This window comes from Berryella intestinalis, from assembly GCF_000814825.1.
Lineage (GTDB): Bacteria > Actinomycetota > Coriobacteriia > Coriobacteriales > Eggerthellaceae > Berryella > Berryella intestinalis.
The window spans coordinates 173,015-288,357 of sequence record NZ_CP009302.1 but is presented as its reverse complement, the minus strand read 5'-3'; the positions used below and the strand labels follow the sequence as shown (position 1 = coordinate 288,357).

Annotated in this window: 102 protein-coding genes, 5 tRNA genes and 2 riboswitches (2 of these 109 running past the window's edge); of the genes, 23 read left to right on the top strand and 84 right to left on the bottom strand. The window is 65.0% G+C overall.

What is annotated here, in order from left to right:
* The 5 genes from JI75_RS01200 to JI75_RS01180 all read right to left on the bottom strand — a co-directional run.
* Positions 1-323, bottom strand: the 5' end (the start) of a protein-coding gene (locus tag JI75_RS01200) for an NAD(P)/FAD-dependent oxidoreductase (protein ID WP_052241492.1). It extends 1,468 nt beyond the left edge of the window; 323 of the gene's 1,791 nt are visible here — the first part of the coding sequence; the start codon lies at positions 321-323; the stop codon falls past the left edge of the window.
* Positions 320-1,633: an NAD(P)/FAD-dependent oxidoreductase gene (locus JI75_RS01195; protein WP_052241491.1), complete on the bottom strand. Its 1,314-nt coding sequence runs from the start codon at positions 1,631-1,633 to the stop codon at positions 320-322. Before JI75_RS01195 ends, JI75_RS01200 begins: the two co-directional genes overlap by 4 nt.
* Before the next feature lie 109 nt (positions 1,634-1,742).
* Positions 1,743-2,219 carry a MarR family winged helix-turn-helix transcriptional regulator gene (locus JI75_RS01190; RefSeq protein WP_052241490.1) on the bottom strand — a complete coding sequence of 159 codons (477 nt, stop codon included), beginning with the start codon at positions 2,217-2,219 and terminating at the stop codon, positions 1,743-1,745.
* A 164-nt stretch (positions 2,220-2,383) separates the two neighbouring features.
* Positions 2,384-2,923 carry a glutathione peroxidase gene (locus tag JI75_RS01185; RefSeq protein ID WP_039688110.1) on the bottom strand — a complete coding sequence of 180 codons (540 nt, stop codon included), beginning with the start codon at positions 2,921-2,923 and terminating at the stop codon, positions 2,384-2,386.
* A 98-nt stretch (positions 2,924-3,021) separates the two neighbouring features.
* Positions 3,022-3,705 carry a Crp/Fnr family transcriptional regulator gene (locus tag JI75_RS01180; protein WP_039688108.1) on the bottom strand — a complete coding sequence of 228 codons (684 nt, stop codon included), beginning with the start codon at positions 3,703-3,705 and terminating at the stop codon, positions 3,022-3,024.
* A gap of 173 nt (positions 3,706-3,878) precedes the next feature.
* Here JI75_RS01180 and JI75_RS01175 point away from each other — a divergent pair, with 173 nt between their 5' ends.
* On the top strand, positions 3,879-4,670 hold the full coding sequence (locus tag JI75_RS01175) for an ATP-binding protein (RefSeq protein ID WP_039688106.1): 792 nt from the start codon (positions 3,879-3,881) through the stop codon (positions 4,668-4,670).
* Here JI75_RS01175 and JI75_RS01170 read toward each other — a convergent pair.
* Both JI75_RS01170 and JI75_RS01165 read right to left on the bottom strand, forming a co-directional pair.
* Positions 4,647-8,303, bottom strand: a complete 3,657-nt coding sequence (locus tag JI75_RS01170) for a UvrD-helicase domain-containing protein (RefSeq protein ID WP_039688104.1) — start codon at positions 8,301-8,303, stop codon at positions 4,647-4,649. The two genes, JI75_RS01175 and JI75_RS01170, sit on opposite strands and share 24 nt — an antisense overlap.
* A 4-nt stretch (positions 8,304-8,307) precedes the next feature.
* Positions 8,308-11,016 (bottom strand): PD-(D/E)XK nuclease family protein, encoded by a 2,709-nt coding sequence (locus JI75_RS01165; protein ID WP_039688102.1) that lies wholly within the window; start codon positions 11,014-11,016, stop codon positions 8,308-8,310.
* A 274-nt stretch (positions 11,017-11,290) separates the two neighbouring features.
* Between JI75_RS01165 and JI75_RS09375 the strand changes: the two genes are divergently transcribed.
* Together JI75_RS09375 and JI75_RS01155 are read left to right on the top strand one after the other, a co-directional pair.
* On the top strand, positions 11,291-12,373 hold the full coding sequence (locus tag JI75_RS09375) for a zinc ribbon domain-containing protein (RefSeq protein ID WP_039688100.1): 1,083 nt from the start codon (positions 11,291-11,293) through the stop codon (positions 12,371-12,373).
* A gap of 341 nt (positions 12,374-12,714) precedes the next feature.
* Positions 12,715-14,205, top strand: coding sequence for a sodium:solute symporter family protein (locus JI75_RS01155; protein ID WP_052241488.1), 1,491 nt, complete (start codon positions 12,715-12,717; stop codon positions 14,203-14,205).
* On the opposite strand, the gene JI75_RS08655 is transcribed toward JI75_RS01155, so the two are convergent.
* Both JI75_RS08655 and JI75_RS01145 read right to left on the bottom strand, forming a co-directional pair.
* Complete coding sequence (locus JI75_RS08655; protein ID WP_052241487.1) at positions 14,202-15,662, bottom strand: glycoside hydrolase family 36 protein; 1,461 nt, start codon at positions 15,660-15,662, stop codon at positions 14,202-14,204. The two genes, JI75_RS01155 and JI75_RS08655, sit on opposite strands and share 4 nt — an antisense overlap.
* A 55-nt stretch (positions 15,663-15,717) precedes the next feature.
* Complete coding sequence (locus JI75_RS01145) at positions 15,718-16,398, bottom strand: TetR/AcrR family transcriptional regulator (RefSeq protein ID WP_039688097.1); 681 nt, start codon at positions 16,396-16,398, stop codon at positions 15,718-15,720.
* Between the two features lie 137 nt (positions 16,399-16,535).
* Positions 16,536-16,694: riboswitch (FMN riboswitch) on the top strand.
* 136 nt (positions 16,695-16,830) lie between these two features.
* Between JI75_RS01145 and JI75_RS01140 the strand changes: the two genes are divergently transcribed.
* From JI75_RS01140 to JI75_RS01125, 4 genes are all read left to right on the top strand, one after another.
* Entirely contained in the window at positions 16,831-17,418 is a 588-nt protein-coding gene (locus tag JI75_RS01140) for an ECF transporter S component (RefSeq protein WP_039688095.1), read from the top strand.
* 80 nt (positions 17,419-17,498) lie between these two features.
* Positions 17,499-18,320 (top strand): energy-coupling factor transporter ATPase, encoded by an 822-nt coding sequence (locus JI75_RS01135; RefSeq protein WP_039688093.1) that lies wholly within the window; start codon positions 17,499-17,501, stop codon positions 18,318-18,320.
* Positions 18,296-19,324 (top strand): energy-coupling factor transporter ATPase, encoded by a 1,029-nt coding sequence (locus JI75_RS01130; RefSeq protein WP_082019684.1) that lies wholly within the window; start codon positions 18,296-18,298, stop codon positions 19,322-19,324. The genes JI75_RS01135 and JI75_RS01130 overlap by 25 nt, the downstream gene beginning before the upstream one ends.
* Positions 19,317-20,123: an energy-coupling factor transporter transmembrane component T family protein gene (locus JI75_RS01125; RefSeq protein WP_039688091.1), complete on the top strand. Its 807-nt coding sequence runs from the start codon at positions 19,317-19,319 to the stop codon at positions 20,121-20,123. Before JI75_RS01130 ends, JI75_RS01125 begins: the two co-directional genes overlap by 8 nt.
* 21 nt (positions 20,124-20,144) lie before the next feature.
* Here JI75_RS01125 and JI75_RS01120 read toward each other — a convergent pair whose 3' ends face one another.
* The 4 genes from JI75_RS01120 to JI75_RS01105 form a co-directional block, all read right to left on the bottom strand.
* Positions 20,145-20,465, bottom strand: a complete 321-nt coding sequence (locus JI75_RS01120) for a DUF1292 domain-containing protein (protein ID WP_039688089.1) — start codon at positions 20,463-20,465, stop codon at positions 20,145-20,147.
* Between the two features lie 115 nt (positions 20,466-20,580).
* The gene (gene secD, locus JI75_RS01115) at positions 20,581-23,145 is read right to left on the bottom strand and encodes a protein translocase subunit SecD (RefSeq protein ID WP_082019683.1); all 2,565 of its coding nucleotides are present in this window, start codon (positions 23,143-23,145) and stop codon (positions 20,581-20,583) included.
* A 200-nt stretch (positions 23,146-23,345) separates the two neighbouring features.
* The gene (gene tgt, locus JI75_RS01110; protein ID WP_039688087.1) at positions 23,346-24,494 is read right to left on the bottom strand and encodes a tRNA guanosine(34) transglycosylase Tgt; all 1,149 of its coding nucleotides are present in this window, start codon (positions 24,492-24,494) and stop codon (positions 23,346-23,348) included.
* Positions 24,495-25,352: an HAD family hydrolase gene (locus tag JI75_RS01105; protein WP_205911731.1), complete on the bottom strand. Its 858-nt coding sequence runs from the start codon at positions 25,350-25,352 to the stop codon at positions 24,495-24,497.
* Between the two features lie 78 nt (positions 25,353-25,430).
* Between JI75_RS01105 and JI75_RS01100 the strand changes: the two genes are divergently transcribed.
* Entirely contained in the window at positions 25,431-26,213 is a 783-nt protein-coding gene (locus tag JI75_RS01100; RefSeq protein ID WP_039688085.1) for an epoxyqueuosine reductase QueH, read from the top strand.
* A 205-nt stretch (positions 26,214-26,418) separates the two neighbouring features.
* Entirely contained in the window at positions 26,419-27,504 is a 1,086-nt protein-coding gene (gene queA / locus JI75_RS01095) for a tRNA preQ1(34) S-adenosylmethionine ribosyltransferase-isomerase QueA (protein WP_039688083.1), read from the top strand.
* 244 nt (positions 27,505-27,748) lie between these two features.
* Here the strand turns inward: queA and JI75_RS01090 are convergent, their stop codons facing one another.
* The 17 genes from JI75_RS01090 to serS form a co-directional block, all read right to left on the bottom strand.
* Entirely contained in the window at positions 27,749-27,952 is a 204-nt protein-coding gene (locus tag JI75_RS01090) for a cold-shock protein (RefSeq protein ID WP_039688081.1), read from the bottom strand.
* Between the two features lie 177 nt (positions 27,953-28,129).
* Positions 28,130-28,549, bottom strand: coding sequence for a hypothetical protein (locus JI75_RS01085; RefSeq protein WP_052241486.1), 420 nt, complete (start codon positions 28,547-28,549; stop codon positions 28,130-28,132).
* A gap of 26 nt (positions 28,550-28,575) precedes the next feature.
* The gene (ruvB, locus tag JI75_RS01080) at positions 28,576-29,676 is read right to left on the bottom strand and encodes a Holliday junction branch migration DNA helicase RuvB (RefSeq protein WP_039688079.1); all 1,101 of its coding nucleotides are present in this window, start codon (positions 29,674-29,676) and stop codon (positions 28,576-28,578) included.
* A gap of 18 nt (positions 29,677-29,694) precedes the next feature.
* The gene (ruvA, locus tag JI75_RS01075; protein ID WP_039688077.1) at positions 29,695-30,282 is read right to left on the bottom strand and encodes a Holliday junction branch migration protein RuvA; all 588 of its coding nucleotides are present in this window, start codon (positions 30,280-30,282) and stop codon (positions 29,695-29,697) included.
* Positions 30,279-30,785, bottom strand: coding sequence for a crossover junction endodeoxyribonuclease RuvC (gene ruvC, locus JI75_RS01070; RefSeq protein WP_039688075.1), 507 nt, complete (start codon positions 30,783-30,785; stop codon positions 30,279-30,281). Before ruvC ends, ruvA begins: the two co-directional genes overlap by 4 nt.
* 65 nt (positions 30,786-30,850) lie before the next feature.
* A complete protein-coding gene (locus tag JI75_RS01065; protein ID WP_052241485.1) occupies positions 30,851-31,909 on the bottom strand; it encodes an MBL fold metallo-hydrolase in 1,059 nt (352 codons plus the stop codon).
* Positions 31,910-32,027: 118 nt separating this feature from the next.
* Positions 32,028-32,789, bottom strand: coding sequence for a YebC/PmpR family DNA-binding transcriptional regulator (locus JI75_RS01060; protein WP_039688072.1), 762 nt, complete (start codon positions 32,787-32,789; stop codon positions 32,028-32,030).
* A gap of 57 nt (positions 32,790-32,846) precedes the next feature.
* Positions 32,847-33,782 (bottom strand): beta/alpha barrel domain-containing protein, encoded by a 936-nt coding sequence (locus JI75_RS01055; protein WP_039688070.1) that lies wholly within the window; start codon positions 33,780-33,782, stop codon positions 32,847-32,849.
* A 172-nt stretch (positions 33,783-33,954) separates the two neighbouring features.
* A complete protein-coding gene (locus JI75_RS01050) occupies positions 33,955-34,242 on the bottom strand; it encodes a TM2 domain-containing protein (protein ID WP_052241484.1) in 288 nt (95 codons plus the stop codon).
* Positions 34,232-34,978 carry a TVP38/TMEM64 family protein gene (locus tag JI75_RS01045; protein ID WP_240993189.1) on the bottom strand — a complete coding sequence of 249 codons (747 nt, stop codon included), beginning with the start codon at positions 34,976-34,978 and terminating at the stop codon, positions 34,232-34,234. Before JI75_RS01045 ends, JI75_RS01050 begins: the two co-directional genes overlap by 11 nt.
* Positions 34,979-35,065: 87 nt before the next feature.
* Positions 35,066-36,127: a PRC-barrel domain-containing protein gene (locus JI75_RS01040; protein WP_039688068.1), complete on the bottom strand. Its 1,062-nt coding sequence runs from the start codon at positions 36,125-36,127 to the stop codon at positions 35,066-35,068.
* Between the two features lie 109 nt (positions 36,128-36,236).
* Positions 36,237-36,755, bottom strand: coding sequence for a YtxH domain-containing protein (locus JI75_RS01035; protein ID WP_052241482.1), 519 nt, complete (start codon positions 36,753-36,755; stop codon positions 36,237-36,239).
* Between the two features lie 146 nt (positions 36,756-36,901).
* Positions 36,902-37,885, bottom strand: a complete 984-nt coding sequence (locus JI75_RS01030; RefSeq protein WP_039688066.1) for a D-alanine--D-alanine ligase family protein — start codon at positions 37,883-37,885, stop codon at positions 36,902-36,904.
* Positions 37,886-39,151 (bottom strand): aminotransferase-like domain-containing protein, encoded by a 1,266-nt coding sequence (locus JI75_RS01025; protein ID WP_039688064.1) that lies wholly within the window; start codon positions 39,149-39,151, stop codon positions 37,886-37,888.
* Complete coding sequence (locus tag JI75_RS01020) at positions 39,148-39,561, bottom strand: cyanophycin synthetase family protein (RefSeq protein WP_039688062.1); 414 nt, start codon at positions 39,559-39,561, stop codon at positions 39,148-39,150. The genes JI75_RS01025 and JI75_RS01020 overlap by 4 nt, the downstream gene beginning before the upstream one ends.
* Entirely contained in the window at positions 39,545-40,750 is a 1,206-nt protein-coding gene (locus JI75_RS08650; protein WP_052241481.1) for a hypothetical protein, read from the bottom strand. The genes JI75_RS01020 and JI75_RS08650 overlap by 17 nt, the downstream gene beginning before the upstream one ends.
* A 13-nt stretch (positions 40,751-40,763) precedes the next feature.
* Entirely contained in the window at positions 40,764-42,041 is a 1,278-nt protein-coding gene (gene serS, locus JI75_RS01010; RefSeq protein WP_039688061.1) for a serine--tRNA ligase, read from the bottom strand.
* A 273-nt stretch (positions 42,042-42,314) separates the two neighbouring features.
* On the opposite strand from serS, the gene JI75_RS01005 reads away from it, so the two are divergent.
* Positions 42,315-42,521 carry a DUF6724 family protein gene (locus tag JI75_RS01005; RefSeq protein WP_039688059.1) on the top strand — a complete coding sequence of 69 codons (207 nt, stop codon included), beginning with the start codon at positions 42,315-42,317 and terminating at the stop codon, positions 42,519-42,521.
* 120 nt (positions 42,522-42,641) lie between these two features.
* On the top strand, positions 42,642-43,529 hold the full coding sequence (locus JI75_RS01000; protein WP_039688056.1) for a bifunctional hydroxymethylpyrimidine kinase/phosphomethylpyrimidine kinase: 888 nt from the start codon (positions 42,642-42,644) through the stop codon (positions 43,527-43,529).
* A 653-nt stretch (positions 43,530-44,182) separates the two neighbouring features.
* Here JI75_RS01000 and JI75_RS09050 read toward each other — a convergent pair.
* The 20 genes from JI75_RS09050 to JI75_RS00905 all read right to left on the bottom strand — a co-directional run bounded on the left by JI75_RS09050 (position 44,183) and on the right by JI75_RS00905 (position 65,094).
* Positions 44,183-46,432 (bottom strand): protein kinase domain-containing protein, encoded by a 2,250-nt coding sequence (locus tag JI75_RS09050; protein ID WP_240993188.1) that lies wholly within the window; start codon positions 46,430-46,432, stop codon positions 44,183-44,185.
* A gap of 142 nt (positions 46,433-46,574) precedes the next feature.
* Positions 46,575-46,661: transfer RNA gene (locus tag JI75_RS00990), tRNA-Leu, on the bottom strand.
* 162 nt (positions 46,662-46,823) lie between these two features.
* A complete protein-coding gene (locus JI75_RS00985) occupies positions 46,824-47,780 on the bottom strand; it encodes a bile acid:sodium symporter family protein (protein WP_039688054.1) in 957 nt (318 codons plus the stop codon).
* 215 nt (positions 47,781-47,995) lie between these two features.
* The gene (locus JI75_RS00980; protein ID WP_052241480.1) at positions 47,996-48,727 is read right to left on the bottom strand and encodes a methyltransferase domain-containing protein; all 732 of its coding nucleotides are present in this window, start codon (positions 48,725-48,727) and stop codon (positions 47,996-47,998) included.
* A gap of 45 nt (positions 48,728-48,772) precedes the next feature.
* Positions 48,773-50,176 (bottom strand): sensor histidine kinase, encoded by a 1,404-nt coding sequence (locus tag JI75_RS00975; protein WP_082019859.1) that lies wholly within the window; start codon positions 50,174-50,176, stop codon positions 48,773-48,775.
* Positions 50,177-50,228: 52 nt separating this feature from the next.
* Positions 50,229-51,044: a sulfite exporter TauE/SafE family protein gene (locus tag JI75_RS00970; protein ID WP_039688051.1), complete on the bottom strand. Its 816-nt coding sequence runs from the start codon at positions 51,042-51,044 to the stop codon at positions 50,229-50,231.
* Positions 51,045-51,050: 6 nt separating this feature from the next.
* Positions 51,051-52,367, bottom strand: a complete 1,317-nt coding sequence (locus JI75_RS00965) for a hypothetical protein (protein WP_039688050.1) — start codon at positions 52,365-52,367, stop codon at positions 51,051-51,053.
* A gap of 35 nt (positions 52,368-52,402) precedes the next feature.
* Complete coding sequence (gene rsgA / locus JI75_RS00960; protein ID WP_039688048.1) at positions 52,403-53,428, bottom strand: ribosome small subunit-dependent GTPase A; 1,026 nt, start codon at positions 53,426-53,428, stop codon at positions 52,403-52,405.
* Positions 53,428-54,135 (bottom strand): hypothetical protein, encoded by a 708-nt coding sequence (locus JI75_RS00955; protein WP_052241479.1) that lies wholly within the window; start codon positions 54,133-54,135, stop codon positions 53,428-53,430. Before JI75_RS00955 ends, rsgA begins: the two co-directional genes overlap by 1 nt.
* The gene (locus JI75_RS00950; RefSeq protein ID WP_039688046.1) at positions 54,132-55,670 is read right to left on the bottom strand and encodes a TrkH family potassium uptake protein; all 1,539 of its coding nucleotides are present in this window, start codon (positions 55,668-55,670) and stop codon (positions 54,132-54,134) included. The genes JI75_RS00955 and JI75_RS00950 overlap by 4 nt, the downstream gene beginning before the upstream one ends.
* 4 nt (positions 55,671-55,674) lie before the next feature.
* The gene (locus tag JI75_RS09370) at positions 55,675-55,809 is read right to left on the bottom strand and encodes a hypothetical protein (RefSeq protein ID WP_277140867.1); all 135 of its coding nucleotides are present in this window, start codon (positions 55,807-55,809) and stop codon (positions 55,675-55,677) included.
* A gap of 83 nt (positions 55,810-55,892) precedes the next feature.
* Complete coding sequence (gene clpB / locus JI75_RS00945) at positions 55,893-58,529, bottom strand: ATP-dependent chaperone ClpB (RefSeq protein WP_039688044.1); 2,637 nt, start codon at positions 58,527-58,529, stop codon at positions 55,893-55,895.
* Between the two features lie 119 nt (positions 58,530-58,648).
* Positions 58,649-59,041: a heat shock protein transcriptional repressor HspR gene (locus JI75_RS00940; RefSeq protein WP_039690225.1), complete on the bottom strand. Its 393-nt coding sequence runs from the start codon at positions 59,039-59,041 to the stop codon at positions 58,649-58,651.
* Positions 59,038-59,952, bottom strand: coding sequence for a DnaJ C-terminal domain-containing protein (locus JI75_RS00935; protein ID WP_039688042.1), 915 nt, complete (start codon positions 59,950-59,952; stop codon positions 59,038-59,040). The genes JI75_RS00940 and JI75_RS00935 overlap by 4 nt, the downstream gene beginning before the upstream one ends.
* A gap of 105 nt (positions 59,953-60,057) precedes the next feature.
* The gene (locus JI75_RS00930; protein ID WP_039688040.1) at positions 60,058-60,753 is read right to left on the bottom strand and encodes a nucleotide exchange factor GrpE; all 696 of its coding nucleotides are present in this window, start codon (positions 60,751-60,753) and stop codon (positions 60,058-60,060) included.
* A 5-nt stretch (positions 60,754-60,758) separates the two neighbouring features.
* On the bottom strand, positions 60,759-62,675 hold the full coding sequence (dnaK, locus tag JI75_RS00925; protein ID WP_039688038.1) for a molecular chaperone DnaK: 1,917 nt from the start codon (positions 62,673-62,675) through the stop codon (positions 60,759-60,761).
* Between the two features lie 277 nt (positions 62,676-62,952).
* Positions 62,953-63,141 (bottom strand): ATP-binding protein, encoded by a 189-nt coding sequence (locus JI75_RS00920; protein WP_039688036.1) that lies wholly within the window; start codon positions 63,139-63,141, stop codon positions 62,953-62,955.
* 177 nt (positions 63,142-63,318) lie between these two features.
* On the bottom strand, positions 63,319-64,341 hold the full coding sequence (hypE, locus tag JI75_RS00915; RefSeq protein WP_039688034.1) for a hydrogenase expression/formation protein HypE: 1,023 nt from the start codon (positions 64,339-64,341) through the stop codon (positions 63,319-63,321).
* Positions 64,342-64,403: 62 nt separating this feature from the next.
* Positions 64,404-64,832, bottom strand: a complete 429-nt coding sequence (gene nikR / locus JI75_RS00910) for a nickel-responsive transcriptional regulator NikR (protein WP_039688032.1) — start codon at positions 64,830-64,832, stop codon at positions 64,404-64,406.
* Positions 64,833-64,839: 7 nt separating this feature from the next.
* Entirely contained in the window at positions 64,840-65,094 is a 255-nt protein-coding gene (locus JI75_RS00905) for a hypothetical protein (protein ID WP_039688030.1), read from the bottom strand.
* Positions 65,095-65,202: 108 nt separating this feature from the next.
* On the opposite strand from JI75_RS00905, the gene JI75_RS00900 reads away from it, so the two are divergent.
* Positions 65,203-65,724: a hypothetical protein gene (locus tag JI75_RS00900; protein WP_052241478.1), complete on the top strand. Its 522-nt coding sequence runs from the start codon at positions 65,203-65,205 to the stop codon at positions 65,722-65,724.
* Positions 65,725-66,063: 339 nt separating this feature from the next.
* Entirely contained in the window at positions 66,064-66,609 is a 546-nt protein-coding gene (locus tag JI75_RS00895; RefSeq protein ID WP_039688029.1) for a TetR/AcrR family transcriptional regulator, read from the top strand.
* An 87-nt stretch (positions 66,610-66,696) separates the two neighbouring features.
* Here the strand turns inward: JI75_RS00895 and JI75_RS00890 are convergent, their stop codons facing one another.
* The 4 genes from JI75_RS00890 to JI75_RS00875 form a co-directional block, all read right to left on the bottom strand.
* Positions 66,697-67,452, bottom strand: coding sequence for an ABC transporter permease (locus tag JI75_RS00890; protein ID WP_039688028.1), 756 nt, complete (start codon positions 67,450-67,452; stop codon positions 66,697-66,699).
* Positions 67,442-68,290, bottom strand: a complete 849-nt coding sequence (locus tag JI75_RS00885) for an ABC transporter ATP-binding protein (protein ID WP_205911730.1) — start codon at positions 68,288-68,290, stop codon at positions 67,442-67,444. The genes JI75_RS00890 and JI75_RS00885 overlap by 11 nt, the downstream gene beginning before the upstream one ends.
* 3 nt (positions 68,291-68,293) lie before the next feature.
* Positions 68,294-69,298, bottom strand: a complete 1,005-nt coding sequence (locus tag JI75_RS00880; protein ID WP_144299245.1) for an ABC transporter substrate-binding protein — start codon at positions 69,296-69,298, stop codon at positions 68,294-68,296.
* Positions 69,299-69,431: 133 nt separating this feature from the next.
* Complete coding sequence (locus tag JI75_RS00875) at positions 69,432-70,154, bottom strand: amino acid ABC transporter ATP-binding protein (RefSeq protein WP_144299304.1); 723 nt, start codon at positions 70,152-70,154, stop codon at positions 69,432-69,434.
* 332 nt (positions 70,155-70,486) lie between these two features.
* Between JI75_RS00875 and JI75_RS08640 the strand changes: the two genes are divergently transcribed.
* The 3 genes from JI75_RS08640 to JI75_RS09415 are packed head-to-tail and all read left to right on the top strand — an operon-like array spanning position 70,487 to position 72,703.
* Complete coding sequence (locus JI75_RS08640) at positions 70,487-71,185, top strand: TetR/AcrR family transcriptional regulator (RefSeq protein WP_052241476.1); 699 nt, start codon at positions 70,487-70,489, stop codon at positions 71,183-71,185.
* A gap of 1 nt (position 71,186) precedes the next feature.
* Positions 71,187-71,933 (top strand): tRNA threonylcarbamoyladenosine dehydratase, encoded by a 747-nt coding sequence (locus JI75_RS00865; RefSeq protein ID WP_082019681.1) that lies wholly within the window; start codon positions 71,187-71,189, stop codon positions 71,931-71,933.
* Positions 71,930-72,703, top strand: coding sequence for a TatD family hydrolase (locus JI75_RS09415; RefSeq protein WP_082019856.1), 774 nt, complete (start codon positions 71,930-71,932; stop codon positions 72,701-72,703). The genes JI75_RS00865 and JI75_RS09415 overlap by 4 nt, the downstream gene beginning before the upstream one ends.
* Here JI75_RS09415 and JI75_RS00855 read toward each other — a convergent pair.
* From JI75_RS00855 to JI75_RS00790, 14 genes are all read right to left on the bottom strand, one after another.
* Positions 72,663-72,738, bottom strand: a tRNA-Glu gene (locus JI75_RS00855). The genes JI75_RS09415 and JI75_RS00855 overlap by 41 nt on opposite strands.
* 79 nt (positions 72,739-72,817) lie before the next feature.
* Entirely contained in the window at positions 72,818-74,122 is a 1,305-nt protein-coding gene (gene hemL / locus JI75_RS00850) for a glutamate-1-semialdehyde 2,1-aminomutase (protein WP_039688025.1), read from the bottom strand.
* Positions 74,123-74,160: 38 nt separating this feature from the next.
* Positions 74,161-76,434 (bottom strand): radical SAM/SPASM domain-containing protein, encoded by a 2,274-nt coding sequence (locus JI75_RS00845; RefSeq protein ID WP_240993185.1) that lies wholly within the window; start codon positions 76,432-76,434, stop codon positions 74,161-74,163.
* A 310-nt stretch (positions 76,435-76,744) separates the two neighbouring features.
* Positions 76,745-77,737 (bottom strand): porphobilinogen synthase, encoded by a 993-nt coding sequence (gene hemB / locus JI75_RS00840; protein WP_039688024.1) that lies wholly within the window; start codon positions 77,735-77,737, stop codon positions 76,745-76,747.
* Positions 77,737-78,993, bottom strand: coding sequence for a 12,18-didecarboxysiroheme deacetylase (gene ahbC / locus JI75_RS00835; protein WP_052241475.1), 1,257 nt, complete (start codon positions 78,991-78,993; stop codon positions 77,737-77,739). Before ahbC ends, hemB begins: the two co-directional genes overlap by 1 nt.
* Before the next feature lies 1 nt (position 78,994).
* Positions 78,995-80,662 carry a uroporphyrinogen-III C-methyltransferase gene (gene cobA, locus JI75_RS00830; RefSeq protein ID WP_052241726.1) on the bottom strand — a complete coding sequence of 556 codons (1,668 nt, stop codon included), beginning with the start codon at positions 80,660-80,662 and terminating at the stop codon, positions 78,995-78,997.
* Positions 80,663-80,667: 5 nt separating this feature from the next.
* The gene (gene hemC / locus JI75_RS00825) at positions 80,668-81,636 is read right to left on the bottom strand and encodes a hydroxymethylbilane synthase (RefSeq protein WP_039688021.1); all 969 of its coding nucleotides are present in this window, start codon (positions 81,634-81,636) and stop codon (positions 80,668-80,670) included.
* Positions 81,636-83,063, bottom strand: coding sequence for a glutamyl-tRNA reductase (gene hemA, locus JI75_RS00820; protein ID WP_052241474.1), 1,428 nt, complete (start codon positions 83,061-83,063; stop codon positions 81,636-81,638). The genes hemC and hemA overlap by 1 nt, the downstream gene beginning before the upstream one ends.
* On the bottom strand, positions 83,060-83,731 hold the full coding sequence (locus JI75_RS00815; protein WP_052241473.1) for a precorrin-2 dehydrogenase/sirohydrochlorin ferrochelatase family protein: 672 nt from the start codon (positions 83,729-83,731) through the stop codon (positions 83,060-83,062). The genes hemA and JI75_RS00815 overlap by 4 nt, the downstream gene beginning before the upstream one ends.
* A 283-nt stretch (positions 83,732-84,014) precedes the next feature.
* On the bottom strand, positions 84,015-85,655 hold the full coding sequence (locus JI75_RS00810) for a helix-turn-helix transcriptional regulator (protein WP_039688019.1): 1,641 nt from the start codon (positions 85,653-85,655) through the stop codon (positions 84,015-84,017).
* A gap of 15 nt (positions 85,656-85,670) precedes the next feature.
* The gene (locus tag JI75_RS00805) at positions 85,671-86,180 is read right to left on the bottom strand and encodes a shikimate kinase (RefSeq protein ID WP_039688017.1); all 510 of its coding nucleotides are present in this window, start codon (positions 86,178-86,180) and stop codon (positions 85,671-85,673) included.
* A 289-nt stretch (positions 86,181-86,469) separates the two neighbouring features.
* Positions 86,470-86,560 (bottom strand) — tRNA-Ser (locus tag JI75_RS00800).
* Positions 86,561-86,678: 118 nt separating this feature from the next.
* On the bottom strand, positions 86,679-87,668 hold the full coding sequence (gene ispE, locus JI75_RS00795; protein WP_039688015.1) for a 4-(cytidine 5'-diphospho)-2-C-methyl-D-erythritol kinase: 990 nt from the start codon (positions 87,666-87,668) through the stop codon (positions 86,679-86,681).
* Positions 87,661-88,167 (bottom strand): nucleoside deaminase, encoded by a 507-nt coding sequence (locus tag JI75_RS00790; protein WP_039688013.1) that lies wholly within the window; start codon positions 88,165-88,167, stop codon positions 87,661-87,663. The genes ispE and JI75_RS00790 overlap by 8 nt, the downstream gene beginning before the upstream one ends.
* 96 nt (positions 88,168-88,263) lie before the next feature.
* Here JI75_RS00790 and JI75_RS00785 point away from each other — a divergent pair.
* From JI75_RS00785 to JI75_RS00775, 3 genes are all read left to right on the top strand, one after another.
* Positions 88,264-88,351: transfer RNA gene (locus tag JI75_RS00785), tRNA-Ser, on the top strand.
* Between the two features lie 55 nt (positions 88,352-88,406).
* Complete coding sequence (locus tag JI75_RS00780; RefSeq protein ID WP_039688011.1) at positions 88,407-89,261, top strand: aminotransferase class IV; 855 nt, start codon at positions 88,407-88,409, stop codon at positions 89,259-89,261.
* A gap of 132 nt (positions 89,262-89,393) precedes the next feature.
* Positions 89,394-89,486, top strand: a riboswitch (glycine riboswitch).
* Positions 89,487-89,576: 90 nt separating this feature from the next.
* The gene (locus JI75_RS00775) at positions 89,577-90,986 is read left to right on the top strand and encodes an alanine/glycine:cation symporter family protein (protein WP_039690207.1); all 1,410 of its coding nucleotides are present in this window, start codon (positions 89,577-89,579) and stop codon (positions 90,984-90,986) included.
* Between the two features lie 130 nt (positions 90,987-91,116).
* Here JI75_RS00775 and JI75_RS00770 read toward each other — a convergent pair whose 3' ends face one another.
* The gene (locus JI75_RS00770) at positions 91,117-92,472 is read right to left on the bottom strand and encodes a citrate synthase (protein WP_039688009.1); all 1,356 of its coding nucleotides are present in this window, start codon (positions 92,470-92,472) and stop codon (positions 91,117-91,119) included.
* 128 nt (positions 92,473-92,600) lie between these two features.
* On the bottom strand, positions 92,601-96,476 hold the full coding sequence (locus JI75_RS00765) for a Cna B-type domain-containing protein (protein WP_158407603.1): 3,876 nt from the start codon (positions 96,474-96,476) through the stop codon (positions 92,601-92,603).
* 343 nt (positions 96,477-96,819) lie between these two features.
* Between JI75_RS00765 and JI75_RS00760 the strand changes: the two genes are divergently transcribed.
* A tRNA-Arg gene (locus tag JI75_RS00760) sits at positions 96,820-96,896 on the top strand.
* Positions 96,897-97,041: 145 nt separating this feature from the next.
* Here JI75_RS00760 and JI75_RS00755 read toward each other — a convergent pair.
* On the bottom strand, positions 97,042-97,488 hold the full coding sequence (locus tag JI75_RS00755) for an Rrf2 family transcriptional regulator (protein WP_039688005.1): 447 nt from the start codon (positions 97,486-97,488) through the stop codon (positions 97,042-97,044).
* A gap of 365 nt (positions 97,489-97,853) precedes the next feature.
* On the opposite strand from JI75_RS00755, the gene JI75_RS08635 reads away from it, so the two are divergent.
* A complete protein-coding gene (locus tag JI75_RS08635; protein ID WP_052241471.1) occupies positions 97,854-98,522 on the top strand; it encodes a 5-formyltetrahydrofolate cyclo-ligase in 669 nt (222 codons plus the stop codon).
* Positions 98,523-98,543: 21 nt separating this feature from the next.
* Here the strand turns inward: JI75_RS08635 and JI75_RS00745 are convergent, their stop codons facing one another.
* The 8 genes from JI75_RS00745 to JI75_RS00710 form a co-directional block, all read right to left on the bottom strand.
* Positions 98,544-99,392 (bottom strand): metal ABC transporter permease, encoded by an 849-nt coding sequence (locus JI75_RS00745; RefSeq protein WP_240993184.1) that lies wholly within the window; start codon positions 99,390-99,392, stop codon positions 98,544-98,546.
* Complete coding sequence (locus JI75_RS00740; protein ID WP_052241470.1) at positions 99,389-100,141, bottom strand: metal ABC transporter ATP-binding protein; 753 nt, start codon at positions 100,139-100,141, stop codon at positions 99,389-99,391. Before JI75_RS00740 ends, JI75_RS00745 begins: the two co-directional genes overlap by 4 nt.
* A 2-nt stretch (positions 100,142-100,143) precedes the next feature.
* Complete coding sequence (locus tag JI75_RS00735) at positions 100,144-101,130, bottom strand: metal ABC transporter substrate-binding protein (protein WP_039688003.1); 987 nt, start codon at positions 101,128-101,130, stop codon at positions 100,144-100,146.
* Positions 101,131-101,140: 10 nt separating this feature from the next.
* Positions 101,141-101,572: a Fur family transcriptional regulator gene (locus tag JI75_RS00730; protein ID WP_039688001.1), complete on the bottom strand. Its 432-nt coding sequence runs from the start codon at positions 101,570-101,572 to the stop codon at positions 101,141-101,143.
* Between the two features lie 162 nt (positions 101,573-101,734).
* Entirely contained in the window at positions 101,735-103,915 is a 2,181-nt protein-coding gene (locus JI75_RS00725; RefSeq protein WP_039687999.1) for a Na+/H+ antiporter, read from the bottom strand.
* Between the two features lie 3 nt (positions 103,916-103,918).
* Positions 103,919-105,940, bottom strand: coding sequence for an MDR family MFS transporter (locus tag JI75_RS00720; protein ID WP_082019679.1), 2,022 nt, complete (start codon positions 105,938-105,940; stop codon positions 103,919-103,921).
* Between the two features lie 247 nt (positions 105,941-106,187).
* The gene (gene dcd / locus JI75_RS00715) at positions 106,188-106,742 is read right to left on the bottom strand and encodes a dCTP deaminase (RefSeq protein ID WP_039687997.1); all 555 of its coding nucleotides are present in this window, start codon (positions 106,740-106,742) and stop codon (positions 106,188-106,190) included.
* Between the two features lie 87 nt (positions 106,743-106,829).
* On the bottom strand, positions 106,830-108,314 hold the full coding sequence (locus tag JI75_RS00710) for a helix-turn-helix domain-containing protein (protein ID WP_039687995.1): 1,485 nt from the start codon (positions 108,312-108,314) through the stop codon (positions 106,830-106,832).
* 214 nt (positions 108,315-108,528) lie between these two features.
* Here JI75_RS00710 and JI75_RS00705 point away from each other — a divergent pair, with 214 nt between their 5' ends.
* Positions 108,529-110,178 carry an FAD-dependent oxidoreductase gene (locus JI75_RS00705; protein ID WP_039687993.1) on the top strand — a complete coding sequence of 550 codons (1,650 nt, stop codon included), beginning with the start codon at positions 108,529-108,531 and terminating at the stop codon, positions 110,176-110,178.
* 264 nt (positions 110,179-110,442) lie between these two features.
* Here the strand turns inward: JI75_RS00705 and JI75_RS00695 are convergent, their stop codons facing one another.
* A complete protein-coding gene (locus JI75_RS00695; protein ID WP_039687989.1) occupies positions 110,443-110,991 on the bottom strand; it encodes an NAD(P)H-dependent oxidoreductase in 549 nt (182 codons plus the stop codon).
* 350 nt (positions 110,992-111,341) lie between these two features.
* Between JI75_RS00695 and JI75_RS00690 the strand changes: the two genes are divergently transcribed.
* Complete coding sequence (locus JI75_RS00690) at positions 111,342-112,622, top strand: O-acetylhomoserine aminocarboxypropyltransferase/cysteine synthase family protein (protein ID WP_039687987.1); 1,281 nt, start codon at positions 111,342-111,344, stop codon at positions 112,620-112,622.
* Between the two features lie 53 nt (positions 112,623-112,675).
* On the opposite strand, the gene JI75_RS00685 is transcribed toward JI75_RS00690, so the two are convergent.
* The 4 genes from JI75_RS00685 to JI75_RS00670 form a co-directional block, all read right to left on the bottom strand.
* Entirely contained in the window at positions 112,676-113,569 is an 894-nt protein-coding gene (locus JI75_RS00685; protein ID WP_039687986.1) for a dimethyl sulfoxide reductase anchor subunit family protein, read from the bottom strand.
* Between the two features lie 9 nt (positions 113,570-113,578).
* Positions 113,579-114,241, bottom strand: a complete 663-nt coding sequence (locus tag JI75_RS00680) for a molecular chaperone TorD family protein (protein WP_052241469.1) — start codon at positions 114,239-114,241, stop codon at positions 113,579-113,581.
* A 188-nt stretch (positions 114,242-114,429) separates the two neighbouring features.
* The gene (locus JI75_RS00675; RefSeq protein WP_039687985.1) at positions 114,430-115,275 is read right to left on the bottom strand and encodes a dimethyl sulfoxide reductase anchor subunit family protein; all 846 of its coding nucleotides are present in this window, start codon (positions 115,273-115,275) and stop codon (positions 114,430-114,432) included.
* A 1-nt stretch (position 115,276) separates the two neighbouring features.
* Positions 115,277-115,343 carry the 3' portion of a DMSO/selenate family reductase complex B subunit gene (locus tag JI75_RS00670; RefSeq protein ID WP_039687984.1) on the bottom strand. It continues 554 nt past the right edge of the window, so only the last 67 of its 621 coding nucleotides appear in the window; its start codon lies beyond the right edge, outside the window; it ends in the stop codon at positions 115,277-115,279.

Below are 115,343 nucleotides of genomic sequence, written 5' to 3'. Positions count from 1 at the left end.
GACGCGCCGCCCGTCTGCGGGAAACGGGGGATGCGCATGCGCTCGTAGGGCTCGTGGACCTTGACGCGCACGCCGCGCGCCGGCTTCCGCTCGCCCGACGCCAGGCGGCGCTCCAAGTCGGAATCGGCCAGGGCGACTGCGAACGAGGCGATGAAGTGGACGTCGCTTTTCCTGCGCGCGTCGACGCTGCGCTTCAGCAGCTCGAACGAAGCGATATCGGAGGTCCTGCAGGCAAGCGCACGGGAAAGCGCGCGCCGCACCAGGCGCTCTGCGCCGGGCAATCCCGCATCGAGGGGAAGCGAGACGTTGGAAACTTCGATCATGCGCCCTCCCCTTCCGCGAACCGGGCTGCCGCCCGTCCTGCGACCAGGCCCGACGCCCACGCCCAATGAAGGTTGTACCCGCCGCACGGCCCGTCCACGTCCAGCGCCTCGCCCGCGCAGAACAGGCCCTCGGCGCCGTCCATGCGCAGGTCGATATCGGATACGGACGCGACGTCGATGCCCCCGCGGCGCACCTGGCACTGGGCCGGATCGCCCATGCCCTGCACTTCGAGGGGAAACGCCGAGATCATCGCAGAGAGCGCACCCAGCGCATCATCGGAGCACGCCGATTCCCCCGCAAGCCCGCAGCGCTTCAGCACGACATGCCCGATCTGGGGAAGCACCAAACCCCGCAGCATATCGTCGCAGGTGATGGGACCGCCCCTAAGCGCACGGGAGAGGCGCCCGCGGCGGCGGAGCAGATAGGCAAGCGCCCCGGACGGGTCGCATCCCAGCATGTTCAGCTCCACGGTATCGCCCGCCCACGCGAAGCGGGACAGGTCGTACACCACGATCCCCGACAACCCGTACTTGCGGAACAGCACCTCGCCCGCAGCGGGCGGCGCGATCATGCGGCGCTCTGTCGAACGCTGGGGCCTGAACAGGGAAACCTTGCAGCGAAGGCGAATGTTGTCCAACTCGCGGGTCCAGGTGGGATCGGTTTTGAGCGGCCCTAGGACCGGGCGTGTGCGCAGGACCCTCGCCCCTTCGACGGACAGGGAGTCCAACGCGCGGCCCCCGACCGCGATCACTACCGCATCGGCCCGTTCGAACGCGCCGTCGGCCATGCGCAGCGTGAAGCGCCCCGACAGCGCACGCGGCGGCTCGACGGCGGCGACCCGGCATCCGCACCGCTCGACCACCCCGGCGCGGCGGGCGGCAGCGCGCAGCACGTCCAGCACGCTGGTCGCCTTGTTCGCCGCCGGGTAGAGGCGTCCGTCGGACTCTTCCCGAAACGCCAGGCCGCGATCGGAGAAGAAGCGAAGGACGGGATCGGTGGGCTCCGACGCCCCGAAACGGGTGGGCGCGCCGCCGTCCTCGCCCGATCCGCCGGCGCGATCCCGCAGGCCCGCGAGCACGCGCGCGACGAACTCGCCGTTGTAGAACGCCGAAGCCGCATCGGCTTCGGCGCGGGAGTTCGACACGTTGCAGCGCCCGTTGCCCGTCGCCAAGATGGAGCGGCCCACGCGCTCGTCTTGCTCGAACAGCGCCACTTCGATGTCAAGCTCGTTGTTTCTGATGTATTCACCTGCGGAAACAGCAGCTGCAAGCCCCGCTGCCCCGCCGCCTATGATCACGATTGTCTTCATGGCCCCATTATAGGGCAGAAACGAAACGAGCCGGCGCTTCCCCACATCGACCGAACGGAAACGAATCGGAGGGAAGCGCCGGCTCGAGCGCGGATCGGCAAAAGAAGCGCTACTCGCGCTCGGATTCGCGCACGTTGTCCAGCAGCTTGTGCAGCAGAGAGCCCAGAAGGGCCGCCTCGTCGGCGTCGAGGTCCATGCACGAGGCCATCTGCGGCGGAACGCCCAGCGCCTTCTCGCGCAGAGCGGCGCCCTCTTCGGTGACGGCCACTTCCACCCGGCGTTCGTCGGCGCTGCTGCGGCGACGCGTGATGAGGCCCTTCGACTCCATCTTCTTCAGAAGCGGCGTGAGCGTGCCGGAGTCAAGGTACAGCTCGGCGCCCAGCTCGCTTACCGAGACGGTCTCCTTCTCCCAGAGAACCATCATCGTCAGGTACTGCGTGTAGGTCAGGCCCAGCAGGTCGAGCAGGGGGGTGTAGCGGCGCACCACTTCCTTCGCGGCGGCATAGAGGGGAAAGCACAGCTGGTTTCCCAGTTTGAGCCTCTCTTCGGGGCTCAGGGGGAAATCGTCGACCACTGCTTCGGACATATCGGAACCTCTTACTGGGCTGAATCGGACAATCGTATTGCACTAAATCGCAGGCTGTACAATTTACCATGTACCCAATTGAAATACTCGTGGCTGCGCGAATTTGCGCAGCCACTGTTGACAAACCTTCAATTGGAAGCGCCCGGTGATGGAGCCGGCAATCGTTACAGCAGTTCGGACACGCGGCGACGGACCTCGTCCATCTTGTCCGTGGGTTCGAAGCGCTCAACCACGTTGCCCTCGCGGTCGATGAGGAACTTGGTGAAGTTCCAGCGGATGTAGGTCTTGTCGCCGAACTCTTTCTCGACCGATTTGGACACCTTGTCCAGCACGAGCTTCTTCAAGCCGCTGAATCCCTGGAAGGGCTTGGCTTCGGCCAGCTCGACGAACAGCGGATGGGCGTTGTCGCCGTTGACCTCGATCTTGGAGAACTGGGGGAACTCGGTTCCGAACTTCAGCGTGCAGAACTGATGGATCTCCTCGTCATCGCCGGGAGCCTGGTTGGCGAACTGGTTGCACGGGAAGTCGAGGATCTCGAAGCCCTGGTCGCGGAATTCCTTGTACATGGCCTCGAGCTCTTCGTACTGCGGGGTGAAGCCGCATCCGGTTGCCGTGTTCACTACCAGCAGAACCTTGCCTTGGTACTCGCCAAGCGAGGTCGTGCTTCCGTCGGGGTTCTTTGCTTCGAAATCGTACACGCTCATAGGATAGCTCCTCTCGAAACGACGGGTGCATCCCCCCGTCTGATTGCGGATTCAGTATTGCACGATATTCGATTGTGTACAATTAAATATTGCGCAGTCTACATATTTCTCACACGATCGGCGTCGAGCAGTTTGAAGCGCGACCGCTGGGTTTCCAGGATCCCCTCTTTTTGCATCCGCCCCAGCTCGGCCGACATCGCCGAGCGATCGACTCCCAGGTAATCGGCAAGTTCCTGGCGGTTGAACGGAATGGTGAACTCGTCGGATCCGCAGCGGCCCGCCTCGAACGACAGGTACGCCAAAAGCTTGCCCCGAATCGTTTTGGGAGCTGCCGCAAAGGCGCGGCGCGACAGGGCGAGGTTCTTCTGCGCGAATATGGCCAGCAGGTTGCGCGAGATGAGCGCGTGGTGGGCGCACGTGCTGGAGCAGGTGGTGAGGATGCGCTCGACGTTCAGGAACAGGACCTCGCACTCTTCGAGCGCCACCACATCCACCATCAGCGGCTCGTCTTTCACCGCGGCGTAGGTTTCGGCGAACACGCTGCCGCGCGACGCGCGGCCCAGGATGCTGGTATTGCCCCACACGTCGACGGCCTGCATCACCACCGCCCCCGACAGGACCAAGCCCAAAGACGACGTCCGATCGCCCCGATGCAGCAGATACGCGCCCTTCGGGTAGCGTTTGCGGCGCGCGCCCAGGCATCCCAGCATGGACTCCACCTCGTCTGATGCAATCCCCCTGAACAGAGGCGTAGTCGCTATGAACTCCTCGGTCGATCCCATATGCGCTCCTTTCCATCCCGTCGGCCGCGTCGATCGTCGCGCTTCGTTTATACGCCGCGAAGTCCCTGCGCAGACCCGATCCATGTTGGATCCACAACATACGCAGAGCCTGCGAGCCGTTACCATGAGCGCATGAACGCGAACCTATCGAAACGCGGATGCGAGGGGGCATCATGATCAGACGGGTCATCCACATCGACGAAGAGAAATGCGACGGCTGCGGGATCTGCGTCAACGCATGCCACGAAGGGGCGATCGGCATCGTGGGCGGCAAGGCGAAGCTGTTGCGCGACGACTACTGCGACGGCCTAGGCGACTGCCTGCCCGCCTGCCCCGCGCACGCCATAACCTTCGTGGAACGCGAGGCTGCGGCCTACGACGAAGAGGCCGTCAGGAAGAATCTGGAGGCCCGCAACGCCGCTGGCCATGCAGCCCCCGCAGCACAGCGCGAAACCCCAACCGAGAAGAGAGAGGCATCGCCCATGGACGCATCGACCCATCATCACGACCACGCCGGATGCCCCGGGGCCCGCGCGCGATCCCTCGCACCCGCCGCAGAAGATGCCGCCCGCACCCACACGGCCCACGCCCCGAACGTACCCTCCCAGCTTAAGAACTGGCCGATCCAGATCAAGTTGGCGCCCGCCCAGGCGCCGTACTTCGACGGGGCCAACCTGCTCGTCGCCGCCGATTGCTGCGCGTTTTCCTACGGGAACTTCCACGCCGAGTTCATGCGCGGCAAGGTGACCCTGATCGGATGCCCGAAGCTGGACGCAACCGACTACAGCGAGAAGCTGGCCGAGATCATCCGCTCGAACGACGTGCGCAGCGTCACCATCGCGCGCATGGAGGTGCCCTGCTGCGGGGGCCTCGAGCAGATGACGAAAAACGCGCTGATGGCAAGCGGGAAGTTCATCCCCTGGCAGGTTGCCACCTTCTCGCTAGACGGACGCCTGCTCGATTAGCCCGCGCACCACGACCCCGAGATCCTCCGCGTCGTCGCGCGTGAATCGGTAGCGCACGCACTGGGGCGTGTCGGGCGCGCCCTCGCGCGGCTGCTCGACGCGCACGAACACGGCCTCGACCTCGCTATATCCCTGACCCAGCACCACGAAGGCATAGCAGAGCGCCTGAAGCGCATGCTTGCGGGAAAGGGCGTCGGGCGCCTCGTCGGGACGGCCGCCCGTCTTGTAGTCCACGATGAGGGCGCGTCCCGAAGCTGCATCCTCGGCCAGAAGGTCGATCGCACCCTCGAGGATCGCACGGGACCCGTCGGCGAGATCGAGGGGGCAGGCGAACGGAACCTCGCTTCTCACCCGGTCGAACGCCTCGACCTCGCGCGCGACGTCGCTGCGCGCCCACCGCCCCAGGGCCGCTTCGATCCGCGCGGTTTCGGCGCGGTCGAGGCCGAAGCGATCCGCGCGGGCCCTCACGAGCCCGGGCGCGGGGGGCGTTATGCCGTCCGCGCCGCGTGTATCCACCGCGTATTGCGCCAGCAGGTGGAATGCCGAGCCCAAATCGGTCGCCTTGTCGGAATCGGAAACCGAGAAGCCCGCCCGATCGTCCTCTGATTCGAGGAAACCCTCGCTCCACGACAGCCCGAACCGCTCCCGCGCCTTACCCTGTCCGTCCGCGCTGGCGAACAGGCCCTGGTCGGCAGCGTCGATGAGGTCGCCCTCAACCGGTTTTCTCCCATCGACCGATACGGCGTAGCGCGCCGCGACGTCGACCGCGCCCGGCGCACCGTCGGCAGCATCGTGGGCAAGCGACGAGTAGCTGAAAAACCCCGAGCGCACAGGTTCGAACGTCCCGTACGAAGGCAGCTTGAATGGCTTGTGAACAGGCACGATGAAAGCATCTTCGGCTGTATCGACGCCGTCTTCATCGCGGGGCGGGAATATCTCGTCGAGCGCCACCTCCTTCTCGGGGACGCTCTGGTGGACCACCACCGCAGGCTGCGACCCGCGATACGAAAGCATCGTTTCGCCCTGGTCGAAGAAACCGCCCGGCCCCGCCAGCGCGGGGACGACGGCGCTCATGGGGTCTCCCGCACCGGGCGATCCCTCGGGGCGCTCCTTGGTGCGCGCGCCCCTCATGGATAGGATCACGGCCTCCTTGGCCCGCGTGATGCCCACGTAGAGCAGCCGCTTGGCCTCCTCCGTTTCGCCCACATCGTTCAACCTGACCATGGCCTCGCAGGCCGCCACGGCGTCGTCGCCTTCCATCACGAGGCGGGCGAGCCCGTCCTCGTCGTCGTCGGCGTCGAAGAAATCGCATGATGCGGCGGCCAGATCGGCCGCATAGGGAACCGCCAGGCGATCGTCCTTGGCGAGCAGCGACAGGTACATGCGCCCGCCCAGCCTCACCCACCGCAGCGGCGACGAAAAACGGCGCCTCTCGTCCATTTCGGAGATGGCCACGATCGGGAACTCGAGACCCTTCGAAGCATGGACGGTCATGATGCGGACGAAGTCGCCCACCCGCGCCGAGAGCGCGCCGGGGGAAAGCCGGCTGCCCTCGATGGTCGCGCGATACAGTCCGGCCACTTCCGCCGCACCCGCGCCGGAAGCCTCCAACCCCTCGACGATGCGGATGGCTTTGTACATGTTTCCCGCGCTGGCCAGGCCTTCCCCGCCCCGTTGCTGGAGGCGGGAGGCCAGACCCGACTCCACGAACGCGAAGCGGACGGCCTGGGCCACCCCGTGCGCACCCAGCATCGAGCGCGCCGCGCCAAGCACGTACCGGGCGTTTTCCAAGCGCTCCGACACGACGGCGCCCTCGGGCTCGACGCCGCGCACAAGGTCGGACAGGCCGCGATCGATGCCGCGCGGCCGCACTTCCCCCTCGTCGCACGCGGTTCCCAGATACAGCAGGTCGGCCGTGGAAACCTCGAACATAGTCCCGGTGAGGACCTGGTACAGCGCCTGCGTGTCGTGCTCGTCGGCCAGCGCGTCGAGCAGCGAGGCGACTTCGAGCGCCTCGAGCGAGGACGAGAACACCGATCCGCCCGCCACCACGCAGTTGAAACCGAGCGCGCGCAACTCGTCGGCGTACATCGAGGCCTTCGGCATGCGGCCCAACAGCAGCACCATGTCGGAGGCGGCGCACCCCGCCTCCCGATAGGCGGCGAAGCGCTCGGCTATGCGACGGGCCCGCAGACGGGCCGCCACATCGGTTCCGTGCGTCACCCGCGCTTGCGTGCTGAACAGGTCGACCGCGACGCGCGGCATGCCCGCGGGCAGCGCGCGACCGACGCGGCTTTCGTCGCGGCCGGGCTTGAGGCTCATGAACCGGCCGCCGAACACCTGCGGCTGCTCGAAAACGCGGTCGACGAACGCCAGCACGTCGGCATGGCTGCGGAAGTTGTCGGCCAGCTCGATGACCTTCCCTTCGCCTTCCGTCCCGACCTTTTCCAGATGATCGCGGTACACCGACACGTCTGCCCCGCGGAACCGGTAGATGCTCTGCTGCCAGTCCCCCACCGTGCACAGGCGGCGCGCACCCGGGCCCGCCAGGCGCTTGATCATATCGACCTGCATCTGGTCGGTGTCCTGGAACTCGTCGATCATCACCAGCTTGAACCGGTCCTCGTAGCGCGCGGCGATCTCGGGGCGCTCGACCAGGGCCCTATGCGCCATGACCAGCAGGTCGTCGTTGTCCAGAACGCCCAGCTCGGCCTTGGCGCGCTGGAACGACGCGGATGCGTCCTCGGCGATCGCGATCAGCATGGAGAGGGAGCCGGCGGCATGCAGCAGGCGGGCGGTCTGGACCGCGTAGGCGAAATCGGCGTCGACCCGCTGCGCGCGGTCCTTGAACTTCGCACCGCAGTTTCCCGGCACGCGCACCACGTCGCGCGCGATGGACAGGGCCTCGATCAGCGACGGATCGGGCGCACACGACAGCTTCTCCAGGCGCTCCGCCGCCTCGAGAGTCGCGAGCTTCGGCGCGATGCGCTTGTCGGTTTCGGGCAGCTGGACCCACACCTCGGCCACCGAGGCCGCGCATTCCCCCAGGTAGGCGATCGCCTGATGGACCGACAGCCGCGGCGTGCGAGCCACCAGCGACGACACCCCGCCCTCGGAGGCGAGCGCCATGCCCATCAGCTCGGACGCCAAGGCCGCGACCCCGCCGTCCGCCGCTCCGTACTCGTCGTGCAGGGCGCCTACCGCTTCCGATCCGAAACGGTCCTCGGCACGGCGCAGCGCCCCTTCGAGCGCCTCGCCCTTCAACCGCGCGACCGAGGGCTCGTCGGCCATCGAGAAGCACGGGTCGATCCCCAGTTCGACCGCATGGGCGCGCAGCAGCCGGGCGCACATGCCGTGGATCGTCGATATCCACGCATCGTCCACCAAAAGAGCCTGGTCGATGCGGCCGATCGCACGCAACTCGTTTTTGATGCGCGCCTTCAGCTCGCCGGCGGCCTTCGTGGTGAAGGTGATGGCCAGCACCTCGTCGATGCCGCCCACGAACCCCGACTCGACCGCATGCGCGATGCGCTTGGTGAGGGTGAAGGTCTTGCCCGATCCCGCCCCGGCGGCCACCGCCACCGGCCGATCGAGGGTATCGACGCATTCCCGCTGTCCGGGCATCAGTCCCATGGCTTTACGCACCTCGCTTCGGGCATCGGGGAACCGGGCAGTACGCGCACACGTCCGCATGCAGCGGCTCGGGGCCTATCTCGCCCGCTTCCAGGCGCGCGAGGGCCTCTTCAACGCGCGCCTCCGTCTCGTCCATCAGCTCCGCGAACCCGAAGGGCCCCTCCACGTCGCAGGACAGCTTCTCGGGCTTCGACACGGGAAGGTCCGCACCACCGATAACCGCAGGGTCGTACAAGCCGGCGACGCGATCCCCCGCCGCACGACGATAGCGCACGAACAGCGCGCCCACCACGTTCAAACCCAGCGCGCGCTTCACCGCCTGGGCGTATACGAGCGCCTGGACCTTGCACGACCCCTCTTCGCGGGCGGCCTCGACGTTGTAGCGCGCGGAGAGCGACCCCTTGTAGTCGATGATCACCGCGTTGCCGTGCCCGTCCACGTCGATGCGGTCGACGCGCCCGCGGATCGCGCGGCCCGCGTACGTGACCGGCGGATCCTCGGGAAGCGCGTATTCCAGGTAAGCGGGATGAAACCGCGCGAGGAGCGCCGCCTCGGTGTCCAGATAGCCCACGAGGAAGCCCTTCAGCTCCTCCAGGCGGCGCCGCTCGAAGTGGTCGAGGGCCACCAGGCGGCGCCCCGGCTCGAGGGAGGGCTGCAGCTCGGCTGCCCGGTCCGCTTCCTCGCGCATGATCTGGCGCGCGCGCTCGATGTTGTCCCCGCTCACCTTGGGCGCCACTTCGCTTTGGAACCGCCGGTAGAAGGACTCGAGCACAGCATGGGCGAACGTCCCCTGCTCAGACGGCCCGAACAGCTCGGCAGGGGAAACGAGTCGCAGCCGCCGCTCGACGAACCATCGGTAGGGGCACTCCAGGTACATCTCGATCTGGGAGGGAGACGGGCACCATCGGTACGGGCCCGGCCTCTCGGGGTGAACGAGGGCCGCCGACGAGGCGGGCACGCACCCCAAAGGCCCGCCTGCATCCGGGCACTCCGCCAGCTCGGCGCCCCCCGAAGACGGGCGCTCGTTTTCGAACAGCGTCTCCTCGCCGCGCTCGGATGCGAGTCCGTGCAGGTCGGGCGGCAGGTGGAAGGCGTTTTTCACCTCGTCGATATCGGTGGGATCGTCGCGGTAGGCATCGACGAACTCCTCCAGAACCACCGACGGGTACGCCTCGGCCGCATCGATGTCGTTCAACGCGCGCTCGACCGCGAAGACGCGACGGGGAAGGCGCTGCAGGCGGGCGAACCGGCGCCGAGCGCGATCGAGGGACGATTCGCACGGCGGCATCCCCAAATCGGAAAGAACCGCCTGGGCCGCCGAGGCGTGGTCGGACACCGATTGGGAGACGCTGTCCATGTCGCACACCAGCACGACGTCGCACGAACCAGCCCCGAGGCGCGCCGCCTCGCGGTGCTCGAAGAACCGCACGCTTCCCGAAGCCGAGCCTTCCGAGCGCGACCTCGAAACGGGAACGCGCACCGACTCAAGCGCCCTCATGCAGTCCCGCATATCCGCCTGCGCCCGGCGAGCCGCCGACGTAACCGATTGGAACGCGTAGGTCGCCGCGATCTGGTCGGCTTCGAAGTGCTCACCGTTGCGGCGCTGACCCCGAATGCCGTCGCGGATCGAATCGAGCAGCACGTCGGCTTCGGGATCGAGCGCGACCTCCTCGAACCGCCCGAACAGCTCGCTTTCGGCGCGCAGCTCGGACAGCACCCGGCCCTTGTCCGACAAACGGTCGGCCCTCAGCTGCGCGTCCAAGCGCTGCGAGCGCCACTCGGGAAAGCCCAGGAGGGGGTTTCCCACCACGTCGACCAGGCACGGCACCCACGATGCATCGTCGGACGAAAGGCGGTTCAGCCCCTTGACCGCAGCCCCGAACGCCGTCCTGAAAAACGGCAGCTTCGCAGACGCGAACAGGGGAGGTTCCAGCACATCGACCAGCTTCTCGAACAGGCCGATCGGATCGTCGCATGCCACCACGACATCGCATCCGTCCGGAAGCGCGCGCAGGGCATCCGCGATGGCGGCCGCCTGGGCGTAGGCCCCCGAGGGGAACACGAATCGCAGCTCGATGCCCTCGGGCAAACGCCCGATCATGGCCCGGCCTTCGTCCCGGCCGCCATCGGCGCCCGTCTCGTCCAGCTCGAGGTTGCCGCACGATTCGAAGAACCAGCGCTGCTGATGCGTCATCGCCGCGCCCCCCGAGAAGCGCACGGCCCTTTTGCGGGGAAACACCTCGTCTTGGCGCTGGACCAGGAAGGACAGCGCGTCACCGGGTTCCACGAAACCGATCTTTCCCAATGCGCTGCGATAGTCGGACAGAAGGTCGCGCACGCAGGCGAAGCGGGCCGAGCGTTTCGCCAGATCGGACATCCCCTGCTCGAACAGAGGCACGCCGAAGCCGGAGGAAGCGAGCTCGCCTGCGAAGCGCACGTAACCTTCCGACCACATCGCGGCTTCGCCGTCGTTCGGAGCGCCCGAGCCCTCCGCGCGTTTGCGGCGCTCGCGCACAAGGCGGCCCAGCAGCAGGTCGCGCTGGGTGCCGTCGACCAGCCTGCGCTCGTCGCCGAACAGGTCCCATAGCGAGGAAACCCAGGCGGCCCAGGGAACCACCTCGACGCCGAACAGGGACGATCCCGCTTCCGTTTCCCGCTTGACGAACGCATCCGCCTCGGCGAATCCCTCGACGATCACGATATCGGCCGACATGATGGCTAACCCCCTTACGAATGCTCGGACGAGATTGTACCCCGCAAGCCGCCCCGATGCGCGCGGGCGCGGGCAACCCCCTCGAAAGATGCCCCGACAAGCCCCCTTCGCGCCGCCGAGCCCGAGGGAGGCCGAAGCTCTGAAGCGTCGGGGCGCGGCAGCCAGACGGCACGCGAGCCCGATAGTCGGTGGAATCCGAGGTGCACGGTAGATGCATCCCGACTCATCGGGTATTATTTACCCAGGTTTTATTTCTTCGATCAAAGGATCCCCTATGAAGTGCCCTCAGTGTGGTTCGGAATGCCCGGATAACGCCCTTTTCTGCACGGAATGCGGCACGGCGCTGCCCGCAGCGCCCGCAGACGCGCCCCAACAGCCCAGCGCACCCCAGCCCGCAGAAACGCAGCCCGAACCCGCAGGCTACCAGCAACCTGCCGCCGCACCGCAACCTGCCGGCGAGGTCGCGCAACCCGCCGCGGCAAGCCCCCAGCCCGAATCGGCCCCGGGCCAGCAGCCTGTCCCTCCTGTGGGACAGCCCCAGGCTCCCTACGGCCAGCCCATCTACAACCAGGCTTCGAGCACGCCCTGGTACGGCAAGACCTGGGTCATCGTCTTGTTCCTCCTCTTCTTCTGGCCGGTCGGCATCGTGCTCATGTGGCTGAAGTCCTGCACCTGGTCGAAAGTCGTCAAGGTCGTCGTCTCCGTTATCCTGGGACTCTGCGTCGTTTCCTACGTCTTCATGGTCATCGCAATGTTCAACGCCTTCAGCCAGGCGTCGAACGACATCGCCAGGTCCGATACGGCCATCACCGCGCCCAGCGCGCCGAAAAGCTCGCTGCCCGATGCCGGCAGCAACTCGAAGAGCGCTCCCGACACGTCCAAGGGCACGCCCGCTCCCTCCACCGGCACCCTCGACAGCAGCCGCCTGAAAGACGCGAAGGACAACCCCACGGTCTACGCCCTCATCAACATCGACGGCTCCGATCTCGACGGGCTCCTTCAATCCTGCGGCCTGAAGTTCGACCGGCAGTGGCAGGGTTGGATCAACGACGATATGTCGCGCAGCGTCGACCTGTACGATTCCCTCTCCAATGACGTGCCTCTCGATACGATCAGATCGCTCTCGTCAACCGAGTTGCTTGAGAGTGGAGATTTCTTTGTGAGCTGCGGAAAATCATATGACTCGCTCGACTCGTTCGCGAGTTCCGTCGTCAATACGGACGCCCAGAACCTCGAGTTCCGCTCCGATGACGGGCTGACCCGCATCTACGAGGTGACCGACCTCGACGGAAACGTGTACAATGCACTGGTATCCAGCGTCGCAGGAGATTACAGCTTAATGATCACGCGGGGCTAGAGCTCGACAGCCTCCCGAACGAAGACTCGAAGCCCCTCGACGGGCCGGCAGGAGATTTTGCTAACGACATGTTTCAAGGCGATTTCTCCTGCCGGCCCGCTTTTCGTTCTGCTATAGTTCCACGCCATGAACACTTCGACGACATACGTATCCTCGACCGACGCCCTCGGGGCGCGGGTCGGCGCGGTTGTCGTCCCCTCCCCCTATTCCTACCGATACCTATAGCACACGGGCGCGGCCCCTTCGCGCTGCGCTGCCCGTGCGGCAACAACCGTGTGCGCCTCCGACCCCTTTGTTTCGGCGACCGCTCCAGACAGCGGCAGTATCGATAGGAATCACCCATGATAAAAATACTGATGGTCCTCGTTTTCCTGGCTTCGGCCATCGGAATCGGCTTCGCCACGCGCGCAGCGTCGCGCAGTGTGGACGGGTTCGTGCTGGGCGGGCGCAACGTCGGCCCCTGGATGTCGGCGTTCGCGTTCGGCACCAGCTACTTCTCCGCCGTCATCTTCGTCGGGTACGCCGGGCAGTTCGGATGGAAGTACGGCCTTGCCGCCACCTGGATCGGCGTGGGAAACGCCATCCTGGGAAGCCTGCTTGCCTGGTGGGTGCTGGGCCCGAAGACCCGCGCGATGACCCGCGAGCTGAACGCGGCCACCATGCCCGAATTCTTCGGGAAGCGCTTCGGATCGAACGCGCTGCGCATCGCCTCGGCCGCCATCATCTTCGTGTTCCTCATCCCCTACACCGCCAGCGTCTACAACGGGCTCTCGCGCCTGTTCGGCATGGCCTTCGGCATCCCCTACGAAGCCTGCGTCGTCATCATGGCTATCGCCACCTGCGCTTACGTAGTGCTGGGAGGGTACACGGCCACCGTGGTGAACGACTTCGTCCAGGGCCTCGTCATGCTGTTCGGCATCGCTGCGGTCATCTTGGGCGTGCTGAACGGAAACGGCGGGATCGCCCAGGCGATACAGGGCCTCTCGGAGGTGTCCGACCCCGCCATCGCCATGACCGCCCCGTTCACCAGCCTGTTCGGGCCCGATCTGCCGAACCTGATTGGGGTCGTGGTGCTCACCAGCCTCGGCACCTGGGGCCTGCCGCAGATGATCCAGAAGTTCTACGCCATCAAAACCGATTCGGCCGTGCAGAAAGGCGCGATCATCTCCACTCTGTTCGCCTTCGTCGTCGCCGGCGGAAGCTACTTCCTGGGCGGCTTCGGACGGCTTTACAGCGATCAGATCGAGCGCGGGGTGAACGGGTTTCCCATCTACGACAGCATCGTCCCCACCATGCTGTCGGGCTTGCCCGATATCCTCATCGGCCTGGTCATCGTACTGGTGCTGTCCGCCTCGATGAGCACGCTGTCATCGCTTGTCCTCACCTCGTCGTCGACGCTCACCCTCGACCTCATCGACCGCAACCTGGTCGACTTCGAAACGCCCGAGCGCAAAGTGGCGTGCATGCGCGTGCTGCTGGCGGTGTTCGTGGCCGTGTCCGCTGCTATCGCGCTTGTCCAGTACACGTCTTCGGTCACGTTCATCGCCCAGCTCATGTCCATATCCTGGGGAGCGCTGGCCGGGTCGTTCCTCGGTCCGTTTTTCTGGGGGCTCTACTCCAAGCGCGTATCGCGCGCGGCGGTATGGGCCAGCTTCGCCGTCGGCGTGGGCCTGACCGTCGGGAACATGGTGCTGGGATCCTTCGGGATGCCGATCTTCGCCTCGGCCATCAACTGCGGGGCGGCGGCCATGGTGCTGTCGCTCATAATCGTCCCGCTGATCAGCCGTTTCACGCCGGCTGCACAGCCTGTGGCCGAACCGGCGACGCGCTAGGCCCCCGCGTCCGGGCACGCGGGGGAAATCGGCGGCAACGAGCCGGAATCGTTGCCGAACGCCCGACCGTCGAGCGGGGCGCGGCCGCGCGCGCTTGCCCTGCTGCTTTCCGCACCGGCCCGCTCGCGGTGGGGTATCCGCGCGAAGGCGGTTGCGCCCCGTCCCGGATCTCCGTCGCATCCGACGCGCGCGTAGTCGAGCATCCCGAACGCCGGGCCCAGCGGCACCCCGTCGCCCACGAGAACGCATGTCTCGCCGGCGGCTTCGCGCAGCAGGCCCAGCGCGTCGGCCATCAGCTGCCCGCGGTTCATCCCGTCGTGGGGAAACATGCAGGCGGCATAGAGGAAGTCGGCCCTCAGGAGGGAGAAACCCCAGTCGCCCGTCATGGTGGAGACGTAAAGGCGCACGTAATCGCGCACCTCGGGATGGCGGCTGTTCAGCGCCAACGCGCCGCCCCAGAACGGGCCCGCCGACACCTCGCGGCCCTCGTCGTCGCGCAGCAGCCAATCGGGGTGCTGCGCCGCCAGCCGCGATGTTCGCGAGCATGCGAACGGTGCGGCCCACAGCCCCGGCTCGAAGCCCGCCCGGCGGATGCGCCGCGCCAGTTCGCCCAACCCCGAGGGAAAGCGCCGCCGATCGACCTCGAGCCAGTCTCCCACGCAGCAGTACCCGCCGCCGACCTGGAACGCGTGCAGAGCGTCGGGAGCCGTCCCGCCCTCGGCAAGGGCCGCCGCTCTATCGAGATCCGCCGAAACCGCGCGCTCGTCCACCGTGTCGAAACGGCGATGAGGACCGGCGCTGCCTACCAGGGGCCGATCAGTGCGCGCCGAGATGCCGGCCAGCTCGAACCAGCGATCGTACACGTCGTCGAGCGAACCCGAAACCACGCAGTAGCGGGCAAGCACCGTGCGCGTTCCCGCCGCGATCGCGCGCTCGGGCACCTCGGTATCCGCCGTCACGACCCCGCCGGCGGCATCCGTCCTGATCAGCGTCAGTCCCTGACGCTCGTCGAGCGAGGCCAGCAGAAGATGCCGGTCCCCCCTCCTGAACACCGCGTACGTGAACGCATGCATCTCGCCCGCGCGGCCCGTGTACTCCACGAAACGGTAATCGCCCACGCCGTCGATGCCGCAGCGCTTCTTCACGAACCCCGGGATGCGGTTCATCCCGTGCAGCCTTCCCCATACGGACCGCTCGGCGGTGTTGGTCCAGCTTTGGTACCCGTTCAGCAGCACCCGCTCGTCGGCGGCGTAATCGTGGCGGAACCCGACCGAGCAGGCCGCCAGGGTAAGCTCGGCCCGGGGCGTCACCGCCAGCTCCAGCACCTCTCCGTCAAACGAGGCCTCGACCTCCGCTTCGCCCGCATCGAACGATTCGAACGGAACCTGGCGCACGTCGTAGCCCTCGCCGGTCGCCAACCGGTAGCGCATCCAGCAAAACGCGGGGACCAACTCCATCACGCGACGCCCCTTCCCCACGATGCGCGGCCTTCCTCCCCGATCAGCGAACGACTCATCTGCCGGATCCTTCCAGATAGAATATGCTCATCTCCATCAGGCACTCCAACTCGCGCGTGGTCGAGAAATCATCGGAGGGCACCACGTTTCCCCGCTCGAGCTTCTGAGCCTCGTTCATGAGGGCGTGGAGCGCAGTGTCGTACACCAGGTTGTGGTCGATATCGCTGCGGATGGTCCCGTCCTCCATGCCGTCGCGGCACAGCTGATCGTACACGCGGCGGAAGCGGGCGAAGCTGGCCTCGTACTCTTCGACCTGCGCGATGTCGAAATCGCCGGCGAGTATGATGCGGTCGAGCTCGTCGAGAAACGCCATGAAGCGCAGGTTGCGCTTGGACATCTCGAGGTACTGCCCCAGGATCGCCCGAATGCGGGAGATGGCCGGCGTGTCGGGGTCGAGCCGATCGATGACCTCGTCGAACCCGTCGCCGAACCGCTTCCACAGAACCGACCCCGCCCTGAGGGCAACGTTGGACTTCGTGTCGAAGTAGCGGTAGATGCTCGCCACCCCGACGTTCGCCCGCTCCGCGATGTCGGTCATCTTCACATCCTCGATGGGCTTGACCATGAACAGGTCGGCCGCCGCCTCGACGATGGCCTCCTCGCGCAGGGCCCGCGCACGCGCCGAGCGGGGGTGAAGGGCGATATCTTCGGATTTTTCGGAAGCATGTGACCGCACGAGCCGATTCCTCCCATCGCGCAACCGATAGCAATCTGATCATAGTATCACCGATCCTGCCGATGCACAGACGGGGAAGCGGCCCGAAAACAGCCCCTTGCGCCGAACGGCCGCGCGAACTAGAATGCGTCCCATGAATTCTGTTTCAGGGCGAGGTGAAAATCCTCACTGGCGGTAATCGGAGCCGGCCGCAGCAGGCCGTGCTTCCCGAGAGTCCGCGAACCCTGCGTTTTCGCAGGGCCGATCCGGTGAGATCCCGGAACCAACGGTTACAGTCCGGATGGAAGAGGCAGAAATCGCACGCGATCGCACCGTCTTCGCATGTGGTTACAGGCCCGTATGAACCGAGGAATTCATGCGGGCCTTTCCTTGCTGTGCGGGGCGAAGGGAAGCGGACCCGAACGAACCGTTCGCCTCGCGCAAGGAGGAGCCATGTCCGCCACCGAAACCGAACTCGAATTCGAGAACACCAACCGATGGGAGACCCGCCAGATCGTCACGATGGCGCTGCTGGCCGCCATCGGCGTGCTCCTGTCGTTCATCGAGATCCCGATCATGCCCGGGGTTCCCTACCTGAAATACGACCCTTCGGCCGTCCCCGCCATGGTGAGCGGCTTTTCCTTCGGCCCGGTGGCCGGCGTTGCGGTGGGAATCGTGACGGGGCTGATCCACGGCCTGCTCACCAGCAACTTCTGGGGAACCATCATGGTGTTCATCTGCACCACCGCCTTCGTGCTGCCCGCCGCCCTCATCTACAAGAGGAGCCGCACGTTCAAAAGCGCCGTCGTCGGCCTCGTGCTGGGAGCGGTATGCATGGTGGCCTTCGCCATCGTCGGCAACCTGCTGGTCACGCCCCTGTATTCGGGCATCAGCGTGGAAGCGGTCATGGGCATGATCGTCCCCGTGCTGCTTCCCTTCAACATCTTGAAGACCATCGTGAACGCCGTCCTCACCCTCATCGTGTACAAAAGCGTCTCGAACCTGCTCACTCCCAAGAAAAAGCAGGTACGGGGGCGCTAGGAACCGCCGCGCGCATCGCGCGCGCCGAAAGCGATCCGGCGCGCGATCCCCTGAACGACTACGAACCCCGAGGTAACGCCATGATCGATTTCTCACAGGTCGGATTCACCTACGACGGCGAGCGATTCGTCCTCGAAGGCATCGACCTTTCCATCGGGAAAGGGGAGTTCGTCTGCATCCTCGGCGGAAACGGGTCGGGGAAATCGACCCTCGCCCAGCACATCGACGCGCTCCTGCAGCCCGACGAGGGAACCGTGACCGTTAACGGATGGGACACGTCCGACCTGACGGCGCTCTACCTCATCCGCTCGACCGCCGGCCTGGTGTTCCAGAACCCCGACGACCAGATCGTCGCCAGCATCATCGAAAACGACGTGGCCTTCGGGCCCGAGAACCTGGGCGTGAAGCCCGATGAGCTGCGCAAACGCGTCACCGCCGCGCTTGCCCAGGTGGGGTTGATGGGCTTCGAGAAACGCGATACCGCCGCGCTGTCCGGCGGGCAGAAGCAGCGCGTCGCCCTGGCGGGCGTCCTGGCCATGGAGCCGCAGATCCTCGTGCTCGACGAGGCGACCGCCATGATCGACCCGCGCGGGCGCAAGGGCCTCATGAAGATCTGCCGGAAGCTCAACGACGCGGGCATGACCATCGTCATGATCACCCATTTCATGGAGGAGGCGTCGCAGGCCGATCGCGTGGTGGTGCTCGATCGCGGGCGCATCGTCGCGGACGGCTCGCCCGCCGACGTGCTGGTGCGCGCCGAGGAGCTGGAGCATCTGCACCTCGACGTCCCCCCCGCCGCCAAGCTGGCGATCGAGCTGCGCCGACAAGGGGTTCCCGTATCCGTTTCCATCGACGAGCGCGCATTGGAGGACGAGCTGTGCCGATTGTTTTCGACCAGGTAAGCTACTCATACGACGAGAAGCGCGAGACGGCCCGCAAACGCGGGATCGCCGCGCGGCTCCGCGCGGGAAAGCGATCGAGCGACCAGGGGGAAGAGCTGCGGGAACAACCCGCGTGGGGCTCGACCGCCCAGCAGGAGTGGGCGCTGCGCGACGTGTCCTTCACCTTGGGAGACGGCGAGTTCCTCGGTTTGTGCGGGCATACGGGAAGCGGGAAGAGCACCCTCATCCAGCACATGAACGGGCTGCTCACCCCTACCGACGGGCGCGTGATCGCTAACGGGGCCGACCTTTCCGACAAGAAGGCGGCCCAGCGCTGCCGGGCCGACATCGGCGTGGTGTTCCAATACCCCGAGCACCAGCTGTTCGCCGAAACCGTGCTGGCCGACGTGTCGTTCGGCCCGCGCAACCTCGGGTTGTCGGAAGAGGAAGCCGCCGAGCGCAGCTTCGAGGCGCTGCAGGCGGTCGAGCTGGACGCCGACGCCGTTGCGGACAAGAGCCCCTTCGAGCTGTCGGGCGGCCAGCAGCGCCGCGTCGCGCTGGCCGGGGTGATCGCCATGCGCCCTTCCGTGCTCGTGCTGGACGAACCGGCGGCCGGGCTCGATCCCCAGGCGCGCGACGAGATGCTCAACCTGGTCGCACGCCTGCACCGCGAGGGTATGGCCATCCTCATGGCCTCGCACAACATGGACGACCTCGCGCGCCTCAGCGACCGCATCCTCGTGCTGAACCAGGGAAGCGTCTTCATGCTGGGAACGCCCGACGAGGTGTTCTCGCGCGGAGACGAGCTGCGCTCGATAGGACTGGATGCGCCTTTCGCGCAGAACATGGCCGAAGCGCTGCGAACGCGCGGCGTCGCCCTCGACCGGGGGCTCTACGATATCGAGGGACTCGCCGCAGCGCTGGCGGAACGGTACCGGGCCCGCCGCCACGGGCAGGCGGCCGAGCCGCAAGCGCAGGTGCGCGACGCCGGCGAGGACCGATCGGACGGCGCGGCCCATGCCTGATATCCCCGTCCTCGGCAACTACCGGGCGGGTTCGAGCGTCATACACCGGCTCGATCCGCGCACCAAGCTGCTCGCCGCGCTGGCCCTCATCTTCATCACGTTCGCCGCTCAGACGTTTTCCGCACTCGGGGCCCTGACGCTGTTCGTCCTCGCCTGCGTCCTTTTGGCCGAGATCCCGATAGGCGACGCCCTGAAATCGATCGCGCCCCTCTCGTTCTTCGCCGTGGTCACCGCGCTCATCAACCTGTTTTGGACGCAGGGAGGCGCCGTGCTGTTGCAGTGGGGGTTCGTCACCGTAAGCGAGCACGGCGTGCGCACGGCCGCGTTTTTCGGATACCGCATGATCCTGCTGCTCATGGCTGTGAGCCTGCTCACCCTCACCACGGCGAACCTCGACATCACCGAGGCGTTCGAGCGCGTGCTGAAGCCGTTGCGGCGCATAGGCGCGCCCGTCCACGAGCTGAGCATGATGATGGGTATAGCGCTGCGGTTCCTCCCCCAGTTCGTGTTCGAGGCGAAGACCCTCTACCTCGCGCAAATCAGCCGCGGGGCCGCCTTTTCCCGAGGCGGGGGCAGAGGGCGGGCCAACGCGCTGGGGTCGATCGCCGTCCCCCTGTTCACCAGCGCCTTCCGTCATGCCGAAACGCTGTCGAACGCCATGGAGGCGCGCTGCTACCACGGCGAGCGCGGCCGAACGCGCCTGGTTCCCCTCGCGTTCGGTTCGGCCGATGCGGTGTGCGCAGCCGCCCTTCTCGTCGCGCTTGCCTGCACGGTTGCGGCCAACCTGCTGCCGTGGTAAGGACGACGGGCGAAAAGAAAACTAGTCCTCGAAGTCGTACAGGTCCTTGGCGACCTTGCGGAACTCCTCGTAAGCCTGATCGGCGATAGCTTCGTCTTCGACCATCTCGAACTCGGAGGGCTGGCCCTCCTCGTCGGTTTCCACGACCTCAAGCACCAGCACCTCGCCGGACTGCTGGAACTCGTCCTCGCCCGCCGGGAAGAAGAACCCGTACTCGCGCTCGGAGATAATGACGCTGCCCAAGAACTCCAGCTCGACGGAATCACCGTTCTCGTCTTGAAGCTCGATGGTCACGCCCTCCTCGGTGGGCGGGCAGAAATTGGGGGCGCTGGCTTCGCGCATGTCGTCTCCTGTTCTTCGCCTCCCGACGCCCGAAGGCACCGGAAAAGGCCGTTCGCTTGAATCGAAGGTCAGATTGCGGGGCGCATCGGAAAGACCGCGATGCACCCCGTGCGTGCTATTTCTTGCGCTTGGACGAGCCCGTCACCGAAACGGAAGCCGAATGGTCGAACTCGAACGTCCCCACTTCGGGACCGTATTTCTTCTCGAGCTTGGCGTAGCGCTCCTCGCGGGTCTTCCACATGGCGAACAGCGGCGTCGCAACCGCGATCGAAGAGTACGATCCGGCGATCAGGCCGATGACCATGGGGAACGCGAAGTCCTGCAGCGTCTCGCCGCCGAACAGCAGCATGGCGATCACGGGGATGATGGAGGTGAGCGTCGTGTTGACGGTGCGCAGGAACACCTGGTTCAGCGAATGGTTCGCCATCGTCATGAACGAGCACTTGATGCTGAGCTCCTTGGCGTTCTCGTTGATGCGATGGAACACCACCACCGTGTCGTACAGGGAGTACCCCAGGATGGTAAGCAGGGCGGCGATGGTGTTGGGCGTAAGCTCGCGGCCCACAAGCGCATAGACGCCCATCACGATGATCAGGTCGTGCAGAAGCGCCACCACGGCGACGATGCCCATCTTGTACTCGAAGCGGATGGCGATGTATACGATGATCAGCAGGAGCGAGACCAAAAACGCGATGAGCGATGCGCGGATGACGCTTGTGCCCCAGTCGGGACCGATGGTAGACACCTGGATGTCGGAAGTGGACAGCCCCAGCTCGGCAGCCACGCTGTCGGCGGCGGCGCTCGAAACCTTCGCGTCGGTTTCGGTGGTGCGCACCAGGAAGCCCTCCTGGCCGTCGGCCTGCGTGGTCTGGACGGTCGCGTCCGCGATGCCCGCATTGCGCAGAGCCTGGTTCATCTGGTCAGACGTAACACCCTCGGTGTTCGAGAACGTGATGGACGTACCTCCCACGAACTCGATGCCGAAGCTCATGCCCTTCACGCCCACCACCGCGATGGAGGCGGCCACCAGCACGGCGGATACGGCCAGAAGGATCTTGCGGGCCTTCATGAAGCCGATATCGTGCTTGATGAAGCGGCCCTTCAGCGCGCGGACCGCTGCCACGGCCTGCGAGCCCCCCTCGCGCTTTGCAGCCACGCGGTCGGTGATGGAGGGGTTCATGGCCTCGCCGATCTCGGCGTCGGACGTAGAGACGTTCTCGGCCTCGGCGAGCGCGGCGTAGGCGCGGTGGGCCTCCTGGCTGTCCTTGAGGTCCCAGAAGCCGGGATGGCGCGCGATCACGCGCGGGGCGAGCAGGCGGATGAGCGGCGCCTTGAACAGCAGCATCATGACGATGTCGCAGATGATGCCGAGCGCCAGGGTAAGGCCGAAGCCCTTCACCGAAGCGGAGGCCAGGAAGAACAGGGACAGGGCGCTGACCAGGGTAACCAGGTCGGCGTCGATAGAGGTGAGGATGGCGTGCCTCACGCCGGTGATCGAAGAGGCCCGCACGCTGCGGCCCATGCGCACTTCCTCGCGGAAGCGCTCGACGGTCAGCACCGACGAGTCCGCGGCCATGCCGATGGTGAGCACGATGCCCGCAACGCCCGACAGCGACAGGCTGAACAGGCCGAAGTGGGAAAGGGTCGCCAGAACGCCCAGGTAGAACACCGCGAACACCACCATGGCGCCCGCCGTGATCAGGCCGAGGCCGCGGTAGAAGAACAGCAGGTACAGCATGACCAGCGCCAGACCGACGAGGGCCACCAGAACGCCGGCGGCAAGCGCGCCCTGTCCGAGCGTCGGGCCGACCACCTGGCTTTGCGCGTACTCGAAGCTCACGGGAAGCGATCCGCTCTGCAGAACCGTCTGCAGGCCCTTGGCGCCGTCGAGCGTGTAGTTGCCCGTGATGGACACCTTCCCACCGGTGATCTCGGACTGGACGGCGGGGGCGGACTGCACCTCCCCGTCTAGGATGATGACGATCTTGCCCTTGGTGGGAGCCAGCTCGCGCGTCGCGTCGGCGAACGCCTGGCTTCCCTCTCCGTCGAGCGTGACGTTGACGGCGTAGTCGGTTCCCGCCTCGGATGCGCGGTCCACTGAGACGCCGGTGATGTTCGCACCCGTGATCATCGCGGTGTACTGGTCGGAGGTCACCTTGAGGTTGCCGCTGTCCTGCGCGGGAAGCGAGTTGCCGAACGCGTCGGTGACCGTGGCGTTTTCGCCGTAGTTGCCCGAATCGATCTTGCTGCGCAGCGTCGAGTCGGTGAAGGAGTCGAGGCGGGCGAACTCGAGCTTTCCGGTCTTCCCGATGGTCTCAAGGGCGGCCTCGGTGTCGGTGAGGCCGGGGATCTGGACGAGGATCTGGTCGGATCCCTGACGCTGGACCACCGCTTCGCTTGCTCCCAGCGCATTCACGCGGCTTTCGATGATGGCGCGCGAGGTTTCCATGTCCTCGTCGGTGATCGCGCTTCCGTCGGTGCTCTTCGCGGTCAGGACGACCGACAGGCCACCCTGGATGTCCAGGCCCTGGTTGATGCGCTGCGCGGGTGGCGTGAATGCGAACACCGACGCGACGATCAGCAGCGTGGTGATGACGAGCAGCCAGATATTGCGGCGCTCGACAGGAGCCCCCGCCTTCTTCTTGCGACTTTTGGCTTGACCGGCTTTAGTGGTGGCCATCGAACTTCCTCTTCCATCCCTTGGTTCCGGACCCGCGCGAGCACGGGGAACTCGGCTCCGGCCTGTCCTCATGCGGCGGCCGGCATTGTTTTATGCGAACCTGATTATTTTGCCACAGGAACAAAGAAAAACCTTCTGGGAACGAAAAGTTAGACGCATTATCAAACTTCCAGCATCATCGTTTCGCCCCTCGCGGCTTCCTAGTAGTCGTCGGCTCCGGGAGACGCCATCCACTCCCGGTAGAAATCCTCGTACGCGTCGGCCAGGATCGCTTCGCGGGCGCGCGCCATGAGGTCGATGAGGAAGTGCAGGTTGTGGATCGAAAGCAGGATGCCGCCCAGCATCTCTTTCTGCTTCACCAGATGGCGGATGTAGGCCCTCGTGTGGTTGCGGCACACCGGGCAGGTGCACGACCGGTCGAGTGGCGAGAAATCGCGCGCGAACTTCGCGTTGCGCAGGTTCATGCGACCCTCGCTGGAAAACGCCGTCCCCATACGGCCCGTGCGCGTGGGAAGCACGCAGTCGAACATGTCGACGCCCTCGCGCACCGCGCGCACGAGCGTGGTGGGATTGCCCACGCCCATGAGATAGCGCAGCTTGCCTTCCGGCATCGCCTGGCACACCGCCCCCAGCGTCTCGAACATCACGTCGTGAGGCTCCCCCACCGAATAGCCCCCGATGCCGTATCCCTGGAAGCCCCGGCCGCCGGCCGCCCTGCTCTCGGAATCGATGCGGACCAGCTCTTCAACGCTTTCGAGGCGCAGATCTAGATGCATGCCCCCTTGAACGATCGCGAAAAGGGCCTGGTCGGGCCGTGTATGGGCGTCGCAGCAGCGCTTCGCCCATTCCCACGACAGCTTCGTGGAGGCCCGCACGTCCTCCTTTTTCGCCGGGTACCCGATGCACTGGTCGAGCTGCATGCAGATGTCGGCCCCGATGCGCTGCTGGATGTCCATGTTCGACTCGGGCGTCCAGCGATGCCGGCTTCCGTCGTAGTCGCGCGCCTGGAAGCTCACGCCGTCGCGGTCCACCTTCATCATGTGGTCGAGGCTGAACAGCTGGAACCCGCCCGAATCGGTGAGCATGGGCCCGTCGTAGTTCATGAACTTCTGGATGCCGCCCGCTTCTTCGACCAGATCGACTCCGGGGCGCATGTAAAGATGGTAGGTGTTCGCAAGAACCACCTGGGATTTTATCTGATGCAGCTGATCGGTTGTGACGCCTTTGACCGTCGCATGGGTTCCCACGGGCATGAACATGGGCGTCTGGAAGGTTCCGTGCGCGGTTTCGTAGCTGCCCGCGCGCGCATGACCGCTGCGGCCTTCGATCCGGTACTCGAACAGGGTCATCTACGCATCCGCCCCTTCGCGGCGAGCCATATCGAGCCGCGCGAGCGCCGCCCCGGTAAACGTCGGGTCGACCGCCCCCCGCTCGATCGGCGCGGCGGGGTTCGAGCAGACGGGAAGCCTCTCGACCCAGGAAGCGAACTCCTCAAGCGTCCCGTTGCGCACCGACGCCACATCGAACCCGTCGGGGTTCAGCAGGTTGTCCGTAACCAAAAACGCGTCGGATCCGAGCGCGCAGCAGGCGAGATCCTCGACGGTGTTGTTGCCCACCATCAGCACCTTTTCAGCAGGCACGTCGGCAGCCAGCATGTTCTCGACGAAGTACGCGGCATGGGGTTTGGTGGAGCGCGAGTTGTCGAAGCACGTCGTGCGCTTGAACAGCGCCGGATCGAGCCCCGCCCACCTCAGGCGCTCGTCGACCGCCGCCGGAGGGAACAGAGGCATGGTGGTCAGCAGCAAGGGGTAGCCCTTCTCGGCCAGAACCCTCACGGCGCGCGCAGCGTTCGGATCGGGCGAAACCATACGGCCCACCTCGGGGAATACCTCGCGGTAGTACGCGTCGAACCGGTCGACCCAATCCGACCAGTAGCCGTCGTTGTAGCGCATGAAAGCGCCCCAGAACTCCTGGTCGTTGGTGGTGTCGAGCCCGTGGTCGCGCATAGCGGCGATTCCCGCGGAAAGCCCGCGCTCGAAATCGGCCGGATCGGCGCCGGAGCGCGCCATGAACCCCGCGATGCTCCCGAAATAACATTTCAGGAATTCGTCCAGGTCCATCGGCAGGAGCGTGCCGTCCAGATCGAAGAACACCGCACGCAGATCCATATCCTCGGGGGCCTTAAAGCCGCAGCTCTGTTCATTCATAGCTCTTCCCTAACCCTTGTCGGGAGATTCGTCCATTGAGGTAGTATAGGGCACATCGAAAGGAGCGCTCGAAACCCGATGAAATTGCTATTGCACGCGTGCTGCGGGCCCTGCTCGCTCGAACCCGTCAGGCTGCTTGCCGAAGCGGGGCACGACATCGTCATCTTCTACTCGAACAGCAACATCGCCCCGCGCGACGAGTACGAGAGGCGCCTTTCCGAGCTGCGCGCATTCGCCGATTCGGCGGGCGTTCGGGTTGTCGAGGGCGCCTACGATCCCGAAGCCTGGGAGGCGAGCGCGGGAGCGCTGGGCGACCGGCTTGCCGTCGACTACGCCACCCGCATCGACCAGGCGCGATCCGTAAGCGAACTGCTGGACGACGCCAACCGCCAGAAACGCTGCCGCGCCTGCTACCGCCAGCGCCTGCGGGAGGCGGCCGCAGCGGCGCGCGAGGGCGGGTTCGACGCGTTCTCCACCACGTTATCGGTAAGCCCCTACCAGTTCACCGACGTTATTCGCCAAGAACTCGAGCGCGCCGGCGCCGCGGAGGGGATCGAGGCGCTGTTCGAGGACTTCCGTCCCTATTACGACGAAGCCACCAGGCGCAGCCGCGAAGCCGGCATGTACCGCCAAAGCTACTGCGGATGCCGCTTCTCCATCGCCGAAGGGGAGGCGACGCGCGCGTGGCTCAAGCGGCAGCGGGCTCTGAAGCAGGCCGCATCGGCTCGCGAGCGCGCAGGCGAGGATGCCCGCCAGGCTGCCGAACGGGCGGAGAAAGCCCGTCTGAAGCGCGCCTACGCCGACAAGCAGGCGCGCAAGAAAGCCGTTCTGAAGGCCTTGCGCGCGCAAGGCGGCGCCTAGGGGCGCAAGCGCCTCCGAGGCAGCCGGGCAAAACCCCGCCTCGACATGACGGCCGAAGACCCCGCCCGCGCCGGCCCGGCGCCAGCGCATCGCCTCTTCGCCAGCCAGGTCCGCCGCGCGTCCCGCATCCCCGTCCGCCCGATCCGGCTCGGTCGGAGCCAACCGACCGAACCCGATCCGACCCGATCCGATCCGAAAGCATCCCATGAGAACTAGCGATTTCGATTACAACCTTCCCGCCGAACTTATCGCCCAAGAGCCCGCGGCCGACCGCGATGGCTGCCGGTTGCTGGTGATGGATCGGGAAACCGGCGACCTGGAAGATCGCATCTTCCGCGACATCGTCGACTACCTGCACCCGAACGACCTGCTGGTGGTGAACGAGACGCGCGTGCTTCCCGCCCGCCTTCTGGGCAGCAAGCGGGGAACCGGCGGGGCGGCCGAGGTGTTTTTGCTGCGCGAGGTGTTCGATCGCGAGCCGAAAACCAACAAGAGCGCGCTGTGGGAAGTGCTGGTGCGGCCCGGAAAGCGCCTGAAGCCCGGGTCGGGAGCCGTCGTCGACGTGCGCGACGCGGACGGAAACGTCGCTTTGTCGGCCGAGATCGTCGATTGGGTGGACGGCGCGGGCAAAGGAGAGCGCATCGCGCGGCTTTCCACCGAGCTTCCCTCGCTTGACGAGGCGCTTCACCGCGTCGGACACACGCCGTTGCCCCCCTACATCAAAAACTACGCGGGCGACGAGGAGCTGTACCAAACCGTGTACTCCAAGCGCGAGAGCTCGGCCGCGGCGCCGACCGCCGGCCTGCACTTCACGCCCGAGCTGATCGAGCGCATCAAGGAGAAGGGCGCGCGATGGGAAACGGTCGAGCTGGAAGTGGGACTCGACACCTTCCGCATCGTCGATGAGGACGATCCCGCCGATCACGAGATGCACACCGAGTTCTACACCGTGCCCGAGCAGACCATCCGCGCCATCGCGGAGACCCGCGCTGCGAAGGGACGCGTGATCGCCGTGGGGACCACCAGCATGCGCAGCCTCGAGAGCTGCTGGGACGCGCAGGCCCAGGCCCCCCGAGCGCGCGACAGGGAGGCCACCTCGCTGTTCATCCTGCCCGGATATCGGTTCAACGTGGTCGATGCGATCGTGACGAACTTCCACGTCCCCCGCTCGACCCTCATGATGCTGGTGAGCGCCTTTTCAACGCGCGACAATGTTATGAGGGCCTACGAACACGCCATCGAGCAGCGCTATCGCCTGCTGTCCTTCGGCGACGCGATGTTCGTCCGATAACAGAGGGGGTGCCGGCCGCTCCTTTGCGCGCGGCCGACGCCACGAAGATCGCTGGTTACTCGAACCTACTCGAACCTACTCGAACCTACTCGAACCTACTCGAACCTCAGGTTCAACCTCAGAAGGAACGTTCAACCTGCGGATCCTCGAAAACCGCAGGTTTTACTCGAACCTACTTGGGCCAACAAAAAAACGATCCGCTTGCGCGGACCGTTTCCAGCTTTATATCTGAATGACTCAGGAGTTAAGCTTTCACGACGTTGCTGGCCTGCAGCTTGCCGTTCTGACCGGTAGTGATGTCGAACGTAACGGCGGCTCCCTCGTCAAGAGTCTTGAAGCCGTCCATCTTGATCTCAGAGAAATGGACGAAGAGATCCTCGCCATCAGCCTGGGAGATGAAGCCGTAGCCCTTCTCGGGGTTGAACCACTTAACAGTACCTTGCGCCATTTCATTCCTCTTTTCTCTCCCCGGCAGGGCCGACGAGTAACACTCGTGCTGCATGGCATCAGCACTCGCCCTCACCTCGAGAGCAACGTAGATAACTATACGCTAACATGAACCCGATTCTGTCGAGGAATGCAACTAACCTGTTGATTCTGGCCGCCCATCGGTGAAAAACACCGCTTATCGGTCCTCTTGATCGTACTGACTGAGCGCTGCGTCCTCCAAAGCGGAGAAGTCGGTGGGATCGTCGGGCAGCTCGATGCCGAAGCGCCCGGCAAGCGCGCGAGCCTGGGCCGCACGCAGATCGGCCAGATCTCCCTCTCCCCCTTGCTGAAGGTACACCGATTCGAGCAGCAGCCCGTGAGCCAGGTAGCGCACGATGCGCGGCTCGATGCCCGACACGTCCATCACCGAGGCCATCGACTCGGGGGCAAGCGACAGCATCGCCTTCCCGTCGAGGTCGGTGGCGCGGGAAAACGCGTCTTCGATGGAGCGCGCGCTGTCGAGCGGATCGAGCTTGCGCTCCTCCTGGATGCGGGTCTTCGTCAGAGCCTCGACGAACTGGAGGATCTGCCTCATAAGGTAGTCTTGCTCGTACACATGCTCCCCTTCGAACGGATGGCGGTTTAGAGAGTCCGGGGCGGCGCGATGCCCAGATGCTCGTAGGCTCGTACGGTCGCCTGGCGTCCCTTGGGGGTGCGTATGATCAACCCCTGCTGCATAAGGTAGGGCTCGTACACGTCCTCGATCGAGTCGATGTCCTCGGAAAGAGCCGAGGCGATGGTGGTCAACCCCACCGGCCTGCCTGCGAACTGGACCGCCAGCAACTCGAGGATGCGGTTGTCCATGGCGTCGAGCCCCAGCGAGTCGATCTCGAAGAAGCTGAGGGCCTGGGCCGCGACGTCTTCGGTTATGGCAGCATCTCCCCGCACCTGCGCCCAGTCGCGGACGCGCCTGAGCATGCGGTTTGCGAGGCGCGGCGTTCCGCGCGAGCGCCGCGCGATCTCGAGCGCGCCCTCTTCCTGGACAGCCACGCCGAGGATGGATGCCGAGCGCGCCACGATGGCGGCCAGCTCTTCGGGGGTGTAGTACTGCAGGCGGTAGGCTATGCCGAAGCGGTCGCGCAAAGGCCCGGTGAGCAGACCGGTGCGCGTCGTAGCCCCCACCAGCGTGAACCGGGGAAGATCGAGCCGGATCGAGCGCGCCGCCGGACCCTTGCCCACCACGATGTCGAGCGCGAAGTCCTCAAGCGCCGGATACAGCACTTCTTCCACCATGCGGTTCAGGCGGTGGATCTCGTCGACGAACAGAACGTCGCCTTCCTCGAGGTTCGTGAGGATGGCGGCCAGATCCCCCGTGCGCTCGATGGCCGGGCCGCTGGTGGTTTTTATGTTCGACCCCAGCTCGTTGGCCACCACCGTGGCAAGCGTCGTCTTGCCCAGGCCGGGAGGGCCCGAGAACAGGATATGGTCGGGAGATTCCCCGCGCTCCTTGGCCGCCTCCAGCAGAATGGCCAGCGACTCCTTGACCTTGGATTGCCCGAGGTAATCGCTAAGGTACTTGGGGCGAAGGCTCCTGTCGAGCGCCAGGTCGTCTTCCTGGAGATCGGCCGAGACCGCACGCTCGCGCGCGGCTGGCTCATCCGGCGCCTTCGATGAGCCCGCAGCCGTTCCGGACGCATTGCGCGCCTCGAACACCATGCCCTCTATTTCAAAGTCAGAACCCATATCAGCCTATCCGCGCGCCTAACCGCCCAGTCGTTTCAACGCATATTGTATCAGCGCCATTTCCGAGGCCGCTTCGGGCGCACCCTTCAACGCAACTTCCGCTTCTGCCGAGGTGAAGCCCATGGAGAGCAGGGCCTCGGTCGCCGCGGGCAGCGACGCCGCGCCGACGGGGGCGGACTGGTCGGAGCCGGATGCGCCCCCGAAATCGTCCAGCGACCCCTTCAGCTCCAGCACGATGCGGGACGCACCCTTCTTGCCCACGCCGGGTATGCGCTGGATCGCCGCGATATCCTGGTTCGCGATATGGGCTCCCAGTTCGTGCGGCGCATAAGTTGACAGGGCGGCGAGCGCCACCTTCGCTCCGACGCCGCTTACCGTGATGAGCTTCTCGAAGAAGCGCTTCTCGTCTGCCGTGACGAACCCGAACAGCGACATATCGTCCTCGCGCACCTGCAGATGCGTGAACACCTGCACGGGCTGGCCCGCCGCGGGAAGCTTGGAAAGCGATGCCGAGGACATGCCCACCTCGTAGCCGACCCCGTTCACGTCGATATAGGCCGCCGTGAGCGTCTTGCCCGCAAGGACACCCTTGAGAAACGCGATCATCGTGCACCTCCCGCACTTTGCGACCCCTCGTGCGTTACGTAGCAGACGGCCGCCGCCAGCGCGTCGGCCGCATGATCGGGCCGAGGAGCCTCGTCGAGCCCGAGCAGCTGCTTCATCATGTACTGAACCTGGGACTTGTCGGCCGAGCCCGTCCCCACCACCGAAAGCTTTATCTGACGGGGGGAGAACTCGCCCACCGAAAGCCCCGCCTGGGCGCAAGCGACCAGCGCGGCCCCGCGGGCCTGCCCCGTTGCGAACGCCGCCGAGACGTTCTGGCCGAACCAGACGGTTTCGATTCCCACCGCTTCGGGCGAGAACCGCTGCACGACCGCGGTTATCTGCTGGTGGATCTTGCCCAGCCGCCATGCCAGCTCGCGATCGGCACCCGTGGACACGCAGCCGTAGGCGACGCAGGAAAGCTTCGAGCCGTTGCGCTCGATGACGCCCCACCCGGTGTTCGCAAGCCCGGGGTCGATGCCCAGGATGATCCGTCTTTGCTGCATACGCGGACCCTCCTCGCTCGATCAATCTGCGATGCCGTGCCGATTATAGAACATTTGTTTGTATATTACAAACGGGCCGGAGGCAGATACCGATAGGCGCCCTCTTCGTCGACTTCCCGCCGAACAAGCCCCTCGCCCACCACGTGATCGAGGACTACCAGGCCGTTCTCGAGGATAACCCAGCGCTGCACGGGAAGCAGGCCCGAAAAGCCCTTTCCCCTCGTGTTCCACCGCATCGAGCGCACCGCCTCGTAGCCGGTGAGGCCCGGACGCTGCGCGATCAGCGCCGCGGCCGCTTCGATGCGCTGGCCGTGATGGTCTTTCAGCCAGTCCACGCGTTCGTCGAACGTTCGGCGAAGCCTCCCGTGGGAGTGGCACAGCAAAGAAACGCCCAGGGTGTTCACCTTGTCGAGGTTGGAAAGGTAGCGGGCCATGGTCCGAGGGCGGTCGCACCTGAAACCCAACCCGGGCGACATGGGGTACAGCACGTGATCGCCGCTGAACAGAAGCCCCGCCTGCGGCTCGTACAGAGCGAGGTGCCCCGGCGTGTGGCCTTCGACATCGACGACGACCAGGCGATGCGACCCCACCTTGATCACATCCCCGTCCCCCACGAACACCAGGTTGCGCCCGCGATCGTCGAAGCTCTTGACGCCCATGCCGTAGCTGCGCGCGATGTCGGCGTATTCGGGCGGGCACCCCTCGGCACGCAGGCGGGCGGCCAAAGCCCCGTGAAACGAGTTCTTCTGAGCCGCGCACATGTAGTCGAAGTCGACCTCGCTGAGATATATGCGCTGATGGGTGCCGATGATCCGATCGACCAGCCCGGCGTGGTCGAGGTGGAGGTGGGTGAGGAACAGCGACATCGACCCGACGTCGATGCGCAGCTCGTCGAGCGTGTCGAGAAGCGCACGGAAGCTCTCGTCGGAGGGGGCGCCGGTGTCGATCAGCAGCGCCTCGTCCCCGTCTCTGACCACGTAGCAGTTCGTCTGCTTGGTGATGACGTTGGGGAACGGCACCGAAACGAGGTACACGTCGGGGTTGGAGCCTATCTGCCAATACCGTTCGCCCGATGCGAAATGGCCGGGAGCCTCGAAGAAGTCGTCCCGCACTCCGTATGCCATGTTCCTCCCCTCATCGTTCCGACGCCCCGCGCCTCAGAGCCGCCGCGCGGGGCCTTCCGATATAAAAAAGATGCGCCGACGGTGCGGCGCATCTCGGGTTCGTTCGTCCAGCGGCTGGCTACTCGGATTCCAGAGCCGCCACGACCTCGTCGGTCATGTCCATCGTGTGGTACACGTTCTGGATATCCTCCAGATCCTCCAGCTTGTCGATGAGGCGCATGACCTTCGGGGCGTCTTTGGGCTCGATCGCCGTCGGCGTGGTGGGGATCATGGTGAGCTCGGCGCCGTGGGTCTCGATACCGCCTTCTTCCAGGGCTTTCTTCGTCGCCATCAGCGCAGTGGGAGCCGTGTACACGATCCAGGACTCGTCGGCGTCCTCGTAATCGTCGCCGCCGGCCTCGGCCACGGCCAGCATGAGCTCGTCTTCGTCGGCGCACACCTCTTTCTGGATGGTGATCTGGCCGCGGCGCTCGAACTGGAACGCCACCGAGCCCGACGTGCCAAGGTTGCCGCCGCTGTGATTGAACGCGGCGCGCACGTCGGCGGCGGTGCGGTTGCGGTTGTCCGTCAGGGCCTCGCAGTACACGGCGACCCCGGCCGGGCCGTAGCCCTCGTACACGACCGACTCGTAGTTGGCGGCGTCTTTGCCCGCACCGAACGCCTTGTCGATGGCGGTTTTGATCTTATCGTTGGGAAGCGAGTAGCCCTTCGCCTTCTCGATAGCGGCGGCAAGCGCTGCGTTGTTGTCGGGGTTGGGGTCGCCGCCCTCTTTCGCCGCCACCGTGATGACGCGCGTGAGTTTGGAGAACAAGGCAGAACGCTTGGCGTCCTGGGCTGCCTTGCGATGCTTGGTGGTCGCCCACTTTGAATGTCCCGACATACGTGTTCCTTCCGAAATAGTGCATTTCCAACGGGTGATTCTACCACAGGGGAAAAACTACAGGGAGAAATCCTCATCACCGTTGAAAACCGCCAGAGCGCGCTCGACGTCGGCGTCGGCCAGCGTGATGGCGCTGATGGCCTTGGTCAGGCGCACCGCCTCGTCCAGCGAACGCTGATGGATGTTGCGGCCCGTCGCGTTTCCGCAGGCGCCTCCCACATGGATCTGGTCATGCAGCTGGGTGAGGAACGTGGCGGCATCGACCGTCGATCCGCCCGCGCACACCAGGCCGCAGCGGCCTGCGGCCTGCGAGGCAACGGCCAAAGCCTCGGCAGAGGTCCCTTCGGTGGGTTTCGGGGGATTGACCTTCACGAAGTCGGCGCCCAGGCACAGGGCCGCCCCCGCCGCGCCGGCGATGAGCGCCGGATCCTTCTCCGCCGTGACGGCCTTGCCGCGCGGGTAGATCCACAGAACCACGATGAGGCCCTCGGCATGGGCGCGCGCGATGAGCTCGCCCGCCTCGGAGATCATCGTCGATTCGTACTCGCTGCCCAGATAGACCGTATAGCCCAAGCCGACGATGTTCACGCCGTTGTCGCGCATGGCCAAAACGTGGTCGAGGTCGCACAGCAGTCCCGAATAGGGGTCTTCCTGGGCGGTGCCCACCAGGTTGGTCTTCGAATTCATCTTCACAAGGTAGTTGACCTGGGGATAGTCGGCTCCATACAGCGCAACCAAGCCGCGCTGGGCAGCCATGACGCCGCATACGCCCTGATCGGCGATGCGGAACAGATGCTCGGGATCGTTGTCGGCCGGATCGATGCCCTCTCCGTAGAAGTCGCCGTTGAGGTGCTCGAACTTCTGGTCGCACGCGAACAGCATGAGACGCCCGGTACCGCGCGTCGCCTTCATGAAGTTGTCGACGTACGTCTCGCGCATGTCGGGAGCGACATCGAGCGGCACCCTCACCTGATCACGGGTAATAGTAGGCATTCGTTCCTCCTTGGTTCGACGGTCGAATTTACGACACGGTTACGATTCATTGTAGCGAACGCGGCAAGCGCGCAAGCGCGAAGTCGAGCAAACGGGGAGGATCGCCGACCAAGCGGTCGGATCGCGCGGGGAAGCGCCCTGGGCGCATCCGCAGCACGCAGCGCCGCGGCGGCTAGAACCACTCGCGAACCGAGCGGACGTAGGTTTTCTGGAACGCCTCGTCGGAATCCATCAGGTAGATGAGGCCCTCGATGAGGGAGATGATGAGGCTGATGCCCGTCCCCAAACCCAGCGTGAGGATGCCGCCCACCACGCTGCAGGCGAGCATCATGAACCCGGTCTGGTAATAGCCCAGGTAGAACTTGTGCAGCCCGAACGCGCCTCCGAACACGGCGAAAAGCGCGGCGGTGACGCGTTTTTTCGGGGGTCGGAAGTCGACCGCAGCGGGGCTAGCTTCCACTGGACGTTCCCCTCTCGCCTTTGACGCGGCTGCTCACGAAATCGATGATGCGGTTCTGGAAGATGATGCCGACCACGGCGATACCGCCGACCACTACCATGATGACTACGCTGAGGGCTATGTTTCCGTCAGCGAAACCCGAAGCCGCGACGGTGGACGCCAGGATGGCGGGCGTGCGCGCGATGGTGGTCAGGACCAAAAACGGCTTCATCCTGATCCTGGTGAGCGGCAGCAGGTACGTGAAGGCGTCTTTGGGAAGCCCCGGAATGAGGAACAGCAGGAAGACGACGACTTCGAACTTGTTGGATTCCTCGAACTTGGAGATCTTCTCGAGGTACTTCTGGGGGGCCATCTTCTGGACGAAGGGCGCGCCCAGCTTGTGGACCAGCTGGTACACCAGCGCCGAGGACATGAGAGCGCCCACCACCATGATAAGCGCGCCCAGCCATGGGCCGTACATCAGCCCGGCGGCTATCTGGACCACCTCGCCGGGAATGAAGGCCACGATCACCTGGAACAGCTGCAAGCCCAGCAGGATGACCACACCTGCCGCACCCGCCCCGCGCACGTGCTCGACCAGGCGATTCACGCCGCCTTCGGAGAACAGGTCCTTCAGCGTGGGCCACATCAGCACCACGGCCACGACCACGGCGGCGAATATGGCGATGAGGGCTATGAAGCGGTAGACGTCGCCCTTCTCCATAGTGCGGCCGCGCACCGTCGTCTCGCTCTGCACCTTCTCACGAACTGTTTTTTTGCAATCGCCCATAAAACCTAAAAGCGCCTTCCCGTTGCACCCGATGAGCGGAACACGCCCGCAGGCCTATTCCTTCCGAGCCTTGTCGTACTCTTCCTTGAAAGCGGCGAACATGCCGCCCGCTCGGCCCAGCTGTTTGCCAACCGCGTGGCCGAGTGTCTCATTCTGGGGCTTCTTCCTTACGCCAGGCTTCGCAGAAGTTGCTTTTTTATCCGACTTTTTCTGTGAGGAATGTGGAGAAGCGCTCTGACCTGCGTTCGACTTCGACGGAGAAGCGGCGCTGGAAGCCGCCGGTCGGGGTTTCGAAGCCGGTGCGGGCTGGCCGACCTCCTTGCGGTACTCCTCTTTGAAGGCGCCGAACATGCCGCTCGCGCGGCCGATCTGGCGCCCGGTTGCGTAGGCGCCCTTGTTGATGGCGTCGCCGGCGGCCTTGGTCGCATCCGCCACGCCCGGCTTCAGGTCGCTTACCGCGCTGCGCACCGCTTCGGTCGCCTTAGCGGCGGCCTTGCCCGCCGCATCCGCGGCGCCGCCCTCGGTCTCGATGCGGGCTGCCTCGTCGGACACGAGTATGGCGCCGCGCACGACCTCCTCTTCCTCGCGTTCGGAGGCGTCGGGGCCGTGATCAGACAGCGGTGCGCCGATACCGAACCTGAACCCCTTCACCAAATCGGCGGGAACGGTTCTCCTGCCGACGATAGCGTCGTTGGCCGCTCCATCGTTGACCTCGAGCGATACCAGGGATCCGGAAAACCGGTCGAAGCTCACGTTGCCCACGACGCCCAGCGTTTCGCCCGAAGCGGTGACCACGGGCATGCCCGACCACAGAACGCAGCGATCGAAATCGACGCCCAGCGACTTCTCGGCCTTCTTCCCGCAAGCGCCGTCGTCATCGTCCACAACGATGCGCCCGTCTTCGACCGTATAGCCGTCCAAGGCCACGAACAGGTCTTTCCTGTGAAACATCAGCGCCAGGTCGGGGCGCTTCACCAGAAAGCCGACGATGCGCTTCTCTTTGGGGTGGAACACGAAGCGCGACACCTTGCCCACGCGCCGCTCTTTCCCCTTGCGGCCCTGGACGATGACGCGCGAACCGGCTATGTCGTCGGTGGTTGCGATGGAGCTTGCCATGGATCCTCCTCGGAGCGCCCCGCAGGCGCTGGCAGACAAAAGGCGCCGGCGCGGTCAGAGCCCCCTCGATAACCGCAGCCGACGCCTCTGAAACTCAGTATAAAGCGCATTACTCCCGGGTGTCATCGGGTTTGACGTCGGACACCGCATCCGCCTGGATCTCGACCGGGGCGGGACGGCTTTCCTCGGCGTTCTTCACGACCTGGGCCGCGATGCGCTGACGAGCGGCCTCGATCTTCTCGCGCAGCTCGTCGGAGGCCGCAGCGGGATGCTCGGGGCCCGCCGAAACCGCTTCCTGCACGCGCGAAGCCACGGCGTTGTACGCCTCCTGGCCCTTCTCGGTTGCCTTATGGGCGAATTCGGTCGCCTGAACCTTCGCGGTCTGGGCGAATTCCTGACCCTTCGCGGCAGCGCCGTGGAACACCGACTCGCCGCGCGTCTGGGCGCTATCGTAGGCGGCCTGGACGCCCTGAGGGGCGCGGGCGGTGAAGTCCTTGGCCTCTCCCCAGATGGCGTTGACCTTCTCGCTGACCATAGCGCGCGTTTCCTCACCGCGGCGAGGTGCGTACAGAAGGGCGGCGGCAGCGCCGATCGCACCGCCGATGATGAGTGTGGAGAGCTTGCCCATGATTTCCTCCTATGAACGGAAACGATGGCTCCATTATACGCAAGCGCCGCCGACGTGGCGCGCGCAGGCGCCCAGACGCAGCCAAAAGGGTGCGCATCTTCCACACCCTCGGCACAAACGAAGACGCGCCCGAAGGCCCGTCCCCGCTATCGGCAGTTCTCGACCAGCTCGTTCAGCACGTTGGGCATCGACAGCCCCGCAGCCTCGCACGCCGCCGGGAACAGCGAGGTGTCGGTCATGCCGGGAGACACGTTCACCTCGAGCACGCGAACCGATCCGCCGTCCCAGATGCAGTCGATGCGGGCCAGATCGCATATGCGGTAGGCGCGGTACACCTCGAGGGCGGCTCGCTCGATCTCGGCGCGGATGGCCTGGGCGTCCGCCTCGTTATCAGCCAAAGACGCGTTGCGCACCGGCGCGAAGTAGTCCACGTTGACCGGATCGATGCGCTGCTCGGTGAGGTACAGCCCATCGTTGCACACGATCTCGACCGGCGGCAGCGCATAGGCGTCCCACCCGGTCCCGAGGATCGAGACGGCCATCTCGACCCCCTCTATCCACTGCTCGATGACCACCGCATCGTCGTAGGAGAGCGCATCGAGGATGGCTTCTCCCAGATCATCCTGGGAATCGACGCGATGCACGCCCAGGGCCGAACCGCCATGGGCGGGCTTCACCGCAACCGGATAGCCCCCGATGACGCGCTGTTCGACCAGATCGAGCGCCGTCGCGGCGCCCATGGACTTGAACGCGTCGCGGGCGATGCAGATACCCTGGGGCCACGAGGCGACGGGTGCCTCCCCCGTGATCGCGCGGTACGTCGCCATTTCGGAATGGAGCGAGTCCTTGTTCCAGGTGCGCTGGCACACAGACGCGGGAGACCCCACGAAGGGGATGCCCACGAATTCCAGCAGGCTCTGGATGGACCCGTCCTCGCCGTGCTTTCCGTGAAGCGCGTTGTAGCACACGTCGGGGCGCTCGCTTCGCAGCGTGGGGACGAGCTCCTTGTTGGTGTCCAGCGCGATGACGCGATGGCCCGCCTCCTCGAGCGCGGCGCACACGCGCTTTCCGCTGGCCAGGGAGAACTCCCGCTCAAACGACGTTCCGCCCATCAAAACCGCAACCTTCATTTACTCCTCCTTCAGCGCGCCGGCCTCGATGAAGGCGCGGTACAGTTCGAGCTTCTCTTCGATGACGGCGGCGAGCCGCTTGATCGCCTCGTCGATGTTTTCCGGGCTCTCGTAGCAAAACGCGATGCGCATGCTGTTGCGCCCGCGCTTCCCATCGGGGAAAAAGCCGTCGCCCGGCGTGTAGATGACCCCCGATGCCAAAGCCTCGGCCAGCATGGACGACGTATCCACGTACGTCGGAAGCGTCACCCACACGAAGAACCCTCCTTCGGGGCGCGTCCAGGTCGCCTCGGGCGGGAAGTACTCGTCAAGCGCCTTCAGCATGGCGTCGCGGCGCGTGCGGTAGGTTTTCACGAACTTCTGCAGCGTCTTCTGCCACGGCGTATCGCGGAAATAGTGCTCGACCACCACCTGGTCGAACGAGCTGCCGCACAGGTCGGTGCCCTGTTTGGCCAGGTTGATCTTGGACAGCACGCCGGACGGGGCGGCAACCCACCCGCAGCGCAGCCCCGGCGCGAACACCTTCGAGATCGTCCCCAGATACACCACGTCGTCGCTGAGCGCCTTGAGGGGCAGCACATGGCCGCCGTCGTAGCGCAGGCGCCCGTACGGATCGTCCTCGACCACGATGAAGTTGTACTCCTTCGACAGCTCGATCAGGCGCTTGCGGCGCTCGGGAACCATGGTGACGCCGCCGGGGTTCTGGAAGTTCGGGATGGTGTAGAGGAACTTCAGGCGCGGGTTGTCCTTCCCAATGCGCTCGAGCTCGGCTTCCAGCAGGTCGATGCGCATGCCGGCCTCGTCGAAAGGGATGCAGCGGATGTCGGGCTCGTACGCGGAGAACGCCTGGAGGGCCCCCAGGTACGTGGGCCCTTCGGTGATGACTATGTCGCCGGGGTCCAGAAACGTCTTCCCGATGAGGTCGAGCGCCTGCTGGGCCCCCGAGGTGATGATGATGTTCTCGGGTTTGCAGCGGATCCCCTCGTCGCGCATCAGGTCCGAGAACACCCGGCGCGTTTCGATGCGGCCGTCCGTGCCCCCGTACTGCAGCGCCACCGACATCTCGTCCGACCAGGCCGCCTTGGTGGCCTTGCGCACCGCCGACTGGGGAAGCAGCGAAACGTCGGGCATGCCGCCGGCCAGGGAGATGATGTCCGAACGATTGGCGGCCGCGAACAGGTTGCGCACCGCCGAGGGCCGCATCCCGGATACGCAGGCCGAGACCTTCTCGGTCGCGCGTTCGAACTTCAGATGAGCGCTTGTCATTGAAAACACCTTCTCATTGCGTCGTTTAAGCGGTGTTCCGCCTCTTTGGCGGAAGCCAGCGCGCACAGGTCGTCGGCGAAGCTCACCTCGATGCGAGCCACTCCCGCGTCCTCGTCGACCCAGCGCGTCGTCCCCGTGAACGACGCCGCATCGCACGATGAGCGCCGAACCTGCTCGTCGATGATCATGTGCTCCAGCAGATGGGGAACCGAGGTGCCCTCGATCACGGCACCGAAGGTCTTCCCCTTCTCATTGATACAGGCATGATGCGCGAGGGTCGGGTAGGAATCCAGCGCGCGGCGGGAAAGAATCGGTGTAGTGCGCCGCATCCGAGGGTCGGGGATCGCGACCTCGCACACGATCCGATCGCGCCGAACGACGATGCGCTCGATCCTAACCGGACGATCCATCGGCGCCCTCCTCCTGAACATCGGCCGCCTCGCCGGAGGCATCGTCTGCCCCTTGCTGCGCTTCGGCCGGCTGGCGCTCGAACACGCTCACCCCCTCGCCCGAGGGGGCTTCGGGCCCTTTGCCGGAAACCCGCGCCCAAAGCTCCGAGAACGCGCGGCCGACGTCCTCTGCCAGCGTCGACGACGCGGTGTAGCCCTCCCCGTCGATCACCACCAGCTCGCGGCGGTCGTCGCTGAAGTAGTAGCGGCCCGATCCCTTCATATTTCCGAAATCGAACGAGATGGTCTTCGCACCCGCATCGATCGCGTACGTGTAGGACACGTCGTCGGTGAGCTCGATGGTGGTCTCGTCGATGACGACCGGCACGTCGGTGCCCGCCACGAACCACAGGCCCTTGAAGTCGGCGGCATCGTCGTAGCGCCACCAGCGGTTCCAGCAGAACACCGCAGACAGGATGATCAGCACCGCGCATATCAGCCCGACGATGGCCAGCGTCATCTTAAGCGGGGTGAACGTGAACGGCAGGCGGCGCTTCGCCGGGCGCTCGCGCGACTCTTCACGCAGCCCGTCGATGACCGAGCCGCTAAAACCCGGGGCGGCAGGCGACCCTGGAGCCTCGGCGGGTTCCGACCCGGCAGGCCCCCCGCTTTCGGCCGCGCCGTCGGATACGGCGGCATCGCCCCCGTCGGAAGCGGCATCCGCGGCGCCTTCGGGCTGCTCGGGCGCCTCGCGCCGCACGCGCGCCTGCGAGCCTTCGCGCGGCGCGGACTCGTGGGCGCCCGCCCCCTCGGGGCCAGCGGCACCGGCGCCGGTGCCGGCAGCCCCGTCGGCGGCCTCGACAGCGGCCTTCTGCGCACGCGCCTTCGACTGCGCGACGCGCGCAGAGGCGACGCTGGGGCGCTTGGGTTTCGATTCCGGCTTGGGGACGGCTCTGACCTTCGGCTTCTTCGCCCGAGGCGCCTGTTGCGCTTTGGGCTGGGGCTCGGGTTTGGCCTCGGGTTCGGGGGCGGGCTCGGGCACAGGGATGCGTGCGGGGGCGCCCTCGGCGCTCACCCGGTCGGGCGCATCTTTCGACCCGCGAAAAACAGGCGTCGCAGCGGCCGAGGCGCTGCGACGCTTATGAACTCGCTTCGACGCATGCGAGCGCGATACCCGCTCTTCCGATGCGCCTTCCTGCCCGTCAGCCATTCCCGCAACCAACCTAGACGGGCTCGATGACCTCGGTGCCCATATAGGGAACCAAAACGTCGGGAACCTTCACCGATCCGTCGGCCTGCTGGTAGTTCTCGAGGATCGCGGCCATCGTGCGTCCCACGGCGAGGCCCGAGCCGTTCAGCGTATGAACCAAACGCGAGCCCTTGAAGTTCTCGGGGTCGCGATAGCGGATGTTCATGCGGCGGGCCTGGAAGTCCTCGCAGTTCGAACACGACGAGATCTCCTTGTAGCCGTTGTAGGACGGCAGGTACACCTCGACGTCGTAGGTTTTTGCGGCGGAAAAACCGATATCGCCCGTGCACAGCGTGATAACGCGGTAGGGCAGGCCCAAAAGCTGCAGGATGTTCTCGGCGTCGGCCGTCATGGCCTCCAGCTCGGCGTAGCTTTCCTCGGGTTTCGCGTACTTCACCATCTCGACCTTGTCGAACTGGTGCACGCGGATGAGGCCGCGCGTGTCGCGGCCCGCGCTGCCGGCCTCCTCGCGGAAGCACGGGGTGAACGCGCAGTAACGCAGCGGCAGATCGGACGCCTCAAGCGTTTCGCCTGCATGGATGTTGGTCAGCTGAACCTCGGCCGTCGGAATGAGGTAGAGGCCCTCGCGCGTGCGGAACATGTCCTCTTCGAACTTCGGGAGCTGCCCGGTGCCCATCATGGTCTGCTCGTTGGCCAAAGCGGGGCACCACCACTCCTTGTAGCCGCGCGAAGAGTGCGTGTCGGCCATGAAGTTGATGATGGAGCGCTCCAAGCGCGCCCCCAGGCCGCCCAGGAGCACAAACCGGCTGCGGGCGAGCTTGGCGGCGCGCTCCGAGTCGATGATGTTCAGATCGGCGCCCAGGTCCCAGTGGGCCTTGGGCTCGAAGTCGAACTCGCGCGGCGTGCCCCAGCGGCGAACCTCGGGATTGTCGTTCTCGTCGGCGCCCACGGGCGTCTCGGAGCTGGGCATGTTAGGGGTCGAAAGAAGGATCTGCGTCATCTGCGCGTCAACCTCTTCGCGCGCCGACGAAGCGTCGGCGAGCTCTTCGTTGATGGCGCGGACGCGCTCCTTGGCCTCTTCGGCCTCGGCGGTCTTGCCCTGGCCCATGAGCTTGCCGATCTCTTTGGAAAGCGCGTTGCGCTCGGCTTGCAGGGCCTCTTCGGCCACGATGGCGGCGCGGCGACGTTCGTCGAGTTCGGCGAACCGCGAAGAGTCCCATGAAGCGTTCCGGTTCTTCATCGCCTCGGCAACTGCTTCCTGGTTCTCGCGAACAAAGCGTAGGTCTAGCATCTCGCGCTCCTCGGGTTCGGCGGTCGCTTGCGCGCCCGCGGCCTGCATCGTCTGCCAAGTATAGCGCAGGGGCGGCGGTCGCGGCCGAAGCGCGCGACAAGCGGGCACATCAACTCCTCAATGCGCGATGCCGCCGCAGGTTTGCGGGTCGGTTTGCGAAGAAGCCGTGCCGCACGGCCGGGATTGCCGAACGCTTAGGCTATACTGGACCGACGTAAGACCAACGCCCTGCGACGGCAGGGCTTCGACCCTAGGGAGCCGAGGCAGCGCACCATGGATTTCGCCGAACTGTACCATTTCCTGTTCGAGACCTACGTCGGCATCGGCGTGCTGGTGCTGTCCGGCCTCATCCTCAGCCTCATCGCCGCCGTGGTCATGGAATTCAAGACGCGCAAGACGTTCGTCGACCGAGGCCCCCGCACCGACGAGGACGAATGGTCTTTCTTCGACGAGGAAGAGGACGAGAAGAAGTCCTCCTAAGCCGAACCCTCCCGCAGCTCCGCTAACCAGCCATCGCTTTCTCGAAGCGCCCGTCTGTGCGGTTCGGTCGTATACTCGTTGCAGCAATCGACCGTCCGATCCTTCGACGAAAGGCGCATCATGACCGTTGCGAAAACGCCCGAAACCCCCACCCTCTACCAGCGCGAGAGCGACTACATCCCCCGCATCGCCGCCGTCCACGACCTATGCGGATACGGGAAGTGCTCCCTCGGCGTGGCCATTCCCGTGCTGTCTGCCGCCGGATGCGACGTCTGCCCCGTTCCCACGGGCCTGTTCTCGTCCCACACCGCTTTTCCCGGCTGGTATATGCACGACACCACCGGCATCATGGCCGACTACACGAACGCCTGGAAGGGCATCGACGTCGAGATAGACGCCGTGTACTCGGGATTCCTGGGTGCGGCCCAGCAAGTTGAGCGCATCCGCGACCTGTACGCCACCTACCCGAAGGCTCTGCGCGTGGTCGATCCCGTCATGGCCGATCACGGCAAGGTCTATCCCACCTACACGCCCGAGCTCTGCCAGGCCATGGCCGACCTTGCATCCGAGGCCGACATCCTCACGCCCAACCTCACCGAGGCCGCCATCATCCTGGGCGAAGAATGGAAGGGGACCGACATCGCCGACGCCGAAGCCGAGCGCATCATCGACGCACTGATCGGCAAGGGCGCCAAAAACGTCGTGCTGAAGGGCGTGCAGCGCGAGGGCGAGCCGGTGATCCGCAACTTCGTCGGCGGTGTAGACTGCGATCTGTTCGAGGTCAGAAACGAGTTCGTCCCCTACATGCTGCACGGGACGGGCGACCTGTACTGCTCGGTGCTGCTGGCGGGCATCATGGCCGGCCGCGACCTGTACGAAGCCGCCACCTTCGCCGGCGAACTCACGCGCGACGCGATCATCGTATCCACCAAACAGCCCCACTTCCAGGAGCGCGGTGTGAGCTTCGAGCTGCTCATGGGCAAGATCGCAACCCTGCTCCAGCGCTAGGAGACCGCCGGGCAAGCCCGAGACCTGTGCGGATCCGTCCGCACAGGTCTCGGCCGCCAGCTGGTTCAGACTGCCCGCACGGGAGGTTGCGGACAGGGCGGAGTCGCCCGGTTGCAAGCGGGTCGAAGCTCCCGGGGTGCGCCGCCCACCTGTGGACCGAGGTTTCGGGCGGGCGGGCGGGCGAGCGGGCGCTGGATGCGGAAAACGCAGTCGACGGGAAGACTTCGCCAAAAAAGCCCGGTTTGCATCGTCGTGTGCGCAAATGGCTTCTACCTGTCAGAAAAACGCAGGTTTGCATCGGCTATCCGCGCATTGCTAAACTATTAGTTATATTTATATTATTCTGAACAGGTGTTTCTTCCAAAACGGTTTTGATCGGGTGTCCCTATTCCGTTTTACGGCCAACAAGCCGATACAAACCTGCGTTTTTCTGCCCGGAAAGGCCCTTCTGCAAGCAAAGCGATGCAAACCGGGCATTTTCTGACAACCGCGACGCTTGGCGAGCGTGAACCCCCTGACTCTGACAACCGCGACGCTTGGCGAATGCGAACCCCCTGACTCTGGCGGGCGCAAACCCTTTGACTTCGGCAAACGCGAATCGGCGAACGTGCGCCCCTTGAAGAACCTCGGAGGTCCCCAGGCAGCGGCCGCGCTTACGATCCCGCCGGGCGATTCGGGCGCACGAAGGCCAGGAACAGGGCCGTCAGCGCAGTCGAGAACGCCAGGGGAACCAAAGCGTTCACCGAAGGCGCGAAGCCGGTTCCCCCCGAGGCGAACCACGCCGCAGCCGCAAGCCCGAGCGCGAGGACCGCGCCGCCGAGGACCGCGCCCACCACATCGAGGGCGCGCGATCCGCGCGACGCGACGAGCGCCTGGAGGAAAGCGGCACAAACCCAGCTCGCCGCCTCACACCACAGAGCGGGGCTCGCACCTAAGACGAGCGCCCGAGGAGCGGCGTCGATGGCGGCGAAGCTCCAAAACGACACGGCGTCCCAACCCGAAAGCGAGCCCGTTCCCAGGCAGGCCAGGCAAAACGCCCAGACGACCGAGAGAAGGGCCGTGGCCGCAGCGGACGCGGGCCTGAGGGCCGCACCCGCCGTCAGAGGCGCAAGCTGCCCCAGGCCGACCCCGCCGAATATCGGGGCGAACACGGCCGCGTTCGATGCCGCGACGCTTCGCGAGCCCTCGAAGCGCCACCACACCAGGCTAGCCGCCAAAAGCACGACTCCCATGAGCGGCGTCGCGCCGCAGATCAGCGCAACCGACACGCCCGCAAGCGCCACCACGGACCCGATCTGGGGGCGAAATGCCGCCAAAGCCGCGACCAACACCGCCGCTATCAGCGAAACGGCGACGCCCTGGACGCTTACACCCGAGGTGAAGGGCATGTTCGCTGCGGCAACGTAGGCAGCTGCGCCCGAACCTGCCGCCGCCGTCGCGCGCCCTGCGATCGAGATCACCCTGTCGTCTATTCGAGCCCTCATGGGAAGCCTTTCCTTTCGCAGCTCCATCGGAGGCCGGGCGAAGTGCGCGGCGGGCTGCCGTTCGGTCCGATCGAGCCCCGAAGAAGGCGCTTCCTCCTCGAAACCGTCCGTCCATCCGTAGCCATCAGGCTCATCGTAGCCGTCGAACCCGTCCGCTTCCCCGTACTCGTCCAAAGCCTCGTCAAGCGCCCCTTCCCCCGCTCCGGGAAGGGGGCGCCCCAGCGCGTCGTGAACCACCAGCGACAGTTGGCGTTTCCCGCGGCCGGCGTCTCCCAGGAAACGATCCATCTCCTCCGCGAAATCCGAAACGGTGTCGTAGCGCGCCGAAGGATCGGGGTCGAGCGCGTAGAACAGCACGTCGTCGATCTGATCGTCGACATCGTCCCAACACAGCGAAGGAAGGACCAGCTCCGCTTCCTCGATAGCCGCCTCGGCTTCGGCCAGCGTCGGGGCGAAGAAGGGGTTGTCGGCCGCTATCATCTCGTAAGTCACCGAAGCCAGCGACCATTCGTCGGTCCGCGCGTCCAGATGCTCGCGCCGCATCTGTTCGAGCGGCATGTAGCCGATGGTCCCGCCGCCCGTCGTGCCCTTGCCCGACGCGTCCGCAAGCGTCGCGAGACCGAAATCCGTCACCTTCACCTGGCCGTCCGCATTGATGAGGATGTTGTCGGGCTTGATGTCCAGATGCAGGACCCCCCGCTTGTGGGCGACGGAAAGCGCTGCGGACACGGCGTCGAACACCGCCGTGACCATGTCGATGGTCAGCAGGTCGCCGTACTCGTCAAGCAGGCGCGACAACGTGATGCCCTCGACGTACTCCATGATGAGATACGCATCGAGCCCCACTACTTCGACGTCGTAAACCTTGACGATATGCTGGTCGTCGAGGCGGGCCGCGGTGCGGGCCTCGTCGATGCCGGGGATGTTGGCCAAAGCCGAGGACCCGCCGGGCTCGTCTTGCCCGAACGAGCCGGAAGCATCGGAACCCTCCCCTTCGTCGGAAACGGCGGGCATGCGCATGGTGGCCGGTTCCACCGCACTTGCGAACCGGGTGGTGAGCTGGGTGTCCGCCGACGCGCGACCGATGCCCTCACCGGAAAGCGCAACGATGCGCGAAGCGCCGTCTGCCGACGCGGGGTCGGCGCCTCGAGCGCGGAACGGCGACACGAACTCGGTGATCCGAGGCTCGACGTCGTCGATGGCCTCCCAGGGAAGCACGCCGTGCCAGCGATCGTGCGTCGGCGACTGCTCGTCGGGCTGCTGCGCGCGCCGCGCGTCAACCTCGGTGAGGGGGATGATCTTGATGGCGACTTTGCGCTGGATGCGCGGGTCCCAGGCAACCTGGACCGAGCCGAAACCGCCCGCGCCGACCTGCCCGAGCGGTCGGTACCGGTCCAATATGAGCGCGTCGTCGGCCACGGCTTCCTTTCAGCTCTGGCAAAAGCGAACCTTGTGTCCGCACCCATGATACCGCATGCGCCACTGCGCTCCGATCGGCCGGCGCATGTGGAAAACGAGAAGGGGCCGCAAGCTTTCGAGCTTGCGGCCCCTTAGAATTCGGTGGTGCGGGTGAAAGGACTTGAACCTTCATGGGGTTGCCCCCATACGGACCTGAACCGTACGCGTCTGCCAATTCCGCCACACCCGCATTGCTGTTCGCCACTGACGAAAGCGAGTACAGATATTAACCGACTTCAAGTCCCTTTGCAAGGACAGATTGGGTTTCTTTCGCTCTGCACAAAAGAACGATGCGATCCGCACGCTCGGACAACCGAAGCGCCCCGCTGCATGAAACCCCGACAGACGGCGCTTACGCCTCCTTGGACGCTTCCGAAGCCGAACGCGCCAGGATGTTGGCGTACACGGCGCCAGAGATGTTGTGCCACACGCTGAACACCGCGCCGGGCACCGCGGCAAGCGGCATCGTCGCGAAATGGACGGTGGCAAGAGAGGTGGCCAAACCGGAATTCTGCATGCCCACCTCGATGGACAGGGTGCGGCGCTGATCCTTCGTCAGCCCAAGGGCGCGCGCGGCCAGGTACCCCAGGGCGTACCCGCACACGTTATGCAGCATGACCACCAGGATGACCAGCGGACCGACGGTCAGCAGCTTGGCGGCGTTGGCAGACACCACGGCCATGATGATGAGCGAGATGCCGACGACCGACACAAGCGGCAGGACCTTCTCGCCCACTTCCGAAACCTTGGGAAGGAAGTAGCTGATCACGAAGCCGGCCGCGATGGGAACCAGAACCACCTGCACGATGGACAGGAACATGTTCACCACATTCACGTCGACCGTCTGACCCGCCAGAAGCAGGACCAGGGCGGGCGTCACGATGGGGGCCATGATGGTGGTGCAGGCGGTCATGCCGACGGACAGCGCCACGTCGCCCTTCGCCAGGTACGTCATGACGTTGGAGCTGGTGCCGCCGGGGCACGCGCCGACCAGGATGACGCCCACGGCAAGCTCGGCGGGCAGCTGGAACACGAATACCAGCACGAATGCGAGCAGCGGCATGATGACGAACTGGGCCACGATGCCCGTGATCACGGCCTTGGGCTTCGTGAACACCACCTTGAAGTCCGCCAGCTTGAGCGTCATGCCCATGCCGAACATCACGATGCCCAGAAGCGTGTTCACGATCGAAGTCGGAATGGCCGCATGCACGGGGCCGGGAAAAACCATGGCGATAATGGCCACCGCAAGGGCGATGATCGCCATGTATTTTCCCGCGAAATCGCTGATCCTACCCAAAGCGTTCATGAGCGAAAGCTCCTCTCTCTCCCGCGCGGCCACCCAGCCCGCCGCGCTCGTCTCGTCTCACCCGGCCGCCTCCCAAAAGCGCGCGAAACCGCCCGGCAACCGACGGGTGTAACTTCCAGATTTTAGAGGTATGCGTCCGCAGATCAGCCTCGGAAACTAACTGTTAACCTTTTTTCCTCGGTTTCCATGCAAGCGGCGCATTTTCCCGCTCGACCTTACCGCCTGCGCGCGGTCACCACCGTGCGGATGAACGAAACGTCCTCGTCGGAATCGATCTGGGGAACCCCGGGCGCGGCGGACTGCGAGGGTGCCCCGCTTCCAACGCGGTGGTCGATGGGACCCTCGTCGGCGTATTCGACGTCTGAGAACCCGGCGCGATGCAGCGCCTCGGTCAGGCCGGCGCGGCTGTACGACGCCTGCACCTCGTTTCCCACCACGCGAGCGGGCGCCCACACGGCATAATCGCGCTCCCCCGTCGCCACAACCGCATCGAACACGAAGGTGCCGCCGGCGCCCAGCACCCGCGCGAACTCGCGCAGGACCGCATCGAAGTCGTAGGAGAGGTTCAGGCTGCAGTTGGCGAACACGACGTCGAACGACGCGTCTTCGATGCCCGCTTCAGCCAGGTTCTCGGGGACGGCGCAGGCGAACGCGATGCCGCCATCCGGCTCGACGGCCCCTTCCAGCGATCTGCGCGCGTACGCGCGCGCCGCTTCGATAAGCCCTTCGTCGGGATCGACGCCCATGACGAACCCGCCAGGGGCGACCCTGTCGAGGATCGCGAGGGCGCCTTTCCCCTTGCGGCAGTTCACATCGAGCACGCGCTTGCCGGAATAACCGTCTTTCGGAAACGGCATGCGGCAGGCGGCAGACGCCGTGTTTCTGTGGGGGATGGCCCCGTAGTAGGTTCCGAGGGTTGCCTTCGAGTAGCGTGCCCTGGTGTCCATATCGCTCCTATCTCCAACGAAACGCGCAGCCGTTCCGACGAGCCGTCAGTCGCCCAGCGAGGTCTTCAGCGCACGGTAGCCCGCAGGGTCGTTTTCCGCCAAGGGGCGCATGCTCTCGGCATCGCGGTCAAGTTCCACAGGCTCGACCTCGCACGATGCGCCTTCGATCACAGAGGCGTCCAGGCTCTGCCTGCCCAGCACGAACGACACGACCGTCCCCTCGCCCAAAACGCTCTGGATGTCCATCCGCGCATCGGCGCCGAAATAGCCCTTCATGCGATCGCGCACGTTTTTCACCGCGATCCCCAGCCCGGTCGACGACTCGGGATACATGATGGTGTTGCGCCGCTCGTCGGTCATCCCCACGCCGTCGTCACTGATGCGGATGACCACGTTGCCCTCTTCGATATGCCCCGAAACCCTCACCGTCAGGCGGCCTTCGGCGGGCATGGCGTGACGCACCGAATTCTCGACGAGGGGCTGCACCAGAAACGACGGGACCATCATGGTGCCCACCGCCGGATCGATGTCCAGATCGAGCTGCAGGCGCCCCTCTCCGAAGCGGGCCACCTCGAACGAGAAGTAGCGCTGCACCTGCTCGACCTCGCGCTCGAGGGCGATGAGGTCGGCGGAATCTTCCAGCGTGCGCCGGTAGAACACCGCGAAATCCCTCAGCAGAACGCGAGCCTTCGCGGGATCGGTACGGATGAGAGACGCGATGGTGTTGATGGTATTGAAAAGGAAGTGAGGGTTGATCTGCGCCTGAAGCGCTTTCAACTCCATGCTGGTCGCCAGGCGCGTCTGCTCTTCCAAAGCCGACGCGGCCATCTGGGTGGACAGAAGCTCGGCAAATCCCACCGCCATCGACTCCTGGGTCTGGCTGATCTGGCGCGAGTGGCGGTAGTAGAACTTCAGCGTCCCGCGGATGTCGCGGCCGATATAGAGCGGAACGATGATGGCGCCCTTGATGCGCGACGCGTGGGGCAATCCGATGTCTTCGGGGGAATCGAGAATGCGCGTGATGCCGTCATCCAAGGTCAGATGGGTTGCTCGGGTACGGATCTTGCGGCCTTGGATGCTGTTCCCATCGGTGTAGCCGGCATACCCCAGAATGTCCTCGCGGTCGGTGATGGCCACGGCGATGGCCGCGGTGGCGGGAAGCAGCAGTTCGCAGATCTCCTGGGCCGCGCTCTGGGTGAGGCCGTCGGTGGTGCAGCGCAGCGTCTGACTGGCGATGCGCAGCACCGAGTCGGACTGGCGCGCGCGCACCGAGTCGGGGTCCATCAGCAGGCGGATGAATGCGAGGAGCGAGAGCGTGAAAACGATGCCCGCGATGATCTGCAGCTTGACATCGCCCGTATCGGAATAACCCATCCAAACGATGAGCAGGCCCGATACGATGGCGATGGCGACCAGCACCATCTCCGAGGTAAGGACGCGCGGACGCATATGGGACTGGCTGAGATCGGACACCGGACTTCCTTCCACGAACCTGAACGCGCTATGCGAAGAACTCGTTTGCGACCAGCAAAACGGATGCGACGATGAGGAACCCTCCGAATGCGAGGCGCAGCACCCGTTCGGGGATCTTCTTGATCAGGCGGGCCCCCACATACGCTCCCGGCACCGTCCCCAGCGAGACGAAGATGCCCGCCAGAATATCGACGTTTCCCATGAGACCCTGCTCGATGACGCCGGGAATGGCCAGGATCGTCACGGCGATGAGCGACGTGCCCGAGGCGAGCGCCATCGGGATGCCCAGGAGCCCGATCATCATGGGCATCATGACGAACCCGCCGCCGACGCCCACGTATCCCGAAGCCAACCCGGCGACCAACCCGATCGCAGCCCCCTTGGCCAAGGTCGAACCCATAACGGCAGCGGGCTCGCAGGCCTCTTCCACAACGGGCGCCGCCGCATCGGAAGCATCCGGGGGCTTCCCGCCCGGCAGCGCCAGCGCCTTCTTGAACATGCTGTACGCCGACATCGAAATGATAACCGCAGCCATCAGCATGATGGCCCATCCGGGCGATTTGCTGGCCAAAAACACCCCCAAAGGCGAGGTGAGCGCACCGCCCAAGCCCATGGCGAGGCCGAGGCGCGGAATGCAGGTGCCGTGACGGACGTGGGCCGCCGCTCCTGAAACGGACGTGGGGACGATGGAGAACAGCGAGGTGCCCGTCGCCTCCATCGCGCTCATGCCGAACAGCAGCCTGAACACGGGAACGAGGATGGTCCCCCCGCCTATCCCCAGAAGGCCGGAGCTCACACCGACGAACAGGCCGGTCAGGATGCTCAGTGCAAGATGCCCCAGCATGTGCGGTTATTCCGCTTCGCCGAGGTTCAGCCGGATCTCGCTGGTTGCACCCGGATCGACGCCCGCCGCATCGGATGCGGGGACGGAGACCCCCTGGGTGCGAGCCGACACCGAATTCCCGGCAGCGGGGCGCATCGACACCGATTGCACCAGGGCCTCGCGCAGAACCGGATCGTTTTCCACCCGCGTCATCAACTCGGGCCATACGTACTGGAACTCGAAGTACTTCGCGCAATTGCGCTGGGCGTACGCCAGCGCCTCTCCGTGAACCGCCTTCGCGGCGCGGCGATACGCCGCATGGTCGGGACGCCCCAGGCTGCGCAGCAGCGCCGTCACCCGCACGCGCCCGTCGATGCCGGATTCCAGGAACGGACCCGGATACGGTTCCAGCGATGCCGGCTTGACCTGCAGAAGATCGATCTGCGTGCGGCCGAACTCCATCTTGCGGTTCTCGTACATCCAGCGATAGATGTCCTGGCGGAACCGATCCCCCTCGCTTGCCCCCTCGGGGGGCAGATGCCTCATGTGCCATTTGTTGTCGAACCAGATGTCCGAGCCGTACATGCGCAGGTTCAGCATGTAGTCCAGATCCTCGCCGCGCGGGATCCACGGGTCGAACGACACGCGGCGAAACGCCTCTTTGTGCAGCGCCATGCACCCGCCGCACACATGGTTGGACCGCGACAGCCGCGGGCCGCGCATCGCCCGCTCGATCCACTCGTTGAACGACTTGCCCTGCTGCCAGAAGCGGTTGTACCAGCGGTTCTGGCTCTGGGAGTAGTACGTCCCCTTCGCGTTGAAGTAGTATCCGGTCTTCGCCAGGATGGGGATGCCCTTGCGCGTCAGCTTGCCCAGCCCGTACACGGCCTTCTGGAGGAAGAACTCGTCTTCGACCACCGCGTCGTCGTCGAGGAACACCGCCGCGTCGAACCCGAAGATGTTCGAGATCACCAGTCCGAAGTTGCGGATGGCCGAATAGCCGGTGAGGCCCACCTCGCGGGAGAGGCGGCCCAGCCCCAGCTGCTCGAAGCGCTGCTGGACCAGCTCCAGCTCGGGCGCGCCCATAACCGCGATGGGAAGCGAGGGAAACTTCGAGGTGATGCGCCTGACCTTGGTAAGCGCCTGGTCTTCGATGCCCGGCTCGCTGGCGACCAGAACGACGATCTGGCCCATACCGCGCACGTTGATGAGCGAGTTGAGGCAACGGGCCAGCTCGCCTTGCTGGTTGAGCGAAGTGGCGTGGTCGTACACCGCCACGACGCTGCCGGCGGAGCGGCTGCGCCTCATCGAAACGAACGTGGGAATGATCACAACTGGGTTCATGAGCGTCCTTAAAGCAGAGCGCGCCCGAAGGCGCGTCATCGTCGAGCTGAGCCCCTATTGTACCTCGAACGGGCGCGAAACGCTCCCTTACGCGAATCTCTCTGGTCGGAGGCCTTTTCCCCCCTCATCTGACGCGCCTCTTCCCGCTTCCTGCGCATCTGATCGACCTCGTCTTTGAGCGCGCGGTACGATTCCACCCGCACCGATGCCAGCTCGCCCCGCTCGACCGCCGCGCGCACGGCGCAGCCCGGTTCGGCCTCGTGCCTGCAATCGCGAAAGCGGCACTGGGACGAAAACGCCGCCACATCGGGAAACGCGGCTTCGATGCCCTCGTCGGCATCCCACAGCCCCAAGCCCCTCACCCCGGGCATATCCACCACGTCCCCGGCGCCGGGGATGGGGACGATGGCGCGGCTCACCGTGGTGTGGCGGCCCTTTCCGTCGCCCTCGCGCACCGAGCCGGTTTCCATCACATGCTTTCCCGCAAGGAGGTTGACCAGGCTCGATTTCCCCACGCCGCTTTTCCCCAGAAGGACGCTGAGGGTTCCTTCGGGAATCCACGCGCGCACGGCCTCGACGGTTTCCGGGCGCTCGGTGGACATCGACAGCACTTCGACCGACCCGCCCGCAAGGTCGCGCACGCGCTGCTCGACCGCCGCCAGCTCGGCCGCGTCGGAAACGAGGTCGGCCTTGGTCAGAAGAACCGACACCGCCACGCCCGCCTCGTGGGCCAGCACCAGCTCGCGCTCGAGCCTCTTCACGTTCAGGTCCACCGCCGGCTCGACCACGATCACGCGCTCGAAGTTGGCGGCCAGCACCTGGGACGACGTCCTCTCGGCGGGGTCTCTTCGCACGAACTGGCTGCTGCGCGGCTCGATCGAGAGGATGATTCCGTTGTCATGGCCGTGCGGGAGCGCCACGTCGACGAAATCCCCGATGACCGACCTGACGCGCTCGGATTTCACCAGCGCTGTGGAGTGCTCGCAGCGAAACGGGTCCATCTGCCCCACCTTGACCAGCGGGTATCCCCGATCAAGCTTGATCACCCGACCCCGCGCCACTACCGCTGCCTCTCCCGCACGTAGTTGAACCCGAACAGCAGGGCGAACCCGCAGGCCAGAAGGGCTGCGCCCCCGGCGAACGAGAGCGGGTCGAACTCGTCGGCCTCGACGCGGCCGGGAGCCAGCACCGAAACGCTGCTCGCCCGAACGTTCTGAGCGCCCTCGAGCTCGGGATCGGCTTCGTAGAACGTGCCCGTGACCTGCAAAATGGTGCCGACACGGTTGTAGCGGCCCAGCGTGTCGATGAGAGCCGCCTGCTTCGCGGTCATGTACACGGTCACCTCCGCGTACGACGACTTCTCGGTGGACATGATCACGACCCAGCGGTAGTCCGGATCGGAGGCGGCGACGATGTCGCCCACCGCTTCGCCCGACACCTGGACCGTCTGACGATCGAACAGCTCGGCCTGCTCGGAAAGCTCGGCTATGTCGGTTTCGTAGATGAAGGAGCTGTCGGCGCGCTGCGTGACGTCCACCTTGTTCGACGGGTCGGAATCGACCGACGAAGCGCCCGATGCGCCCTCCCCGTCGCCCGACGCGCCCGCTTCGCCGTCGGCCTCGGCGGATGCGCCGTCCGCCTGCACGGAAGCGCCTTGCTCGTCGGCGAAGGCGGCAGGCGATGCCGCACCGCACAGCAGCGCGAAAGCGAACAGCGCCGAGGCGAGGCCCGCGCGAAGGGCTTGCAGGAACGGGAAGGGATTCCTCATCGTCCCCTCCAAGCCTCGACGACGTCGTCCACGGTTTCGCGCGGATACAGCGATACCGCCACCTTCACGATGAGCGCGAGGAAGGTCACGAATTCCAGACGGCCGGCCCACATGGCGAAGATGTAGAACAGCTCCAGTGGAACCGGCATGCCCGACCCCACCACGCCTGCGGTAAGCCCCGCGTTCGAAGCCATCGAGACGCCCTCGAAGATCGCCTGCGTGGCGTCGTAGCCCGACGCGATGCCCGCCAGCGTTCCCACGATGTAGGTGATGGCGTACAGCGACATGACCGTCATGGCCCCGCGCACCAGATCGGGATCGAGCGGGCGCCTTCCCAGATGGTAATAGGACGTGCCCACGCGCGCCGACTCGGGCGCGAGCGTCTGCTTGATGGTGGCGACGATGGATTTGAAGATGATTCCCACGCGCTTGATCTTGATGCCGCCCGAGGTCGACTCGGTTCCGCCGCCCACGCCCATCAGCACCGCGATGGTCATGAGCGCGCCCGAGGTGAGCGTACCCGTCAGCTGCGAGGGCGTGATGTTCAGAAAACCGGTGGTCGAGAAAGCCGACACCACCGTGAACAGGTTCGTGCGCAGCATCGTGGGGAGGTCGGAGAAGACCTCGCTGCCCGATATCGTGGCGGCCAGCACCACCGTGATGGCGAGCAGCCACAAAAACGTGGCGACGGTCTCCATATCGCGGAAGAACTCGATGGCGCGGCCGCGCACGATAGACGAGTGCAGCACGAAACTCACCGAGCCCGCCAGCATGACCACCATCAGCATCAGCTCTACGGGGAAGGAGTGGTAGTACAGCACGCTGAGGTCCATCGGCGTGAAGCCGCCGGTCGCAAAGGCCGAAATGGACAGCCACAGAGAATGGAAGAAGGCGCGCGGGGCCTCGAACCCGCGAAGCATCAGGCCTATCGCCAGGACCAAGGTCGAGAAGCTGATGAAGATGAGCGCGATCCGCGAGATGAAGCGCGCGGTCTGCACGACGTTGGGAACGATGTGCTCGCCGCGGCCCTCGGAGGAGAACAGACTTGCTCCCCCACGTCTGAACAAGCCGAACGTGGTCCCTACCACGATGAAGCCCAAGCCGCCGGTCGCGTGCATGGTGAAGCGCCACATGTTGTCCGCCATGGACAGGTGGTCGAGATCCAGGATGATGCTCACGCCCGTCGTGGTCACGCCCGAAACCGCATCGAACAGCGCGTCGAGGAAGCGCCCGTAATGGCCCGAGAGGTGCAGCGGGATGGCTGCGAAAAACGCCAGGACCACCCACGACAGGCCGGTGATGATGAGGGCCTGCTGGTAGGTGAGCCTGCCCGGCTGGATGCGCACGAAGCGCAGCGCGCTGCCCACGACGAGCGTGATGCCGGCTGTGAGCAGGTAATGCGATGCCGGGACCCACTCCTGGAACGCCAGCGCGACGACTAGGGGAAGCGCGAGCCCCACCGTAAGGAACGAGACCAGAACCCCCAGGTAGTGCGCGATGACCCGCACATCGTTAAGCGAAAGCCTCCGCCACATAGCGCTACACCACGAACCTCACGACCGCCACCGCGATCATGCCGACGACGATGAACGCCGAGAAGAACAGGACAACCGCCATGTAACCTATCAGGGCGTCCTTGATCACTTCGATGTTGTTGGGTTTGCGCGTTTTCATGACCGTATTCTAATACATACGCGGAAGGACCCCTCGCGGGGCCCTTCCAATAAACGCTAAATGCATGAGCTCGAGCTTCGGTCCTACTGCTGGAGCCCTTCGAGCGAATCGAAATCGAGGCTGACGGGCTTCTCCACGCGGCAGACGTAGGATCCTTCGGGGCTCACGTCGATGAACACGTGATCGCCGTCGAACAGCTCGCCGCGCACGACCTTCTCGGCGATGCGATCGACCACCTGGCGCTGGATGAGGCGCTTGAGGGGACGCGCCCCGAACACGGGGTCGTACCCGTCGATAGCCAGGGCCTCGAGGGCCGCGGGTGCGACGTCGAGCGTGACGTGGCGGTCGGCCAGACGCGCGCGCACGTCTTCCAGCTGCAGCTTCACGATGGGCTCGATCGCGTTGATATCGAGCGCGTCGAACACCACGGTGTCGTCGATGCGGTTGAGGAACTCGGGCCGGAAGGTCGCGCGCAGCGCCTCCTGGATGGCCCTATCGCGCGTCTCCTCGTCGCCGTTTTCCTGGAACTCGCGAATGAACTGCGATCCCACGTTGCTCGTCATGATGACGATGGCGTTCTTGAAGTTCACCACGCGCCCCTGGCCGTCGGTCAGGCGGCCGTCATCGAGCACCTGCAGCAAGATGTTGAACACGTCGGGATGCGCCTTCTCGATCTCGTCGAGCAGGATGACGCTGTAGGGCCGCCTGCGGACGGCCTCGGTGAGCTGGCCACCCTCGTCGTAGCCGACGTATCCCGGAGGGGCCCCGATCAGGCGCTGGACGCTGAACTTCTCCATGTACTCGGACATGTCGATGCGGATCATGGCCCGCTCGTCGTCGAACAGGTACTCGGCAAGCGCCTTGGCGAGCTCGGTCTTGCCCACGCCGGTGGGGCCGAGGAACAGGAAGCTGCCGATGGGCTTGTCCGGATCGGCCAGCCCCGCACGGCTGCGGCGGATGGCCCCCGCGACCGCGCTCACGGCCTCGTCCTGCCCCACCACGCGCTCGTGGAGCTTCTTCTCGAGGTCGACCAGCTTCTCCATCTCGCCGCGCATCATCTTCTGAACGGGGATGCCGGTCCAGGTGGACACGACTTCGGCGATCTCGGACTCGGAAACCTCCTCTTTGAGCAAAGCTCCGCTTTCCTGGCGGGCGTTCAGGTCCCTCTCGGCTCGATCGAGCTGCGCCTTCAGCTCGGGGATGCGCGCATAGCGCAGCTCGGATGCGCGGGACAGGTCTCCGTCGCGCGTCGCTCGCTCCTCTTCGAGCTGGGCGGCGTCGAGGTCGGCCTTGATGGCCTGGACGCTCTCGATGATGTCCTTCTCGTTGCGCCAGGCCGCCTGGGCGGCGTCCAGACTCTCGCGCGCGGCGGCGATGTCGCGGCGCAGCGCCTCGAGGCGCTCGGCGCTTGCGGCGTCGGTCTCCTTCATCAGCGCCTGCTCCTCGATCTGCATCTGGGTGAGCTTGCGCGCCTGGGCGTCCACCTCTTCGGGCATCGAGTCGATCTCGATGCGCAGGCGGCTGGCGGCCTCGTCCATGAGGTCGATGGCCTTGTCGGGAAGGAAGCGGTCGGCGATGTAGCGGTTCGACAGCTCGGCCGCCGCGACGATCGCGCCGTCGGTGATGCGCACGCCGTGATGGATCTCGTACTTCTCCTTCAGACCGCGCAGGATGGCGATGGTGTCCTCCACGCTGGGCTCGCCCACGACCACCGGCTGGAAACGGCGCTCGAGCGCGGCGTCCTTCTCGATGTACTTGTGGTATTCGTCCAGCGTCGTGGCGCCGATGGCGTGCAGCTCGCCGCGCGCGAGGGCCGGCTTGAGCATGTTGCCCGCATCGATGGTGCTCTCCGACCCCGATCCGGCGCCCACGATGGTGTGAAGCTCGTCGATGAACAGGATGACCCGCCCCTCGCTCTCCTTCACTTCGCGCAAAACGCCCTTCAGGCGGTCTTCGAACTCGCCGCGATACTTCGCCCCCGCCAGCATCGATGCGATATCGAGGCTGATCAGGTCTCGGTCTTGCAGGCCCGAGGGGACGTCGCCCGCAACGATGCGCTGGGCGAGACCCTCGACGATCGCGGTCTTGCCCGTGCCGGGCTCGCCGATGAGGACCGGGTTGTTCTTCGTGCGCCGCGACAGCACCTGGATGGTGCGGCGGATCTCCTCGGAGCGGCCGATCACCGGGTCGAGCTTGCCTTCGCGTGCCCGCTGGGTGAGGTTCTGCCCGTACTTGTTCAGAGCGTCCAGCTCGGGTTTGGCGTTCTGCTCGGTTACGCGGGTCGAGCCGCGCAGGTCGGAGTAGGCCTCTTCCACGGTCTTGCGCGTGACGCCCTCGAGGTTCAAAAGCCTTCCCGCGTCTCCCTTGGCCTCGGCAAGCGCGATGAGCAGATGCTCGCTGGTCGCGTAGCTGTCGCCCATCTTCTCAGCCGTCTTCACCGCGCCGTCGATGCACTGCATCAGGTCGTTGCTGGGCATGGGGACCGGCATGTTGGACTGGACCTTCGGCCGCTTGGCGATGGCCTCGTCCACATTGGCGCGCAAAGAGGCCGGATCGGCTCCGGCGCGTTTGAGGATGGCTTCGAGGTTGCTCTCGGACGAATCGAGCAGCGCCTTCAGCAGATGGATGGGCTCGACCGTGGCCGATTCGGATTCCGATGCGACGCCCAGCGCGTTCTGGAACGCCTCCTGGGCAGAGATTGCAAGTTTATCGAGTCTCATGATGTGCTCCTTTCTGGAGCTCGAGGTGCGAGACGGCGAACATCCGCCCCGCGATCGAAGCTCGTTGCCCTTGGCGCCGCCGATGCTTGCAGCCCACCGAGCAGCGCTGCGCTTCTTGTTTAGGGGAGGCGCCTCAGCGCGAGGCCTCCCTGGCCGCTGCGCACAAGCGAAGCGACGTTCTCGCGCGTCTCGAGCTCGTGCACGCGGTCGGCCAGGCGCCGCACCTTCTTGTGCAGGTCGTCCAGCTCGCGGTCGCGCTCGTCGAGACGGCCCTGGAGGTCCAGGATGCGGATGACCCCGGCGAGGTTGATGCCCTCGTCGGTGAGCTCGGTGATGAGCTCGAGCCGCTCGATGTCGGCCTGCGAGTACATGCGGGTGTTACCGCTGGTCCTCTGGGGGTTCACCAGACCCTTCTGCTCGTACGAGCGCAGCGTCTGGGGATGCATGCCGGCAAGCTGGGCGGCCACCCCGATCATGTAGACGGGGCGGTTGCGGTCGTCGCGGTCTCCTATTCCCATGGCCGGATTCCTTTCGTCTCGGCAGCGGCCAGCGCCTCGAGGGCCGACCTCTGCTCGTCGCTCAGCTCCGTGGGAACGCGCACGCCCACTTTGATCTTGAGGTCGCCCGAACCCGACCCCTTCACCTGCGGGGCTCCTTTGCCCTTCAGGGTGAGCACCGTGCCGTCCTGGGTGCCGGCGGGCACCTTCACGCGCACCTTGCCGCCTTCGGGTACCGGAACCACCACGCTCGCCCCCAGCGCGGCCTCGGCCATGCTGATGGGAACGTCGATGAGGACGTTGGCCCCGTCGCGGCTGAAATGCTCGTGGGGCTGGATCTTCGTGGTGATGAACAGGTCGCCCGCCGCGCCGCCGTTCTCTCCGGGCATCCCGCGGCCCTTGAAGCGCAGCCGACCGCCGTCGATCGCGCCGGCGGGCACCTTCACCGACAGGGTCTCCTTCTCGGTGCGGCCGGGGACGCGCACCGTCACGCGCTTCTCGGCTCCCCTGAACGCCTCGTCGAACGTCACGGAAAGCGTCACGTTCGTATCGCGGCCCTTGCGGGCGACGGGCCCGCGCGCGGACCCTCCGAAGCCCCCGAACCCGTCGAGTCCGAAGCCGCCTCCCTGGCGCAGGGATTCCAGTATCTCGGACCAGCCCGCAGCCCCGCCGAACATGTCGCCGACGTTGCCCCAGCCGCCCGGGATCCCGTTGCCCTCGGCCGTTCCGAACTGGTCGTACATCTGGCGCTTCTTGTCGTCGGACAGCACCTCGTACGCTTCGTTTATCTCCTTGAACCTGGCTTCGTCGCCACCGGCGTCGGGATGGTGCGTGCGCGCCAGCTTGCGGAAGGCCTTCTTTATCTCGTCGGCAGAAGCGTCGCGGGAAACGCCCAGCGTCTTATAGTAATCGGGCTTGCCTTCCATACTTCTCGCCGCCTTTCTCGCATATCGTCGCGGCTTGCAGGCGGACCGGCGCCGCCCCCGTTCGAGCGCAGGGGCGGACACCCTCGCCCGCCCCTGCCGTTGCCGCTATTCCTCGGTTTCGGGCTTCTCCCTCTTGGGGCCGCCCGAGGTGATGGTCACCATCGCCGAGCGGAGGACCTTCTTGCCCATGCGATAGCCCTTCTGGTAGACCTGGGCCACCGTCTCGTCGGGGACCGTGGCGTCCTCGACCGTGCCGACCGCCTGGGCCGAAAGCGCGTCGAACGCCTCGCCCACCGGGTCGATGACCTCCAGACCCGTCTTGCACAGCGCGCCGAACAGCTTGTTGCTCACCGCGCGCACTCCCTCGAGCAGCCCCGCCTCGCCGTTCGTCTCGGCATAGGCGATGGTGCGCTCGAAGTCGTCGAGCAGGGGGATGAGCTCGCCCACCAGCTTCTCGTTGGCGCGCAGTTTCTCCTCCTCGCGCTGCTCGGACATGCGGCGGCGGTAGGTATCCCACTCCGCATGAAGCCGGACGTACTTGTCCTGCCAGTCGGCGGACTCCTTGCGGGCCGCCTCGAGCTCCTGCTCGAGGGCGGCTCCAGCCGAAGCCACGACCTCTTCGGCCTCGGCGATCAGATCGTCGGCGGAAGGGTCGCCGGCGGCAGGTTCGTCGCCTGCCGCCTGGCCCTCGGCGCTTCGGTTCGGGGAAGAACCGGCGCCTTCCCCGGCATGGTTCGGGTCGGTTCCCTGGACGCCGTCGCGATCCTCATGTTCGTTCGAGTACTCGTTAGGCTGCTCCATGAGGACTACTTCCCTTCTTTGCCGTTGTTGTTATCGTCGACGACCTCGTAGTCGGCCTCGATGGTGCCGTCATCGGCGGGAGCGGCCTGCGCGCCGGCTCCGGCGGCCGCACCATCGGCCCCGGCCTGCGAGTACGCGACCTCGGCCAGCTTGTAACCGGCGGCCTGGAGCTTCTCGGAAGCGGCCTTGATGGCCTCGACGTCGGTGCCCTCGAGCGCCTTCTTCGTCTCGGCGATAGCCTCCTCGGCCTGCTGCCTCGAGTCAGCCGGGACCTTGTCGCCCAGCTCATCGAGGGTCTGCTGCGTGGCGTTCACCAGCGAGTCGGCGTTGTTGCGCGCCTCGACCTCCTGCTTGCGGGCCTCGTCGGCAGCAGCGTTCTCCTCGGCGTCCTTCACCATGCGCTCGACCTCGTCGTCGGACAGGGCGGTGGACCCCGAAATGGTGATCTGCTGCTGCTTTCCGGTGCTGAGGTCCTTGGCGGACACGTTCACGATGCCGTTGGCGTCGATGTCGAAGGTCACCTCGATCTGGGGGATGCCCCGGCGCGCGGCGGGGATGCCGGTGAGCTGGAAGCGGCCCAGGGTCTTGTTGTCGTGGGCCATGGGGCGCTCGCCCTGCAGCACGTGGATCTCGACGGAGGTCTGGTTGTCGGCAGCCGTGGAATACACCTCGGTCTTGCGCGTGGGGATGGTGGTGTTGCGATCGATCATCTTGGTCATCACGCCGCCCATGGTCTCGACGCCCAGGGAAAGCGGGGTGACGTCCAGAAGCAGGATGCCCTCGACGTCGCCGGCCAGAACGCCGCCCTGAACCGCCGCGCCCATCGCGACGACCTCGTCGGGGTTCACCGACATGTTGGGCTGCTTGCCGGTCATCTGCTTGGCGAGTTCCTGAACGGCCGGCATACGGGTCGAGCCGCCTACCAGGATAACCTCGTCGATCTCGCCGGTGGACAGGCCCGCATCGCGCAGAGCCTGCTCGACGGGCTTGCGGCAGCGATCCAGCAGGTCCTTGGTGATGCGCTCGAACTCCGCGCGGGTCAGCGTGTAGTCCAGGTGCTTGGGGCCGCTCGCGTCAGCCGTGATGAAGGGCAGGTTGATGTTCGCCTGGCTGGTGGAGGACAGCTCCATCTTCGCCTTCTCGGCCGCTTCCTTCAGGCGCTGAAGGGCCATCTTGTCGGCGCGCAGGTCGATGTTGTTCTCGGTCTTGAACTTATCGGCGATCCAGTCGATGACGCGCTGGTCCCAGTCGTCGCCACCCAGGTGGTTGTCGCCGGCGGTCGAAGCGACCTCGAACACGCCGTCGCCCAGCTCGAGCACGGACACGTCGAAGGTGCCGCCGCCCAGGTCGAACACGAGGATCTTCTGGTCTTTGCTGGTCTTGTCCAAACCGTAGGCCAAAGCCGCGGCCGTAGGCTCGTTGATGATGCGCAGGACCTCGAGGCCGGCGATCTTGCCGGCGTCTTTGGTGGCCTGGCGCTGAGCGTCGTTGAAGTACGCGGGAACGGTGATGACGGCCTGGGTGATGGGCGAGCCCACCTGCTTTTCGGCGTCGGCTTTCAGCTTCTGCAGCACCATCGCCGAGATCTCCTCGGGGGTGTAGTGCTTGCCGTCGATGGAGACGACGGCACGACCGTCCTTGCCCGCCTCGACGTTGTAGGCGATGGTCTTGCGCTCTTCGGAGGTCTCGTTGTACGAGCGGCCGATGAAGCGCTTGACGGACGCCACGGTGTTCTCGGGGTTGGTGACGGCCTGGTTCTTCGCGGCCTTGCCGACCACGCGCTCGCCGTCTTTGCGGAAGCCCTCGACAGACGGGGTGGTGCGGTCGCCTTCGGCGTTGACCAGGATTTCGGGCTCGCTTCCCTCCATGACGGCCATCGCCGAATTGGTGGTGCCCAGATCGATGCCAAGAATCTTTGCCATGATAACTTCCTCTCGTTGAAGTGTTGGTACCGAGGTAAGCGGCGCTGGGATCGCGCCGTGAAAGCGATCCCACTTCGAACCATGAGATTACTTTCGATGGTTCGTAGTATGAAATCTAAGTCGCTTCATGTCAAGTTTCTTCACAATTGTGTTTAAGATTTTATTCAGAGAAGGTATCAACCAATCTGCTACCTGGTAAAACAAGAGGCGGCCTCCGTTACGGAAGCCGCCTCAAATGTGTGCGTGGATCTAAGTCGGGATCTATAAGGTAGCGCCGCTACTCGTCGACGATCTCGGTGATGGCGCCCATGGGGCACTCCTCGAGGCAGTCGCCGCAGCCGATGCAGCTATCCTCGTTCACGACCTCGGCAATCCCCCCAGGGACCTCGAGCGTCTCCTGCGGGCAGGCGTCCACGCAGATACCGCAGCCGATGCACTCGTCAGCGTCGATGATGGGATGTGGCATAGCTAAACTCCTTCTCGTCTTGCGTATCGTCCAAGGGCCGCGCGGCCCTCCCCGAAACTCTCTTGCGCAAGATATCATGCGAACCTTGGATTTCAAGGAAAGATGTCAAATTTCCAAGGGACGGTAAGAATACGCTCGCCAGCGCTGCAGAACCGCCGGCGAGCGGGTCGTGTGCGATTAGCAGATACGGGGCAGCTGCTCGCCCACCAGCATGTCGAGGATGCGCGTTCCACCGATGGGAGTGCGTATGAGCGCCTTGGGGCCGCGCTCGGGCTTCATCTCACGCACCTCGCCGATCAGCGCCGCGTCGGCTCCGTACCTGCTCGACCTCATGGCCGCCAGCGCAGCCTCGGCCTCGTCGGCCGCAACGACGCAGACCATCTTGCCCTCGTTGGCCACCTGCATCACGTCGTAGCCCAGCATTTCGCATGCGCCGGCGACCGACGGCTTGACCGGCACCGAATCCTGGTCGATGACCATATCGGCCTGCGCCTGGGAAGCGAACTCGTTCAGCGTGGACGAGATGCCCCCGCGCGTCGGGTCGCGGAAGCAGCGCGTGTTCGGGGCCGCCGCCAGCACGGCGGCGATGAGGTGGTTCAGCGGCGCCGCGTCGGTTTTCACATCGGCGGAAAACGATAGCGATTCGCGGCAGCTCATGATGGTGATGCCGTGATCGCCCAAGGTTCCCGAGACGAGGATCCTGTCGCCCGGCCGGATGTTGGCTCCCCCCAAGCTCACGCCCGCGGGGATGAAGCCGATGCCGGTCGTGTTGATGAACACGCCGTCGCCGTGCCCGCGGTTCACCACCTTGGTATCCCCCGTCACCAGGCGAACGCCGGCCTCGGCGGCGGCCTCTGCCATGCTTGCGCAGATGCGCTTGAGGTTCTCGATGGGATAGCCCTCTTCCAGAACGAACCCGCACGACAGGTACTTCGGCACGGCTCCGCTGGTGGCGACGTCGTTCACCGTCCCGCACACCGCGAGCCGCCCGATGTCTCCCCCGGGAAAGAAATGCGGGGAGACCACGAAGCTGTCGGTGGAAAACGCGATGCGCTCCCCCGGCGCCGGGGGAGCGAGCACCGCCGCATCGTCGCCGCGCAAAAGCTCTTCGCCTGCGTACGCCTCGAAAAACACCTCGTCGATGATGCGCTTCATCATCGAACCGCCCGACCCGTGGCCCAGCATCACCGTTGTATCCATTGCACACCCCCGCGCAAAAGGGGCCGGCGATCCACCGGCCCCGACTTCTCGAATCAAACGCCCTATTCCAACTGCCCCGCATCGGCGGTGGTGAGAACCAGGCCGCCGTTTTTCACGCCCTTGGTTCCCAGGATGCGGTGCGCGATGTCCTGCACCTCGACGGCCTCTCCGCGCAGGATGATCACCTCCAGGCAATTATCCTCATCCATGTGGACATGCGTGGTGGAAACCACCGATCCGTAGGAATGGTGTTGCACATGGTGAAGCTTCTCCTGCACATCGCTTGCATGGTGGTTGTACACGATGGTGAGCGTGCCCACCACATCGACCCCGGGATCGGCCACCCGGTCTTCGACGAGGGCCTCGCGCACCAGGTCGCGCACCACTTCGCTGCGGTTCTTCGCCAAGCCGCGCTTCGCCACCAGCGCGTCGAAGCGCATCAGCAGGTCCTCGGGCATCGCGACGGAGAATCGAACCAGCTCGTTACCCATATCCGCGCTACACCAGGTTCACGGTTACGTTGGACGCGGCCTCGGCGTCGTCTTCCAGCGCGTCTTTCGCATCGCCCAGCAGGGCGCGGACCTCGTCCAGCTTATGCTGGACCTCATGGAGCTTCTCGCCGGTCAGGGCAAAGCCGCCGTCCGCCGCCATGTGGGCAAGCGTGTGCGACCAGCGGCGCTCGATCTTGATGTGGTCGTCGATCTGCTCGATCATCTGCTCGAACTGGCCGGTGTTCACTCCGTTGGTGCACATGGGAACCTCCTGGAATCATGCCGCGCGGCCGCAGCGGCCGCATCCGATTGCTATCATCAGTTATACGAGCGAGCGCGCCTTCGATCAAGAGCTGGTGTGATATTTAATTTGATCAGTAACATTTACAACATAAACCAACGCACCGCATGGGACGCCTTCTCCGCGCATCTGTCCGGAAGCGATTCGGGCCTGCTGCTTGCGATAAGCGCGTCCCCGTTGGGCGAGGTCGCGAGAAAGGCCCTGGACAGCTCGGCGAAAGCGCTGGGCTACGGACCGGGCGCCTGCGCATTCGCGAGCATACTGCCCCCGACCGCCCCGAAAGCCGCGGAACCGCTCGAGAGGGATGCGGGCGCGAGCCTCGACGCATCCTCTTTGCGCCTGCTGGTCGAAGGGATCGACCCCCTGGCGCTCGTAGTCGCCGACGACGCAGCGCTCAAGCTCGTACGGCAGGCCTATCCCGACGCCGCGTTCAGTCCCCCGAGCATGACCAGCATCCAGAGCGACTGCTCGCTCGGGCGAGCCTTCGGAAGGACCGTCACGGCGTTTGAATCCTTCGAGAAGATGCTGGACAGCGCCGAGAGCAAGCAGGCGGCCTGGGCGCTTTTGAAGAAGCTGCCGCACCTGGACTAGAACCGACCTCGACCCTGCGCGGATGCGGCCGGAAAACAAGGAAGCCCCGAAGGGAATTCGGGGCTTCCTCGCATTCGAGAGAGGGCCGAAACCCTGAGAGGGGGATCGGGCTTCGGCTGAGACGAGCGAATGCGGAATGGAGTGAAGGGGGAACCTCATCTCCAACTCTGGGTCCCAGTATACGCTTGAATTATTCTTAGTAAAGAATAATTTTCCTTAAAAGATAATTGAGCGGTCAAGGGGGCGGCGGGCGGCCCCGAGGGCGCCCGGGCACCGCGAAGACGACCCGACCCTCGGACGCGAACCCACGCGCTTCGCCGAATGCCTTACACTGGGCCCATGGATAAAGCCACCCGTACAAAACAGAAGCTCGAGCGCGCGTTCTGGGACCTGTACGCCCAAAAGCCCGTCGAGCGCATCTCCGTGCGCGAGATCACCGAAGCGGCCGGATTCGCCCGCGGAACGTTCTATCTGCACTACCTGGATATCTACGATCTGCTCGACCAAGCCGAACGGGCCCTCCTCGACGAAATGGGCCGCTGTATCGACCGCTGCCCATCAGACCCCGGCAAGGCCGACCTCATCGGCCTCATGACGCGCCTTTTGGCCCTGTACGAACGCAACCGCGCGCAGATCGTCCTGCTGTTGGGCGACCGCGGCGACGCGTCGTTTCGCAGAAAGCTGAAAGACCAGATGAAGCGCATGCCCATCTGGAAAGCGCACGATCCCGCGCTCGAGCTTTCGGACGGGGAGCGCGATCTTATGCTGGGGCAGACCGCCGCAGGCGTGATCTCGCTCATATCCGACTGGCTGGAAGACCCGCGCGGCGTGTCGGCGGCAGAGCTTCTGCACCTGATCTACGAGTCGGCCATCAAGCGCGGGTAGCGCAGCGCGCTTTCCCGACGACGCCGACGGAAAGGCGCGCGGGCGACCCCGAGCGATCGGATCGCCCGCGTGCCCAGGACCCCGCATTCACCCGACCTGCCACTTCCAGCGGAGAAGCCGCCGTTCCGCGACGTCGAACAGCGCATACAGCACCACGCCGAGGGCCGCGAGCGCGATGATGCCCGCGAACATGCGCGGGTAGTTCACCATCCCCCAGGACTGCATGATGAAATACCCCAGGCCCGTCGAACCGGCGATGGCCTCGGCGAAGAACAGCACCGCGATGGCCGTGCCCGCGCTGATGCGCAGCGAGGTGAACACGGCGGGAAGCGTCGCGGGGACCACGACATGGCGGTACTCGTCGAGGCGCCCCGCGCCCAGAACGCGAATGGAGACGAGGGCGTCTTCGGGAAGGGAGCGCACCGCATCGCGCACGGCCACCAGCACCTGGAAGAACACGGTGAGCGAGACGAGCGCGATCTTGGGAGCGTCGGCAAGGCCCAGCAGCACCAGGAGGATGGGCAGCACGACGACCTTGGGTATGGGGTACAGCAGGTACAGGACCGGCGCGAAGAGCGCGTCGATCCGATCGGAGCGCGAGCAAACGAGCGCCAAGGGGACGGCCAGCGCCGTTCCCAGCGCAACCGACACCGCCACGCGGTAGGCGCTTGTCGCGAAGTCGGGCCCCAACGCAGGCAGGTACTGACCCAGAACCGGGACCGTCTGGAGCGGAGTGGGAAGCGCAGGTGAATCGATGACCAGCGCGGATATCCACCATCCCGCGACGATGAACGCCAAGGCGGCCAGATATCCGCCGACCTCGCGCAGCACGTCAGCCCTCATGCGAGCACCCGCCCTCCCCGCCGACGGCCTCCGGCGAAACCTCGCGGAAGGAAAGGCCGCCCGATCGGTCCGCAGGCGCAGGCGACCCGTCGAGCGCCGCGCGCACCTGCTTGCACACGGCAGCGAACCTCGCGCTGTCGCGGTACGAGCGCTCCCCCGCTCCCGGATTGGCGATATCGGCCACCAGGCGCCCGGGGCGACCCGACAGCACCAGTATGCGCCGCCCCAGGTACACCGCCTCCTCGATCGAATGCGTGACCAGCACCTGCGTATGTCCCGATCGGAGCCAGAGGTCGAGGAGCGCATCCTGGAGCTGCTCGCGCAAAAGCGCGTCGATGGCCGACAGCGGCTCGTCCATCAGAAGGACGTCCATATCCAGCGCGATCGCGCGGGCGAAGGCGAGCCGCTGCTGCATGCCGCCCGACAGCTCGCGCGGATACGCCGATTCGAAGCCCTCGAGGCCGACTTCGCGCATGGCCTCGATGCCGCGGCGACGCGCTTCGGCCTTGGGAACCTTGCGGATCGACAGGCCGACGACCACGTTGCCCAGGGCCGTCTTCCAGGGGAAAAGGCCCAGGTTCTGGGGGATGAACGCCGTCGACTGACGCGGCTTTTCCACAGGGGACCCGCCCACGAGGACCTCGCCCGCCGTCGGGTGCACCAACCCGGCGATCATGCGCAGCGCGCTGGACTTCCCGCAACCGGAAGGTCCGATAAGCGCGACAGAGGCGCCCGCCTCGATGGAGAACCGCAGGCCCGAGAGGGCTTCGGTTCCATCGGACGGGCGCCCGTAAGAAAGCGAGGCGTCGCAGAACTCGATCCGAGGTGCTGAAGGCACGCGCTACTCCTTGGAAAACTTGCCCGTGTTCTGGTCGTAGGACAGCGGGGCGGTCAGATAGCCCTTCTTCGTCATCCAAGCCAAAACGGGATCGACCATCGCGCCCGTCGGCTTCTTCGCCATAGGATACTCGCTTATCGGGTAGGTGCGGGCCACGGACTCGGGAAGGTTCGCATTCTCTACGAGCAGCGAGCGGTACTTCTCCGGATCGTGGTTCACCAGAGCGGCGCCGCCGTCCCATACGTCCTGCAAAGCGGCCAATGCCGAAGCGCCCGATTCGGCCGAAACGAAGTCGGAGCGCACCGCCATGACGGATTGGGAGATGTTCTCGCCGTCGGTGTCATCGGCCAAGCACACGCACCCCGAGGCCTCGCCCAGCGCCAGAAGCGCCCCCGGCAACGCGGCGGCCTTCACGTCGCCCGACATCATGGACTGGAAGCGGACGGGGAGCTTCTGAAGTTCCTCGACCTTGATCTGGTCTTCGGGAATGCCCGCGCGCTCCATCAGCTTGTCCATCACGTACTCGAGAATGGTGTTGGATCCGACGCCCACGGGAACGCCCGCAAGCTCGGAAAGCGAGGTGATGCCGGTGTTCGGGCCGGTCATAATGCCGAAGCGCCCCTGTTTGGCGGTTTCGCCCAGCGTCACCCAGGCAAGCTCGAGCGGCGTGCCGCTGGCGAACACGCCCGCCGAAACCATAGGGTCGGTCATGGCGACGTTCACGGCTCCCGACGAGATGCCGGCGATCAGCTCGGTGGCGGACTGGAACGGGACGATCTCGAAGTCGACCTTGTCGGCCGCAAGGTTCTCCTGCTGGGCCACCCACAAAGGCAGGATGTCCTCGGTGGCCAGCGTGCCCACCATCATCCTCGAAGCGGCGGCGGATCCTCCCCCGCCCTGCGGAGCGGACGCCCCCTTCGAGTTCGAGCAGCCCGTGAGCGCGGCAGCTCCCAGCGCCGCGGCTCCGACGATGAACGAGCGGCGGGACAACGCGGTTTGCATTCTCATACAGGTTCCCTTCGGTACGTGCGCAGGCGCGCAGGATCGGAAAAGTCGCACGCATCCATGCTACCGAGGGGAAAAGGGCAACTCAATGGACAATCGACGCCCGAATGTTCAGCGTCGCCGCCGCAAGCCCCTGTTATTTGATGTGCCCGATGAAGTCGCGGGTGCGCTCCGACGTGGGATTGTCGAACACCTGCTGGGGAGTGCCCTCCTCGACGATGACCCCGTCTTCCATGAAGATGACGCGGTCGGCCACCTCGCGTGCGAAGCCCATCTCGTGCGTGACCACCACCATGGTCATGCCGGCGTCGGCCAGGTTGCGCATAACGTCCAGAACGCCGCGCACCAGCTCGGGGTCGAGAGCGCTCGTCGCCTCGTCGAACAGCATGACATGCGGGTCCATCGCCAAAGCGCGCGCGATGGCAACGCGCTGCTGCTGACCGCCGGAAAGCTGGGCGGGAAGGAAATCGGCGCGATCGGCCAACCCCACGCGCTCGAGCTGCTGCAGGGCCACGCGCTCGGCCTCTTCTTTCGAACGCCGCAAAACGCGCTGCTGGGCCAGCATCACGTTTTTCTTGGCGGAAAGATGCGGGAACAGGTTGAACTGCTGGAACACCATCCCCACGCGCTCGCGCAGCTTGTTCACGTCCGTCTTCGAATCGGTGATCTCCTGCCCCTCGATGAAGATGCGGCCGCCCGTGGGCGCCTCGAGCAGGTTGATGCAGCGCAGCATAGTGGACTTGCCCGACCCGGAGGGCCCGAGAACGACCACCACCTCGCCGCGCTTGACATCGACGCTCACGTCGCGCAGAACCTGCGTCTCACCGAACGACTTGGACAGATGCTGAATGCTGATCATGATTTCGGCGTCGGACACGACACACCCCTTCAAAAGCGACCTCCCCTTTCTGGGGAGCATCGAGACATTGTAAACCGACCGCGCCCCGCGAGCCAACCTCTGCGCGTGCATATCGATCGATAAAACGCCGCCGAAACGACCCCGAGCCACCCGCCATATGAAAAACAAATAGGACCATGATTCCCAATAATGCAAGAAGCGGCGCGCTAAACCGCTAAACTTCTGTTATTCTCTAGGCAATTATTCATTATAGCTTTGCTCGCAGATTAAACGCGCTATTAAGTTAGTGGGAACCGAACGCATACCAGAGGGGTCGGTTCAAAGGAGGCACCATGACTCGACGAGCCGGAGTCAACAGCGAGGAAACGCGCGCGAACCTCATCCGATCCGCGATCGAGGAGTTTCGCGAAAAAGGCTACGCGAACGCCTCCCTGCGCCGCATCTGCGACAAGGCCGGGGTCACGACCGGAGCGCTGTACTTCTTCTTCGACAGCAAGAACGACCTGTTCGAAAAGGTTATCGAGCCCACCACGTCGAAGCTCATCCAAACCATCCAGGAAGGCTACGACAGCGAACTGAGCTCCTCCGACTTCGACCCCAGCATCGTGAAGAAGATCACCATCTCGCGACGCGTTCTGGACATCTGCTACGAAAACCGGGAAGTGGCCGACATCATCTTGGCCCACCAGGACCACCCCGCCGTCATCGAGCTGTACAAGGCCATGTCGGACGTATTCGCCCGGCGCTTCGAGATCCTCACCCGCCTTCTGTACGACGAGGTGCCCGAAACCTCGATCCTCAACCACAACACCTTCTCGTGGTTCACGCAGACCGAGGCCTTCCTCGGACGCTACGTCTTGCTGCTGGACCTCCCCAAAGAAGAGGCGGTGCGCCAGCTCGACGCCATCATCCGCGTGCTGCGCTGCAGCATCGGCGCCCTGATCGAAACCGACGAGCGCGCGGGCCTGCTGAGCCCGGACAAGGCCCAGGCCGTCTACGAGGCGTTGGGCTACGCGAAGTGGGTCGACTAGCATGACGGTGCCATCAGCGCCTGAGCGGACCGAGAAACTGCAGGTTATTCTCGGAAAGGACGGCGTGGCCGCGCTCGAAGCGGCCACCGTGCTGGTTTTGGGATGCGGGGGCGTCGGATCGAACTGCATCGAATCGCTCGCACGCGGGGGCGTCGGCGGGTTCGTCATCGTGGACCGCGACGTCGTTTCGGCCAGCAACATCAACCGCCAGGCCATCGCGTTCCACTCCACCATCGGCCAGAAGAAGGTGGACGTGATGAAGCGCATGATCCTCGACATCAACCCCGATGCGCGCGTCGAGACCTACGACGACTTCCTGCTCGAAGGGAACATCCCCGCGTTCCTGGAGCGATTCGACGGACGCGTGGACTGGGTGATCGACGCCATCGACACCATCTCGGCGAAGCTCGCCGTTGCCCAGTACGCCCACGAAACCGGCATGCCGCTTGTCAGCAGCATGGGCGGCGGGAACAAGCTGCATCCCGAGATGCTGCGCTTCGCCGACATCGGCAAGACGGTGAACTGCCCTCTGTGCCGCATCATGCGCAAAGAATGCCGCAAGCGCGGCATCGGGAAGCTGCAGGTGCTGTTCTCGGCCGAACACCCCGCTGAAACCAGCGTCGCCGAGGGCGCCACGCGGCGCGATCGGTCGGATCTGGGAACCATGTCCTACATGCCCCCGATCATGGGCCAGATGCTGGCCGGGTGGGTAATCCGCCGCATCGTCGGCATCGACGAGGGCCGATGAGCGCCGATGAGCGCGATGCGGAGAAGCCGCGCGCGGTATTCCACGACGCGCACTGCCATCTGAACTTCATCGCGAACGCCGAACAGGTGGCAGAGCAAGCCCAGAAGGCGGAAGCGGCCATCTTCTGCAACTGCGTGACCCCCGAAGAATACCAGGTCGCACGCGAGCGGTTCGCGCCCTATCCGACGGTGCGCGTCGGAGTGGGGCTGCACCCCTGGTGGGTGGACGACCAGGTGGAAGACCGGATCGATCTGTTCGAGCGCCTGGCGGCCGACGCGCCTTACGTGGGGGAAGTGGGTCTGGACTTCTCGCCGAAACATCGCGGGACCGCCCCGGAACAGCGGCGCGCGTTCGAGCGCATCGCCCGCCTCTGCGCGCGCTCCGGCGGCAAAACCCTGTCGATCCATGCCGTGAAATCGGCGGACGCCGTGCTCGACATCCTGTGCGCCTGCAAAGCCGTCGAGTCGTGCTCCTGCATATTCCATTGGTTCTCGGGATCGTCCGACGACCTGAACCGCGCCATCGGCCTGGGGTGCCGCTTTTCGATAGGGCCTCGGATGATGGAGACGAAGCGGGGGCGCGCCTATGCGCAGGCCATCCCCCGGCGCCTCATGCTGCTGGAAACCGACTGGCCTGCCAAAGAGGGCGACGAATGCACGTTCGACCAGCTGCAAGAAGAACTCGCCCGAACCGCGGCGGAAATCGCCGAGGCGAGGCGAGAGCCGAAGATGGTGCCCCCAGGAGGATTCGAATCTCCGTTTCCGGCCTGAGAAGCCGGCGTCCTTGGCCGCTAGACGATGGGGGCCTGATGAGTATAGTCAACCGGCCCGGCGGCGTGCGCGTGCCCGCGCACGCAACACCGAGCCGTCACAAGTTGGAGAAGCCTAACGGGCGGCCACCGCGCGGAAACCTTCGCGGGCCGCGCCGATGAGGGCGCGCACCTGCTCGTCGGTGTGCGCCGCCGACAGGAACAGCGCCTCGAACTGGCTGGGCGCTATCAGCATGCCCTCGTCCAGCACCGTGCGGAAATACGTCGCGAACGCCTCGCGGTCGCTTTGCGCCGCGCTCTTCCAGTCAACGACGGGCCCTTCGGTGAAGAACACGGTGGTCACGCTGCCGAAGTTGTTGACGCATACCCCGACGCCGGCCTCTTGCGCCGCCGCGCGCAGGCCCTCTGCCAGAAGGGCCCCTTTGCGCTCGAGCTCGGGGTAGAGCGTTTCGGCGTTGACCTGCAGCTTGGTGAGCTGGGCGAGACCGGCCTCCATCGCAACCGGGTTGCCCGACAGCGTGCCGGCCTGGTACACCGGGCCGGCGGGAGCGAGCTTCTGCATGAAGCGCGCCTTGCCCGCCACGCAGCCCACCGGGAACCCGCCGCCGATGATCTTGCCGAAAGTGCACAGGTCCGCATCGATCCCCAGCTTTTCCTGGGCTCCGCCCAAAGCGACCCTGAACCCGGTGATCACCTCGTCGAATATGAGGATCGCGCCGAACTCGTCGCACAGGGAGCGCAAACCCTCGTGGAAGCCGGGAGCGGGCGGAACCACGCCCATGTTCCCGCTCACGGGCTCGACGATCACGCAGGCCACCTGGTCGGGAGCGGCCTCGAACAGGGTGCGCACGGAATCGAGGTCGTTGTAGGAGGCGACCATGGTGTCGCCGGCGGTCGCGGCGGTCACGCCCGGAGTGTCGGGGATCCCCAGCGTGGCCACGCCGCTTCCGGCGCTTACCAGAAGCGAGTCGCTGTGCCCGTGGTAGTTCCCCTCGAACTTGATGATCTTGTCGCGCCCCGTGCAACCGCGCGCAAGGCGGATGGCCGTCATGGTGGCTTCGGTGCCCGACGACACCATGCGCACTTCCTCGACGCCGGGAACCAGCTCGCATATCTTGTCGGCCAGCTTCAGCTCGGCTTCGCAGGGAGCGCCGAACGACACGCCCTTCTCGAGCTGCGCGCGCACTGCCCCGATGACGTCCTCGTCGCCGTGGCCGAAGATCATGGGGCCCCACGAGCAGATGAAGTCGACGTACTCGTTTCCGTCGATGTCCCACACCAGGCTTCCCTTGGCGCGATCGTAGAACACCGGATCGCAGCCCACGTTGCCGAAGGCGCGCACCGGCGAGTTCACGCCCCCGGGAATGACCTGCGATGCGCGGGCAAACGCCTGCGAAGACTTCGAATGATCACGTGACATATCGTTCCTTTCGCGTCGTTCAAAGGTTCGGTTAACCGCTACTCCTCAAAATACCTCATCGAGACCTTCTTGTACTCCCCCGTCGTGGAAAGGGCCTCGGATGCGCTCACGGGAATGCCCGCCTCGTCGAGCGCCCGTCTCATGTCGGCGATCTGCTCGCCGAGGTCCTCGGGCGTGCGCGCGTGGGTCATGGCGTACAGGTTGTAGCGCCAGGTTTCGGCTTTCTTGCGCGAATAGCAATGGGTGACGTGCTCGGACTGCGCCAGGATGCGCCCTGCGGCATCGACCAGGTCGTCGGGGACGTCCCACACCGTCATGGAATTCTCCGACACGCCCATCACCTGATGGCGAACCATCGCGCCCACGCGCCTGATGGTCTTGGAGGCAAGCCAGCCCCCCATCCGCTCTGCAACGTCTTGTTCGGTGATGTCGGTGCGCCCCAGGTTGTCGGCGATGCGCGCGACCACGGTGGAAAGCGGGTGCTCGTCGAAGGTCCCGTCGGCCGCATGGAGGATGTCGCCCTGGGCCCATCGGACGATCTCGACGTTTACCGGGTCGTCCGCGTCGAACGCGAGCGGCTCGCACGCCGGCGCGGTGAGGATAGGTGCCTCCTTCTTGGGAGCCAGCCCTTCGCGCAGCTCTCCCTGGGGAAGGGCGCTGGCCGGCCCGTCGGCCCGCTGCTCGTCTTGCAGCAGCTTCGCGTCCGCGAACCGCGTGGGCTTGCGGCGCACGCGCGCGCTTTCGCCCGACGACTTGAAGTTCACGCGGATCTTGTACTTGTTCGTGGACGGCAGATCCAGCATATCGGTCACGCCGGTGCGCTGCGAGATCTCGGCCAGCATGCGCGTGCGCTCCTCAGCCGATCGCGCGATCACCGTGAACCACAGGTTGTAGTGGTTCTCTCGCCCATAATTGTGGGTGACCTGCGGGTATTCCGACACGATAGCAGCGGCGGCGGCAAGGTCGCCCTCGTCTCCCGGCACCGACAGGGCGCACAGCGACGAGACGTATCCCAGCTTGGGGGAGTTGAACGACGCGCCGACGCGCCTGACCTTGCCCGATCTGTACAGCGACGAGACAGCCTCGATCACGCCGTCCCGCTTCAGCTCGAGGGCCTTCGCCAAATCCCCCAGAGGGTCGTCGGTCAGCGGGAAGCCCTCCTGGATCGCGTCGAGCACGCGGTCTTCCACGTATTTCTTCGGCTCGTAGGCGCAGTAGGGCTCTTCTTCCATGTAGTCGCCGTACAGCGCAAGGGCGCGGGCACGACAGCCCCCGCACACCCCTTTGTACTCGCACGCGCCGCATTTCCCCTTCAGGCGATCGTAATGACGCAGGTCGTCGAACACCGGGGAGTGGGTCCAGATTTCGGAGAAGGGCGTCTCTTTGACGTTTCCGAGGTTCATATCGAAATAACCGCACGGCTGCACTTCGCCGATATGGCTGATGAACACGAAGGTGATGCCGCCCAGACAGCCGCGCGTCATCGCCTCCATGCCATAGGTTTCGGGCGTGACCTTGATGCCCTGCTTGGCGGCCTGCTGGCGCAGGATGCGGTAGTACTGGGGAGAATCGGTGGGCTTGAAGTGCATGGGAGAGGTCTGCTGGCGCTCGAAGGCCCACAGCAGCACTTCCTCGTACTCGTCCGGGGTGAGCTCGACGTCGATGAGGTCCTCGCCGCGGCCCGTGGGAACCAGCAGGAACGGATGGAACGCCACGGCGCCGGTTTCGAGGGCGAGGTCGTGCAGCTCGTCGACCATCTGGTTGTTCATCTTGGTGACGGTGGTGTTGATCTGGACCCCCACCCCGTATTTCTGCATGTTCTTGATGCCCTCGATGGTCTCCTGGAAAGCCCCGTCCTTGCCGCGGAACCTGTCCTGTCCCTCGGCGTCGGGGAAGTCCAGCGACACCGACACGCGCGGGATGCCGTGCTCGGCCATCTTGCGGGCCACCTCGTCGGTGATGAGGGTCCCGTTGGTCCCGATGACCGGATGGAGCCCCTTCTCGTTCGCGTAATCGATAATGTCCCAGATATCGGGGCGCATGAGCGGCTCGCCGCCCGTCACGATAAGGATGGGGTCGGTGATGCTGGCGATGTCGTCGATGACCGCCTTGCATTCGTCCAGCGTCAGCTCGCCGGGGTAGGGCTCGCAGTGCGCGGCGGCGCGGCAGTGATCGCAGGCCAGGTTGCATGAGCGGGTGATCTCCCAGGCCACGATGCGCGGAGCCTTGATGCCGGTGCGCTCTTCGTACGCGCGGGCCGCCGGACCCGCTCCGGGCCGGTAGCTGCGGCGCGCGGTGTTGTCGCCCGGCACCGTCGCCCCGGGATGGCCGCCGGGATGTCCCCCCGGATGCCCCAGGTGCCCGCCCTGCGCATGGGGATGCCCGCCGGAGTGGCCTCCCCGAGAGCTCGCGTGCGGATGGCCCGACGGCGCACCGTGCGGGCGGCTATCGCTGGAATGACCGTGTTTTCCCTGATGGCATCCACACGATCCGTCGGCGGCATGACCGTTTCCGTGGCCCGCGGCGCCTTCCGCGTGTGGGCACGAAGCGTGCATCCTTCCAGCCCCCTGCGCCGAGGGAGCATGGGCGCCGCAGCATGCGGCGTTATGTTCGTGGGCCATGTTAGTTCTCCTCCGCCAACCAGCGTGCCGCCTCTTTGGCGTGATACGTGATGATCATGTCGGCTCCCGCGCGCTTCATCGAGGTCAGAAGCTCAATCACGACACGCTTCTCGTCGATCCAGCCGTTCGCGGCGGCGGCCTTCACCATCGAATACTCCCCGGACACGTTGTAGGCGACCGTCGGAAAGCGCAGCTCGGACTTCACGCGGCGCAAAACATCCAGGTACGACAGCGCGGGCTTGACCATCACCAGGTCGGCTCCTTCGGCGATATCGTAAGCCGCCTCGCGCACGCCCTCCTCGGCGTTCGCCGGATCCATCTGGTACGCGCGGCGGTCTCCGAACGCGGGAGCCGAATCGGCCGCATCGCGGAACGGCCCGTAGAACCCGCTCGCGTACTTCGTGGAGTACGACATGATGGGTACCTGGGAAAAGCCGGCCTCGTCGAGCGCGCGGCGTATGTGCGCCACGCGGCCGTCCATCATGTCGGACGGGGCCACCATATGCGCGCCGGCGCGGGCATGGCTCACGGCTTCGGCGGCCAGCCACGCAAGCGTCGCGTCGTTGTCGACCTCGCCGGTGGCGGTAAGCTTGCCGCAATGCCCGTGGCTGGTGTACTCGCACATGCACACGTCGGTGATGATGTGCATCTCGGGCGCCTCGGCGCGGATCACGCGGATCGCCTCCTGCACGATGCCGTGATCGTCGTAGGCCTCGCTTCCGCATTCGTCCTTATGCGAGGGCAGGCCGAACAGCAGAACCGAGCGCACGCCCAGCCCCAGAAGCTCGTCCATCTCGGCTTTCAGCATGTCGAGGGAAAGCTGGTAGACTCCGGGCATCGAGGAGATCTCGTCGCGGCGACCCTCACCGGGTTTCACGAACAGCGGGTAGATGAAATCGCGAACGGACAGCTCGGTCTCGCGGATGAACTGGCGAACCGTCTCGTCGGCTCGCATGCGACGCGCGCGATACGCGGGAAACCTGCCGTACTCCATTACCGTATGCTCCCTTCTGCGACCGCCCCGCAGCTGCAAGCGGCCTTCGGTCCTTCGCCTTCGGGCCAGGCGATCTCCTCGTCGGTAAGATAGCAAGCGGGGTCCGACGCCCACAGATCGCCCGTAGCGGCCTCGGCGCGCACGCGGAAGTTCCCGTTGCAGATGTCGAGCCAGCGGCACGTCGCGCAGCGGCCCTTCACGAACGGGCGCTTGTTCTTCAGACGGAACATCAGCTCGCTTTCGGGCGTGGTGCGGCTCACGTCGGTCCAGATCTCGGAGAACGGACGGTCCTTCACGTTGCCGAACGAGAAGTGGCGCCAGAACTGATCGGCGTACACCTCGCCGTCCCAGCTCACGCTGGCAATTCCCGCACCGGTCGAGTTGCCTTGGTTCCACTGCAGGAGCTGCAGCACCTCGGCGGCCCGCTCCGGATCCTCCTTCAAAAGCTCCAGGTACACGAAGGGGCCGTCCGCATGGTTGTCGACCGTGAGGATCTCGGGCTTGCCGCCGCGGTCGAACCATGCGCGCGTACGGTCCATGATCAGGCGCACCGCCTGGCGCGTCTCCTCATGGCTGAGGTCCTCTTCCATCAGCTCGGAGCCGCGACCCGTGTACACCAGATGGTAGAAGCAGGCCCGGTTGATGTTGTGCTCCTCCATGATGTCGAACACGTCGTCGATCTCGCGCCAGTTCAGCTTGTTGATGGTCATACGCAGACCCACCTTGATGCCGGCCTCCTGCGCGTTTTTCAGACCCTCCATGGACTTGGCGAACGAGCCGGGAACGCCGCGGAACTTGTCGTGGGTCTCGGGGCCGCCGTCAAGCGAGACGCCCACATACGACAGCCCCACCTTGGCGAACTCGCTGGCCAGCTCGGGCGTGATCAGCGTACCGTTGGTGGATATGACCACGCGCATGCCGCGGTCCTTCGCGTAGTGCATGAGCTCGGTGAGGTCGTGGCGCACGCAGGGCTCGCCGCCGGAGAACAGCAGCACCGGCGCGCCGAACGAAGACAGGTCGTCGATCATGGCCTTGGCCTCGTCGGTGGACAGCTCGTCGTAGCGCTGCGCGTCGGATCCGGCATAGCAGTGGACGCATTTCAGGTTGCAGGTGCGCGTGCAGTTCCACACGACCACCGGCTTCTTGTCCTTGGAGAACTGCAGAAGCTCGCTGGGGAGCTTCGCCGACATGCGCTGGTAGCGCAACACATCGGCCGGCTCGACCGCTCCGCAGTACAGTTTGGAAATTCCGATCATGCTATACCCCCTCCGGGCTTGCGCCCGCTCTCTGTCCTTCATCCGACGCACGGTCGGACGTGAAATACTCGCACAGCGCATCGACCAGCCCCGGAATGGTGAACTCGGCCGCCTCGGCCGCCACCTCGAGGCCCGCCTTCTCAACGGTGTCGCTGGTGATGGGCCCGATCGAGAAGAGCCCGACCCGCCCCAGCAAAGCCGCCGCCCTATCGCCCAGAGCCGCCGTCAGGTTGCGCACCGCCGACGACGATGCGAACGTCACGCCGTCGATGTCCCCGGCCTCGACCAGCGAGGCGAACTCGCGCAGGCGCTCGGAATCCGCCGCCACGGTGCGGTACGCGGGAACGACGTCCACCTCGCCCCCGTCTGCGCGAAGCAGCTGCGGAAGCACTTCGCGCGCTTCGAGGGCCCGCGGTATCAACACGCGCTGACCCGAGGAGAACCCCGCATCGCGCAGGGCCCGATGCACCGCTTCGGCGCGGTACTCGCCGGGCACCACGTCGGCGACGATGCCGTGCGCGCGCAGCTTCGCGGCCGTGGCCGGCCCGATGGCGGCAACGCGACACGTCGCCAGAGCGCGGGCGTCCCGGAACCGAAGCTTCGAGCCTCCCAGCCGCTCGAAGAACCGCTCGACCCCGTTCACGCTGGTGAAGATCAGCCAATCGTACGAACCGAGCTGGGAGAGCGCCGTATCGAGCGGCTCGAAGCTCTCGGGGTCCACGATGCTGATAGTGGGCAGCTCGAACACCTCGGCGCCCTGCTCGCGCAGAAGCGAGCTGAGCGAGCCGGCCTGCTCGCGCGAACGCGTGACCACCAAGCGACGGCCGAACAGGGGCCGATCCTCGAACCAGGCGATGCGCTCGCGCAGATCGGCGACGGCTCCCACGACGATGATGGCCGGCGCCTCGATCCCCGCTTCGCGGGCCTTCCGGGCCGCGGTCTCGAGCGTCGCGACGCAGGTTTTCTGGCGCGTGGTGGTTCCCCACTGCACCAGTGCGACCGGGATGTCAGACGGGGCTCCGCACGCGGCGAGCTTCTCGGAGATCAGCGGAAGGTTGCGCACGCCCATGTAGAAGCACACCGTCGAGCCCTGCTTGACCAGGCCCGCCAGCGAGGGCCAATCCACGGTCGAGGCGTCTTTGGACGGATCCTCGTTTCCCGTGACCAGCGTGACCGACGTGGACACGCCGCGGTGGGTAACGGGGACGCCCGCGTAAGCAGGGGCGGCGATTCCGCTGGTCATGCCGGGAACCACCTCGAAGCGGATACCCGCCTCGGCAAGGGCGAGCGCCTCTTCCCCGCCGCGTCCGAACACGAACGGATCGCCGCCCTTCAACCGGACGACGGACGGAGCCCTCAGAGCGGAAGGGCCCTCGGCCCTGCGGGGCGCCCGGTTCGCGTCGCCGCCATCCTGTGCGCGGCGCTCCAGTTCGCGCGCCTTCTCGACGAGGATGCGGTTGATCTCGTCTTGGCCGATGTGCTTCTCGAAGCCCTTCTTCCCGACGAACACCAGCTCGGCGTCGGGACGGGCATGCTCGAGCAGCTTGTCGCTGGAAAGGTAGTCGTACACCACCACGTCGGCGCGCTCGAGCAGAGAAAGCCCGCGCACGCTCATGAGGCCCGGATCGCCCGGACCTGCGCCGACGAGGTACACGCAGACGGATCCCATGTTGCTCACAGGCCCACGCTCGCTTTCACGCGGCCCATGATCTCGCAAGCGCCCTGCTCGCAGAGCGCTTCGAGCGCCATCTCCGCCACTTCGGCGGGATCGCCCTGGCCCGCGGCGCCGACGCGCTCGAGGTGGACCCGCGCCATCTCGGAGCCGTCGAGCGACGCGACGAAGGCGTCCAGCACGAGGGTCTGCTCGTCGGCCGGGCCCTCCCAGCGGATGTAGGCCCCCAGGGGGACCTGGCAGCCGCCCTCGAGGCGGGAAAGGATGATGCGCTCGGCGTTGACGCAGGCCATCGTGGGCGCATGCGAGATCTCGGCAAGCGCGGCCAGCGTGCGCTCGTCGTCGATGCGCGCCTCGATGCCGACGGCTCCCTGACCGACGGCGGGAATCATGTCCTCGACGGGAATGTATGCGCGGATGCGGTCTTCCCAGCCCATGCGCACGATCCCCGAAACCGCCAGGACGGCGCCCTCGTAGTCGGCGCCTTCGGCCTTGGCCAGGCGGGTGTCGAGGTTCCCGCGGATCTCGCTGGGAACCAGCTGGGGGTACCGCGCACGCAGCTGGGCGGCGCGGCGCAGCGAGCCGGTCCCGATGCGTGCGCCCTCGGGGACGTCGGCCAGACACTCGACCTGATCCAAGCGCGGACCGCACACCAGCGCGTCGCGGGCGTCGGCGCGCGGCAGCATCGCGGCCAGCACGCACCCCTCGGGAAGCGCGCTGGGGACGTCTTTCATGGAATGGACGCACATATCGATCTCGCCCGCTAGGAGCTGGGCTTCGATCTCCTTGGTGAACAGACCCTTGTCCCCGATCTTTGACAAGGGGACGTCCAAGATGCGATCGCCCGTCGTCTTGATGACGCGCACATCGACCTCGCGCGCAGGATCCTGGGCACGCAGGGCGTCGGCCACCGCGTGCGCCTGCCACAGCGCCAGGCCGCTGCCGCGGGTTCCGATCACGAAATCAGCCATTACTCCCCCGTTCTCTTCCCGATATTCTCGACCATGCGGTAGCGCTCGTCGGGCTCTCCGTTGCGGCGGCGCTCGTGCATCGAGCACCCTTCCCCCCGAAAGCACGAGGGATCCTTGCAGTGGCCGCACGCCGTTCCGGGAGGCATGGCGTCGAGGCCGAACAGATACCGCGCCGAACTGGTGTAATAGAACGACTCACCCGTTTTCGCCTCCTTGCGCAGGCGGATGATGGGGCCGTGGAGGATCTTGTTGGCGATGGCGGAGCCGAACGCCTCGAACATGGCGATCTCGTCGGCCGACACCGCCTCCCCGCGCGCGCTCGCAAGGGCCTTGCACAGGCGCTTGAGCTCTTTTTGGACGGTGATGTCGCCCTTCTCGTGCATCTCCTTGATGGTGGGCGTCACGCTGCGCTCCTGCATCCAGGAGAAGAACTCCTCGCCGGCCTCCTGCACCATGCGCTCGACCTCGCCCACGGCCGCCATGCGGCGGGACAGGCCCTCGTCTACGATGGAAGACAGGCGCTCGAGGTCGTACAGAAGCACGCCGGAAAGCTCGCCGCATGCGGGATCGACGTCGCGGGGCACCGACTCGTCGACGATGACCAAAGGCTCGCCCTCGCGATCCGCCTCGCGGCGGGCCGCCGCCAGGCGATCGGCCTCGACGACGCAGCGCGGAGCCGAGGTCATGCTGAATACGGCGTCCGCCTTCCCCAGATGATCGTAGCGATCGGAAAACGCGCAGTAGCCGATGCCCATCTCTTCGGCCAGGTCGCGAGCATGATCGGTCGTGCGCGTCGCGACGACGATGTCGCGCGCGCCCGCATCCAGCAGGTATCCCAGCGCCAGGCGGGCCATCTCGCCTGCGCCCAGCACCACGATCCTGCGGCTCTCCAAATCGGGGAACTGCTGGAAGGCCGCCTTGAAGGCGGTGGTGGAAAGCGACACCGAATCGGAGCCGATAGCCGTTTCGGTGCGAACGCGCTTACCCAGCGATATAGCGCTCTTGAACAGGCGAGACAGAACATCCCCGCACGCTCCGGCCGCGACGGCGGCCTCGAAGGCGCGCTTGGTCTGCCCGAGGATCTGCGCCTCGCCCAGCACCATGGATTCCAGCGAGCACACCACGCGGAACAGGTGCCTCGCCGCATCCATGCTGCGCTCGACGTAGAATGCGCCCCGATCGAGCTCGTCTACCCCGAGGCGGGCCTTCACGAACGATTCGAGCGACTCCAAGCCCATGCGGTCGGTTTTGGCGTCGACGTAGATCTCGGTCCGGTTGCAGGTCGAGAGGATGACCGCTTCGTTGATACCTTTCAGCTTCGTGATCTCGGCCAACGCTTCGGGTATCTCGCCCGATGAAAAAGCTAGCTTCTCGCGCGCGTCGATTGGGGCGCTTTTGTAGCTCGCGCCCGCGACCACCAAACTCATAGCCGCCCTCCCTCGACGAGCGGGGCGACTACTTCGTCGTACACCTGCTGAGCGGTGATCTTCTCGCCTGCGGCAAGACGGTGCTCGATGCCCGCCGATCCCACGGCCTCGAACAGCGGCGTGCGCACCGACGCCTCGCCGGGGACGCGCTGCTTCACCAAGGCGCGCACCTGTCCGAGCAGCTCGATGTAATCCTCCCAATACGCCGGGAACTGGGATTCCAGCGATCTGCGGATCTCGCGCGCAACGCTGGGAGCCGCGCCCACCGTCGACACGGCGATCTGCAGCTGCCCGCGCCTCATGATGGACGGAACGATGCAGTTGCACAGCGGGGGGACGTCCACCACGTTCACCAGTATGTGGAGCCTGGACGCCTCCTCGAACACCTGCTCGTTCACGCTCTGGCTGGACGTTGCGACAACGGCCAGCAGGGCTCCCTCGAGGTCTCCCTCCTCGTAGGGACGCTCGATGAACGCGATGTCGCCGGCCTCGGCGAACGACCTGATGCGCTCGGTCGCCTCGGGGGCGATCGCCGTCACGCGCGCGCCGTATTCGAGCAGCGTCTCGATCTTGCGCTGCGCGACCGCTCCGGCGCCCACGACGACGACCCGCTCTCCATCGAGATGGATGAACAGCGGGTAAGGAGGCTTTGCGCCTTCATATGTCATGCGGTATCTCCTTTATCCGCGCGTGCTGCGAACCGCGCGGGGTCTCCCACCCCGTCTTCGCGCGCAGGCGCATCGCCTGAGCGCGAAGACGGCACTCTCGTCAACCCATACTACCGAGAGCCCCCTGAATGCAAAACTGCCAAAACTAACAGGATCGGAAACAGGTTACCCTATAGCTTCCCATCAGGCAAAGCTGGTAAAAACAACAGGGCGCCCAGCGGTGCGGGCGAGCGAGCCTCACCCCCTATGGCCACCACCCCGATCAATCCGTGGAAAAGCGGGGCTAATCTCCGCTCACGCGGTTCACGAACTCGATCAGCTCGTTGCGCGAATGGACCCCGAGCTTGCGGTAGGCGTTTTGCTGGTGGTAGCGCACGGTCGAGTTCGACACGACCAGCTTCCCCGAGATGTAGGCGCACGAGAACCCCTGCGCGGTGAGCAGAGCGACCTCGGACTCCCGAGCCGTCAGGCCGTAGCGCTCCGACACGCGGTCGACGCGCTGCTTCAGCTGATCGGTGATCGTCTGCTGCGCGTCTTCTTTCCGAGTATCCTCGACCGCTTCGGGCCGCGCCGCGTCCGCAGCCGGCGCACCGGCGGAAGGCTCGTCGGCTTTCGCCTGATCCCGCCCCTTCTCGGGCTCTCCCTGAGAAACCGCATCCAGCCCGCCGGCCCGCTGCGCTTCCTGCTGCGCCAACGCCGGCTCCTGCGGCACCGCCTCGACGGTCGGGTGGGAAGCTCCGGCGGGAAGCGGGGCGTCGTCTTCGTCTTCCATCTCGTAAGGGCGAAGGTTCACCTCGCGGTTAAGCGTCATGGCACCGGCCAGCACCAGCGCCGAAACCGCGGCGATCACGCAGCCTGCATTGCTGATGACCTGGATGTTCATCGGCAACAACGCGCCGATGTTCGCACCGACGAAGTTGGCGAGCGACCCGTTGACCGCGATCAGCAGCAACCCGGCCAAAAACGCGCGCGGAACCTTCAGCAGGGAGAACATGGACGGGAACACCATCCAGTACAGGAAGCGGAAACAGAACACAGCCGCCAAGAGGAAGCCGAGGAACGCCTGGGCCGATGCATCCGAAACGAAGCACGAGAACACGATGGCCACCGAGAGCAGCACGAACGGCGGAACCCAGACGATATGGACCCAATCGCGGCGCTTCAGCATGATGAGGGCGACCGCCCCGATGGTGAGGGCCGCCCCCACCGCGAACACGGCGTAGTTGGCACCGTCTGTGACCAGGGACAGACGGCGGTTCGCGATGGTGTACAGCATCGCGCCGAGGATGCCGTTCGCAAAGATGAGCAGCACGCTGAACCAGGGGATGCGGGGAAGGACGCCGGGGGGCATGCCGTCGGCCTTCGACGATTCGAGGCGCGGATCGAGGCTGAGCGCCAGCGAACCGGCCGAAAACGCGCAGAGCACCGCTACGACCAGGCAGGTTTCCTCACCGAGCAGCGGAGATCCCTCGATGATGGCCCCCGCGATCGCCAGGCCGACGAGGGTCGACGCCATGATCTGCCGCACGGAAAAGCGGCTGAGCAGCAGCATCCACACGTACATGACCACCGCATTGGCCGCACCCGCCGCGAAGAAGAACGGCGCTCCGGCCGAGCCGAGGTCGTCGGTTGCGGCCACCACGATGGTGGCGGCGGTCATAACCGCCGTGCAGACGAAGAACACCCCGGTGGTGACGGAGAATTTGCGCAAGTACCCGCCGATCGCCAGAACCAGCAGCGTCGCCACTTCGGCGACGAGGCGCACGACATAGAAAGGATCGGCGATCGCCGCCCCTCCCTGGGTAAGGTAGCCCACGAAGCCCTGGGACAGCATGCGGCTGTACGCGATCATGCACGCGAAGCCGAACGCCAGTTTCAGCGTCGTCTTCAGGTTGAGCCCGTTCTTGCGGATCTCGGCACTCACGCTTCGTCGGCCCCGCTATTCCACCGCAGAGGCGACCTTGCGAGCCGCGGCGGTGATAGTCAGGTCGTCGACATTGACGGTTATCTGGGCGTACTTCTCGTACAGCGGCTTGCGCTCGTCGTAGAGGTCGTGAAGGCTCATGCTCACGCCGTTTTTCAGGACGACGCCGCGCTCCTGCAGATCGCCCAGGCGCGTTTTGAGGGAATCGTAGGAGATCTGGAGGTACACGATGGTGCCGATCTCCGCCAAATGCTTCATGGCCTCGTCGGAGTAGATGGCCGAGCCGCCCGTGGAGATGACGGAGTTCGTGGCGGAAATGCCGCTGAGAACGGCGTTTTCCACCTCGATGAACCCTTCGGGGCCCAGCGCGTCGATGATCTTCTGCAGCGTCTTGTCGGACTGGTTCTGGATCAGAAGGTCGGCATCGACGAAATCCTTGTTCAGGATCTTCGCAAGAACGATACCCAGCGTCGATTTGCCGGCACCCGGCATGCCGATGAGGACGATATTGCTTTTGTCGGCCATGATGACTCCTTGAACAGCGACGAGATACGCGTATCGAGCATGATTCTACGCTATGCGGGCGGATCTCGAACGCAGGGATCGGCCATTTCACGCCTAATGGAGAACCTGTTGTCAAATTGATCGAATCGAGCCGAACCGAGACCCGGCCTCGTTCGGCGTCCGGCCCGCAAGCAGCGCGGGCTCCGAGGCGTCGGGAAGGGCGTCCGAACCCGAGACGCAAAGCCGGCGCCAGAAGGCCCCATCAGGAAAACGAAAACGCGCCCCCGAGGTCGGGGGCGCGAAAACATGCTGGCGGAGAAGTAGGGATTCGAACCCTAGAATCGCTTGTGGCGATTACTCACTTAGCAGGCGAGCACCTTCGGCCTCTCGGTCACTTCTCCATGAGCGAAGCAAAATGATACCCGACTTGCACCTCCCGCGCAACGCAAAAACACAACCGGAGCCGCCGAGCGATCGGTCCGAGACGCTCTGCAGAGCAGCCCGGTCGGCCACGGCAGGCTAGCGAACGACCGCCGCCTTCAGCGACCCCAGAGACGTTGCGCGCGACCACCAACCGTGCTTGCGCGCTTCCACCGAAACCGCCACCGCCTCGTCGAAGCTCTCGCACAGCGCGAACGTGCACGAGCCGCTGCCGCACAAAAGCGCGCGGCCTGCGCCGCATCGGCCCTCCAGCCAGCGTCGGACCGCGGAAAGCTCGGGTTCCAACCCTTCGGACGCAAGGGCCAGGTTGTTGAACAGCGGCACGTCGTCTGCGGATCCAACTTCGTCAAACGCCGCTTCCACCGCGCCATCCGCCGGTACGGGATCCGCGTCGAACGCCTGGTAAGCGCGCACCGTCGACACCCCCCGCTCGGGTTTGACCAGCACTACCGGCCGCTTCGATGCGCACAGGGAGCGCACGAACTCGTCTCCCTTCCCCGCAAAGGCGGCGCAACCGCCCTGGAGGAAAAACGCAACGTCGCTTCCCACCTCGCAGGCCGCGTCCCGCACCTCGCGAGACGACGGGTCGACGCCCCACAGCCGGCATGCGCCCACAAGCGCCGCGGCCGCGTCGGACGACCCGCCTCCCAGCCCCGCCTGAGCGGGAATCCTCTTGTCGATGCGTATCTCGACGCGCTCATCTTCTGCCCGGCCGATCGCGCGCGCAAGCAGCGCGACCGCTTTCGCGGCCAGGTTGTCGGCAGAGGCGATCTCGGGCACCGAAACGCCGCCGCGGCCCTTCACCTCGGCTGCTACGGAAAGCCCCGAGCCCTCGGGAGCCGCCGTGCGGCGCATGAACACCGTATCGTGGAGGTTGAGCGCATGAAGGATGGTCGATACCCGATGGTAGCCCGAATCCAGCCGATCGCCGACGTTGAGCACCAGGTTCACCTTCGCCGGGGCGACCAGTTCGATCCAACCGGGGCTTTCCGCCTCGGACAGCATCTGGGCCGATCTTGCCTCAGCCAGCATATCGACGGCGTCTTGCGCCCCGTCTCCCTTAATCACGTTGCCTCCCCCGCTTCCCCCGTCGTTCGGCGAAAAACCCGGTAAGCAGCTCGGCGCACTCTTCTCCCAACACGCCGGAAGCCACCTCGAAATTATGGTTGAGCCGCTCGTCGGCATTCACCCGGTAAAGCGACCCCAGGGCACCGGCCTTCGGATCGGCGGCTCCGAACACGCAGCGATCGATGCGGGCCTGGTGCATGAGGCCCGCGCACATGATGCACGGCTCGAGCGTGACGTACACCGTGCAGCCCGAAAGCCTCCACGCGTCAAGCTCGCGCGCAGCCGCAAGCAGGGCCTTGAACTCGGCGTGGCCCGACGGATCCCGATCGGTTTCCCGGCAGTTGCGCGCGCGGGCGATCACCCGGGGCTCGGCCAACGCACGCCGCGTCCCCTTGTCGATGGGGGCGTAGACCACCACGGCGCCGATGGGAACCTCGCCGTATTCGGCCGCTTTCCGAGCCTCCTCGATCGCAAGGCGCATATAGTCTTCATCAGTCATAGCGCCATTATATATGGTATTCTGTGACACGCTTTCGAAGGGTCGGCACCGCACCGCTCGCCGATTCGCCTGCCGCATCGAATGCATCTACCATCTGGAGGAATGGCCGAGCGGTTTAAGGCGGCAGTCTTGAAAACTGTTATGCCGAAAGGTATCGTGGGTTCGAATCCTACTTCCTCCGCCAGAATTCCAAGCGTCCCTGGTCGGGGCGCTTTTTTTATGACCGAAAGGATGCACCTGTGGAAAACCTCGCCTACTACGACGGCAAAGTCGGCACCGTTGACGAAGTGACCATCCCGTTCAACGATCGCTCGCACTTCTTCGGGGACGGCGTGTACGAGGCCACGATGGGGGCGAACGGCGTGCCCTACCTCGTGGAAGACCACCTCGATCGGTTCTACTCCAGTGCGCGGGCCCTCGGCATCGTCATCCCTTCGGGCAAAGACGAGCTCAAACAGCTGCTGTTCGACCTCCTGGCGAAAGTGGACGGAGATACCCATTTCGTATACTGGCAGGTCACGCGTGGGGTAGCTATGCGCGACCACGTGTACGGCTCCGATATGGAGGGCAAGCTGTGGGTGCTCATCCGCCCGCAGGCCCTCGGCAGCATCCGCACGCCCGTGAACGTGACCGTCACCGAGGACAAGCGCTTCGAATACGGCCACGTGAAGACGCTCAACCTTTTGCCGGCCGTCCTGTACAGCCAGATGGCGCACGACCGGGATGCCTGCGAGACCATCCTGCACCGCAACGGCGTGGTTACCGAATGCTCGCACTCCAACGTGTCGATCCTCAAAGACGGCGTGTTCTACTCGCATCCCAACGACGAGCACATCCTGCGCGGCATCGCCAAAACCCACATGATCCAGGCGTGCTATCGCCTGGGGATTCCCGTCATCGAGCGCGCCTTCACGCTCGATCAGCTCTTCGATGCCGACGAGATCATGATCAGCTCCTCGTCGAAGTTCTGCCTTCCCGTGCGCTCCATCGACGGACAGGCGGTGGCGGGACGCGACCCCGAGAACCTGAATGCGCTGCAAGACGAGCTGATCCGCGAATTCCGGGACTACACCGGATCGAACGCGCTTGACTAGCGCAGACTCGATGCCGGATCAAAAAACCGCCGCTCGGCAAATTGGGTATTGCAACCTCACATCAGTACGAGCATAATTGCCAGCCATAAGTTCAGTGAAGCTTCTTGAATCGGCATCGCCGAAACTGGAAGCGGAGAACACTCTGGAAAATTCTTAAATGAATGCCGAAGGTGCAAGGCTGCATCCGCAGCTGAATCTCTCAGGCAAACCGACGGAGACACATTTTTGCGACCGTGCTCACGCACATCCACCGCCGCATACCCGGTCTTCATTAGGAATCTTCCTCGAGTGTTCGCGATCTCGAAGGGGGCAACCTTGGAAGCGGCGCTTCTCCCGGTCGTTCAAACGATCAATTCGTACCTATCGAACTATATCCTGGTGTTTCTGCTGGTAGGTGCCGGCCTGTTCTTCACCATCCGCACAGGCGGCATCCAGTTCCGCCGCTTCGGCGAGGGCGTATCCCGCATGTTCAGCGGATTCTCGCTGCGCGGGGGCAAGCAGGAAGGCGGCATCAGCTCGTTCCAGGCGCTTGCCACAGCCGTCGCCGCCCAGGTGGGAACCGGAAACATCGTGGGTGCCTGCGGCGCCATCATCGTGGGCGGCCCGGGCGCCATCTTCTGGATGTGGCTCATCGCCATCCTGGGCATGGCCACCAACTACGCCGAAGCGGTCCTTGCGCAGAAGACCCGCGTGGTCGATGCCGACGGGTCGGTTCACGGCGGTCCCGCGTACTACATCACCACCGCCTTCACGGGCAAGTTCGGACGGTTCCTGGCCGGGTTCTTCGCCATCGCCATCATCCTGGCGCTGGGCTTCATGGGCTGCATGGTTCAGTCGAACTCCATCGCTGAAACCATGAACAACGCCTTCAACATCCCCACCTGGGTGGTCGGCCTGGTCGTGGTGATTCTGGCCGGGTTCGTGTTCCTGGGCGGCATCCAGCGCCTCGCCTCGGTGACCGAGAAGATCGTGCCCATCATGGCCATCGTCTACATCGTGTGCGGCATCATCGTCCTCATCGCCAACTGGCAAAACGTCGGACCGGCGTTCGCTTTGATCTTCCAGTCCGCCTTCAATCCCGCCGCCGAGGTGGGCGGCATGACCTTCGGCCTGATCGCCGCCCTGTCCCAGGGCGCCAAGCGCGGCCTGTTCTCGAACGAGGCCGGCATGGGCTCGACCCCGCACGCCCATGCGATGGCGAAGGTGTCCGAACCCCACGAGCAGGGTGTCATCGCCATGGTCGGCGTGTTCATCGACACGATCGTGGTCGTCTCCATCACCGCCCTGGTCGTTATCTCCACCATGTTCGTCGGTGACGGCGCGTTCGCGCAGGATTACGCCGCAGCCGTCGCGGGAGGCCTGAGCAAGACCAACCTCGCCCAGGCCGCGTTCGGCACGCTGCTGGGAGCGCAAGGAGGCAGCATCTTCGTCGCCATCTGCCTGTTCATGTTCGCCTTCTCCACCATCCTCGGCTGGAACCTGTTCGCCAAGCTGAACGTGCAGTACCTGTTCCCCAAGGCCGGCAAGAAGGCCGTGAACGTGTTCTCGGTTATCGCGCTGGTGTTCATCTTCCTGGGGTCGCTTGCCTCCAACGAGCTGGTCTGGGAGCTTGCCGACCTGTTCAACCAGCTGATGGTCCTGCCCAACGTGATCGCCCTCGTCGCGATGTCGGGAGTTGTCGCAGCCATCGCCAAGGAGCACAAGGGCACGCGCAAAAACGACTAGCGAGCAAGGGTCCGTTAAGACCCCTGAAACCGCCCCCCAACGAGCCGCCCCGCCCTCCCTTTCCGGGAGGCGGGGCGGCTTGGTTTCCGGGATGCGGTTGTAGCTGCCGAAACAGATTTCGGAAAACGCGTTATCGCTGGTCGATGGGAAGATAGGGGCGCTTCGCCGAGTAGGTGGACTTGTACGCCGGACGTATGATGCGCTTGCCCGACACGATCTCCTCGAACCGATGGGCGGCCCAGCCCGCCATGCGCGCGCAGGCGAACAGCGGCGTGTACAGCTCTTCGGGGATTCCCATCATCGAGTACACGAATCCGGAGTACATATCGACGTTCGCGCACATCGCCTTCTTGGAGTTGCGCTCGGTGCGCATCACTTCGGGCGTCAGGAGCTCGATGGACTTGAGAAGCTCGAGCTCGGCCTCGAACTCGGTACCCTTCGCCAGCTGCTCGGCGAAGCGCTTGCACACCACCGCGCGCGGATCCGACTTGGTGTACACCGCGTGCCCCATGCCGTACACCAGCCCCGTGCGGTCGTAGGCGTCGCGGTTCACGATCTTGCGCAGATAATCGGCCACTTCGCCCTCGTTATCCCAATGGGCGACGTTCTGCTTGATCTCGGCCTGCATGGCACGCACCTGATGGTTGGCCCCGCCGTGGCGGCGGCCCTTCAAAGAGCCCATCGCCGCGCTGTAGGCGGAGTACGCATCGGTGTCGGCCGACGTCAGCACGCGCGTGGTGAACGTGGAGTTGTTGCCTCCCCCGTGCTCGGCGTGCAGGCTCATCATGATGTCGAGCATGCGCGCCTCGTCGGCGGTGAACGAACGGTCGGGGCGCAGCATCGAAAGCACCGTCTCGGCCGTGGACTGGCCGGGGACGAACCGATGCATGATCATCGACCCGTTGTGGTAGCGCGCCTGCTGGGCATAGTAGGTGAGCACCATGATGCGCGGGAGCCGGGAGATGAGCGAAACCGCCGTTGCGATCTCGTGCACGGGCGAGCGGTCTTCGGCCCGGTCGTCGTAGGCGTACAGCAGCAGCACCGACCGCGACATCACGTTCATGATATCGGGCGGGGTGTTGCGCATGATCATCGAGGCGGTGAAGCCGTCGGGAAGCTCGCGCTGCTCGTCGAGCACCGCCCGATACGCATCGAGCTGCTCTTGCGTGGGCAGGTCGCCCAAAAGGAGCAGATAGGAGATCTCTTCGAAGCGGAAGCGACGGTCATCGTCGTCCCCATCCGCTCCGCCGAGAAGATCGTAGATGTCGAAGCCGCGATAGCGCAGCGACCCTTCGTCGGGAACGCGCGAACCGTCCGAGACCAGGTAGCCGTGGACGTTCGAGATGTTCGTCACGCCGGCCAGCACCCCGGTCCCGTCGGCGTTGCGCAGGCCGCGCTTGATATCGAGATGCGAGAAAGATTCGAGGTCGATGCCGTTGACCTCGTTGAAACGATCGTAAAGCTCGAATGCGCGCCGCTGGTCCATAGCAGTTCCCCTTCGCTCAGAGGTAGGGCGAAGAAAAAGAAAGCGCCCCGTTCCGATGTAGCACTATGCTATCAGAACAGGGCGCCGATCAGGCTTCGACCACTGCCGGGGTCGGTAAGGGGAGGCGCTTAGCGACGCCTCTTCGAGCGCGCGCCGGCAAACAGCGCCAGCGCCGAAGCGATTGCGGCCGCCGCAGCTCCGACGGCGTAAGCGCCAGAGCCGTCCCCCGTGACGGGAAGCACCGCCTTGACGGAGGGGGCGACGACCGTCTTATCGGACGGGTCGGGGTCGCCCGGAACCGGCGGCTCCACCGGGGTCGGCGGAACGGGGGGATCGATGGGGCTCGGCGGATCGACGGGGTTCGGATCGGTCGGAACCGCCCTGTTGGTTATCGCAAAGCCCTTGGAGGCATCGCCCGAAACCGTCACCGCATACCGCGCGCCGTCCAGCTCGACGGTACCATCGGCGCCGATGCCGGCCTCGGCAACCGTGTACGCGATCTCCTTCAGGTCGGGGCCGTACTTCGGCACGTCCCGGAACGCCCCCTTCCAGCTCTTCTGCGCATCGGCAGACGGAGAAAGCGTCAGGGACGCCGTCTGCTGGCCGTCGGCAAGCAGCTTCACCTCGACGCTTCCGGGAAGTTCGGAAGAGTCGCCCTCGACGGCCCCTCCCGCAGAGCCCTCCCAAACCTTCTCCACCGGGATGGATACGGTGACGTCGGACTTCTTGGCGTACTGCATCACGAACGTGATGCGCTTGTCGTGGGCGAAGCTGCCGGCGAGAAGCGCCTTTCCGTCGGCGAGGTTGCCGTCTTTGACAGAGAACGCCTGCTCGGAAACGATCGGGTTGCCCTGATCGTCAACCGCGAGGTTCCCGCCATCGTCCACCTGCTGCGTCTGGACCTTGATACCCACCAGCTCGTAGCCTTCCTTTTCGTACGAAGGCACGCCCACGCTGTAGGGATCGGCGTAGTTGTTCGGATCCTCGCCCTGAATGTTCTCGTTTTTCGCGCGGCCCTCGAACGTATCGACCAGCTCGTCGGTGCCCGGGTTCTTCAGGTCTGCCAGCTTGTTCGAGTAGTCCCCGAAATCGACCAGCTCGTAACGGGCCCTCACCGCACCCGACGGGTAGAGCTTCGCATGCTCGTCGAACGCATTCGATTTCAGCTGGTACTTGAGCAGCGTCATCCCGTACCGCTCGAACCCGTTGATGTTCATCTGGATGTCCCCGCCGACGATGATGACGGGCTTATCGCTGAGCGCGATGCGGTTCGCGGACTCCTTGGTGACGATGCCGTTGATGCCCCTGCCGTAATCGTCCTGAACGGTGAGGGTCATGGGCTTCATGAAGTCCTCGAAACTGAGGCTCTGGAAGTCGTTTCCGCCCGCCGGATCGTACTTGGGAATCATGGTCACGGGAATCGACGCCTTGTAGTAGGTCATTCCCGACGAGTCGTAGGCGCCGTCGGTGCCCGTACGCTGAACCGTTTCGGCCGTGATCTTGTCCTTGCCGACGGTGAACACCCATTGGTAGGGGTTGCCCTCCACCTGCTTGACCGTCACGCCGTACTCCGCGAGCTTCGTCTCATCGGGGCGCAGCCAGGTGCTCTCGAACAGAACCGGCACGTCCTGGTCGAATTCCAGGCGCGAATCGAAGTACGCGTTCATAACGCCGGACCATTCCGTCACCTCGTTGATGCGGCCCCACAGGGTGACGAGGTCTTTCCTGATGGGTTCGTAGTCCAGGTGCGCCTTGTAGTCGAGCACCTGCGAATGGTCGATGACCAGCGCACCCGCAGCCGTCTCGTAATCGCCCGGATCCGTCCCCTCGCCCGCGAGCGTGATGTTGGGGCGGGTCTTGTCGGGATCGGCGATGTTGTCGGCGGCGGTCTTCGCCAGCCATCCCAGATCGACCCACTGGTTGTACAGATGCAGCTTGCCGTCTTCGGACAGGTACTGCGCATCGTCGGCCGTAAGCTCGTGGCCTCCGCGGAAGAAGTGCCCCGTGCCTCCCTGCGCGAACCCGTCGGGCTGCGTGTTCCAGCCGATCGTGCGCATCTTGCCCGACGCCCCGCTGGGGAGCAGGTAGTCCCAAAGCGAGGTGTCCTTGTACCAGTGCCAACGGCCGTAGTAGCCGTTCGGGGGAACGGTGTAGAAGCCGTCTTTGGGGTCGGACGTAGGGTCGCTCACCACCGGATAGAAGAACTTGCCGTCCTTGAGCGCTGCCTGCCGCGCGCTTTCCGACAGGGAAAGCTCGACGCTCGGATCGGCCAAGACCCCGGCGAGATGCTCGCCTTCGTACACCGTGGTCTCAACCTTTTCGATATTCATATGAGGCTCGGTCGCGCTGTCGGTATACCAGGGAGTCTGCCGGTAGTACACCACCGTGAAGGCCTTGCGGTCTTCCCATTGGGCGTAAAGCTCGCGTATGCCCGTCTCGGACGCAGCAAACGACGCGTCCACCATCTGGGTTCCCTCGCGATCGAGCGACCAGCCCTTGAACTTCTTGGCGCGAATGTCGAACCAGTTCTCGCGCGCCTGCACGGCGTCCTTCGACAAAGGATGCGCAACATCGGACCCGTTTTCGACGAACGCGTAGCGGTTATCCGAGGCGGTCTCATTCAGGAAGTAGCGCACCCCGCTTATGTTCGCCTTGTCGACGGTCTTCACGACCACCTTCGTATCCTGGTCGATCGCCATGCCGTACGAATAGGGCTTGCCTTCGTCGCCGTCGATCAGAAGCTTGAGCTCCTTGTCCGCGGGAACCGTCGTCATATCGGACAGCGACGACTTGTCGATAAGCACTCCGTCGGCCTTCACCTTGCCACTGAGGGCTTCGAGGCTGTTTCCCTTGACCAGCGTGAACGCCTTTTCCTCGCCGCTTTCCTCGTTCACGAAGGTCAGCGTTACGGCGGGAAGGGGGATGACCTTGACGACCTCGTCGCCATGACCGGCCGGGAAACCGTAATCGTAAGAGTTGCCCGCGGTGTCGCTCAGGCTCACCCGAACCGGCGAATCCGCGCTGAAATCGACCAGGCGCCCCTCGAGGGTCGCGGGGAAGTACGCAGGGAACGGCTTGGCTTTCGGATGATGGATGCCATCGACGGCAAACGTGCTGTTCGAAGCCACGAACCCGCCGCTATCGGCGAGGATGCTGCCGTACGGGGAGATGGACACCGACGAATTCTCGATGCGGTACTTCGACGCGCCCTTGTCGCCCAGGATGAGGCCGTAGCGATTCGGAATGCTGACAGCATCGATCGAAAGGGAAGAATCGCGCATATCCAGCGCATTTGCGATGCGCAGGCGATTGTAGTTTTTGGAGCTGGGGGAAACGAAGCGGTAATCGGCGCCGTACAGGTTCAGGGTGCCCACCTGCTGGCTGCCGAACGCAGCGTTCTCCGTCTGAACGACCGCGGCGTTGCGCACCGTCACGCTTCCCGTGACGCTGGTGAGGAGGGCGTCGACGATCTCGACCTTCAGAGCGTCCTTCGAAGTGCCCTCGATGACCGCAGCCTTATCGAAAGCGAGGGACGTCTTGACGGGGGATCCGGTGAGGTCGATCCGGTACGACCCATCGCCCAGAGAGCCGCCCTGCATCGAAAACGCCGTGCGCGCCAGGGTCTTGTCCCCGGTAACCTCGACGGACAGCTTCTTGCCCGCCTCCATGGAAAGCTTCGCCCTCAGATCGAACACGACGGACTGGCTGCCGGACGCTTTGACCGCGACGGTTTTCGCCACCGAGAGGTCCTGGCTGACGAGAATCGTGCCATCAACGTAGATGGAGCCGCCATCCGACACCAGCTCGAGAGCCCGCTGAAACGTTTTGACCGCGGAAGCGGCCGCTTCGCCGCCGCTGGCGTCGCTTCCCGACGCAGTGTTGAGGTACACCTCGGACAGCAGCCCCGCACGCTCGGACGCCTGTTCGAGCAGGACGTTTCCACCAGCCGGCGCCGTAGTCGCCGTCTCCTCGGCATAAGCCGACCACGAACCGACCGCAAGCATGGCAGATAACAGCGCGGAAGCTAGGCCCGCACGCAACCCTTTGCGTCGTGAACCCACCTGTACTCCCTTCATCGATATATCTCTGTAAAACGGTACTCCAACCCGATTTTTCGGAGCAGATTATAGCAGCGACTTTTTGCTCCGACCCGCATATTTCCCTTGTTTCGGTTCCTCCATATCCTCCCCCTCCGCATCTTCGGGCGCACCGTTGCCCCCAAGGGATCCCGATGGGGAAACACAGGAGGTTTATGCACGGGCGATTCGGTCGGATTTAAAAAAATGCAAATTAATGTGTTGACTCTCGTTTTGGTGCGTGTATAATAACCTTCGCTGTTTCTGATATGCGCCGTTACCTCAGCTGGATAGAGGGACTGACTACGAATCAGTACGTCGGGGGTTCGAATCCCTCACGGCGCACCACCGAACTTCCGGGCCGGATATTAGTCTGGCCCTTTTCTTTGCTTTCACCTGAAAACGGTACGACACCCGATTCACATGCAGCTCAATATCGTAGCGGGCGAAAAGCCGGGCTGCGGACCGAACGACTGCAGCCCGGATATCACGCCTACTCGCCCTGAATGCGCGAGAAGAACTCCTTCTTGCCCTCTTTCTGCTCGCCGGCGTCCAGAAGGTCCTGGATGGTGATCCGACCGAGGAACATATCGACGCTCGATGAGATGAGCGCATTGGCGTTGGCCACCTTGCCGCCGATGGTGTCCTCGACATGCTTGCCCGTCAAGGGGTGGCGAGGGTCTTTGTACGTCTCTTCGAACGCGGCGACGATCTGGTGGATCGACACCTCGGACGGCTCCTTGGCCAAGGTGTAGCCGCCGTTCTTTCCGGGACGGGCGTTGATGAGGCCGGCGTTTCGCAGCTTCAGGCCAAGCTGAATAAGGTAATCACGCGGGATGTCCATGTGCTCGGCGATCTCTTTGGAAGAGCAGGTGCCCCCCTTTATCGCAAGATACATCATGGCGCGCACGCCATAATCGATAGAAGCCTTGAGCTTCATCAGCTGCCACCTTTCACATCTTCATCAACCGGGAGATCCCCTCTGGATACCCGGCTCCCCTACGCGAACCGCACAAGGTTTTTGAAAACCGAGCGGTGCGGGCACCGCTTCTCGTCTCGATCGCCTTACGGCCGTCAGGGAATCATAATGCACCGTAGGCGTTGTTACGTTTCCATTAAATGAAATGCCGAGTTGATTATCCGATAATCTCCATAATGCGCTATGGGGCGCAGGCTGGGACCAAGCCATCCGATACCAGGCAAGCTCTGTTAACCTAGGAAGATGGCCCGAATTGGCCGAAACTGGAAACTGTATTCTTTTTCGTATATTACCATCCGTTCATTCACCGAAACGAGATATCGCCCATGAAAAACGACATCGATATGGAAAAAACACCGCCCCCCTCCGACAAAGCCGCCCTTCGCCGCACGCTGATAGCCCGACGCGACCGCATCGGCGAGGCGGACCGACTCGAACGCAGCGCCTCGATGTGCGAACGGCTTTCCGCTCACCTGGCGGAAAAGCTGAGCGGATCCGGCTCCGAAACAGATCGCCGCCCGCCCTCGGTGGCTCTGTACGCAGCGATGGGAAGCGAGCCGACGCTCGATCGCTTCGTGCTCGAAGCGGCGCGTCGCGGTTGGAACTGCTTCTTCCCCGTTATGGTGAAAGAAGCCCCGACCCCGCAGGGAAGCCCCCGCATCCGCATGAGGTTCGTCCAGCTGACAGCAGAATCGTATCGACGGCGGGATCTGCCCTTCCTCGCCCAGCCGGCGAAGTCCGTCGCGGAGGACGAGTTGGCGGGATTGGGGCTGCGCACGGCGCAGGCAGAGGACTTCGATGCGGTAGTGGTGCCCTTAGTCGGATTCGACGAGAAGAACAACCGCCTGGGATACGGCGGCGGAAACTACGATCGCTTCCTCGTCGAAACGCGCCCGGAATCCGTCGTCGTCGGATTCGCATTCGCCGAGCAACGGTGGTGCGGCCTTCCCGTCGAAGCCCACGATATTCCGCTACCCGACATCATCGTCGGGTAGCGAACCCGATCGGGATTCTGATCAGGCGGTCCGGTCGGGAAGCGCGTCCTTTCCCGCAACGGGGCGAACGCGGGAAAGGACGGCTTTCGCCAGCAGAATGACCAGCAGCAGCGCCACCGCCATCAAGACGATGGTTCCGCCGGGCTTCAGTCCGAAGAAGTACGAGACCACGATGCCGGCAACGGTGGTGCTCACGCCCACCAGGGCGGAAACGGCGTACATCTGCCGCCAGCTACGGGCGACCTGAAGCGCGCACGCCACCGGAACCACCATCATGGAAGAGACGATGAGCGACCCCACCGTGCGGGCGGCAACCGCCACCATGAGCGCTATGATCACCACGAACAGGGCGTTTATCGCCCCGTTGCGGACCCCCGCCGCACGCGCGTGGCGCTCGTCGAAGGCCATCAGAAACAGCTCGCGGTACAGCACCAGGCAAAACGCCGCCGCAGAAGCGGCAACCACCAAAACCGCGAGCACTTCGAGATCGCTCACGGTGAGAATGCTGCCGAACAGGAAGCTGCTGAAACTGGCCGCATTGGGAACGAACCCCGAGAGCACGCCCGCGAAACCGATGCCCGTGGCCATGACCACGGCGACGGCCAGCTCGGACTGCTCGCGGAACTTCAGGCGGATCCCCTCGATGCAAAACGCGCCGACCAGGCAGGCGAACGCAGCGCCCAGAACGGGGTTGATGCCCGCGATGAGCCCCGCCGCCACGCCCGCAAGCGACGTATGGGAAAGCGCATCCCCGATCATGGACAGCCGCTTCAGCACGATGATGACGCCGACGAGTGGAATGACCAGGCCCAATACGACGCCGACCACAAGCGCATGCTGCATGAAGGTGTACTGCAGCATCTCGATCATCGCGCACCGCCTTCGTCCGAACCGTACACCAGGCACGTCGAGCACCCCGAATCGGAAGCGGGCGCGCTGGCGGGAACATCGCGCTCGATAACGCCGCGGCGCAGCGTCACAACGCGACACCCCAGACTGGAGAGCGCCTCGTGGTCGTGCGTGATCATGAACACCCCGATGCCGTGGTCCAGATGAATGTGGCGCACCAGATCGTAAAACGCCCGGCTGCTCTCGGCGTCGAGGCCGGTGGCCGGCTCGTCGAGGATCAAAAGGTCGGGCCCGCCCGCCAGCGCGCACGCCAGACGGACCCGCTGCAGCTGCCCTCCGGACAGCTCGCGGCACATGCGGCGCTCGAAGCCGCCCATATCGACCTGGCTGAGCGCGCGCCGGGCCCGCTCCTTCGCGCAGCGCGCCCCCTTCCCGAATCGAGAAGCGCTCGCATACTGGCTCATATACACCAGCTCGAACACCGTTGCGGGAAACCGCTCGACCGCCGTCGGCGGCAGCTGGGGAACATAGCCCACGCGCCTCCAGTCGCGAAACCTCGCAGGATCGCAGCCGAACAGGCGCACGCTGCCGCCCGTCGGCGAGCACTCCCCCACGGCCAATCGCGCCATGGTCGATTTACCGGCTCCGTTATCGCCGATCAGAGCGCATATCTCGCCAAGGCCCACCGAAAGGCCGACCCCTTTGAGAACCTCGGTTTCGCGGTAGGCGAACCGCGCGCCCGCAAAGATGATGGGAGCCGCATCGGTCATGGTTAGGCCAGAACCGATTCGAGCTTGTTCAGGTTGTCGCGCATGACCGAGAAGTAGTCCTCTCCGGCCTTGAGGTCTTCCTCGCTCAGCCCCTCGATGGGGTTGAGCTCCATCACCTCGGCACCGCACGCCGCGGCAATGGACTGGGCGACCTTGGGGCTTACCAGCTCTTCGCTGAAGATGACCTTGACGTTGTTGTCCTTCACGAACTGAACGATCTCGGCCATGGTCTGGGCGTCGGGCTCGGCGTCGGGCTCGATGCCCTCGATGGCTACCTGGTCCAAACCGTAGGCCTGGCACAGGTACCCGTACGCCTCGTGGGACACCACGATGGACTTCTGGCTGACCGAGGAGAGCCCTTCGGTGAACTCTTTGTCCAGCTTGTCGCACTCAGACGCCCATTTGTCGTAATTCTGCTGATAGGCGGCAGCGTTGTCGGGATCGACCTTCGCAAGCGCCGCCCGGATGTTTTCCATCTCGATCTTCACGTTCTTGGGGTCGAGCCACACATGCGGATCGGTATCGGACGCATCGGGATCTTCGGCGCGCGCCTCCTGCAGCTCGTCGTCCGACAGGCGCCGCAAATCGACCCCCGAGCTGGCCTCGACCGCAACCAGGCTCTTGTTCGAGATGCTAGCCAGCATATCGGAGACCCAATGCTCCATGCCCGCGCCGTTGTACACCAGAACGGCAGCGGTCTCGATGGTTTTGATGTCGGAGGTCGAAGGCTCCCAATCGTGCGGCTCGGTGCCGGACGGCACCAGGCACGTGACCTCGACGTTGTCGCCGCCGATTTTCTGAGCGAAGTCGGCCATCGAATAGAAGCTGGCCGCCACCTTCACCTTGCCGTTGCCGGCCTCCTGCTTCTGGGGCGCCTGCCCCGAGCAGCCGGCCAGGGCCGACGCTCCGACAGCCGTCAAAGCACCCGCTGCCGCAACCTTGGCGAAAGAACCTACGAACTCCTTGCGCGTGATGAGACCGAATCCCATGCTTCCTCCTTTAACGCTCGACCGAAGAATCGGGCTGTCGACTTCGGCAGTCCGAGCACCGCCCGTACAGAACCGTGCGAGACGTATCGATCTCGAAACCGTGGTGGCTCTGCACGTGCTGGGCGAAGTCGTCCAGCATGCCGCAATCGAGGGGAAGCGCGCGACCGCAGACAAGGCAGAGAAGCTGGCCCGAAGCGCGAGAAGCCTGGGGCGCGAGCCGATAACGCGACTCGCCGCCGGCCGGGCCGAACACCTTCACCGCGAAACCGTCGTCGGCCAGGGCCTCGAGCGCGCGGTACACCGTGGTCCTACCCACCGACTCGCCTGCCTCCATGAGGCTGAAATGCGCCTCGTCGACCGAGAAATACCGGTCGGGAGCCTGAACGAGCACCGAGCGAACCAACCGCTTCTGCCTCGTATCGTACGTGCGCCTACGTTCCATCGTTGCGATCCAAACTGAAAACGAATTCCGATTCTTATCATAGAACCGCGTTTCTTCATGTCAATAGAAGAAACGCAGCCTCCGTTAAAGGCGATCACAGTGTATCGAAAGGAACGCGGCCCGCACACGCGCTCAAGCAGGCTCCATCCCTTCCCTACCGCACTATTCGTGAAGCGAGAACTGCAAAACGTAGACGTCCTCGCGCATCTTTCTGGCCACGTCTTCGCCGATCTGATTATCGTGAACCAGGCGGCGGATGAAATCGAGTTCGATGGACAGCGCCGCCGCGTCCACCTCGTCGGCGTACTCGCGGGCCAGGCGGAACTGGGCCCTCATGGACGGCAGCATGTCTGCGGGCATGGAGTCGTGGACGCCCGGCTCGAACGCGAACGCGCCCTCCCGAACGCTTTCCTGGCCGAAGCTCACGCGCTCCGACAGCGAGCGGAGGTACCATTCGTGCTCCTCCAGCATCATCTCGGCAATAGAAGCCTCGCTGACCTGGGCGAAACTGCCGTCGCGCTCGAACACGCGCACCTGGGAGCGCTCCTCGCCGCAATGCGAGGAGACGACGTCGCCCAAATACGCGATAGCGGCCCTTTCCAGTTCGATGCAGAACAGGATGGCGTCGTAGTACACGCGCTCGGAGCGTTCGTCGGCGATCGGCCGCAGGTCCAGGTGGTGCGCGGCAAACAGTAGCTTCCCGCGCCACGAGCGGAAGCTGGCGCCCACCTTCGCCCCCGCCCGCATGTAGCCCAAAGACGACCTCACCGCGCGAACCACGTAGAAAAACGACGCGCGAACCGCCAGCGGAATGCTCTCGGCATCTCGCTGGAGCTCGTCGGCCCGACGCCGCTGCGCCGCAAGCACGCCCAGCTGCAAAGCCATCGCCCTCTCCCGCGATGCGCCCGCCGTGTACCGCTCGCGGTTGAGCCGCGCCCGATAGCGCGCCACGGCAAGGCGCGTCGCGGGTTCGTATTCGGGGTGGGAGTGCTCGCGCATATGGCCCTCGAGCTCGCGCACCGTGGCCTTGAGAACCTTGATGCGCGCGGCCCTCAGCTCCTCGGCGTCCACCGCTCCACCCTCGTTTTTGGGAGCGACCAGGGGAAGCACGTTGTCCGCAACGAGAAGGGTGAGCAGGATGGTGGCCGAGGCGAGGAACACCATCAGGTCGCGCTGGGGAAACGGATCGCCCGAGGCGACCGCTACCGGAAGCGTCAGGATGATAGACAGCGTAACGGCCCCCTTGGGGCCCGCCACAGTGGTGACGAGGGCGTCGGACAACGCCCTTCGAGGATCGTCCCAACCGCGCTTCCCAGTAAGGGCGTCGCGGTGGACGAGCTCCATCACGCACACCCATACGAAGCGGATCAGCAGGATCAAAAACGTGATCAACGCCACGAGGCCCAGCAGAAACACCAGCGAGATATCGTTTTGTATGGTGGGAGCAACCGCAAGGGGCAGCTGCATGCCCAGCATCACGAACAGCACGCCGTTGATGAGGAAGACGATGACCTCCCAGAAGCTCTTGGACACCAGCTGGCGGCGAGCGTCGTCGGACGAGGACAGGCGGGGTCCGGCATGCACCATCACCAAACCGGCAGCCACCACCGCCAGGATCCCGCTCACGTGCATCGATTCGGCAGCTATGAAGATCGCGAACGGGGAGAACACCTCGTAGAGAACGTGCACGGTGGTGGACACGTACCCCCGGCGAAGCAGGAGCGTCATGACGATGCGCGCGGACAGTCCGATGGCAAGGCCGGCGGCGATGCCGCCGAAGAACAGCCACGCGAAGGACTCGGCCGCATCGACCGCCGAGAAGGCGCCCGTCACCGCCGCCGCAACCGCGAACTGGAACGACACCACACCCGAAGCGTCGTTGATAAGCGATTCGCCCGACAGCAGCGTCTCCTGCCGCCCGCTGAGCTTCACCGTCGAACCGAGCGCAGCCACTGCCGCCGCGTCCGTGGGGCCCAGCGCAGCCGCCAGGGCGAACGCTGCGGCGAGCGGGATAGAGGGCACCAGAAGGTTCAGGGTGAACCCCACGATAAGGACGGTGACCAGCACGAGCGCGATGGCAAGCGACATGATGGGCCACTTGTGGGCAGACAACGCGCGGCGGTTCGACTCGCGCGCCTCGTTGAACAGGAGGGGCGCGATGAACAGGACCAGGAACAACTCGGACTCGATGGAGATCTCGCGCGCGGACGGAACGGCGAGGGCGACCGCCACCCCGACGGCGATCTGTATCAGCGGAAGCGACGCGCGCGACACGAACTGGTCCAGCACCGCAGAGGCGATAACGCTGGCCAGAAGGATCAAAACGAGTTCGAACAGCTCCATGGGCTAGCCTTCCTTCGCTTGCGACTCCTCGCGCTCTCGGGCGACGAGCCTGTCGGCCCGCAGTATCTCGGCCGCGATCCGTTCGCGGGCCTCGGGATCGGAGGCGCCGGACTGCATCGCCCGCTCGACGACGCGCAGGGAGTTCAGCACGTTGCGGCGGGAGAAAGTCCCCACCAGGCGGCCGTTATGGGTGACGATGAGCTTCTTCACGCGCTTCGATGCCAGACGGCGATACCCCTCCTCGATGTCGACGTCGGCATCGACCGAAAGGATGCGCGTGCTGGCAAGGCGGCTCACATCCAGCGCCAGAAGCGCCTTGAGGCGCTCGGAGAAGCCCTCGTTGTCCATGATACGGTACAGACTCATGCCGTCCGAGTACGACCCGCTCATCCGCGCAAGGTAGCGCAGCACGTCGCCGTCGGAGATGTAGCCCACCGGTCGGCCCTCGCCATCCACCACGGGAACGCCCACGGTCTCTGCGACGCGCATGGCCTGGATGGCGTCGCCCACCGTCGCCCCCTCGCGCACCGTCTGGGGTTTCGCATTCATGATGTCGGCCACCACCCATCCGCGATCGACGCCCGCCACGCCCGCAGGCGCGACCGCCGCAACCGCGCGGGCCTCGTCTTCAGCGCGCTTCTCCGCATCGGTGAGGCGCACAAACGACACGATTCCACCCACGATCAGCAGCAACATCACCGCCATGCCGGTGAAGGCGATATGGACCCCGGCGAACGTGGTTTCGGCGGCGGTCGCCCCCTGGACGACGAACACGGAGCCCAGCGCCACGAGGCTGGACATAAACGCCGTGCCCACCGACGAGCCGATCTGCCCCGTCGTGGCCGACAGCGCGTTGCCATGGGGGATCTCGGCGGGAGAAAGCGCGTTGATGCCCCAGGTGTTAAGCGGGGTGGCCAAAAACTGGATGCCGATGAAGATGAGGGTGTAGACCACCGCGACCTGCCAGATGGGAATGGTCATCGAGAACGAGAGCACGCCGGCCGCCCCGATGGCCAGGCCGGCGGCTCCCACCAGCACCGGCTTGCGGATCCCGATGCGGTCGAACAGCCCTCCGGCGAAAAACCCGCTCAGCGCGCCCAGAACCGCGCCGGGCAGCATCAGCAGCCCCGAGACGGTCGCAGACTGACCCAAAGCCTGCTGAACGAACAGGGGAAGCGCGATCTCCGATCCTATGAGAGTCGCCTGGAGAAGGGCCATCAGCAAAACGGCCGTGCGGAAGCGCCGCGTCCTCAGAACCTGGACGCGCAAAAGGGGGTGTTCCAGCCTGGTCTGCCTCCAGGCGAAAAACGCGAGAAGCGCCGCGCCGAGGACGATGAGGGCGATCGGCTCAACCTTGTTCTGCGCCGACGTGGACGTCGCGACGCCGTAAAGCAAGCTGAGGATGCCCGCCAACAGAAGCGGGACACTGGGAAGGTCGAGGTCGGACCGCTCGAACCCGTCGCGGTTCTCCAAAACGAAGAACGACGCGGCCACCAGGCAGGCACCCAGCGCGGCCGACACCAGGAACAGGGAATGCCATCCCGCGGTATCGACCAGCACGCCCGAAAGCGAGGGCCCGATGGCCGGAGCGAAACTGATGATCAGACCCATCATCCCCATGGCGCTCCCACGGCGCTCGCGCGGGATCATCGTCACGATGAGCGTCATCACCATGGGCATCACGATGCCCGTGCCGGCGGCCTGCAGGAGGCGCCCCGCAAGCAGCACGGGAAACACCGGGGAGGTCCCCGCCACCAACGCACCCACCGAAAACAGGCCCATTCCGCCGATGAACAGCTTGCGCGTAGAGAAACGCCCGATGAGGAACGCGTTCAGGGGAATGATGGCGGCCTCGATGAGCGCGTATCCGCTCGCAAGCCACTGAGCCGTGGTAGCGGGAACGCCCATCTGCGCCATGATCGCCGGCAAAGCGGGCGAGATCATAGTGGCGTTCAGCACCACCAGGAAAGCGCCGGCCAGCAAAACGGTCAGCATCACCGATTGTCTTCTATCAAGTCCGAACATCGCACCCCTCCGAAACAAAAAACGAGCTGCGCCCGATGCGAGCGCAGCCGTCCTATGGTACGGCCTTATGCGAAGCGGATCAAAAAGTCTCTAGAACTCGGACAACGAACGGTTTCCTTGCCCTTGAAAAAGCCCTCCGCGCGTCCGCTCGGTTCACGCGGCCGCACGGGCAAGGCCGACCCAGGATGGGGATCGCAAGCGCACTCGCCCACCCCGAGCGGCTCCCGAGACGGGCGGGCCTCAATTCTTAGGACAGTTTATGAGCGGGAGACGCGCCGCGCTGGCCCTGATAGTGACTTCCCAGCCCCTCGCTCCCATACGGGCGCTCGACCGGCGAACTCATGCGCTCGAACGACATCTGCCCGATGCGCATCCCGGGATGCAGGACGATGGGCAGCGTCGCCACGTTGGAGAGCTCGAGCGTGATCTCGCCCACCCAACCGGGGTCGACGTAGCCGGCGGTGGAATGGATCATGAGCCCCATGCGTCCAAGCGAGCTTTTCCCCTCGAGTTTTCCCAGGATATCGTCGGGTACGGAAACGCACTCGAACGTCGTGCCCAAGGCGAACTGCCCCGGCTGGAGGATGAACGTCCCTCCCTCTTCGACTTCGATCTCCTCGGTCAGGCCGGGCTGATCGGTAAGGGGGTCGATGAACGCATGGGACGAGTTGCGGAAGATGCGGAAGTTCGAACCCAGGCGCACATCGACCGATGCCGGCTGGATGTTTTCGGGAACGAGCGGATCGATGCCGATGCGCCCGGCGGCGATCTCGGCTTTGATGTCGCGATCGGAGAGAACCATGGAAAGCCTTTCGTCGTGCGGCGGGCGTACCGCCCGCGCGGTTTTACCCGCAGTCTACCAGCAAACCGAGCTTGGCAAGGCGGCGATTCACCCGATGGGCGCGCCGTCCGACCAGCGTTCGATCAGCTCGTCGCGGGAATGGATCCCCATTTTCCGATAGATGTGCTTGACATGCGTCTTCACCGTGTCTTTCGAGATGAAAAGCTCGCTTTGCACCTGGGGGCCGGTCTTTCCCACCGCCAAGAGCTGGGCCACCTCGACTTCGCGGGGCGACAGGCCGTAGCGCTGGGCGATCTCTTCCGAACGGGCGCGTTCTTCCAGATGGTCGGCCGACTCGTCGGGCTCGGGCTCGTCGTCTTTGAACGACACGCCCCACCGTGCGAAGAAGTCCTTCTCGCTCATGAACAGCACCGTACCCACCACCACCATCGCCACGGTGATAGAGCCGATCACCAGGCCGTACGCATCGGATCCGCCACTAAGCGACATGATGCCCTCCGAAGCCTGGCGCCCGACGAGCGACACCGCCGCCCGCACGCCGCGCTCGATGCCGAACAGCCACAGCGCCGAGATGCCGTAGCGGTACGACATCGAGGCCATGAGCATCATGATGAGCACGGAAAACGCCGTATAGCTTGCCATCGCGCAGAAATCGGACACCTGGGTATTGAACCAGCCGAACGCGGGTAGCACCAGAAACGCACCGGTCATGAGCGGAAGCGCGAAGCGGTACAGCGTGGCGAACTGGAAGTCTCTCCCCTGCCGATGGATCATGACGAACAGGAGGACGCCCATGAACAGCGTCCCGAACGCCGAATGGGGCCCGAACGAGCTTGCGTACTGGCTTTGCTCGCGCAGGCTGAACGCGAACGCGTACACCGCCATGAGCAGGGTCGGCTTCCAGGGAAACGAGAACGAGCGCGGCGACACGTGGTTGCGCTCGTCCGGCGTAAGCGACATGGACCCGATCGCCAGCAGCACCAGCGATATCAGCGGAAGCAGGGCCGATGTGCCGAACAGCCACGGATAGGCCAGGCCACGGCAGAAATAGATGACGAAGGCCGCCACGATGATGGACGCGCAGTAGTACAGGCCCACGCGAAACGGGCTGAGGCACCCGTACAGCTCGGACCAAAGAAGGATGATGAAAGCCGTTCCGATGCCGCCCAGCACCGTAGCCGGAAAGGCGACCGACGCGGCAAGCGACGGGGCCGCTACGCTCAGCCACGCCAAACAGGTGCTCGACACCATGGTCGCCGCCGTCGCCGCGAACGCGGCGCCGCGTTCGATAAGCGGCTCGAGCGCACGGTGAAACACGGCCCCCAAAATAAGCACGACGATCATGGCGAAGTCGTACACATCGTGTCCCGCGAACGCTTCGAACGGGAACTTCACGAACGAGCCGACGAACACGAGCTCGATCCACGCCCGATACAGACCAAGCCCCACGAACGCCAGAGGCACGTAGGGAATCCTATCGAACAGGCGGCTTCCCGGAAGGCGCGCGCCTTCCGATGAGGGGAGCGAGATCAGCAGATCCGGATCCAAAACCTCCGCCATATGCTTGCCCATCGAACCGCTCCCCCTTCGCCCTTGCCCGAACCATTGTACTTTTTCGTAAGCGTTCGCGCACGTCGGGAGGGGGTGATTGCCATGGGGTGATGCAAATACCCCCCTGAAAACCCGCGTGGGGGAAAGACGATCGCGAACCGGCGCCGTATGGTTTTCCCACCAAGCGCCCGGCGAAGGGGAGGAAGTAGCCGGGCATCCGAAGGAGGAACGCAGCATGTCAGAGGGAATCAGCAGGCGCGACTTATTCAAGTTCGGCGGCATCGCGGCCGCAGGCGTCGCCGGTGCCGGGGCGTTGGCCGGATGCAGTCCCAAATCCGCAGGCAGCGGATCGAAGAGCGCTTCGAGCGGCGCTTCGACGGAGAAAACCGCCGCAGCCGGACACGACCGCACCGGGCTTCCCAGCTTCTTCGAGAAGCCCGCGGCGATCACCGACATCAAGGAAACCAAGGACTACGACGTGGTCGTGATCGGCGCCGGCGCGCCCGGCGTGCCCTGCGCCCTGGCCGCCGCCGAGAAGGGCGCGAAGGTCGCGCTGATCCAGAAAGAGCCCACCGCCTCGGCCTACGGCAACTCGGGCTCGGGCATCGACCTGGCAAACAGCGACCCGGCCGACATCGCCAGCCTCATCGACCTCATGATGCGCGAGTCGCAGCACCGTCCCAACCGCAAGCTCCTGCAGATGTGGGCCGAGAAGTCGGGCGAGGCCGTGAAGTGGGTCATCGAGCGCTCCGCCGAGGGAGGGGCCCAGGTCATCGACCAGGGGAACCTCCAGCACAAGCCCATGCTGGCGAAGTTCGGCTACAACCTGTCGTTCATCACCTCGTATTTCGGACCCAAGCCCTACACCGTGGGAGACGGCATGATCGCCCTGTGCACCGTGGCCGAGAAGGCCGGGGTCGAGATCTTCTACAGCTGCGCCGCCGAGCAGCTGGTCGTCGACGACAGCGGCAGGGTAACCGGGGTCCTCGCTAAAAGCGGCAAGACCTATACCCAGTTCAACGCCAAAAACGGCGTGGTCGTGGCAACCGGTGACTACCAGAACGACACCGACATGCTGAACTACTACCTGCCCGACATGCGCCATATGGGCCCCAAGCAGTCCGGGCGCACCGGCGACGGCCAGAAGATGGTCGTGTGGGCGGGCGGCTGCATGGAGAACATCGCGCACACCAAGATGCTGCACGACTTCGACGCCGGCCCCGCATCGATGTGCGACATGCCCTTCCTGCGCATGAAGCTCAACGGCGAGCGCTTCTGCCGCGAGACCACCGAGATGTCGCTTATGAACTGCTACCTGCAAAGCGAGGAAGACCAGGGCAACTACGTCGAGGTCTACGACAGCGAGTACATGACCAAGGCAGCGGAGTTCCCCGGCAAGCTGGTCGACCCCGAAGAGCTGAAGAACTGGATGCCCGAAGAGAAGATCGAGCGCAAGGGCGTTCTGGAGAGCTTCATCGGCACGTTCAAGGCCGACACCCTCGAAGAGCTCGCCAAGAAGCTCGAGGTCACCGACACCGCTAAGTTCGTCGAGACGGTCAAGCGCTTCAACGAGCTGTGCGACGGCGGCTCGGACGTCGACTTCGGGCTTCCCTCGAAGTACCTGAAGAAGATCGACACGCCGCCTTACTACGGCACCCATCGCCACGTGCGCATGAGCTCCATCGCCTCGGGCGGCGTGCGCGTGAACGACGACCTGCAGTGCGTCACCCCCGAAGGAAAGGCCATCGAGGGGCTCTACGCCATCGGCAACGTGTCGGGAGGCTTCTACGGGGGCATCGACTACCCCCTCACCGTGTACGGGATCAACCTGGGACACAACTACACCCAAGGCTACGTGGTGGGACAGGCTCTGGGCTCGAAGTAAGGGCCCGCAAGACAAAGGTCCGACCGCCCGCAAACGGCAGCCCTTCCACCGCCGGGCCCTCTTCCCATGGCCCCGGCGGCCCCTTCCCTACAGCCCCGGTCCCTCCGCCTGAAGGAGGGGCCGGGGCGCTTTGCCGCAGGTGCATGGGAAGCCCGCAGAGCTCACGCGGGAAGGCGCCCCTCTCGTCTGCGGCAAAACCCCGTCGGTCCCGGACAACCGAGACGCAATCGCCCGACGCGGTTCGTGCGCACGGGAAAACAAAGGCTACAGCGCCTCAACCAACCGCGCCAAGCGCGCCGCATGGTCGGCTCCCAGGGCCTTGGCCTGCTCGAGCGTGGCATCGTCGCCTCCGGGAAGATGGAAGATGCCGCCCGTGGCGACAAATCCCGCCCACTGCATGCCGGCATAGCGCGCGATGCGCTTCTGGGTGTCGACCAGCTGATCGAGCGTGAACCCCTGCGCCTCGCACTGGGATTCGGGGGCAGCCATGGTAAACGACGCCACCAGCTTCTTACCCCGCAGCTTGTCGCCCGTGCGGCCGTGCGAGAAGCCGTGCTGGAACACCGCCTCCAGCCATCGCTGAAGAGCCGAGGGCATACCGTACCAGTACAGCGGATACTGGAGCACGACGACGTCGGCTTTCAAGAGCTTCTCCTGCTCGGCCGCCACATCGATCGCGCCGTCGGGGTACAAATCGGCGACGGGGTCGAGGACGGCCCCTGCAACGAGGCGCTGCGCCTCTTCGAGAACGGTTTTATTGGCCACGGAATTACGCAGGTCGGGATGACCGCAAACGATCAGTACGTTGTTCATCGATGCTCCTTTGGAGATCGTCGGATTTCGGATAACGCGACCGATTATGCCCACTCGCCCGCCGCACAGGCCCCTGAAAGGCCGATCCCTTGGCAACAGGTTAAGTTCCCGCAACCGATTCGGCACCTTGCCGAAAGCAACCGCCCTTTCACGGGGCGGCCCGGAGGCCGCGCGCCGGTCCGCAACCGGGCAAAGCCCCGCATACGCGCTGACGGGTCCTTCCGCGGCCAGCCACCCCCGACCTTCGCGTTCTCCCATTACGATAACGGCCGTGCGATTATTCGCAGAGGCCGAAGCGCGCGCCGGTTCCTATAATGAAACGGTCAGATCCGATGAAACCAGGAGACCCCATGAGCCAAAGCATAGAGACGACCTGCGTGCAGGGCGGATACCAACCCGAAAACGGACAGCCCCGCCAGGTTCCCGTGTACCAATCGACCACCTGGAAGTACGACACATCCGAGCATATGGCCAAGCTGTTCGACCTGGCCGAGGCCGGGTATTTCTACACGCGCCTGGCAAACCCCACCAACGATGCCGTGGCCGCCAAGATCACCCAGCTCGAAGGCGGCTCGGCAGGAATGCTGACCAGCTCGGGGCAGGCCGCCAACTTCTTCGCCCTGTTCAACATCGCTGGAGCGGGAGACCACATCGTCGCCAGCAGCGCTATCTACGGCGGAACGTACAACCTGATCAAAGTGACCATGGCGCGCATGGGGGTGTCGGCGACGTTCGTCGACCCGCACTGCACGCGCGAGCAGCTTGACGCTGCGTTCCAAGAGAACACCAAGTGCGTATTCGGGGAGACCATCGCGAACCCGGCGCTCGACGTGCTCGACATCGAGCTGTTCGCCGAGGCCGCCCACGCCCACGGCGTGCCGCTGATCGTGGACAACACGTTCGCCACGCCCGTGAACTGCCGCCCCATCGAGTGGGGAGCCGACATCGTCACCCACTCGACCACCAAGTACATGGACGGGCACGCCTCCACCGTGGGCGGCGCCGTGATCGATGCCGGGAAGTTCGACTGGAACGCCCATCGCGACAAGTTCCCCGGCCTCACCGAGCCCGACGAAAGCTACCACGGCGTCGTGTACACCGAGCGGTTCGGGCTGGCCGGCGCCTTCATCACGAAGGCCACCGCGCAGCTGATGCGCGACCTGGGCAGCATCCAGTCGCCGCAGCACGCGTCGTTTCTTAACTCCAGCTTGGAAAGCCTGCACGTACGCATGGCCCAGCACTGCAAAAACGGCCAGGCGGTTGCCGAGTTCCTCGAGCAGCATCCGAAGATCCGCTTCGTGCGCTACTGCGGGCTTCCCAGCGATCCGAATCACGCGCTCGCGGAAAAGTACCTGCCCAACGGCAGCTGCGGCGTGGTGAGCTTCGGATTCGAAGGCGGCCGGGAAGCAGCCGAGAAGTTCATGAGCGCCCTGAGCATCGCCGCGATCGCAACGCACGTGGCCGACTCCCGCTCGTGCGTGCTGCACCCCGCGAACACGACGCACCGCCAGATGAGCGATGCCGAGCTCGAAGCCTGCGGCATCACGCCCGACTTGGTGCGCCTGTCCTGCGGCATCGAGGGAACCGACGATCTTCTAGCCGACCTCGCCCAGGCGCTCGAAACCGTCTAGCGCTCGCCCACAGCCCCCGGTAAACGCTTTCCGGGGGCATACCGCTGGGACGCTTAGAACCCAAGCCCCACAGTGAGGTGGCTCATGTAGAACATGAAGCGCATCACCAGCATGCCCGCGTACGCGAGGACGATCGCAACCACGGGACCGGCCTTCCCCAGCGCCCCCGAAGGCCCCGAGCGCAGGTCGAGCACCACGATTGTCGAGGCTGCCAGCTCGAATGCGGCGAACCCGGCCAGCCCCCACCAGTACAGGGGAACCAGCTGAGCCGCCGTTCCGTACGCGTTCCTCATGTCGGGAAACGCCATGCCCTGCGTCGCATGCACCGCCAAACAGGCAGCACCCGCAACGATCAGCATCGCGCGCACGGCTGCGGGGCTGCGAAACGGCCCAGGCGGCCGGACGTCGAACAACCTCAGCGCGCACTCGGCAACGATAACGCTTCCCAACAGGGCGTTCAGGGCTATCGAAGCAGGTACCTGCCACACCACCCAGGTCAGCACCGTGTCAACATGATAGGCGTACCCGATCAGCGCGATCACGATGACAGCCGCCACCGCGATGAGGGCGTACAGCAGCCCCATCGCGGTTCGGTGGGGCTTCACCGAGAACTGGAGCATCCAAAGCACGCCCGACAGCATGAGAAACGCGATGACGGCCAGCACCTCGTTCGACAAGGGAGAACGCCCCACGCCCGCGAACACGTACAGGGCGTTCGCGGGGTTTCCCAGATGAAGCGCGGCTGCGATCAGCCCGATGGACGCCAGGACCAGCGTGACCACCAGCGAGTTGCGCAACCGCGCGCGCCCGGGATCGTCCGCACCGCCCAAATCGCGCGAAAGCGTTCCGATCGCCACGATGAGGTACGCCACCACCGCAGACGGCGTCAGCGTGGTGAACAGCACCAACGGGAATTCCTCGATCGCGTTTGCCCAACCGTAGCCCATGCGAAACCCCTAACGGTACGTGCGAACCGAGCGCACTTCGATGCGCAGCTCCCGGCCGATTCCCTCGAGAGACAAGCGGGTGATCCCAGCCAGCCCCTTGAAAAAGCCGCTCGTCGCACCTTCCTCCAACCTGCCTAGGAACCTCGGCGACCACGGCAGCAGATGCTGCCCCAAAAACTCGCCCAAGCACGCAGGGCGATCGGAGGCGAGGCGGGACAGCGCCGCAAGCATGCGCCCGAAATGGTCTTCCGGCATATTCGGCTCAACGGCCACGACCGCGCCATGCTCCCGCAGCCACGCGCGAAGCTCGCCGGTAGTGCGGCCGAACAGCGCCCCGTCCCTGTCGGTGTACACCGACCCCCACGGAGGGGCGACCTTCGACTGGGGCCCTACGAACAGGCGCCTGAACTCGTCGTTCAGACTGAAACGGTCGGCGGCGCCCTCGCGCATCGCGGCAAGGGCGCCTAACGCATCCTCCCGCGCAACGAAGGGCCACTCGTCAGCGGCAGCGCTTACTTCCAGGCCGGCGAACGCCTCGTAGAGCTCCCCGACTTCGGCCGAACCCGGTTCGAAGATGAAGAACGGGGCAAGCGAGTCGGACACGAACGAAACGCCGAGCAGGGCCTCTTCATCCAAGCCCGCCCGATAGCCGCTGGTTTCCCGCTCGCACATAGTGGCACCCACCTTCCCAATATGAAAGTGGCCTGACGGAAAGCCGCCAAGCCACCTTCGACCTACTTGCATTGTACCCGCACCGCCGCGATGGCGCTTGCCGGCGCGAAGGGCGCAGGTCACCGCAGTCATCGCAGCTACTGCGGCCTCTGTGCGCAGGCGCCTCGCCCGGGTGCGGCGCGAAGAACCTACATCAGCGAGATGCCCACCGACATCTGCAGCGCGTAGAAGGCGAGACGGGCGACCAGAACGCCTCCCGCAGCGCACAGCAGGGCCGCGTACGCCGCCGAAGGCTTGCCCGAACGGACGGCCAGAACGGACAGGGCGGATGCCGCGGCGACCCCGGCCAAGCCGATCACGATCAGCGGAAGGGCCTGCGACACCAGGTCGGCTCCGATCGCCGTGGGGTTCACCAAGCCGGAAGCCAGCACCGCGACGCCGATCACGCCGATGAACGCGAGGCCGCAGCCGATCAGCGCGAGGGCGCTTATGACCCCTGCGAACGAACGGTCTTCGCCGTCCAGCATGATAGCCCCCAACGCCGCGCCGCCGACCAGGGCATACCCGATCATTGCCACGATGTTCAGCGGGGAATTCCACGTGGGGATGGTCTCCATCATGTAGGCCAGGCCGGTAAACGCCGCGAACAGAATGCCCAGCGCACCGACCAAGATGCCGAACGCCTTGAGGGCCGCATCGCCGAGCTTACCCGACGCGGCGACGATCCAATACGCGGCAGCGGCAACGAAGAACAGGCCGCCCACGGCCACCTCGTTCGACAGCGGGGAGCGCCCGATGCCCTGGGCGACATGCAGCATATTCCCCGGCGAAGCGAGGTGGAACGCCGACGCGATGAATCCCGCCAGCACCAGCGCCAAGGGGAGCCACATCAGCTTCAGCGCGCGTTTCCCCTGATCCTGCCCAGGAAACGAGCCAGCGCACTGCGCTGCGGCCAACGAGATGAACGCACCTGCCCCGATAGGAGCGAGCGTGGTGAAGATTGCCAGAGGCAATTCGGAAAGCATCGCGGTCATCCTACATTACCTCCTTGATGTTCTTGACTTCGCCGTCGAAGGTCCCGGCGGGCTGCACGTCGTCGCTT

Excerpts from the sequence above, each read along its gene's own strand:
- JI75_RS09375 (WP_039688100.1), top strand. The coding sequence starts at position 11,291 with ATGAAGTGCCCTCAGTGTGGTTCGGAATGCCCGGATAACGCCCTTTTC.
- JI75_RS01035 (WP_052241482.1), bottom strand. The coding sequence starts at position 36,755 with ATGGGCAAGCTCTCCACACTCATCATCGGCGGTGCGATCGGCGCTGCC.
- clpB (WP_039688044.1), bottom strand. The coding sequence starts at position 58,529 with ATGAGACTCGATAAACTTGCAATCTCTGCCCAGGAGGCGTTCCAGAAC.
- JI75_RS01105 (WP_205911731.1), bottom strand. The coding sequence starts at position 25,352 with ATGAATGAACAGAGCTGCGGCTTTAAGGCCCCCGAGGATATGGATCTG.
- JI75_RS00685 (WP_039687986.1), bottom strand. The coding sequence starts at position 113,569 with ATGGGCTACGGTTGGGCAAACGCGATCGAGGAATTCCCGTTGGTGCTG.
- hemC (WP_039688021.1), bottom strand. The coding sequence starts at position 81,636 with ATGGCTGATTTCGTGATCGGAACCCGCGGCAGCGGCCTGGCGCTGTGG.
- JI75_RS01165 (WP_039688102.1), bottom strand. The coding sequence starts at position 11,016 with ATGTCGGCCGATATCGTGATCGTCGAGGGATTCGCCGAGGCGGATGCG.
- JI75_RS00890 (WP_039688028.1), bottom strand. The coding sequence starts at position 67,452 with ATGAGGGCTGACGTGCTGCGCGAGGTCGGCGGATATCTGGCCGCCTTG.
- hypE (WP_039688034.1), bottom strand. The coding sequence starts at position 64,341 with ATGGATACAACGGTGATGCTGGGCCACGGGTCGGGCGGTTCGATGATG.
- JI75_RS01005 (WP_039688059.1), top strand. The coding sequence starts at position 42,315 with ATGGATTTCGCCGAACTGTACCATTTCCTGTTCGAGACCTACGTCGGC.
- JI75_RS01140 (WP_039688095.1), top strand. The coding sequence starts at position 16,831 with ATGTCCGCCACCGAAACCGAACTCGAATTCGAGAACACCAACCGATGG.
- secD (WP_082019683.1), bottom strand. The coding sequence starts at position 23,145 with ATGGCCACCACTAAAGCCGGTCAAGCCAAAAGTCGCAAGAAGAAGGCG.
- JI75_RS00985 (WP_039688054.1), bottom strand. The coding sequence starts at position 47,780 with ATGAACGCTTTGGGTAGGATCAGCGATTTCGCGGGAAAATACATGGCG.
- JI75_RS00875 (WP_144299304.1), bottom strand. The coding sequence starts at position 70,154 with ATGATCAGCATTCAGCATCTGTCCAAGTCGTTCGGTGAGACGCAGGTT.
- JI75_RS00980 (WP_052241480.1), bottom strand. The coding sequence starts at position 48,727 with ATGGACACCAGGGCACGCTACTCGAAGGCAACCCTCGGAACCTACTAC.
- JI75_RS00895 (WP_039688029.1), top strand. The coding sequence starts at position 66,064 with ATGGATAAAGCCACCCGTACAAAACAGAAGCTCGAGCGCGCGTTCTGG.
- JI75_RS01170 (WP_039688104.1), bottom strand. The coding sequence starts at position 8,303 with ATGGGACTGATGCCCGGACAGCGGGAATGCGTCGATACCCTCGATCGG.
- JI75_RS01175 (WP_039688106.1), top strand. The coding sequence starts at position 3,879 with ATGATCAGACGGGTCATCCACATCGACGAAGAGAAATGCGACGGCTGC.
- nikR (WP_039688032.1), bottom strand. The coding sequence starts at position 64,832 with ATGGGTAACGAGCTGGTTCGATTCTCCGTCGCGATGCCCGAGGACCTG.
- hemL (WP_039688025.1), bottom strand. The coding sequence starts at position 74,122 with ATGTCACGTGATCATTCGAAGTCTTCGCAGGCGTTTGCCCGCGCATCG.
- JI75_RS00970 (WP_039688051.1), bottom strand. The coding sequence starts at position 51,044 with ATGCTGGGGCATCTTGCACTGAGCATCCTGACCGGCCTGTTCGTCGGT.
- JI75_RS00770 (WP_039688009.1), bottom strand. The coding sequence starts at position 92,472 with ATGGACCAGCGGCGCGCATTCGAGCTTTACGATCGTTTCAACGAGGTC.
- JI75_RS01030 (WP_039688066.1), bottom strand. The coding sequence starts at position 37,885 with ATGAAGGTTGCGGTTTTGATGGGCGGAACGTCGTTTGAGCGGGAGTTC.
- tgt (WP_039688087.1), bottom strand. The coding sequence starts at position 24,494 with ATGACCCTGTTCGAGTACCGGATCGAAGGCCGCAGCGGTCATGCGCGC.
- JI75_RS08650 (WP_052241481.1), bottom strand. The coding sequence starts at position 40,750 with ATGGCTGACGGGCAGGAAGGCGCATCGGAAGAGCGGGTATCGCGCTCG.
- JI75_RS00805 (WP_039688017.1), bottom strand. The coding sequence starts at position 86,180 with ATGGCCGACAAAAGCAATATCGTCCTCATCGGCATGCCGGGTGCCGGC.
- JI75_RS08640 (WP_052241476.1), top strand. The coding sequence starts at position 70,487 with ATGACTCGACGAGCCGGAGTCAACAGCGAGGAAACGCGCGCGAACCTC.
- JI75_RS00865 (WP_082019681.1), top strand. The coding sequence starts at position 71,187 with ATGACGGTGCCATCAGCGCCTGAGCGGACCGAGAAACTGCAGGTTATT.
- JI75_RS00740 (WP_052241470.1), bottom strand. The coding sequence starts at position 100,141 with ATGACCGATGCGGCTCCCATCATCTTTGCGGGCGCGCGGTTCGCCTAC.
- JI75_RS00920 (WP_039688036.1), bottom strand. The coding sequence starts at position 63,141 with ATGCCACATCCCATCATCGACGCTGACGAGTGCATCGGCTGCGGTATC.
- JI75_RS00695 (WP_039687989.1), bottom strand. The coding sequence starts at position 110,991 with ATGAACAACGTACTGATCGTTTGCGGTCATCCCGACCTGCGTAATTCC.
- JI75_RS00765 (WP_158407603.1), bottom strand. The coding sequence starts at position 96,476 with ATGCTTGCGGTCGGTTCGTGGTCGGCTTATGCCGAGGAGACGGCGACT.
- JI75_RS01065 (WP_052241485.1), bottom strand. The coding sequence starts at position 31,909 with ATGGCATACGGAGTGCGGGACGACTTCTTCGAGGCTCCCGGCCATTTC.
- JI75_RS00675 (WP_039687985.1), bottom strand. The coding sequence starts at position 115,275 with ATGACCGCGATGCTTTCCGAATTGCCTCTGGCAATCTTCACCACGCTC.
- ahbC (WP_052241475.1), bottom strand. The coding sequence starts at position 78,993 with ATGATCGGAATTTCCAAACTGTACTGCGGAGCGGTCGAGCCGGCCGAT.
- cobA (WP_052241726.1), bottom strand. The coding sequence starts at position 80,662 with ATGGGATCCGTCTGCGTGTACCTCGTCGGCGCAGGTCCGGGCGATCCG.
- JI75_RS01135 (WP_039688093.1), top strand. The coding sequence starts at position 17,499 with ATGATCGATTTCTCACAGGTCGGATTCACCTACGACGGCGAGCGATTC.
- ruvA (WP_039688077.1), bottom strand. The coding sequence starts at position 30,282 with ATGATCGCGTTTCTCAAGGGTGTCCTTGCGGGCAAGACGCTCACGGCG.
- JI75_RS00790 (WP_039688013.1), bottom strand. The coding sequence starts at position 88,167 with ATGACTGATGAAGACTATATGCGCCTTGCGATCGAGGAGGCTCGGAAA.
- JI75_RS00735 (WP_039688003.1), bottom strand. The coding sequence starts at position 101,130 with ATGGGATTCGGTCTCATCACGCGCAAGGAGTTCGTAGGTTCTTTCGCC.
- JI75_RS01155 (WP_052241488.1), top strand. The coding sequence starts at position 12,715 with ATGATAAAAATACTGATGGTCCTCGTTTTCCTGGCTTCGGCCATCGGA.
- JI75_RS00965 (WP_039688050.1), bottom strand. The coding sequence starts at position 52,367 with ATGAACCCAGTTGTGATCATTCCCACGTTCGTTTCGATGAGGCGCAGC.
- JI75_RS00880 (WP_144299245.1), bottom strand. The coding sequence starts at position 69,298 with ATGAGAATGCAAACCGCGTTGTCCCGCCGCTCGTTCATCGTCGGAGCC.
- JI75_RS00720 (WP_082019679.1), bottom strand. The coding sequence starts at position 105,940 with ATGTTCGGACTTGATAGAAGACAATCGGTGATGCTGACCGTTTTGCTG.
- JI75_RS00955 (WP_052241479.1), bottom strand. The coding sequence starts at position 54,135 with ATGAGGAATCCCTTCCCGTTCCTGCAAGCCCTTCGCGCGGGCCTCGCC.
- JI75_RS08655 (WP_052241487.1), bottom strand. The coding sequence starts at position 15,662 with ATGGAGTTGGTCCCCGCGTTTTGCTGGATGCGCTACCGGTTGGCGACC.
- JI75_RS01025 (WP_039688064.1), bottom strand. The coding sequence starts at position 39,151 with ATGACAAGCGCTCATCTGAAGTTCGAACGCGCGACCGAGAAGGTCTCG.
- JI75_RS00950 (WP_039688046.1), bottom strand. The coding sequence starts at position 55,670 with ATGTGGCGGAGGCTTTCGCTTAACGATGTGCGGGTCATCGCGCACTAC.
- JI75_RS00930 (WP_039688040.1), bottom strand. The coding sequence starts at position 60,753 with ATGGAGCAGCCTAACGAGTACTCGAACGAACATGAGGATCGCGACGGC.
- serS (WP_039688061.1), bottom strand. The coding sequence starts at position 42,041 with ATGCTAGACCTACGCTTTGTTCGCGAGAACCAGGAAGCAGTTGCCGAG.
- JI75_RS00815 (WP_052241473.1), bottom strand. The coding sequence starts at position 83,731 with ATGACATATGAAGGCGCAAAGCCTCCTTACCCGCTGTTCATCCATCTC.
- JI75_RS00710 (WP_039687995.1), bottom strand. The coding sequence starts at position 108,314 with ATGGGCAAGCATATGGCGGAGGTTTTGGATCCGGATCTGCTGATCTCG.
- JI75_RS01190 (WP_052241490.1), bottom strand. The coding sequence starts at position 2,219 with ATGTCCGAAGCAGTGGTCGACGATTTCCCCCTGAGCCCCGAAGAGAGG.
- JI75_RS00905 (WP_039688030.1), bottom strand. The coding sequence starts at position 65,094 with ATGTGCACCAACGGAGTGAACACCGGCCAGTTCGAGCAGATGATCGAG.
- JI75_RS01185 (WP_039688110.1), bottom strand. The coding sequence starts at position 2,923 with ATGAGCGTGTACGATTTCGAAGCAAAGAACCCCGACGGAAGCACGACC.
- JI75_RS01125 (WP_039688091.1), top strand. The coding sequence starts at position 19,317 with ATGCCTGATATCCCCGTCCTCGGCAACTACCGGGCGGGTTCGAGCGTC.
- JI75_RS01195 (WP_052241491.1), bottom strand. The coding sequence starts at position 1,633 with ATGAAGACAATCGTGATCATAGGCGGCGGGGCAGCGGGGCTTGCAGCT.
- dcd (WP_039687997.1), bottom strand. The coding sequence starts at position 106,742 with ATGGTTCTCTCCGATCGCGACATCAAAGCCGAGATCGCCGCCGGGCGC.
- JI75_RS01000 (WP_039688056.1), top strand. The coding sequence starts at position 42,642 with ATGACCGTTGCGAAAACGCCCGAAACCCCCACCCTCTACCAGCGCGAG.
- JI75_RS00705 (WP_039687993.1), top strand. The coding sequence starts at position 108,529 with ATGTCAGAGGGAATCAGCAGGCGCGACTTATTCAAGTTCGGCGGCATC.
- JI75_RS00745 (WP_240993184.1), bottom strand. The coding sequence starts at position 99,392 with ATGATCGAGATGCTGCAGTACACCTTCATGCAGCATGCGCTTGTGGTC.
- hemA (WP_052241474.1), bottom strand. The coding sequence starts at position 83,063 with ATGAGTTTGGTGGTCGCGGGCGCGAGCTACAAAAGCGCCCCAATCGAC.
- JI75_RS08635 (WP_052241471.1), top strand. The coding sequence starts at position 97,854 with ATGAAAAACGACATCGATATGGAAAAAACACCGCCCCCCTCCGACAAA.
- JI75_RS00690 (WP_039687987.1), top strand. The coding sequence starts at position 111,342 with ATGAGCCAAAGCATAGAGACGACCTGCGTGCAGGGCGGATACCAACCC.
- JI75_RS09370 (WP_277140867.1), bottom strand. The coding sequence starts at position 55,809 with ATGAAAACGCGCAAACCCAACAACATCGAAGTGATCAAGGACGCCCTG.
- JI75_RS01020 (WP_039688062.1), bottom strand. The coding sequence starts at position 39,561 with ATGGATCGTCCGGTTAGGATCGAGCGCATCGTCGTTCGGCGCGATCGG.
- ruvB (WP_039688079.1), bottom strand. The coding sequence starts at position 29,676 with ATGGGTTCTGACTTTGAAATAGAGGGCATGGTGTTCGAGGCGCGCAAT.
- JI75_RS01180 (WP_039688108.1), bottom strand. The coding sequence starts at position 3,705 with ATGGGATCGACCGAGGAGTTCATAGCGACTACGCCTCTGTTCAGGGGG.
- dnaK (WP_039688038.1), bottom strand. The coding sequence starts at position 62,675 with ATGGCAAAGATTCTTGGCATCGATCTGGGCACCACCAATTCGGCGATG.
- JI75_RS00725 (WP_039687999.1), bottom strand. The coding sequence starts at position 103,915 with ATGGAGCTGTTCGAACTCGTTTTGATCCTTCTGGCCAGCGTTATCGCC.
- JI75_RS01040 (WP_039688068.1), bottom strand. The coding sequence starts at position 36,127 with ATGGCAAGCTCCATCGCAACCACCGACGACATAGCCGGTTCGCGCGTC.
- ruvC (WP_039688075.1), bottom strand. The coding sequence starts at position 30,785 with ATGCAGCAAAGACGGATCATCCTGGGCATCGACCCCGGGCTTGCGAAC.
- JI75_RS01100 (WP_039688085.1), top strand. The coding sequence starts at position 25,431 with ATGAAATTGCTATTGCACGCGTGCTGCGGGCCCTGCTCGCTCGAACCC.
- JI75_RS01055 (WP_039688070.1), bottom strand. The coding sequence starts at position 33,782 with ATGCCTACTATTACCCGTGATCAGGTGAGGGTGCCGCTCGATGTCGCT.
- JI75_RS00975 (WP_082019859.1), bottom strand. The coding sequence starts at position 50,176 with ATGCGTCCGCGCGTCCTTACCTCGGAGATGGTGCTGGTCGCCATCGCC.
- JI75_RS00935 (WP_039688042.1), bottom strand. The coding sequence starts at position 59,952 with ATGGAAGGCAAGCCCGATTACTATAAGACGCTGGGCGTTTCCCGCGAC.
- JI75_RS00755 (WP_039688005.1), bottom strand. The coding sequence starts at position 97,488 with ATGAAGCTCAAGGCTTCTATCGATTATGGCGTGCGCGCCATGATGTAT.
- JI75_RS09415 (WP_082019856.1), top strand. The coding sequence starts at position 71,930 with ATGAGCGCCGATGAGCGCGATGCGGAGAAGCCGCGCGCGGTATTCCAC.
- JI75_RS00730 (WP_039688001.1), bottom strand. The coding sequence starts at position 101,572 with ATGGAACGTAGGCGCACGTACGATACGAGGCAGAAGCGGTTGGTTCGC.
- JI75_RS01090 (WP_039688081.1), bottom strand. The coding sequence starts at position 27,952 with ATGGCGCAAGGTACTGTTAAGTGGTTCAACCCCGAGAAGGGCTACGGC.
- queA (WP_039688083.1), top strand. The coding sequence starts at position 26,419 with ATGAGAACTAGCGATTTCGATTACAACCTTCCCGCCGAACTTATCGCC.
- hemB (WP_039688024.1), bottom strand. The coding sequence starts at position 77,737 with ATGGAGTACGGCAGGTTTCCCGCGTATCGCGCGCGTCGCATGCGAGCC.
- JI75_RS00680 (WP_052241469.1), bottom strand. The coding sequence starts at position 114,241 with ATGTGCGAGCGGGAAACCAGCGGCTATCGGGCGGGCTTGGATGAAGAG.
- JI75_RS01120 (WP_039688089.1), bottom strand. The coding sequence starts at position 20,465 with ATGCGCGAAGCCAGCGCCCCCAATTTCTGCCCGCCCACCGAGGAGGGC.
- JI75_RS01060 (WP_039688072.1), bottom strand. The coding sequence starts at position 32,789 with ATGTCGGGACATTCAAAGTGGGCGACCACCAAGCATCGCAAGGCAGCC.